Genomic DNA, 110,842 nt, shown 5'->3' on the forward strand with positions numbered 1-110,842 from the left:
CGCCGCCCCGCCCGCCTGCGAGCCCGCCTCGGCGCCTCGCGCGGGCGCCCCCGCCCGGGTAGGCTCGACGACGTCGCGACTGGCGTTCGGATGGGTCACCATCGGGGAGCGACTCACACACGGTTGGTGGCCGTACGCCTGGGCCACGACGCATCCCCTCGTCCACCGTGCTCAAGGAGTCCCATGCCCGTCGACCAGTCCTTCAACGCCCCCCTCTCCGAGGTCGACCCGGAGATCGCGGCCGTCCTCGAGCAGGAGCTCGGCCGCCAGCGCGGCACCCTCGAGATGATCGCCAGCGAGAACTTCGTGCCGCGCGCGGTGCTGCAGTCGCAGGGGTCGGTGCTCACCAACAAGTACGCGGAGGGCTACCCGGGTCGCCGCTACTACGGCGGATGCGAGTTCGTCGACGTCGCCGAGCAGCTCGCCATCGACCGTGCCAAGAGCCTCTTCGGCGCCGAGTTCGCGAACGTCCAGCCGCACTCGGGCGCCACCGCCAACGCGGCCGTCCTCGCCGCCATCGCGCAGCCCGGCGACACGATCCTCGGCCTCGAGCTCGCGCACGGCGGCCACCTCACGCACGGCATGAAGCTCAACTTCTCCGGCAAGCTCTACGACGCGGCCGCGTACGGCGTGGATCCCGACACCTTCCTCATCGACATGGACGTCGTGCGCGAGAAGGCGCTCGCGCACCGCCCGCAGGTCATCATCGCCGGCTGGTCGGCGTACCCCCGCCACCTCGACTTCGCCGCGTTCCGCGCCATCGCGGACGAGGTCGGCGCCAAGCTCTGGGTCGACATGGCGCACTTCGCGGGCCTCGTCGCCGCCGGCGTCCACCCCTCGCCCGTGCCCTACGCGGACGTCGTCTCCTCCACCGTGCACAAGACCCTCGCGGGCCCCCGGTCGGGCGTGATCCTCAGCCGCGACACCGCGCTCGCCAAGAAGCTCAACTCGGCCGTGTTCCCGGGCCAGCAGGGCGGCCCGCTCATGCACGTCATCGCGGCCAAGGCCACGGCGTTCAAGATCGCGGCCACCGAGGAGTTCGCGGACCGCCAGCGCCGCACCATCCAGGGCGCGCAGATCCTCGCCGAGCGCCTCGTCGCGGCCGACTCCACCGAGGCGGGCGTCTCCGTGCTCACGGGCGGCACCGACGTGCACCTCGTGCTGGCGGATCTCCGCGACTCGCCCATCGACGGCAAGCAGGCGGAGGACGCGCTGCACGAGGTCGGCATCACGGTCAACCGCAACTCGGTGCCGTTCGACCCGCGCCCGCCGATGGTCACCTCCGGCGTGCGCATCGGCACGTCCGCGCTCGCGACCCGCGGCTTCGGCGAGACCGAGTTCACCGAGGTGGCGGACATCATCGCCGAGACCCTGAAGCCCGGCAGCGACCTCGCCGCCCTCCGTGCGCGCGTGCTCACGCTCACGGACGGCTTCCCGCTCTACGAGGGCCTCACCCAGTGACCGCGGTCGTGCTCGATGGCGTCGCCACCGCGTCGGCCGTCAAGTCCGAGCTCGCCGTCCGGATCCGCGCCCTCCGCGAGCAGGGCCTCGTGCCCGGCCTCGGCACGCTCCTCGTGGGCGATGACCCGGGATCCCGCTCCTACGTCGCCGGCAAGCACCGCGACTGCGCCGAGGTGGGCATCGAGTCCATCCGCATGGACCTCCCGGCCGACGCGACCGAGGCCGACGTGCGCACCGCCATCGAGCGCCTCAACACGGATCCGGCGGTCACGGGCTACATCGTGCAGCTGCCGCTCCCGGCGGGCATCGACGAGAACGCGATGCTCGAGCTCATCGACCCGTCCAAGGACGCCGACGGCCTGCACCCGACGAACCTCGGGCGCCTCGTGCTCGGCGTGCAGGGCGAGCTGACGTCGCCTCTGCCGTGCACCCCCGCGGGCATCGTGGAGATGCTCGAGCGCTACGACGTGCCGATCGCCGGACAGCACGTGGTCGTCGTCGGCCGCGGCCTCACGGTCGGACGCCCGCTCGGCCTGCTGCTCACGCGCAAGGGCCTCGACGCCACCGTGACGCTCACGCACTCGCGCACGCGCGACGTCGAGCAGGAGGTCCGCCGGGCGGACATCGTGGTCGCGGCCGTGGGCGTCGCGCACCTGATCAAGCCGGACTGGGTGAAGCCGGGCGCCGCGGTGCTCGACGTGGGCATCACGCGGGTCGTGGATCCCGAGACCGGCAAGGCGCGCCTCACGGGCGACGTGGATCCGGCGGTCGCCGAGGTCGCCGGGCACCTGTCTCCGAACCCGCGCGGCGTCGGGCCGATGACGCGCGCGATGCTGCTCGTGAACGTGGTGCTGGCCGCCGAGCGCGATGCGCGCCTGGCCGCCGAGCTGCGCGGCTGACGGCGCTCGCCGCGGCACGTCAGCTACGCATCATCGAGCACCTCGTGGCCATCAGCACGGTCGCAGGAGACCCGACCCGTGTCGACATCTCGATCAGGAACGAGTAGCAGCATGACGACCATGACATACCGTCCGCGAACGGGCGCGACGCACTGGTGGGTGCTGGTCGCGGCAGTCGCCTCGTGCGTCCTCCTGCTGGGGACGGCGTGGTCGCTGGCTGCACAGGTGGTGGTGGTGGTGATCGCGGCGAAGCGGCTCTCACGGCGTCCTCCCCGGCGGGAGGCGGTGGTGCTCTGGAGCGCCATCGCCGTGATCGCTGCCACGCTCGTCGCGGTGACCGCGGTCGGCATCGCCGCGGCGAGCTTGTCGAGCACGTCCACCACCACGACCGTTCCGATCGACTAGCGCAGGCGGGCACTTCCGCCGAAGCCCCGACGGAGTGTCGGGCGATGCAGGAGGGGACGGCCGGTCAGGCCGTCCCTTCCTCGCGTCCCGGGTCCGTCGCGGACGCCGGATGCGCGACCAGGAGCACGGCCGGCGTCGGGATCGTCCCCGCGTGCAGCCGCGCGTTCTCGACGTAGTGCGCCGCGTTCGCCCGGAGCCCCGCGACCTCCTCGTCCGTGAGCTCGCGCCGCACCTTGCCGGGCACGCCCGCGACGAGCGAGCGCGGCGGGATGACCTGCCCCTCCAGCACGACCGTACCGCCCGCGAGCAGCGACTCGCGGCCGACGACGGCGCCGTTCATCACCGTCGCGGACATGCCGACGATGCAGTCGTCCTCGATCGTGCAGCCGTGCAGCACGGCGTTGTGGCCGACGCTCACGCCCGTGCCGAGCGTGAGCGGGAAGCCCGCATCCACGTGGCAGCTCACGTTGTCCTGCAGGTTCGAGCCCGCGCCGATCACGATGTCCGCGGCCTCCGCGCGCACCACGGCGTTGAACCACACGCTGGATCCGGCGGCGAGCGTCACCCGCCCGACGACGCGCGCGCCCGCGGCCACGAGCGCGTCGTCGGCGATGTCGGGCGCGGGCGATCCGGGGAGCGCGCGGACGGTGGCGTGGGGATCGACGGTCATGCCGACAGGGTAGGCCGCCGGGTCAGGCGCCGGGGCGCATCCGCGTGCCGCGCTCCATCGGCACGAACCCGGCAGCCACGTACGCGTCCCACGGCGCGCGGTAGTAGGGGAGCGGGGAGGCGTTGATGAACACGTCGTGGCCGCCCAGCTCGCCCACCCGGCGGCAGACGTCGAGCGCGAGGGTCTGCGCGAGCCCCAGGCGGCGGTGCGCGGGCACGATGCCGAGCGGCTCGAGCTCCGCCCATCCGCTCGCGGGGTCGAGCCAGGCCGTGCAGGTGCCGGCGAGCGTGCCGTCGGGTGCCTCGATCACGAGGTCGAGCTCGCGCCGGTAGACGGCGGCGGTCTGCATGGCCGCGTAGCCGTCCGCGTCGAAGCGGCTCTCGGCCTCCGGGTCGATGCCGTCGCCGGACCCGTCGGTGAAGGGCAGCTCGACCGGCTTCCAGGCGCGGCGGTGCGTCTCGACCTTGGCCTGCTCCTCGCCCTCCGCGACCGGGCGGATGCGGTACCCCGCGGGCGGTCGCGCTCCCGTGTCGTGGGCGGCGTGGCGGAGCCCGGCGAGCGGGACGGCCTCGTCGACGAAGCCGCGGCCGGCGAGGATCCCGCGCAGCCGGTCCTGCCCGCGATGGACGGCGACGCTCGTGCGCCCGTCTCCGGTCGCGTCGAGGATCCACGCGGCCAGCAGGTCGGTGGTGGCGTCGTCGCCGGGCGCGCACTCGACGCGCGCGTCGTCCTCGGAGAAGGCGGCCCAGCCGATGAGCGCGCCGGCACTGTCGCGCACGACGGCCATCCGCTCCGGCAGCTGGCCGGTGGACGCCTCCCACGCGAATCCGCCGGGGTGGGTGGACGCGGGGAACCACGCGGACAGCGCGGGGGCGATGTCGCGGACGGCCCCCTCCCGGTCGTCGACGATCTCGGTCAGGCTCGCGGGTGGTCGCATGCCGCCGAGCCTAGGGGGACGCCCGTCCTACTGCTCCGCCTTCGCCCCGTCCGAGGGCGTGACCGTGAAGACGGTCGGGCCGGTGTAGCCGTGCTCCGCGAAGGCGCCGTCGATGGCGACCTGGAGGCGCGAGAGCGAGTCGACGTCGATCAGCGCGATGGCCGATCCGCCGAAGCCGCCGCCCGTCATGCGCGCGCCGATCGCGCCCTCGTTCTGCGCGACCTCGACCGCGAGGTCGAGCTCGGGGACGCTGATCTCGAAGTCGTCGCGCATGGAGCGGTGGCTCGCGTCGAGCAGCTCGCCGATCGCGCGCGGGCCCTCCTCGCGGAGCGCGCGCACGGTGTCGAGCACGCGCTGGTTCTCGGTGACGATGTGGCGCACGCGGCGGAACGTCTCGTCGTCGAGCACCTCGCGGGCGCGCACGAGGTCGTCGACCGCGAGCTCGCGCAGGGACGAGACGCCCATGAGGCGCGCGCCCCGCTCGCACGACTCGCGGCGTGCGCGGTAGCCGCCGTCGGCGTGCGCGTGGGCGACGTGGGTGTCGATCACGGCGATGGTGAGGCCGGCCGCCTCGAGCCCGAGCGGGATGACCTCGGCCTCGAACGAGCGGCAGTCGAGGAACACGCCCGCGTCCTGCTGACCGAGGAGGCTCGCGGACTGGTCCATGATCCCTGTCGGGGCGCCCACGATCTCGTTCTCGGCGAGCTGCCCGACCGCGGCGAGCGTCGGCCGGTCGAGGCCCAGCCGCCAGATGTCGTCGAGCGCGAGGGCGATGGATCCCTCGAGGGCCGCCGACGACGACAGGCCCGCGCCCACGGGCACGTCGCTGTCGACGTACACGTCGAAGCCGGGCACGGCGGCGAGGTCGGCCCCGCGCTGACCGAGGGCCCACGCGACGCCCAGCGGGTAGGCCTCCCAGCCCGCGATGCGCTCGCCGGTGAGGTCGGCGAGGCGGGCCTCCACGACCTCCTCGGAGAAGGAGCTGGCCAGGCGGATCCGGTCGTCGTCCCGCGGCGCGAGCGCGATGACGGTGCGGCGGTCGATCGCGAACGGGAACACGAACCCGGCGTTGTAGTCGGTGTGCTCGCCGATGAGGTTCACGCGCCCGGGCGAGGACCACACGCCGTGCGGCTCGCGCTCGAAGCGGGCGCGGAATCCCTCGCGCACGTCGTCTCGGATGTCGGTCATGCGTCCTCCACTGCCTTCCGGATCATCTCGGCCGCCTTCTCCGGCGGCACGTCGCCGATCCAGGCGCCCATGGCCGCCTCGGATCCGGCCAGGAACTTGAGCTTGTCGGCGGCCCGGCGCGGCGACGTGATCTGCAGCATCAGCCGGATCTCGTCGCGGTGCGCAGCGACGGGCGCCTGGTGCCAGGCGGCGATGTACGGCGTCGGGGTGTCGTACAGCCGGTCCATCCCCCGCAGCAGCCGCAGGTACATCGTGGCGAGCTCGTCGCGCTCGGCCTCGGTCGTCTCCGCGAGGTCGGGCACGTGGCGGTGGGGGAGCAGGTGGATCTCCACGGGCCAGCGCGCCGCGAACGGCACGAACGCCGTGAAGTGCTCGCCGCGGAGCACGACGCGCTCGGACGCCTGCTCGGTCTCGAGGATCCGCTGGAACAGCCCCGGCCCGAACCGCTCGATCGACTCCACGAGGCGGCGCGTGCGCGGCGTGACGTAGGGGTACGAGTAGATCTGCCCGTGCGGATGGTGCAGCGTGACGCCGATGGCCTCGCCGCGGTTCTCGAACGGGAACACCTGGCGGATCCCGGGCATCGCGGAGAGGGCGCGCGTGCGCTCGGCCCACGCCTCCACCACGGTGCGGGCGCGCGACGGCGTGAGGCCGCTGAACGAGCCGGTGTGCGCGGGGCTGAAGCAGACGACCTCGCAGCGGCCGACCGAGGTGCGGGTGCGTTCCAGGCCGATGGACGTGAGGTCGTCGTCGTCGACGGGCGCGTCCACGCCGTCCGCGTCCGCGAGCGCGGGCCCGAAGGACGGCGACTTGTTCTCGAAGACCGCGACGTCGTACATGCTCGGGATCTCGGACGGGTTGGACGGGGTCGCGGGGGCGAGGGGATCGAGCTCCGCCGGCGGCAGGTGCGCGCGGTTCTGCCGCGCGGCCGCGATGGAGACCCACTCGCCCGTGAGCACGTCCTGCCGCATCGTCGCGGTGGGCGGCCGAGGTGCCGCCGGGCGGGCGTCGACGGCGCGCTCGGGCGGGAGGGCCGTGTCGGCGTCGTCGAAGTAGACGAGCTCGCGGCCGTCGGACAGCAGCGTGCGGCGCTGCGTGATCCCGGACGGCGACGTCGTGACGGTCTGGTCGGCATGCATGATGCCCCGATCCTACGGGCTCGCGGGGCCCGGATCTGCATTCCCGAAAGGCCGGGCTTGCGTTCGGGCAAGCGGTGGGCGAGGCTCGCCGCATGGCCGACGACACCGCCTCCGTCCCCGCGGCGACCCGCCGCTCCCGCATCCTGGAGCGCCTCGCCGACCGCGGCTTCGCGACCGTCGCCGAGCTCGCGGCCGACGCGGGCGTCTCCGCGGTCACGATCCGCGGCGACCTCGACGCGCTCGCCGACTCCGCCGCCCTCCAGCGCGTGCACGGCGGCGCGGTCCTCCGCTCCGGCCTCGCGGCGCGCGAGCAGAGCCTCGAGGTGACGCTCGGGTCCGCCGCCGACGCCAAGCGCGCCATCGGCCGCGCCGCCGCGCAGATGGTCGAGAGCGGCCAGAGCGTGCTCCTCGACGTCGGCAGCACGACCCTCCAGGTGGCCCGCGCGCTCGTGGCGCGCGACGACCTCGTCGACGTCACGGTCATCACGAACGGCCTCACCCTGGCGCTCGAGCTCGAGCGCGCGATGCCGCGCTTCACCGTCGTCGTCACGGGAGGCACGCTCCGGGCGCTGCAGCACAGCCTCGTGGATCCCCTCGCCACCGAGGTGCTCGACCGCCTGAACCCCGACATCGCGTTCATCGGCGGCACCGGCATCGACGTCGACCGCGGCGTCACCAACGTCAACCTGCCGGAGGCGGAGGTGAAGCGGCGGATGGTCGCCGCGAGCGCCCGCACGGTGGTCGTCGCGGACGGCTCCAAGCTCGGCCGCACGCACCTCGGATCCGTCGCGCCGCTCGACCTCGTCGACACCCTGCTCACGGACGACGGCGCGGACGCGCACGAGGTGACCCGCCTCCGCGACGCGGGCCTGCGGGTCGTCGAGGCGGCCGGGCCGTCCGACGCCGCGCGGCCGTAACGTGGATCCCATGAGACCCGTCACCGGAGAGCAGCACCACCTCGTCCACGCCGGCCCGTCCGGCGAGCTCCGCGCCACCGTCGTGCAGCTCGCGGCGGCGATCCGCGGCCTGACCCTCGACGGCGTCGACCTCGTCGAGCCCTACGGCGAGGACGTCGTCGCGCCCATGGGCGCCGGCATGGTGCTCGTGCCGTGGCCGAACCGGATCCGCGGCGCCCGCTACGTGCTCGACGGGAAGGCGCAGGCGCTCGACGTCACGGAGCCCTCGCTCGGCAACGCGTCGCACGGCCTCCTCCGCAACACCGGGTACACGGCCTCCGACCGCGCCGACGACCGCGTCACCCTCTCCGCCAGCGTCTTCCCGCAGCACGGCTACCCGTTCCTCCTCGGCACGTCCGTCACGTACCGGCTCACGGACGACGGCCTCGTCGTCACCCACCGGATCCGCAACGACTCGGCCGGCGCTGCTCCCGTCGCGGTGGGCGCGCACCCCTACCTCGCGATCGGCGGGGTCCCGTCTGCGGAGCTCACGCTCACCGTCCGCGCCGACACCTGGTCCGAGGTCGACGACGCGCTGATCCCGATCGCGGACCACCCCGTCGACGGCGCCGACGAGGACCTCCGTCAGGGCCGCGTCGTCGGCGACCTCGACCTCAACACGGGCTACGGCGACGTGCACGTGGAGGACGGCGTGAGCCGCCACGGCCTCATCGCGCCCGACGGTCGCGGCGTCGAGCTGTGGGCCGACGCGTCCTTCCGCTTCCTCCAGGTCTACACGCCGCGCGAGTTCCCGACCCACGGTTCGCAGGCCGTCGCCCTCGAGCCGATGACCGCGCCCGCGGACGCCTTCAACTCGGGTGTCGGCGTCCGCCGCCTGGAACCCGGCGAGGAGTGGAACCTCAGCTGGGGCATCCGCGCGACGGGCGCCTGGCCCGGCGCCTGACCGGCATCGCGCCGTGCCTGTGCGCTCGCCGGGCGCGACCGTCCGTTCCCGTGGCCTGATGGGCGCATCCCCTGATGCTCGGAGGCCCGCATGACCGGACGCCCGCCCGCTCCGCCGATCCCGCGTGCGCGGCGGATGGTCGTCGCGATGATCCTCGCGGCGGCGCCCATGCCCCTCGTCGCGCACCTCGTACCCGACCTCGCCGCGGCCTGCTGGGCGGCCGGGGCGGTCCTCACGATCGGCGCGCTGGTCGCTGCCCTCCGAAGCCGAAGCCGAAGCCGAAGCCGGAGCCGGAGCGGGAGCGGGAGCCGGAGCCGCTAGCCCGCATCCTCCTGCGCCCACTGCAGCGCGACCCGGCGCGTGTACTGCTCCAGCGCGATCCGGTTCTCCTCGGGTTCGCGCAGCCCGTCGATGTACGCGAGCAGCCGCCCGACCACGCCGGAGAGGTACTGCACGCCCCGGTCGTCGTGCTCCTCGAGCGCGGCCTTGAGCAGGTCGTAGCGCTCGGAGGTCTCCTCGGCGGTCAGCATCGCGATCACGAGTTCGTCGGCCTGCATGCTCATGCGCCCCAGCATCGCACCGGCGCGAGGCGGCGGTCGGGCCAGCGGAGCGCCCGTCCGGATGCCGTCGTCGCCTCCCGCGGGCATCTCCCGCGATCAGGACAGGGCGGTCTGCGTGCGCTTCCTGTCGGAGACCTTGACGGCGGGAACGCCCGCCCACACCTCCCAGTCGCCGGTGGACCGGGTCAGCACCGCGTTCGCCGCGACGATCGTGCCCGTGCCGACCCGCAGCGTCCCCCTGCCTCCGAGGATCTTCGCTCCTGCGCAGAGCACCGCGTGGTCGCCGATCTCGATGCCGTCGAAGCCCAGCTCCTCGTCGGTCATGCCGACGCCGCTGCGTCCGATCGTGACCTGCTGGTAGATGGCCACCGACGACCCGATCCGGGTGGCGGGGGTGATCACGACGCCGTTGCCGCGATGGTGCAGGACGAGGCCCGGACCGATGGTCGTGTGGGCGTGCACCTCGACGCCCATCAGGAGCAGGGCCTCCCTCACCAGCCGCACGCGCCGCAGCTCCACCATCTTCTCCACGACACCCATCTCCCGATCGTATGCCAGGACGCGCCCCCGAGCGGGGGCGGCCGTCCGAGGGCCGGCCACGGCCGTGAGGCCGGACGCACGCCGCCGCACATCGCCTGTGGACAATCAGAAGCGTGGGATCGACAGGACCGCTAGGTTCGCCGAGACCATCGGGGGGCGTCACGAACATCGCAGGGATCACGCGGCGCGGCAGCGCGTTCGTCATGAACCTCGCCGGTTCGCTCCTGGTCCCCATGCCCGTCCGGATGCGCGTCTACCGCGCCTGCGGGGCGCGCATCGCCCCCGGGGCGCGCGTGTTCTCCGGTGCCCTGTTCCAATCGGCCCAGCTCACCATGGGCGCTTCCTCCACCCTCAACTTCCGCTGCGTCATCGACAACTGGGTGCCCGTCGTCATCGGCGAGCGGGTCGGCGTCGGGGTGGGCGTGCAGATGATCACGAGCTCCCACGAGATGTCGAACCCGGCCGTCCGCGCCGGCACGATGCGCTACGCGCCCATCACCATCGGCGACGGCGCGTGGATCGGCAGCGGCGCGGTCATCCTGCAGGGCGTCACCATCGGCCGCGGCGCGGTCATCGCCGCGGGCGCCGTCGTCACGAAGGACGTCCCGGCGGACGAGATCCACGGCGGCCTCCCCGCGAAGCTCATCCGCGGGCTGTAGCGCGTGCCGGAGCCGCCGGAGGGGCGGTTCAGCAGGGAGGTGCACGCCGGCCACCTCACCCGACGGGCTCCTGCTCGTCTTCCCTGCGCGCGCGGGTCAGCGCCCGCTTGACGAACCTGCGGCTCGGGGCCTCGAAGACCGTGAAGATGAGGACGCTCGACGCGATCGTCAGCACGACCCACACCCACCCGAACCACGAGGGCGTCGGCACGACGCTCATCAGGTTCATCAGCGGTACGTGGATCAGGTAGAGCGAGAAGCTCGCTTCGCCGAGCAGCAGGAGCCAACCTGCACCCAGCCATGTGCGGCGTCCTCGCGGGGGCACGGCGAGGCCGGTGATGAGAGCCGCGAAGAACGGCGTCAGCAGGAGGTAGGCGGGCTGCACGGGCGCCGTGAGCGACAGCAGGAGGACGCCCAGGCAAGCGGCGCTGATCAGCGCGAGACGACGGTGGCCGGCTGCCAGCCATTCGCGCCCACCACGGAGGAAGACGAGCGCGGCGACCACCCCGATGAGGAAGTCGAAGAAGTGCGTGACCGGGAACTGGCTGACCAGGAATCCACGTTGCCCCACGGGAGCGAAAGCGCGCACCGCCGAGATGAAGATCACCTGGCCGGAGAACGCCACGGCGAGCATCCACATCATCGCCCGCGCGGTCATCTTCCGAATCGATGCGATGAGCATCGGGAAGAGCAGGTAGAAGAACATCTCGCAGGCGATGCTCCAGGCGGGGCCGTTCCACGGCTGATTGATCCGAGCTGCGGGGAACCACCCGGTCGTGACGGTCGCCTGGCTGAGGAAGCTGACGACGAGAGCCACGCCGTCGACATCGGGCAATGAATACCACTGCTGCAGATAGCCCTCATCGCGGTTCACGATCGCGAAGGCGACGCCGATCGCCCCGAGTCCGAGGGCGAGGACCACCACGGGGTAGATGCGCGCTACGCGGTTGACGTAGAAGGCGCGGCGGTCAGCGCCGCCGGACATCTCGGAGTAGTTGTACGCGAGGATGAAGCCCGACAGGACGAAGAACAACGCGACGGCGGTTCGTCCTCCGTCGACGAATGCCACGATTCCCGCGGGTATCACCACCAGCCCGGCATGCGAGAAGTGGGACAGGAGGACGGTCATGGCCGCGAAGAAGCGCAGACCGGTGAGTGCGGGGAGCTTGCGGTCGTCATGGATGGCGGCAGTCGGACTGGACATCGGTTCCCCCGCTACCGCACGTTGCTCGTGGACGCAGGGTAGTCCTCGCGTGAGCCTGCGGGTGAGCCCGACATCGGGAGAGGCGAATGGGTCACGCGGGCTCTGCGGCCATTCGCGAAAAGCGATCGGTGATCGAGCCCCCGACCGGCGCCACCCGCAGGGGCTCCGAGATCAGGCCGGGAAGGCTCTCCGGGAGCCCTGCTCATGCCGCGTCCGCGCCGTTTCCCCACAAAAGAAATCGTATGGGCCGACGGGAGGCGACACCACCATCCGGGGACCCCACATGAGGGGCTGGTGGACGGGCGCTGGATGCTGCCGCGTGCCGCGATGACGGCTGCCGGCGGCGACGCGTGCGACTCCACCGCTCGAGGACCGTGTGGGCCCCGTCGGGCTCGAACCGACGACCCAGGGATTAAAAGTCCCTTGCTCTACCAACTGAGCTAGAGGCCCGTGCGCCCGACTCTACGGGATGGGGGAGCGGCCGATCAGAGGCGGTCGACGTCTCGCGAGGACCCGCGACGCACGACGGCACCGGCCACGACCGTGACCACGACGAGGAAGATCCCGACGCCCACGAGCCACGCGAGCGCCTTGATGACGAACCCCACGACGACCAGGACGAGCCACAGCACCACCAGGCCGACGACGAATCTCATGCCCCCAGCCTACGGGGGCCTCCCGGGCGCCCGCCGGGCGATCGCGGCGGGCCCCGGCGTACGCTGACGAGGATGTCCGGCGACTACCACAAGCCCACCAGGTTCTCCGGGTCCAAGTTCGAGAGCATGCTCGGCGGCGAGGACCCCGCCACGATCAGCCGCGTGGCCCACGAGACCGCGTCGGCGCTGCTGGCGCGCGTGCGGGCGGATCCCGACCCCGCGGTCGTCGAGCGCCTCATCGCCTACACCGACGAGCACGGCATCGACGCGGTGGCGGAGCTGTGGTCGCGCGCGAGCCCGCGCAGCCTGCCCGGCGCGCTCTGGCGCCTGTACCTCATGCGCGCGCTCATCCGACAGGATCCGGACGGCATCAGCCTCCTCTACCAGCGCGGCACCGAGGTGGCGACGACCATCGATCCCGTCGTCGCGGGTGCGACGGCGCCGACGGGGCCGGCGGAGATCGTCGAGCTCGCGGACAGCATCCTCCGCGGCCTCTTCACGGGCGACTTCGCCGTGGCGCTGGATCGGGCGGGTGCGTTCAGCAGGCTGGCCGCGCTCGGTGCCACGAGCGTCGCCGACGACCTCGACGCCACGGCCTCCCCGGAGCGCGCCGGCGACCTCACGACGCGCGCCCTCCGGCTCTCGCAGATGGCGGCGGACCTCGCGCAGTGCGCCCGCCTGTGGCGGAGCGACCGGCTCGACTGACCCGGGGCCGGGCGCGCGGGCGTCCTCCCGCACCGCTGCATCCGCCGCGTTCGCTGTGAGCGACGGACCTCGGGCGACAGCTCCGGTCGACTCGGTTACAGTGGATGGGGTCGGGCCGCAGTAACCCCGGGCTCCAATATTCGCCGCTCCGAGCGGCCTCGCGCCGAGAGGCGTTCCTGCGGTCCGGCTCCTCTTATCTCCGCCAGATGCCCTCGAGGCCGGGTCCCCACCCGACCGGACGCCACCCACGTCCCCTCCGACCGGAGCCGAGCGCCACCCGCGCCCCGGCATCGTCATCCGGCCGTCCTGTGACCAAACCGTGACGCGCCCCGCCCCGAAGAGTCATCGTGAGGCGCTCACCCGCTTCGCACCCGTCACCCGCGAGGGTGCGACCCGCATCGGTCGTGTCCTGCTGCGCGGCAGGCCGCCCGGCCATCCCAGATGCCGCGTTCCCGCGGGATCCGGCCGGTGCGGGCCTCCCCGCATCCCCTGCACCATCCGCCCCACCACCCGGAAGACCCACATGACCTCCCCGCAGATCCACCTCCGCCCGACGGGCGTCGATGCGCCTGCATGCGGAACCCGGTCGGGTCTGGGATGCTGGGGCTCGTGCCTTCATCGATCGAGCGTCCTGACCTGCCCGGGCCGGCGGACCCCGAGTCGAAGGAGTCGCTCCTCGGCCGTGTCGCCCAGGGCGACAAGCGCGCCTTCTCGGAGCTCTACGACCAGCTCGCGCCCCGCGTCCTCGGACTCGTGCGGCGGCTCCTCGTCGACCACGCGCAGTCCGAGGAGGTCACCCAGGAGATCTTCCTGGAGATCTGGCAGTCCGCATCGCGGTTCGACCCGGCCAAGGGCGCCGCGACCACGTGGGTGCTCACCATGGCCCACCGCCGCGCGGTCGACCGCGTGCGCGCCTCCCAGTCCAGCCGTGATCGCGACGTGCGCATCGGCATCCGCGACCACGAGCACGGCTACGACCAGGTGTCGGAGACCGTCGAGATCAGCATCGAGCACGAGAGGGTGAAGAAGGCCATGACGAAGCTCACAGAGATCCAGCGCCAGGCCGTCTCCCTCGCCTACTACGGCGGCTACAGCCACAGCGAGGTCGCGTCGATGCTCGACGTGCCCATCGGCACCGTGAAGACGCGCCTGCGCGACGGCATGATCCGCCTGCGCGATGAGATGGGAGTCGCATGATGACCACCGACGACGACCTGCGCTCGCTCACCGCGGCGTACGCGCTCGGCGCGGTCGACGACGACGAGGCGGCCGAGTTCGAGGCCATCCTCGAGGGCGACCCCGTGCTCCGCGCCGAGGTCGAGGAGATCCGGGCCACCGCGGCCGGCCTCGCCTTCGCCACGGAGCCCGTGGCCCCGTCCCCGCGCCTCAAGTCCGACCTCATGGCCATGCTCGACGCCACGCCGCAGCTGCCGCCCCTCGAGGCGCCGGCCGAGGCTCCCGCCGACGACCGCCCTGCCGCGCCCGTCACCGAGCTGCGTCCTGCCGCGGGCACCCCGTCGGCGTCCGCCGGCCCGACCGCTCCGGGCGGTCGGCTCGGCTCCGCGTCGGCCCGCGCCTCCGAGCGCTGGTTCCGCAAGCCCGGCGCGCTCCTCGGGGTGGCGGCCGCGGCCGTGGTCCTCGTCGTCGGCGGCGTGGTCGTCGGCACGAACGCGGGCGTGCCCGGCTCCTCGGAGTCGCCCGTCGCCTCCGCGTACGAGCGGGTCACCACGGCGTCCGACGTCGTCATCGACAAGCGCGACGTGGTCGGCGGCGGCACCGCCACGGTCTACTTCTCCGCCTCCGAGGCGAAGACGGCCGTCGTGCTCAACGACGCCGCTCCGCTCCCCGAGGGCCGCGTCCTGCAGATGTGGTACGTCAGCCAGTCGGGTCCCGTGTCCGCCGGCGTCATGCCGTCCGACGGCGGCGCGGGCCACGCGGTGCTCGCTGGCACGTACACGCCGGGCGACACGGTGGCCATCACCGTCGAGCCCGAGGGCGGATCCGAGCAGCCCACGAGCGAGCCCATCGTGGCGGTCACCGTCACCTGATCGTCGGCTACCGCACGAGACGAAGGCCCCGCATCCTCCAGAGGATGCGGGGCCTTCGTCTCGTGCGGCGCGGCGGATCAGCCGAAGCGGCCGCTGACGTAGTCCTCGGTCGCCTGCACGCTCGGCTTCGAGAACATGGTGGTGGTGTCGTCGTACTCGATGAGCTTGCCCGGCTTGCCGGTGCCCGCGATGTTGAAGAACGCGGTGCGGTCGGAGACGCGGCTGGCCTGCTGCATGTTGTGCGTCACGATCACGATCGTGTACTGCGCCTTGAGCTCCTCGATGAGGTCCTCGATGGCGAGCGTGGAGATCGGGTCGAGCGCGGAGCACGGCTCGTCCATCAGCACCACGTCGGGCTGCACGGCGATGGCGCGCGCGATGCAGAGACGCTGCTGCTGGCCGCCCGAGAGGCCGGATCCGGGGAGCGCCAGGCGGTCCTTCACCTCGTTCCAGAGGTTGGCGCCCATGAGCGACTGCTCGACGAGCGCGTCGGCGTCCGACTTCGAGATCTTGCGGTTGTTGAGCTTCACGCCCGCGAGCACGTTGTCGCGGATGGACATGGTGGGGAACGGGTTCGGCCGCTGGAAGACCATGCCCACCTGGCGGCGCACGAGCACCGGGTCGACGCCCGGGCCGTAGAGGTCGTTGCCGTCGACGAGGACCTCGCCCTCCACGTACGCGCCGGGGATGACCTCGTGCATGCGGTTGAGCGTGCGGAGGAACGTGGACTTGCCGCAGCCGGACGGGCCGATGAAGGCGGTGACGGTGCGCGGCTCGATGCGCAGGTTGACGTCCTCGACCGCCTTGAACTTGCCGTAGTAGACGTTCAGGTCGTTGACTTCGATGCTCTTGGACAAGGGGTGTTCCTAACCGTTCGGGTTCGTGGCCGGGGGAGCGGGCGCTAGCGGCCGAGCTTGGGGGCGAAGATGCGGGCGATGAGGCGGGCGATGATGTTCAGCGCCATGACGATGAGGATCAGCACGAGCGCGCCGGTCCACGCGCGGTCGACGTAGGCCGCCGCATCCGCGCCCTGGTCGGCGTACTGCCGGAAGACGAACACCGGCAGCGTCATCATCTGGTCCTTGAAGGGGTTGTAGTTCATGCCCTGCGTGAAGCCGGCGACGATGAGCAGCGGCGCCGTCTCGCCGATGACGCGGGCGATCGCGAGCATGACGCCCGTGACGATGCCGGCGAGCGACGTGGGCAGCACGATCTTCACGACGGTCAGCCACTTCGGCACGCCCAGCGCGTAGGACGCCTCCCGCAGCTCGTTGGGGACGAGCTTCAGCATCTCCTCGGCGCTGCGGACGACCACGGGGATCATCAGCACCGAGAGCGCCAGGGCGCCGCCGAAGCCCATGCGGACGCCCGGGCCGAGGAAGAGCACGAGCAGCGCGTAGGCGAAGAGGCCCGCGACGATCGACGGGATGCCCGTCATGACGTCGACGAAGAACGTGATGGCCCGCGCCAGGCGGCCGCGGCCGTACTCGACGAGGTAGATGGCCGACATGAGGCCCACGGGGATGGAGATGACCGCGGCGATGGCCGTGATGATCAGCGTGCCCATGATGGCGTGCAGCCCGCCGCCGCCCTCGCCCACCACGTTGCGGAGGCTCGAGTTGAAGAACAGCGGGTCGAAGCGGCCGGAGCCGTTGGTGACCGCGGTGAACACCAGCGAGATCAGCGGGATGAGCGCGAGCACGAAGGCGACCGTGACGAGGATCGTGATGACCCGGTCCTTCGCCTTCCGCTCGCCCTCCACGGCGAGCGAGATGACGAAGAGGGCGACGCCGAACAGCAGCGTGCCGAACACGGCGGTGCCGACGTAGTTGAAGTCCTCGGCGGCGCCCGAGACGAGGAGCACCAGGAAGATGACGGCCATGACGAGCCAGGAGGCGAGGAAGATCAGGGGCGCCGTGGCGCGGTGCAGCTTGCCGGCCGTCAGGGAGTTGGGCAGCGTGGTCGCGACGGGCCGCGTGCGGGAGGGGGCTGTCGTCGCCATTAGTTCGCTCCGGAGAAGGCCTTGCGGCGGCTGATGATGTAGCGGGCCAGCATGTTCACGGCCAGCGTGATGATGAAGAGCATGAGGCCGGAGGCGATCAGCTCGTTGACCTTGAGGCCGTACGCCTCGGGGAAGCTCAGCGCGATGTTCGCGGCGACGGTGTTCGAGTTCGTCGACTGGAACCACGCGAAGTTCACGACCGCCGCGGGCGAGAGCACGATCGCGACCGCCATGGTCTCGCCGAGCGCGCGGCCGAGGCCGAGCATGGAGGCCGAGATGATGCCGGGGCGGCCGAAGGGGAGCACCGCCGTCTGGATCATCTCCCAGCGCGTGGCGCCGAGGGCGAGCGCCGCCTCCTCGTGCAGCTTCGGCGTCTGGAGGAACACCTCGCGGCAGAGCGCGGTGACGATGGGCAGGATCATCACGGCGAGGACGACCGCGACCGTGAAGATGGTGCGGCCGGTGCCCGAGACGGGGCCGGCGAAGAGCGGGAACCAGCCGAAGGTCTCCGTGAGGAACGCGTAGAACGGCTGGAGGAAGCGGGCGAGCACCGTGATGCCCCAGAGGCCGAAGACCACCGAGGGCACGGCGGCCAGCAGGTCGATGACGTAGCCGAGGCCCTGCGCCAGGCGGCGCGGCGCGTAGTGCGAGATGAACAGCGCGATGCCGACGGCCACGGGCACGGCCATGAGCATCGCGAGCGCGGCGGCGTAGACGGTGCCGAACATCAGCGGGCCGACGAAGCTCCAGAAGCCGGCACCGCCGGAGACCTCGGCCGGCGAGGCGGTGAGGGCGGGGATGCTCTGGACGACGAGGAAGAGCGCGACGGCGGCGAGGATCGCGAGGATCAGCGCGCCGGACCCGGATGCGAGGCCGGAGAACACGCGGTCGGCGAGGCGGGCCTTGGCCTTCACGCCCTGGGTGCTGCGGGGGGCGGCCGCGACGTCGCGCGGCCGATCGGACTCGGGGGCCTCGGGAGGCTGCGGGGCGGCGGTCGTCATGGGTCGGGTTCCCTTGCGGTCGTGATGGTGGGGCAGTGGGCGGCGCGCCGCCCGTGGGAGCGCCCCCTGGCCCGCGCGAGCGGGCCAGGGGGCGGACGGCGGGTGCTTACTTGATGGACGCGACCGCGGTCTTGACCTGCGCGGCGACCGTGTCGGACAGCGGCGCGGCGCCGGCCTTCTCGGCGGCGAGCTTCTGGCCCTCGGCGCCGGTCACGTACTCGAAGTACGAGCGGACGAGCTCGCCCACGGCGGCGTCCTTGTACTGCTGGCAGCCGATGAGGTAGCTGACCAGGACGATCGGGTACACGCCGGCCTGGGTGGAGGTGTGGTCGATCTTGATCGCGATGTCGTTCTCCGCGCGGCCGGTCTCCTCCGGGGAGGCCTCGACGATCGCGGACGCGGCCTCGGGCGAGTACGCGACGAAGTCGTCGCCGACCTTCACCTTGGCGGTGCCGAGGGAACCGGCGCGCGACGCGTCGGCGTAGCCGATGACATTGGTGCCGCCGTTGACGGCGTCGATGACGCCGGACGTGCCCTGGGCCGCCTCGCCGCCCGGGTAGGGCCACTTGCCGCTGGAGGCGGCGTCCCACACGGTGGGGGCGACGGCCTTGAGGTAGTCCCCGAAGTTCTGCGTGGTGCCCGAGTCGTCCGAGCGGTGCACGGCCGTGATGGGGGCGTCCGGCATCTTCGCGTCGGGGTTGAGGGCCGTGATGGCCTTGTCGTTCCACTTCGTGATGGTGCCCTTGAAGATGCCCGCGGCCGTGGCGGCGTCGAGGTTGAGCTCCGAGACGCCGTCGATCTTGAAGACCATGGCGATGGGGGAGATGTAGTTGGGGAGGTCGATGGCGGAGGTGCCGTCGGCGCACTGGCCGAAGGTGCCGGTGAGCTCGTCGGTCTTGAGCGCGCGGTCGGAGCCGGCGAAGTTGGCGTTCTGGCCGCCGGCCATGAAGGCCTCGCGTCCGGCGCCGGATCCGTCGGGCGAGTAGTTGACGGTGACGCCGGTGTTGGTGGTCTGGAAGGCCTTGGCCCAGGCCTCCTGGGCCGAGCCCTGCGCGGACGAGCCGATGCCGTTGAGCGTGCCCTGGAGCGTGGACGCCGAGGAGCCGCCCGCCGCGGGGGCCTCGTTGGCGGCGCAGGAGGAGAGGGCGAGGGCGGTGACGGCGGCGAGCGCTGCTGCGCTGCCGAGACGCGAGATCTTCACGTGGGGGAGCCTTCCGGGTGATTCGTGCTGTGACGGAGCCGGTGCGGGCTCCTCCGAGACGCTATGTCGGGCTCTTGACGGGCTCGGCCGATTCCGGTGAACGGGAGGTGAACAGACCGCGCGGATCGGCACGGGCTCAGGCGCGCGGGCGCACAGTGGTCGGTCGGGCAGATGCCCGAGGGATCCCGCGGCGCCTCAGGCGGTGGGTCCGTACGTCTCCACCGCGAGGATCCCGGCCTCCGGGTCGGACGCCGACAGGTGCACCACGGAGAACTCGGCCGGCGACAGCATGCCGGCTCGCGGCATGCGGCTGGCCGCCGGCGTCGAGGTGGCGAGCGCGATCTCGTGCAGGATCTCGGGCAGCACGGGGCTGTGGCTGCACAGCACGGCGCTCCGGGCCTTGCGCACGCGCTTCGCGACGGTCGCCCGCACGGATCCGCCGTCGGACTCGTACGCGTCCTGGCTGATGCCCGCGTCCTCCTTCACGCGGCGGCCGAGCGCCTCCGCGAGCGGCGCGACCGTCTGCAGGCAGCGCTCGGCCGTGCTGCTCGTGATGACGCGCGGGCCGAAGGCGGCGAGGGTCGGCACGATGGAGGCGGCCTCGGCGCGCCCGCGGACGCTCAGCGGCCGTCCGGCGTCGCGGCCGTCCCACTCGTACGGCTGCACGGCATGGCCGTGGCGCAGGGCGATGAGGGCGAAGGAGCGGTGCGATCCGGTCTCGACGAGGCCGGCGAAGAGGTCGAGCATGTCTATCTCGCCCGGGTAGTCGAGGCGCTTGCGGGCATTGGGGATCGAGACCCACTCGATGCTCTCCACCTCGTCCCCCGGCTCGAAGCGGCCGGCCTCGAGGACCGCCTCGGTCGCCTCGGCGGCCCAGTAGTGCACGGCCTTGCGGCGCCCGCCGGAGATGCCGTACTCGATGGCGCCCAGGGGCACGCCGAGCGCGACCCGGTAGCCGGTCTCCTCGTGCACCTCGCGGACGGCGGTCTGCGGGAGGGTCTCGCCGGGATCGACCTTGCCCTTCGGGAGGGAGGTGTCGCGGAGGCGCGTGCGGTGGATGATGAGCACCCGGATCCGGCCGTCGACCACGCGCCAGACGACGGCGCCGGCGGCGAGCACGGTGGGGCGGGGTGTCACGCCTGCCACGTTAGCCGGATCGGCGTCGCGGTCGGCGCCCCCGGAGGACCCGGGAGCGCCGACCGCAGGTGCCCGGTGCGGCGATGCGCTCAGCGGAGCACGCGACGCTTGCGCTTGGAGACGATGCCCATGACCGCGGTCTGCAGGTCCTCCAGGGTGTTGCCGTCGGCGTCCTGGTTGCGGCGCGTCCACTCGCCGGCGGAGTCGAGGATCCACGCGGACGTGGTGTCGGCCATGGCGCGGTCGAAGAGGTCCTCGATCTCCTGCAGGTGCGCGGGGGCCACCAGACGGACGAGGGCCTCGACGCGGCGGTCGAGGTTGCGGTGCATCATGTCGGCGCTGCCGATGTAGGTGGCCTGGTCGCCGTCGTTGACGAACGAGAACACGCGCGAGTGCTCGAGGTACCGGCCGAGGATGGACCGCACCTCGATGTTCTCGCTGAGGCCCGGCTGCCCCGGCGTGAGCGAGCAGATGCCGCGCACCCAGACCTGCACCGGGACGCCCGCGTTGCTGGCCCGGTAGAGCGCGTCGATGATGGCCTCGTCGACGATGGAGTTGACCTTGATGCGGATGCCGCTCGGCTTGCCGTCGAGCGCGTTCTGCGTCTCCACGGCGATGCGCTTCAGGAGCCCCTTGCGCAGGTGCAGCGGCGCGACGAGCAGGCGCTTGAACTTCTTCTCGATGCCGTAGCCGGAGAGCTCGTTGAACAGCCGGGTGAGGTCCTTGCCCACCACGTCGTCCGCCGTGAGGAGCCCGAGGTCCTCGTAGATGCGGCTCGTCTTGGGGTTGTAGTTGCCCGTGCCGATGTGGCTGTAGTGCCGGAGCACCCCGCCCTTCTCCTGGCGGATGACGAGCGCGAGCTTGCAGTGCGTCTTGAGTCCCGCGACGCCGTAGACGACGTGCACGCCGGCCTTCTCGAGCTTGCGCGCCCACGTGATGTTGGCCTGCTCGTCGAAGCGCGCCTTGATCTCCACGAGCGCGAGCACCTGCTTGCCCGCCTCGGCCGCGTCGATGAGCGCCTCGACGATGGGGCTGTCGCCGCTCGTGCGGTAGAGCGTCTGCTTGATGGCGAGCACGTGCGGATCCGCGGCGGCCTGCTCGAGGAACGCCTGCACGCTCGTGGTGAAGGACTCGTACGGGTGGTGCAGCAGGATGTCCTGCTGCGCGATGGAGCGGAAGATGTCGGCGCGGGAGTTGTCCTCGGCCGGCTTCAGGGCCACCGCGGTGGTGGGCACGTTGTTCGGGTAGTGCAGCGCCGGGCGGTCGAGCTTGGCGAGGTCGAACAGGCCGCCGAGGTCGAGCGGGGACGGGAGCGTGAACACCTCCTGCTCGGTGATGTCGAGCTCGCGCATGAGGAGGTCGAGCGTGACCGCGTCCATGTCGTCCGAGATCTCGAGGCGGATGGGCGGGCCGAACCGGCGGCGCAGCAGCTCCTTCTCGAGGGCCTGGATGAGGTTCTCGGTCTCGTCCTCCTCGATCTGCACGTCCTCGTTGCGGGTGACGCGGAAGACGTGGTGCTCGACGATCTCCATTCCCGGGAACAGCGTCTCGAGCTGGTTCGCGATGAGGTCCTCGAGCGCGATGAAGTCGATGGGGCCCGAGCGCGTGTCCGGCGTGAGCGGCATGAAGCGCGGCAGCATCTGCGGCACCTTGATGCGCGCGAACTCCTGGCGGTTCGTCTTCGGGTTGCGGATGCGCACCGAGAGGTTGAGCGAGAGGCCGGAGATGTAGGGGAACGGGTGCGCGGGATCCACCGCGAGGGGCATGAGCACCGGGAAGACCTGCTCGGAGAAGAGCTCGTGCAGGCGGTCCTGCTGGGCCTCGTCGAGCGAGTCCCAGCGGACGATGCGGATGCCCTGCTCCTCGAGCGCCGGGCGGACGCTGTCGTTGAAGGCCGCCGCGTGGCGGACCTGCAGGCGGTACGCGGTCTCGTTGATGGCCGAGAGCACCTCGGCGGGCGTGCGGCCGATGTTGGTGGGGACGGCGAGCCCGGTGGCGATGCGGCGCTTGAGGCCGGCCACGCGGACCATGAAGAACTCGTCGAGGTTGCTCGCGAAGATGGCGAGGAAGTTGGCGCGCTCGAGGACCGGCAGCTGCGGGTCCTCCGCGAGCTCGAGCACGCGGCGGTTGAAGGCCAGCCAGCTCAGCTCCCGGTCGAGGAAGCGCCCCTCGGGGAGGGTCCCGTCGTCCTCCAGGATCTCGTCCTCGTCGAAGTCGTCCAGGGATTCGGCGACCGCCTTCGCGTCGCCGATGTACGTCTCGCTGTCCATCCGCCCATCATGGCATCGCGGTGCGCGCTCCACCCTCCGGCAGGTGAACGCACGGTGAACCGCCCCCGGGAGGGTGCTGGGGAGGGTGGATCAGGCGCGGCGGTACTGGACGTCGACCGCGGCGTCGCGGAAGGCGGCCCGGCGGTACAGCGCGAGGGCGGGCGCGTTGTCCGCCTCGACGTAGAGGTCGACCTCGTCGTGGCCGCGCTCGGCCAGGAGGTCGAGGCCGGCGGCCAGGAGGGCGGATCCGAGGCCGCGTGAGGCGCGGTCGGGATCGACGCCCAGCACGTAGACCTCCGCCTGGCCGTCCTCCACCTTCAGCCAGTGGAAGCCGACGAGCCGGCCGTCGCCGTCGCGGGCGAGCAGCAGGGTCGAGGGGTCGCCCCAGGGCTCGGCCATGCGCTCGTCGAGGTCGCGCCGGGTCATCCGGCCCTGCTCCGGGTGGCTGGCGAAGGCGCGCGCGTTGAGCGCGACCCAGTCGTCCGCGTCGTCCGGGGTGGAGGAGGAGAGCGCGAGGCCCGCGGGCATCGGGCGCTCGCCGAGCCCCGCACGCGCCTCGGCGACCGACGCGCGCAGCTGCAGCAGCTCGCGTGCGCGGTCGAGGCCGGTCGCCGCCGCCATGGCGCGGGCACCCGGGTGGTCGCCGTGCGCCCAGACCGAGACGGGGGAGCCGCCGGCCTCGGCGAGCACGGCGTCCAGCAGCGCGCGGCCGACGCCCAGGCGACGGTGCTCCGGATCCACGACCAGCTCGGCCTCGACGCCCTCGTCCCCGCGCGCGACGACGGCGGCCCCGATCGGCCGGCCGTCCGGACCCGGCGCGACGAGCGCGCGCGGGCCGTCGTCCGCGCCGAGGGTCAGGCGGGTCTGCTCGTTGAAGGCGGCCGGGCCGTCGACGGATCGGGCGCGGTCGGCGAGCGCGAGCACGCGCCGGACGGTCTCGGGCGACGCGTCGACGGCGGCGACGCGCGGGACGTCAGCTGCCGACGGGGGCGGGAACGCGCTCACTGTCCTCCTCGTACACGTTGAAGCGGTAGCCGACGTTGCGCACCGTGCCGATGAGCGACTCGAGGTCGCCGAGCTTGGCCCGGAGGCGCCGCACGTGCACGTCGACCGTGCGCGTGCCGCCGAAGTAGTCGTATCCCCACACCTCGCTGAGCAGCTGCTCGCGCGTGAAGACGCGCGAGGGGTGGCTGGCGAAGAAGCGGAGCAGCTCGAACTCCTTGAACGTGAGGTCGAGCGGCTTGCCGTGCACCTTGGCGGAGTAGCTCGCCTCGTCGATGACCACGCCGGACGCCTGGATCCGGCTGCCCGTGTGCTCCTGGGCAGCCCGGCCGATGACGAGGCGCACGCGGGCGTCCACCTCGGCGGGGCCGGCCGAGTCGAGGATCACGTCGGTGGCGCCCCAGTCGGCGCTGACCGCCGTGAGGCCGCCCTCGGTGAGCACGAGGATGAGGGGCGTGCCGCCGCCCGTGGTGGTGAGGATCTTGCAGAGCGACTTCGCGCTGGCGAGGTCGCGGCGGGCGTCGACGAGCACCAGGTCGGCCGCGGGGGCGTTGACGAGGCTCGCGGCGTCCGCCTGGATGTGCCGCGTCCGGTGGCTGAGGAGCCCGAGCGCCGGGAGCACGTCGGTGTCCGCGGACGAGGTCAGGATCAACAGCTGGGCCACAGGGATCCTCCATGGATGAATTGACCCCATGATACGTGGGGCAGGATTGTGGGGTGACCTCCCCCCTGCGCAGCATCGTCCCCGTCTGGCTCGCCGCCGTGGTCGGCGCGGTCGTGGTGGCCGTGGCGGTCGGACCCGTCGACGCGCCACGGTGGTTCCCGCTCGTGCTCGCGACGTGCGTCGTGGCGACGTTCGTGATCCAGCTGGCGCTGCCCCGCAAGACCGGCTTCGTCGACCGCGCCACCGGCAGCGTCGTCGGCGCCGTGCTCGTGCTCGCGGCGGCCACGGTCGTCGTGCTCCTGCTGGCCGCCGCGGCCTGATCCACCGGTCCGGCGCGTCCGCCCGTGGGGTAGATTGAGGCCATGTCGTCGCTGCTTGCTCTGGAACTCTTCTTCACCGGACTGCTGGTCCTGGCGAGCCTCTCCATCGGCTGGGTGTCGCTCGTCGTGGTCTACAACCTCTTCCGCGGCCAGCGCTGACCGCGCGCCGCATGATCGAGATCCCCACCGGCCTCCCCGCCGAGCTCGTCCCGCTCTCCTGGCTCCTCGGGGTCTGGGAGGGCACCGGCGTCGTCGAGTACGCCGTCGGCGAGGAGATGGTGCGCCGCGAGTTCGGCCAGCGCATCAGCTTCAGCCACGACGGCCTGCCCCACCTCAACTACTCCTCCTACGCCTGGCTCGAGGGCGACGACGGGCCCGTGCCGTTCGTCACCGAGACCGGCTACTGGCGGCTGCGACGCCGCGTCACCGACGGCGACCCGGGCCCCGCCATGCTGCCGCCCGCGGGCGAGCGCCCCTTCACCACGGCCGACGAGGTCGAGACCCTCCGGAACGCGGAGGGCGGCTTCGACGTCGAGGTCGCGCTCGTGCATCCCGGCGGCGTCAGCGAGCTGTACGTCGGCCAGGTGAAGAGCGCGCGCATCGACCTCGCGACCGACGCGGTCATGCGCACCGAGGGAGCCAAGGAGTACACGGGCGCCACCCGGCTCTACGGCCTCGTGGAGCGCGACCTCCTCTGGGCGTGGGACATCGCGGCCCTCGGCCAGCCGCTGCGCACGCACGCCTCCGGGCGGGTGGCGCATGTCGACTGACCCGGATCCCGTCCTCCGCTCCCCGTTCCTCGACCTGCCCGGCGCCGTCGCCGCGGAGGGCCCGGACGCCGGCGTGCCCGCGCACATCGGATCGCTCGTCGCGGAGCAGCGCGCCCTCGCCGCCGGCACCGCGGTCGTCGACCTCTCGCACCGGGCGGTCCTCTCCATCACCGGCGAGGACAGGCTCACGTGGCTCGACTCCATCACCAGCCAGTCGCTCCGCGATCTGGCCCCCGGCGACTCCGCCGAGACCCTCTTCCTCGACCAGAACGGCCGGCTCGAGCACGCGGTCGGCGTGCTCGACGACGGCGTCAGCACGTGGCTCCTCCTGGGCGCGGGAGACGCGGCCGCCCTGCTCGCCTACCTGCAGCGGATGCGCTTCATGCTCCGCGTCGAGCCCGCCGACCGCACGGCCGAGCTCGCGGTGATCGGCACGCTCGGCGAGCCCGACCTGCCCGTCGCCGCGCCCGCCGGGGTGCCGCTCGTCTGGCGGGATCCGTGGGGCGCCGTCGTGCCCGGCGGCCACCAGTACGCGACCTCGGCCGCGCATCCGGCCGCCGGCTGGACCTGGAGCGAGCGGCTCGTCCCGCGCACCGAGCTCCCGGCCCTCGCCGCGCGCGCCGCCTCCGGGGAGCTGCCGGTCGCCGGCGCGCTCGCCGCCGAGGCGCTCCGCATCGCCGCGTGGCGCCCGCGCTTCGCGACCGAGGTCGACGACCGCACCATCCCGCACGAGCTCGACTGGCTGCGCAGCGCCGTGCACCTCAGCAAGGGCTGCTACCGCGGACAGGAGACGGTCGCCAAGGTGTACAACCTCGGCCGGCCGCCGCGCCGTCTCGTGCTCCTGCACCTCGACGGGTCGGACGCGGTCCTGCCCGGCACCGGATCCGAGGTGCGGCTCCCCGCCGAGGCCGACGGGACCCCCGGCGAGGTCGTCGGCGCCGTCACCTCGAGCGCCCTGCACCACGAGCTCGGTCCCGTCGCGCTCGCCGTGGTGCGCCGCAACGTGGATCCCGCCGCGCAGCTCGAGGTGGTCGCCGACGACGTGCGCGTCCAGGCCGCGCAGGACGTGATCGTGCCCACCGACGCCGGCCGCTCGGCCGACGTCCCCCGCCTGCCGCGGCTCGGTGCGGTCCGCCGCTGAGCGCGCGCGGGAGCGGTCGGCCCGTGCCGCCCGCACCCTGAGGCACCGGGCGGATCCGCGCGCCGCGCTCCTGCGCCTGTGGGGATCCGCGCCCGCCGCCCTGCAGATCGCCATCGCCGCCACGGGTGGCTGGGCCTTCGCGCACCACGTGCTCGGCCACGACACCCCGCTGCTCGCGACGACCGTCACCATCACGAGCCTCGGCTTCGTGCGTGACGCCCGGCCCGTGCGCGTGCTCGAGACGGCGATCGGCATGACCGTGGGCATCACGCTCAGCGAGGTGCTGCTGCTCGGGATCGGGCGGGGAGCGTGGCAGCTGTTCGTCATCATCCTGGCGACGCTGCTGGTCGCGCGGCTGCTGTCGTCGAACGCGGCGTTCGCGGTGGCGGCGGGCGTGCAGGCCGTCCTGGTGGCGCTCCTGCCCGCGCCGCCCGGCGGCGTGTTCGTGCGCAGCGTCGACGGGCTCGTGGGCGGCGCGGTGGCCCTGCTCGCGACGGCGCTCATCCCGCGGGATCCGCGCCGGCAGGCGATCCGCGAGGCCCGCCGCGTCTTCTCCGAGTGCTCGTACGCGCTCACGTCGCTCGTCACGGCGCTGCGGCTCGGCGACGCGACCGCGGCCGACCGCGCGCTCGACCGGCTGCGGCGCACCCAGCCGCTCATCGACGCGTGGAGCGCCGCGGCGGACTCGGCCATCTCGATCGCGCGCATCTCCCCGTTCCTCCGCCGTCACCTGCCGGAGCTGCGCGCCCAGCGGCGCGTGCTCGACGGCATGGACCTCGCGGTGCGGAACCTGCGCGTCATCTCGCGGCGCATCGACTTCCTCGTGGTCGACGGGGTGAGGCGGCCGGTGCTCGCGGAGCTGCTGGCCACCGTGTCCAACGGCGTCAACCTCCTCGGCCAGAGCTTGACCGACCCGTCGGCCGCGCCGCTCGCGCAGCAGAACCTCGTGCTCGTGGCCGTGCGGTTGGATCCGAGGGAGCTCATCCCCGGGGCGCCCGTCGGCGAGGTGATGCTCGTGATGCTGCTGCGTCCGCTCCTCGTCGACCTCCAGGTCGCGGCGGGCGTCGACGCGGAGACCGCCCGGGCGGCGCTGCCGGAGGTCTGACGGCGCGGAGGAGGCCTTGTGCGGTCTCCGCCCGACGATCGTCTGACCGCCCTAGTGTCAGGCCCACCACGGGCACCGGTCCCCGCGGCATCTGCGCATCGACGTGCTCGCACGCCGACCGCCCGTCGTGACGGTCCTGCGGAGAACGTCCCCCCCCCGCTCCGGCGGGTCTGACAGGAGCCCCATGCGCATCACGAGACCGACGATCCTCTGCACCCTCGCGGTGCTCGCCATCGCTGCGGCCACCGCATCCCCCGCCGGCGCGGCGGGTCGCGGCACCACGACCGCGCCGTACCGGGTGGAGGCCGCGACCCCCAAGGGGCAGGCCGCGGTCGAGGAGGTCACCGCGGTCCTCGTCGCGCCACAGGGAATCGACCCGAACTACACCCCGGAGGACGTCGCGACGCGGCTCAGCCAGGCGGACGCCTACTACGCGAACGAGACGCACGGCCGCGTGCACATCAACGCCGCCTCCATCAGCGACTGGCAGGTCCCCGACGACCCGAACGTGCGCTGCGACGACTTCGCATCGATCAACGCCTTCGCCCTCCAGTACTCGGGCTTCACGCCCGGTCCGGACAAGCACCTCATGGCGATGGTGCCGGAGAGCCTCTCGTGCGAGCGGTTCTCCAACGCGTCGGAGGGCGAGGGCGTGAACGACGGCGGATTCCTCTTCATCGACGCCGACCTGCCGACCACGATCTCGCACGAGCTGGGGCACAACATGTCGCTGTTCCACGCGTCCTCGGTGCAGTGCTCCGACGCGTGGGATTACGACGAGCACGCCATGCCCGCCTCCTGCGCCCGTGACGAGTACGGGAACGACGCCGACCTGATGGGCCACGCGTACACGTTCCTGCCCTTCACCGCAGGCACGCTCGACCGCCTGGGGCTCATCTCGCATCGCGTCGTGCCCACGTGCGGGGCCGCGCGCCGCGTCACGATAAGCACCATGTCGAGCGGCTTCGACGCCCAGCGGATCATCTCCTGGGCGGATCCTCGGGACCCGTCCGTCAGCTGGTTCGTGCAGTACCGGGACGTCGTGGACGGGCAGGAGTACGCGAACGTCTACGACTCCCCGGCCGCGCCGCACGACGTGCGGCCGTCCGGTGTGCAGCTCTCGAGGACGGATCCGCTGTACCCCGAGGCCACCTCCATCGCCGTGCGGCCGGGGGACACCTCGGAGATGGCCGAGCGCCTCGTGCCGGGTGACGAAGCGGACCTCCGTCACGGCATGTCGGTCCGCGTCGTGAGCATGGACGAGGACGCGCATCGGGCGACGGTCGACGTGACCGTCCCTTGCGGCGCCGGGGGCCGCACCGTCGAGCCGCTGCGGAGCACCACCCCGTCGATGCCGACCGGCGCGATCATGCAGCAGGCTGTGGGCATGCCCCCGATGTGGGGCGCGGACCCGACCGAGGCGTCGGACGCGATGGCGGGGATGGACGGGATGTCCGGCATGGCCTCGATGTCGGGCATGTCGCAGATGCCGGCCATGACGGCGATGCCCGGGGCCTCCACGAGATCGGACGCCGAGTTCCCCGGCCCGCGCTGGAACGTGGCGCGCATCCTCCGGCTGCCGTCCTGATCACCCGGGGCCGGGCGCCCCTGGGATCAGGAGGCGCCCGGCGCCACCGCGGACCACGGCACGGTCAGCTCGCCGAGCCGCCAGCGCGCGTGGCCGCCCTCGACGGGCACGCCGGCGTCGCGCATCCGCCGCACCGCGCCGAGCCACTGCTGGCGGGGCCCGTAGACGCTGAGCGGCGCGCTGAGGATCCAGCTCCGGTCGAGCAGGGCCAGCACCCCGTGCACCCGCTCGCCGGGGACGTTGCGGTGGATGAGGGCCTTCGGCAGGCGCTCCGCCACGATCGACGGCAGCTCCAGCCCCGTGAGCCGCAGCGAGATGGTGAGGCTGCGGGGGCCGTCCGCGCGCACGTCGACCCAGCTCGCGATGCGGCCGATCTCGTCGCACGTGCCCTCCACGACGGATCCGCCGGGAGCCAGCCGCGCGGCCATGCGGGCCCAGGCGGCCGGCACCTCCGTCTCGTCGTACTGCCGCAGCACGTTGAACGCGCGGATCACGGTGGCCCGCTCGCCGCCCGGCAGCGGCACCTCGAAGCCGCCGCGGGCGAAGGCCACCCGCTCGCGGGCGGACGCGTCGGGCCATGCCGCGAGCTGCTCGCGCGCCCGCGCGACCCGCCCCGGCTCGATCTCGATGCCCACCACGCGCACGTCCGGCCGCGTCGCGCGCAGCCGCCGGTGCATCTCGAGGGCCGTGATCCCGCTCGCGCCGTAGCCGAGGTCGACCACGAGCGGGTCGGTCGCGAGGCGCAGGGAGTCGAGGGTCGCGATCCACCTGTCGACGCGCCGGAGGCGGTTCGTGTTGGTCGTCCCGCGGGTCACGGAGCCTACGGGGGAGGCGGCGCCGGGCATGGGACCAGTCTCGCATCGCTCGATAGGCTGGTCGCATGGCTGAACCCCGCACCCTCGTGCTGCTGCGTCACGGCAACAGCGACTGGAACCAGAAGAACCTGTTCACCGGATGGGTGGACGTCGAGCTGAGCGAGCAGGGCGTCGCGGAGGGGCAGCGCGCCGGCGAGCTCCTCGCCGAGTCCGGCATCCTCCCCGACGTGCTGCACACCTCCGTCCTCATCCGCGCCATCGACACCGCGAACATCGCGCTCAAGCGCGCCGGCCGCTCGTGGATCCCCGTCCAGCGCACCTGGCGCCTCAACGAGCGCCACTACGGCGCCCTCCAGGGCAAGGACAAGGCGCAGACCCTCGCCGAGTACGGCCCCGAGCAGTTCGCCACCTGGCGCCGCTCGTTCGACGTGCCGCCGCCCCCCATCGCCGACGACGACGAGTACTCGCAGTCGGCCGACCCGCGCTACGCCGACCTCGGCGACGACCTGCCCCGCACCGAGTGCCTCAAGGACGTCATCGAGCGGATGCTGCCCTACTGGGAGTCCGACATCCAGCCCGACCTCGCCTCCGGCCGCACGGTCCTCGTCACGGCGCACGGCAACTCGCTGCGCGCGCTCGTGAAGCACCTCGACGGCATCTCGGACGCGGACATCGCCGAGCTCAACATCCCCACCGGCATCCCACTCGTGTACCGCCTCGACGAGGACTTCCGTCCGCTCGTCCCGGGCGGCGAGTACCTCGACCCCGAGGCGGCCGCAGCAGGTGCCGCGGCCGTCGCCGCGCAGGGCAGCAAGAAGTAGGCCCACCCGCACGGGCGACGAGAGCCCGACCGGATCATCCGGTCGGGCTCTCGTCATGTCACCGCGGCGCGGCGGGCCGGCACTCGGCCGGCGGGCGGGGATCAGCCGTCGGCCTGGACCCAGTCGCCGGTCGCGAGGTACTGCACGGTCTTGGCGATGGACACCGCGTGGTCGGCGAAGCGCTCGTGGTAGCGGCTGGCGAGGGTGGAGTCGACGGTGTCGACGGCCGCGCCCTTCCAGGTCTCGCCGAGCACCTTGTCGAAGACGCTGAGGTGCAGCTCGTCGATGCGGTCGTCGTCGTTGCGGATCTCCTCGGCGAGCTTCGGGTCCTCCGTGGTGAGGAGGTCCGTGAGCTTGCGGGCGATGGCCACGTCGAGCTGGCCGAGCTCGAGGAACGTGGGGCGGAGCGACTTGGGCACCACCTTGTCCGGGAAGCGGTAGCGCGACAGCTGCGCGATGTGCTCGGCGAGGTCGCCCATGCGCTCGAGCGACGCGCTGATGCGGAGGGCGCTCACCACGATGCGGAGGTCGCGCGCCACCGGCTGCTGGCGGGCGAGGATGTTGATGGCCAGCTCGTCGAGGCTCGTCGCGAGCTCGTCGATGCGGCGGTCCTGCTCGATCACGGTCTCAGCGAGGCTGACGTTCGACTCGTTGAACGCGCGGGTCGCGTTCTCGATGGAGATGGCGACGAGCGCGGAGATCTCGATGAGACGCTCCTGCACCTCGTGGAGCTCCTGCTGGAACACTTCGCGCATGGGGGACGTCCTCTCAGTCCGCCCCGCTGCAGGAGGGGCGGGGTGGTTCTCGGGCATGGCGGACCCCGGGCCGGGTCCACGTCCCTCCGACTCTGGTCATGCGAGGTTAACGCACGGTGCCGTCGAGCTGAATTCGTGGCCCCGCCGCCCCGATGCGGCAGGGGGACGGCCGGGACGCCCCGACGCCGTCTCCTAGTGTGGGCGCATGGACACCGGTGCGTTGGTGCTCGTCTGCCTCCTCATCGGTCTGGCGGTCGGCGCGGGATTCGTGTGGCTGCTGCACCACGCGGCGGACCGCGGCGACCGTGCCGTCGAGATCACGAACCCCGTCGTCCCGGACGGCGTCGACCAGGTGCTCGACGCGCTGGAGTCGGCCGGCATCGTGCTCGATCCCTCCAACAACGTGATGAAGGCGTCGCCCGGCGCCATCTCCTCCGGCCTCGTCTTCCACCAGGCGCTCGTGCACCCGGAGCTCGTCGCCATGGTCGACCGCGTGCGCCGGTCCGGCGAGCCGATGGCCGAGGAGGTGTCGCTCGCACGCGGCCCGTTCGGCGCCGCGGAGTTCCAGATGCACGTGCGGGTGGCCCGCCTCGGCACGCGCTACGTGCTCCTCCTCGCGCAGGACCGCACCGAGTCGCACCGGCTCGACCAGGTGCGCCGTGACTTCGTGGCGAACATCAGCCACGAGCTGAAGACGCCCATCGGCGCGGTCGGGCTGCTCGCGGAGGCGCTCGACTCGTGCGCGGACGACGCGGTGCAGGTGCGGCGCTTCGCGGCCCGGCTGACCACGGAGTCGGCGCGGCTCGCGCGGATCACGCAGGAGATCATCGAGCTCTCCAGGCTCGAGGCCGCCAACGCGCTGGAGAAGGCGGAGCCCGTCGACGTCGACCACGTGATCAGCGTCGCGCTCGACCAGGTGCGGCTCGGCGCGGAGCTCCGCGGCATCGAGCTGGCCCGCGGCAAGCGCTCGCGCACCACCGTCTACGGCGACGAGGCCCTCCTCGTGGTGGCGGTCGCGAACCTGTTGAGCAACGCCGTCAACTACTCGCCGGACGGCTCCCGCGTCGGGATCGGCGTGATGCACGAGGACGGCGCCGTCGAGGTCGTGGTCACCGACCAGGGCATCGGCATCCCCGAGGACGAGCAGGGCCGGATCTTCGAGCGCTTCTTCCGCGTCGACCAGGCCCGCGCCCGCGACACCGGGGGCACGGGGCTCGGGCTCAGCATCGTCAAGCACGTCGTGCAGAATCATGGCGGCGACGTGCGGGTCTGGTCCCGTCCCGGCCGCGGCTCGACCTTCACCATCCGCCTCCCCGAGGCATCGCAGACCCCGGCGCTCGCCGGTACGGACATCGGAGAACCAACGTGACACGCATCATGCTCGTCGAGGACGAGGCGTCGCTCAGCGAGCCGCTCGCCTTCCTGCTCCAGCGGGAGGGCTACGAGGTCGACGTCGTCGAGGACGGCCCCGCGGCCGTGGCGGCGTTCGACAAGGACGGCGCGGACCTCATCCTGCTCGACCTCATGCTCCCGGGCCTCCCGGGCACCGAGGTCTGCCGCGAGATCCGCACGCGCTCGGCGGTGCCGATCATCATGCTCACCGCGAAGGACTCCGAGGTGGACATCGTCGTGGGCCTCGAGCTCGGCGCCGACGACTACGTCACCAAGCCGTACTCCACGCGGGAGCTGCTCGCCCGGATCCGCGCCGTGCTCCGCCGCCGCGTCGAGGTCGACGACGAGCCGCTCAACGTGCTCGAGGTCGGGCTCGTCCGCATGGACGTCGAGCGCCACACGGTCGAGGTCGACGGCCGCGAGATCGCCATGCCGCTGAAGGAGTTCGAGCTCCTGGAGCTGCTGCTCCGCAACGCCGGCCGGGTGCTCACGCGCGGCCAGCTCATCGACCGGGTCTGGGGATCCGACTACTTCGGCGACACCAAGACGCTCGACGTGCACATCAAGCGGATCCGCTCCAAGATCGAGCGCGAGCCGTCCGACCCCGTGCTGCTCGTCACCGTGCGCGGTCTCGGCTACCGCTTCGAGGCGTAGCGCGCTCCGCACACGACGAAGGCCCCGTCCCTCAGGGACGGGGCCTTCGTCGTCCAGCCTGCCGCGCGTGCGACCGGCCGATCAGTTCGTGGAGTCGCCCTGGCCCTCGTCGCCCTTGGGGGAGACGGGGGTGGTGGTGACGGTCGTGTCGGGCGTGGACCCGGTCTCGCCGGGCACCAGGTTCGTGTACGTCTCCTGGTCGCCGTTGAGCACGGGCACGTCCATCTCGACGCCCTCGGCGTCGCCGTACTGGATGTAGATCTTCGTGAGCGAACCCGGCTCCGGCTCGACCGTGTCGAACGCGATGCGCTGCGAGTCCTCCGCGCCGAACTTCGTGAGGCCGGGGGCCGCCGTGACCGTGCGGGTCTCGCGGTCGGCGCTGCCCGGGGAGGTCTCGTGCTGGAACGACACCCGCTGGCTGCCGCCCGAGTCGTTCACCAGCGTGACGACGAGGCTCGCGCCGGTGGCGCCGCCGCCCTCGGTGAGGAGGATGGCGTTCCGCACCTCGATGTCGCCGACCGTGGCGTTGAAGCCGTCGCTCGGGTAGTAGGAGATCCGCGTGGCCTGGGGCGTGATGAAGGTGCAGGACGACGTGCCGACCGCGATCAGGGCCGCGAGGACGATGGACGATGCGGTACGCGCTCTCACGGGACCCTCCGGTTGTCGCACGGAGCCGGCGCCGGGGCGTCCGGGGGCGTCCGCGCGTGTATCAGCTGACCCGCCCAGCCTACGGGATCAGGTGCCGACCGGCCGCCCGCGGGGGCGCCCGACCCGGCTGGTACCCTGGGCGGCAGTCCACAGAACGGGGAACCCATGATCTTCGAGGTCGGCGAGACCGTCGTGTACCCGCATCACGGGGCGGCGACCATCATCGAGGTCAAGAAGAGGGTCATCCGCGGCGAGGAGAAGCTGTACCTCAAGCTCGACGTGAACCAGGGCGGCCTGCAGATCGAGGTGCCCGCCGAGAACGTCGACATGGTCGGCGTCCGCGACGTCATCGGGCGCGAGGGCGTGGAGAGCGTGTTCGCGGTGCTCCGGGCGGAGTTCACCGAGGAGCCCACCAACTGGTCGAGGCGCTACAAGGCGAACCTCGAGAAGCTCGCGTCGGGTGACGTGCTGAAGGTGGCCGAGGTCGTTCGCGACCTCTGGCGCCGCAACCAGGATCGCGGCCTGTCCGCGGGCGAGAAGAGCATGCTGCAGAAGGCACGCGGCATCCTCGTGGGCGAGCTCGCCCTCGCGGAGAAGACGGACGAGGAGCACGCGTCCACGCTGCTCGACGAGGTCCTCGCGTCCTGATCCGCCGGCCGGGCACGACCTCTCGGCGTGCTCCGTCCCGGCCGTCGCGCCCCGACCCGCCGGTAGCCTGACCGCATGAGCCACGACCCCGTCGCCCCCTCCGCCCCCGCGATCGTCGACGGGGCGCCGGACGGCCCGCGGCTCGGCGTGATCGTGGTGGCGGCGGGCAGCGGCACCCGCCTCGGCGCCGGGATCCCGAAGGCGCTCGTCGAGGTCGGCGGCGCCACGCTGCTGGCACGCTCCCTGTCCGCGGTCCTCGACCTCGCGGAGGAGGCGCGGGTCGTCGTCGTCGCACCGGCGACGCACCTCGACGAGACGGCCGCCATCGTCGACGCCGTCGCGGGCGCGGCCCGGTCGTCCGTCGACGTCGTGGTGGGCGGGGCGACCCGGCAGGGGTCCGTGCGGGCGGGTCTCGACGCGCTCGCCGCATCCGTCGACACGGTCCTCGTGCACGACGCGGCGCGCGCGCTCACGCCCACCGCGCTCTTCGCCGCGGTCGCCCGGGCCGTGCGCGACGACGGCGCGGGCGTCGTCCCCGGCCTCCCCGTCACCGACACGGTCAAGCGCGTCGGCGCCGCGGGGGAGTGCCTCGGCACGGTCGACCGCAGCGACCTCGTGGGCGTCCAGACCCCGCAGGGCTTCCCGCGCGCCGCCCTCGTCGCCGCGTACGCATCCGCCGCCGCCGAGCACACGGACGACGCGGCGCTCTTCCAGGCCGCGGGCGGCGGGGTCCGCGTGATCCCCGGCGACGCGCTCGCGTTCAAGGTCACCACGGCGTGGGACCTGCGTCGCGCGGAGGAGCTCGTCGCACGCGCGGCGGGGGGCGGATCCGCCGCCGCGCGCCTCCGCTCGGGCATCGGCACCGACGTGCACGCGGTCGACGCGTCGCAGCCGCTCTGGCTCGCGGGCCTGCACTGGCCGGGCGAGGCCGGCCTCGCGGGGCACAGCGACGGCGACGCCGTGAGCCACGCGATGTGCGACGCGCTCCTCTCCGCCGCCGGCCTCGGCGACATCGGCGGGATCTTCGGCACCGACGACCCGGAGCTCGACGGCGCGCACGGCGACGTCTTCCTGCGGCGCACCGCGGAGCTCGTGCGCGGGGCCGGCTTCCGGATCGTCAACGTGGCCGTGCAGGTCATGGCCGTGCGCCCCAAGCTGTCGCCGCGGCGGGCCGAGGCCGAGCGGATCCTCTCCGCCGCCCTCGGCGCGCCCGTCTCGCTCGCGGGCACCACGACGGACGGGCTCGGCTTCACGGGTCGCGGCGACGGAGTCGCCGCGGTCGCGACGGCCCTCGTCGAGCGCGTCTGACGGGGCGCGCCCGGGACGCCGCGGCCCGTCGCATCGGCCGTCACCCGGCGGGGGCGCGGAGGCGCGCTGACTAGGATCTGTGTGTGACCCTGCGCCTCCACGACTCCCGGACGCAGTCCCTGCGGGACTTCGTCCCCCTCGTCGACGGCAGGGTGGGCATCTACGTGTGCGGCCCGACGGTCCAGTCCGCCCCCCACATCGGACACCTCCGCTCCGCCCTCGCGTACGACCAGCTGCGCCGCTGGCTGACCTACCGCGGGCTCGACGTCACGCTCGTGCGCAACGTCACCGACATCGACGACAAGGTCATCGACAACGCCCGCCGTGGTCAGGAGGCGGGCGGCACGGAGGAGTGGTGGGCGCTCGCCTACCGCGTGGAGCTCGAGTTCTCCCGCGCCTACGGCGCCCTCGGGATCCTGCCGCCCAGCTACGAGCCGCGCGCCACCGCCAGCATCGGCGAGATGCAGGTGCTCATCGCGCGCCTCATCGAGCGCGGGCACGCCTACCCCGCTGGCGACGAGTCGGGCGACGTCTACTTCGACACCGCCTCCTGGCCCGAGTACGGCGAGCTCACCCGCCAGCGCGCCGCCGACATGGAGGCCGCGGCCGACGCGGATCCGCGCGCCAAGCGCGACGTGCGCGACTTCGCGCTCTGGAAGGGCGCCAAGCAGGGCGAGCCCGCGAGCGCGTCGTGGCCGTCCCCGTGGGGCGCCGGCCGTCCGGGCTGGCACATCGAGTGCTCCGCCATGTCCACGCGCTACCTCGGCGCCGAGTTCGACATCCACGGCGGCGGCCTCGACCTCCGCTTCCCGCACCACGAGAACGAGCTGGCGCAGTCGCGCGCGGCGGGGGACCCGTTCGCCCGGTACTGGCTGCACAACGGGCTCGTCGCGGTCGCCGGCCAGAAGATGAGCAAGTCGCTCGGCAACTCGCTGTTCGCGGCCGACCTGCTGACCTCGGCCCGTCCCGTCGTCGTCCGCTACTTCCTCGGATCCGCGCACTACCGCTCCACCCTCGAGTTCCACGACGGCGCGCTCGCCGAGGCCGAGGCCGCTCTTGACCGCATCGAGACGTTCCTCGACCGCAGCGCCCGGCGCCTCGCGGGCACGCGCTTCCAGGCCGCGGCCGCTGCCGAGGACGGCGCGCCCGCCGTCGTGCCCGCCGCGTTCGCCGAGGCGATGGACGACGACCTCAGCGTCCCGCAGGCGCTCGCCGTGCTGCACGACGCCGTCCGCGCGGGCAACGCCGCCCTCGACGCCGGCGACCTCCCGGAGGCCGCGTCCCAGCGCGCGGACGTCTCCGCAATGGTGGCGGTGCTCGGCATCGACCCCCTCGCCGACGAATGGCGCACCGCGTCCGACCAGCCCGCGCGCCGTGCGCTGCAGGCGCTGGTCGAGCACCGGATCGCCGAGCGACAGACCGCGCGGGAGGCCAGGGACTTCGCCCTCGCCGACCGCATCAGACAGGAGCTGGCCGAGGCCGGCATCACGATAGAGGACTCGCCCGGCGGGTCGCATTGGAGCATCGATGGCGAATAAGCCCAGCCGATCAGGCGCGGTACGCAAGACCAAGAAGGGCCCGCTCAAGGGATCCGGAGGGCAGGGCAGGCAGGCCCTCGAGGGCAAGAAGCCCACGCCCAAGGCAGAGGACCGGCCGTACCACCCCGCGGGCAAGCGCAAGCTCGCGAAGGACCGGTACGAGGCGGCGTCCGCGGGCGCCAACCGCGGCCGCGACGAGCGCGCCGAGCGCTCGCCCGCACCCCGCTCGGCCCCGCCGCGCGCCCGCGCGACCGACCGGCCCGCGGGTGCGGACGCCCCGCGCGCCCGCCGCGCGAAGCAGCAGGACGAGTCCGAGGTCGTCACCGGCCGCAACTCGGTCGTCGAGGCGCTCCGGGCGAAGATCCCCGCGACCGCCCTCTACATCGCCTCGCGCATCGAGTACGACGACCGCGTCAAGGAGGTGCTGTCGCTCGCCACCGGGCGCGGGATCCCCGTGCTCGAGGTCATGCGACCGGAGCTCGACCGCATCGCCGGCCACGACGCCGTGCACCAGGGCCTCGCGCTCAAGGTGCCGCCGTACGAGTACGCGGACGCGATCGAGCTGCTCGACAAGACGATCTCGCGCGGCCAGCTGCCGCTCATGGTCGCGCTCGACGGCATCACCGACCCGCGCAACCTCGGGGCGATCATCCGCTCGGTCGCCGCGTTCGGCGGCCACGGCGTGATCGTGCCGCAGCGACGCTCGGTCGGCCTCACCGCGAGCGCGTGGAAGACGTCCGCCGGCGCCGCCGCGCGCACGCCCGTCGCCATGGCGTCGAACCTCACGCAGACGCTCAAGGCGCTCAAGCAGCGCGGCGTCTTCGTGGTCGGCCTCGACGGCGGCGGCGACATGTCGCTGCACGAGTTCACGCTCGCCGACCGGCCGATCGTCGTCGTCGTCGGCTCCGAGGGGAAGGGCCTGTCGCGCCTCGTCACCGAGACCTGCGACACCGTCGTGTCCATCCCGATCGGCGCCTCCACCGAGTCGCTCAACGCGGGCATCGCGGCGAGCGTCACGCTGTACGAGATCGGCAAGCTGCGCACGGCGGCCCGCCGCAAGTAGACCATCGCACGCACGAGGAGCCGGGACCCCAGGGTCCCGGCTCCTCGTGCGTGCGGCCTCGGCCAGCGGCGATCAGACCTTCGCGCGCCAGTCCTCGGCGGCCTCTGCCTCGGTGATCGGCACGTCCGACTCGTCCTCGATCACGCCGATCGACTCGGTGGGCGGATCGATGACGGTCGCCTCGTCGCGGCGGTGGCGGAGGATGTCCTGCACGTAGGCCGTGACGGCCTCCGCCAGCGGGATGTCCCGGTTCATCTTCTGCGACATGTACCAGCGGTGCTCCAGCAGCTGGTGGAACACCTCGGCGGGCTCGAGCTTGCCGCGGAGGTCGCGGGGGATCGCGCGCACGACGGGCTCGAAGACGCGGGCGAGCCACTCGTGGGCCACCATCTCCTCGTCGTGGTCCTGCTTGTCGGCCGCCGCGGTGTAGGAGTCGAGGTCGTTGAGCAGGCGCCTGGCCTGGTTCTCCTGCGCGTCCACGCCCGTGAGGCGCAGCAGCCGCCGCTGGTGGTGCCCGGCGTCGACGACCTTGGGCTGGATCCGCACCTGCGAGCCCTCCGCGGTGGTGCGGATGGCGAGCTCCTCGATGTCGAAGCCCAGGTCGTTGAGCCGGTCGACGCGCTCGTTGATGCGCCACCGCTCCGAGGTGGGGAACTCCTCGCGTCCCGTGAGCTCCTTCCAGAGCATCCGGTACTGCGCCACGATGCGCGTGCTCGTCTCGAGCGGGTCGAGCCCCTCCTCGATGCGGCCCCCGGCCTCGAGGTCCATGAGCTCGCCGGCGATGTTGACCCGCGCGATCTCGAGGTCGTTCTCGCGCTGCCCGTTGGAGAGGCCGCCGTTGAAGAGCTTGCCGGTCTCGGCATCCACGAGGTAGGCCGCGAACGCGCCGGCGTCGCGCCGGAAGAGGGTGTTCGAGAGCGAGACGTCGCCCCAGAAGAAGCCGATCATGTGCAGGCGCACCAGGAGCACGGCGAGGGCGTCGACGAGACGCGTCGCCGTGTCGGGCCGGAGCTGCTGGGAGAAGAGCGCCCGGTAGGGCAGCGAGAACTTGAGGTGGCGCGTGACGAGCACCGACTTGAGCGGGTCGCCGTCCTCGTCCGTGCGGTTCGTGATGACCGCGACCGGCTCCACGCACGGGATCTCGAGGCGCTGGAGCGTCCGCAGCATGTCGTACTCCCCGCGCGCCATCTCGTCCGTCGTCTCCTTGATGGCGATCACGTAGCCGGACAGGTTCGCGAACCGCACGAGGTGCCGCGAGATGCCCTTCGGCAGGGTCGCGATGGCCGAGGAGGGCCACTCGTCGAGCGGCAGCTGCCACGGCAGGTCGAGGAGCGCGGGGTCGACCGTCGCCGCGGTGATGTTGAGGGATCCGGCCATGGTGCGACCCTACCCGACCCCGGAAACGCCGCTGCCGCGGCCCCGGTGCTCCCGGGGGAGCGAGGGGACCGCGGCAGCGGACGTGCGGTGACGGAGCGGATCAGCCCGCGGCGACCGGCGCGTTGAGGCGGAGGCCGCTCTCGGCGTCGAAGGCGTGGAGGTGGCCCGGCTGCGGCGTGATGAAGACGGTGTCGCCGGCGTTCGGGTGCAGGCGGCCGTCGACGCGCGCGACGAGGTCGGTGCGCTTGCCCTCGATGTCGGTGTGGCCGTAGAGGTAGCCGTCCGCGCCGAGCTCCTCGACGAGGTCGACCGTGACCGAGAGGCCCTGGCCCTGCGTCGTGGAGACGACGACGTCCTCGGGACGCACGCCGATGGTCACGGCGTTTCCGCTCGCGTTCGTGAGCACGTCGCGCTCGACGGGCACCACGGCGGAGCCGAACTGCACGCCGCCGTCGACGACGTTCGCGGTGAAGAGGTTCATCGCGGGCGAGCCGATGAAGCCGGCCACGAAGACGTTCTGCGGCTTCTCGTAGAGGTCGCGCGGGGTGCCGACCTGCTGCAGGACGCCGTCCTTGAGGACCGCGATGCGGTCGCCCATGGTGAGCGCCTCGGTCTGGTCGTGGGTGACGTAGACCGTGGTGACGCCGAGGCGGCGCTGGAGCGACGCGATCTGCGTGCGGGTCTGGACGCGGAGCTTGGCGTCGAGGTTTGACAGCGGCTCGTCCATGAGGAACACCTGCGGCTGGCGCACGATGGCGCGGCCCATGGCGACGCGCTGGCGCTGGCCGCCGGAGAGGGCCTTGGGCTTCCGGCTGAGGTAGGGCTCGAGGTCGAGGAGCTTGGCGGCCTCGAGGACGCGGGTGGCCCGCTCGTCCTTGCCGACGCCGGCGATCTTGAGCGCGAAGCCCATGTTCTCGGCGACGGTCATGTGGGGGTACAGCGCGTAGTTCTGGAACACCATCGCGATGTCGCGGTCCTTCGGCGGCACGTCCGTGACGTTGCGGTCGCCGATGAAGATGTTGCCGTCGTTGACCTCCTCGAGGCCCGCGAGCATGCGGAGGGTGGTCGACTTGCCGCAGCCGGACGGGCCGACGAGGACGAGGAACTCGCCGTCGGCGACCTCCAGGTCGATCTGGTCGACGGCCGGGCGGGTGGAGCCCGGGTACAGGCGCGTGGCCTTGTCGAAAGTTACTGATGCCATTTCGGTGTTCTCCTTCACGGGCAGGTACGTGCCCGACGATCCGTGGTGATGGATGTGATGCTCATGGCTCATCGCTGTGGGCGACGACGACCACCCGATGAGTATTGCACGAGGGCCATGGAGCGGGAAGCGCACCATGATGCGGATCGGCGGCTATTCCCCACCTGGGGACCTCCGCCGCCGAGCCTGTATCGTCGGATGGACGACCTCCTCGCGCGGCCGCGTCATCGCTTTCCCAGGCTGCCCGCCTAGAGTCCTGAGGTCGTGCGGGAGCCCGCCCGCACCCGACATCCATCCCCTGAGCGAGGATCCATGAGCAGCACGCCGCCCGCGCACGAACCGCACGGCGGCCATCGTCGACGCCGCGAGGCGGCGCGCGAGAAGGCCCGGCTCAACCGCATGAAGCAGCGACGTCGCGACGTCGCGACGCGCGGCCTCGTGCGCGGCGGCATCGCGGTGGCCCTCGTCGCCGTCGTGGTCGTGGTCGGCCTCATCGTCGTCCAGGGCGCCCGCCCCGCCGGACCCGGCCCCCAGAACATGGCGAGCGACGGCATCCTCATCGGCAAGGACCTGGCAGCCGTCCCCACCCGGGCGCTCGAGCCGCAGCAGGTCCCGGTCCCCACCCAGTCCGAGGCCGCCGGCGTCGCCCACATCCGCGTGTACGTCGACTACCTCTGCACGGCGTGCAAGGAGTTCCAGGACACGAACGGGGCGCAGATGGAGGGGTGGCTGCAGTCCGGCGCCGCCACCGTCGAGGTGCACCCCGTCGCCATACTCACGAGCAAGTCGCAGGGGTACTCGCAGCGCGCTGCCAACGCCGCCGCCTGCGTCGCCGACACCTCGCCCGACGACTTCTGGGCGTTCAACGCGTCCCTGTTCGCGGAGCAGCCGGCGGAGCAGAGCACGGGGCTCAGCGACGAGCGCATCACGGAGCTCGCGGGGCAGGCTGGCGCCTCGTCGCCCGACGTGGCGAAGTGCATCGCGGACCAGCGCTTCCAGTCCTGGGTCAACGCCGCCACCGATCGCGTCCTCAACGGCGACATCCCCGACTCCAACGTCGCGAAGGTCGTCGGCGCTCCCGTCATCGTCGTCGGCGAGCGGCAGTACACGGGTCAGCCGGACGACGCCAAGGCGTTCGCGGCGTTCGTGCTGCAGGCCGCTGGGCAGGACCCGACCTCCACGCCGACGCCCGCCCCCGAGGCGACCCCCGCCACCGCGCCGTAGGCGGCGCACCGGCTCCTATGATGGATCGACGGCCCGCGAGGGCGGTCGGCCGGCCTGGCGCAATTGGTAGCGCACCGCACTTGTAATGCGGCGGTTACGGGTTCGAGTCCCGTGGCCGGCTCGAGACGGTCGCCTCAGTCGAGGACCGTGATCATCCGCTCGCCGGGGACGACGATGCGCGGGCCCTTGCCGTCGGGTTCGGCGTCGCCGACGTACAGCCACCCGAGCAGGTCCTCCCCGTCGGACAGCCCGTGCATGCGGCGGACCGGGTCGCTGCGCGTGAGACCCCCGGTGCGCCAGAAGACGCCCCAGCCCTGCTCCTCGAGCAGCAGCGTGAGCGCGTGGGCCACGCCGGCGGCGACGGCCTCCTGCTCCCACTCCGGGACCTTGCGGCTGGGCGTGCGGCGGACGACCACGGCGACGAGCAGGCTCGCGCGATGGACCTTCTTGCCGTGCTTGCCGGATCCGGCGTCACCTGCCGCCTCGTCCATCGCCGCGCCGAGGCGGTCGCGCGCGGTCCCGCGGATCTCGATGACGCGCCAGGGGCGCAGGCCTCCGTGGTCGGCCAGCCGGCAGGCGGCCTCGACGAGCGGGACGAGGTCCTCGTGCGAGGGCGAGGCCGCACCCACGGAGGAGCGGGAGCGCCGCCCGCGCAGCGCGTCGAGCACGGGGGTGCCGGGCCCGGTCGGGTCGGCGTCGCCGCCCGCCCGGTGCCGCGGCATCGGGGTCACTCCGCCGTGCGGAACGACATGGAGACCGAGTTCATGCAGAACCGGTCGCCCGTGGGGGTCTGCGGGGCGTCGTCGAAGACGTGCCCGAGGTGCGATCCGCACCGTGCGCAGACGACCTCGACGCGCTTCATGCCGAGGCTGGTGTCGGTGTACAGCTTGACCGCGTCGCTCTCCTTCGGCGCGTAGAAGCTCGGCCACCCGCAGTGGGAGTCGAACTTCGTGTCGCTCGTGAAGAGCTCGGCACCGCAGGCCTTGCAGCCGTAGACGCCGGTGCGGTCCTCGTCCAGCAGCTCGCCCGTCCAGGGGCGCTCGGTGGCCTGCTGTCGCAGCACCGCGTACTCCTCGGGGGAGAGCTCCTGACGCCACTGCTCGTCGGTCTTCTCGATCTCGTAGGCCATGGTGCGGGTCCTTTCTCGCTGGTCGATCCTAGGGGCGGCGTCCCAGCGCGCCTCCTGGGTCAACCGACGCGGTGCCCCGAGGATTCCTCGGGCGAGGACGCTTCGCCGCCCGGCGTGGGCGGATCCGGCCGTCGCCCGCCCGACGGGACACCCCGCGCGCGTTCGCGAGGCGCCCAGGATCCCGCCCCTAGTATGTGGGGGATGTCGGGGAAGGAGCACGCCGTGGACCACCGCGAAGCCCGCTCCGCCACCGCCCCCTCTCCCCAGGACGCGGGCGTCGTCGAGCTCGACGAGCGCTCGCGCGCCGTCCTCGACTTCGAACGCGACTGGACCCGGCACGCCGGGGCCAAGGAGGAGGCCATCCGCCAGGCCTTCGGCCTGTCGGCCACCCGCTACTACCAGCTGCTGGGCGCCCTCATCGAGACGCGTCCGGCGCTCGCCTACGACCCGCTCCTCGTCGGCCGGCTCCTCCGACTGCGTGAGACGCGCGCCGCGGCCCGCGCCGCGCGAGCGCTCCCCGCCGGTCTCCCGCACCGCCCGAACGCGCGCTGACCCGCGCCCTACCGAGGAGACTCGAGACCGCCATGCCCTCCCACGCTCCCGACCGGTTCGACGACGTACCCGGCGACCTCAGCCGCGTCGGCGCGCACCGCGCCCCGCGCCCTCGCCATCACCGGTTCCGGGCGTTCGCCTGGGCGGCGCTCGCCACGGGCCTCCTCGTCGGGCTCGGGGTGGTCGGGCTGTTCGTGATCGACGACCGGGTGTCCTTCACGGACATCATCCCGAACGACAGCGCCTCCGAGGAGGCGGCGGCTCCCACCGAGACGCCGACCGTGGCGCCCACCACGGTCCCAGGGATGGTCGTGACCGTGCTCAACGGCACCCGCACGTCGGGCCTCTCGGCCAAGGCCGCCACAGCGCTCCAGACGGCCGGCTGGAAGATCGGCTCCCGGGTGAACGCGAGCTCGTCCGACATCACGACGACCACCGTCTACTACTACGACGCAGCGGACGAGGGCGCGGCCCGCGGGCTCGTGGCGCAGCTCGGGGTGGGCGACGTGCAGCAGTCCGAGCAGTTCCGCCCCGCGCAGGGCACGGCGGCCGCCCAGGCGGCGCGCCTCACGGCTGTCCTCGGCGCGGACTACGCGGCCCGCGGCTAGACGACGGCGGGCCCCGTCGGGCCCGTGGGGAAACCGGGCACCGGATGCGCCAGCCTGGCTATCGTGCTGCCTGGTCGCATGCCCCTCGCGTCCCGGCTCTGCACGCCGCCGTCCCGAGGGCGTGTCGCGGGGCCGATGCAGGGCTCCGCGATCGACCCGGGGGTGGCGGTACCGCGCCCCCGCCATCGCGCAGTCGCACTGGGAGAAGCACATGGCCAACGGAACCGTGAAGTGGTTCAACGGGGAGAAGGGGTTCGGATTCATCACCGTGGACCCGGTAGAGGGCGGCGCCGCCCAGCAGGACGTCTTCGTCCACTACTCGGCCATAGAGATGTCGGGATACAAGGTCCTCGAGGAGGGGCAGCGGGTCGTCTTCGAGATCGGCCAGGGGTCCAAGGGCCTGCAGGCCGAGAAGGTCACGCTGGGCTGACTCCGCGCTCCCACGACGCCGCCGTCCCCGGGACGGCGGCGTCGCGCATGTCCGCCACGTGTCCTCCCCCAGGCCGCCGCCTGTGAGCGGCTCGCTTGCACTCCCGTAGGGCGAGTGCCAGAATCGTCCCTGGCACTCCCTCACGGGGAGTGCTAGACGACTGCCTTTTTCCTGACGTCCGGGAGGGACGAGAGATACACATGGCTAAGATCATCGCTTTTGACGAAGAAGCCCGCCGCGGCCTCGAGCGCGGCCTCAACATCCTGGCCGACGCGGTCCGCGTGACCCTCGGCCCGCGTGGCCGCAACGTCGTCCTCGAGAAGAAGTGGGGCGCCCCCACCATCACGAACGACGGCGTCTCCATCGCCAAGGAGATCGAGCTCGACGACCCGTTCGAGAAGATCGGCGCTGAGCTCGTCAAGGAGGTCGCCAAGAAGACCGACGACGTCGCCGGTGACGGCACCACCACCGCGACCGTCCTCGCGCAGGCCCTGGTCCGCGAGGGCCTCCGCAACGTCGCCGCGGGTGCCGACCCCATCAGCCTCAAGCGCGGCATCGAGAAGGCCGTCGCCGCCGTCACGGAGGAGCTCAAGGCCGCCGCGAAGGAGATCGAGACCAAGGAGGAGATCGCCGCCACCGCGTCCATCTCCGCCGGCGACTCCACCATCGGCGCGATCATCGCCGAGGCGATCGACAAGGTCGGCAAGGAGGGCGTCGTCACCGTCGAGGAGTCGAACACCTTCGGCACCGAGCTCGAGCTCACCGAGGGCATGCGCTTCGACAAGGGCTACCTGTCGCAGTACTTCGTCACCGACCCCGAGCGCCAGGAGGCCGTGTTCGAGGACGCGTACATCCTGATCGTCAACTCGAAGATCTCGAACATCAAGGACCTGCTGCCGATCGTCGACAAGGTCATCCAGTCCGGCAAGCAGCTCCTCATCATCGCGGAGGACGTGGACGGCGAGGCCCTGGCCACGCTCGTCGTGAACAAGATCCGCGGCATCTTCAAGTCGGTCGCCGTCAAGGCCCCCGGCTTCGGCGACCGTCGCAAGGCGCAGCTGCAGGACATCGCGATCCTCACCGGCGGCCAGGTCATCGCCGAGGAGGTCGGCCTCAAGCTCGAGAACGTCACCCTCGACCTGCTCGGCACGGCCCGCAAGGTCGTCATCACCAAGGACGAGACCACGATCGTCGACGGCGGCGGCGACGCCACCGAGATCTCGGCGCGCGTGCAGCAGATCCGCAACGAGATCACCAACACCGACAGCGACTACGACCGCGAGAAGCTCCAGGAGCGCCTCGCGAAGCTCGCCGGCGGCGTGGCGGTCATCAAGGCCGGCGCGGCGACCGAGGTCGAGCTCAAGGAGCGCAAGCACCGCATCGAGGACGCCGTCCGCAACGCGAAGGCCGCCGTCGAGGAGGGCATCGTCGCCGGTGGTGGCGTCGCCCTCATCCAGGCCGGCAAGCTCGCGTTCGAGAAGCTCCAGCTCGAGGGCGACGAGGCGACCGGCGCGAACATCGTCCGCGTCGCGGTCGACGCTCCGCTCAAGCAGATCGCGATCAACGCGGGCCTCGAGCCCGGCGTCGTCGCCGAGCGCGTCCGCAACCTCCCCTCGGGTCACGGCCTCAACGCCGCCACGGGTGAGTACGTCGACATGCTCGCCGCGGGCATCAACGACCCGGTGAAGGTCACGCGCTCGGCCCTGCTGAACGCGGCGTCCATCGCCGGCCTGTTCCTCACGACCGAGGCCGTCGTCGCCGACAAGCCCGAGAAGAACCCGGCCCCGGCCGGCGACCCCTCGGGTGGCATGGACTTCTAGTCCGAACGGGCGGGAGCGGCGACGCTCCCGCCCCGCATCACCCTCAGCACGACGAAGCGGGCGGTCCCTCCGGGGCCGCCCGCTTCGTCGTGCGCTCATGCGCTCCCGGCAGGGCGCGAGGCCGGCCCGGGTGGTGCAGGAGCCCTAGTGCGCGAACATGCGCGCGTTCCCCTCCTCGACCTCGGCGTACTGGCGGGCCGCCGAGCTCAGTGCCTGGTTGATGCTCGCGAGAGCCTCCTCCACCCGCTGCTGCGTGCCCTTCCACTCCGCCACGACACCCTGGAACGCGGTGGCGGCGCTGCCGGACCACGAGCCCTGCAGATCCGCCAGCTGCCCATGCAGGCCGGACACCTCCGCCTGGATGCGGCCGATGCTTCCCTGGACCGCCGCGGTCGCGCTGAGCACGGCCTCGCTGTCCACCTGGTACCTCGTCATGTGCTCCTCCTCCTGGTCGACGGACGACCGGAGGCTAGGGGCGGGTCAGGAGGCGGGGCCGGGCGGCGTCGTGCCGGTGGACGAGGACGGGGCCTCGGAGCTGGGGAGGAGCGGGAGGATGACCCGGAACGTCGCGCCGCCCCCCTCGGTCTCCACGACGTCGACCCGGCCGCGGTGCGCCGCGACGATGGCCGAGACGATCGCGAGGCCCAGGCCGCTGCCACCGGTCTCCCGGGTGCGCGACGTGTCCGCGCGCCAGAACCGCTGGAAGATCTTCTCCCGGATCTGGGGCGGGACACCGTCGCCGTGGTCGCGCACCTCGATCCGCGCCTCGCGCGCGCGCTCGTCCACGACGGTCGCGAGCTCGATCGGGCTGCCGTCGGGCGTGAACCGGACGGCGTTGCCGATGAGGTTCGTGACGACCTGGCGGATCTTGTTCTCCTCGGCCGAGACCATGGCGACGCCCTCGGCGGCACGAGCGCCGCCGGCGTCGGGGGAGATGGCCGCGAGCGCTCCGGTCGCCGTCTCGCCGGGGCGCCGGGTGCGTCGCGCCCGCAGCCGCGACAGCGTGGCGCCGGCGAAGGCGATCGGCCCGGTGGCGTCGTTCCCGGTCGCGGTGCCGCGGAGGGCGTCCGGCGGCATCTCCTGCGTGGGCTCGAGGCCGTCCGCGTCGAGGATCAGCCCGATCGGGTTGACCAGCACGGGCGGGAGCGCCGTCACCGTGCGCGTCTGCGAGGAGGCCATGGCGTCGAGCGCGGCGTCGCGGGCGATGGGGTAGAGGTCGACGGGTGCGAGCTGCAGCGGCTTCGTCTCGTCGAGGCGCGCGAGCTCGAGGAGGTCCTCGACGAGCCCGCCCATGCGGATCGCCTCCTTCTCGATGCGCTCCATGGCCTGCGACACGTCCTCGGGCGTCTGCAGCGCGCCCATGCGGTACAGCTCCGCGTAGCCGCGGACGGACACCAGCGGGGTGCGCAGCTCGTGGCTCGCGTCGCCCACGAAGCGCCGCATCTGGTCGATGGTCTTCGCGCGGTCGGCGAACGCGCGGTCGATGCGGCTGAGCATGGTGTTGAGGGAGCGGTTGAGGCGCCCCACCTCGGTGTTCGGGGTGGCGCCGCCGAGGCGCTGGCCGAAGTCGCCCTCGGCGATGGCGGCGGCGGTGCGCTCCACCTGGCGGAGAGGACCGAACGTGCTCGTCACGAGCATGCGGGTGACCGCCGCGCCCAGCACGACGACGGCGAGCCCGAAGCTGGCGAAGATGACGATGTAGGTGGCGACGAGGTCGTCGACCTCGCTGAGCGGCTTGGCCACGACGAGCGTCGAGTAGGCGGTGGTGTTCGGGCCGGCGTTCTGCGACACCCGCACGATCCCGTGCCAGGTCCCCTTCCCGGCGTTGTCGGAGAACTGGACGATCTGCTCGTTGCGCTCGGACGCCCGCGCGAGGTCCAGGTCGAAGACGCGGGGGTGGGAGGCGGAGCCGCCGGACCAGTTGTCGGCGATGACGTCGCCCTGGGCGTCGAGCAGGAGGACGAAGTAGGTGGAGTCGGCCGTCTCCACGTCGTCCTGGGTGAAGGTCTCGGGCGTGGCCTGGTCGGTGCCGAGGATCTTCGGGAGCTGCGTCGCGGCGATGCGGAGCTGCGCGTCGAGCTGGATCACCATCTGCTGCCGGAGCAGGTACATGGTGCCGGCGCCGGAGACGAGGAGGCCGAGCAGGAGCAGGAGCACCGTGACGCCCGTGATCTTGGTGCGCAGGGAGACGTTGTTCCACTTCTCCGAGATGTAGTCGTGCACTGGCCGCACCTCGTGTTCCGTCATGGTGACCGTGTCCCATGAGGATAGGCGACGCCGGATGTGGGATCGGCCGGGCGCCCAGCGGGCGTCCGGCCGATCAGGAGGTGCGCGACCCGGCGGGGGTCGGGTGGATCAGGACTTGGCGGCCTTCAGCATGTAGCCGAAGCCGCGCTTGGTCTGGATGACCGGCTCCGAGGAGTGCTGGTCGAGCTTGCGCCGCAGGTAGGAGATGTAGGACTCCACGATGCCGGCGTCGCCGTTGAAGTCGTACTCCCACACGTGGTCGAGGATCTGCGCCTTCGAGAGCACGCGGTTGGGGTTGAGCATGAGGTAGCGGAGGAGCTTGAACTCGGTGGGGCTCAGCTCGATGGGCTCCTCGCCCACGAGGACCTCGTGCGTGTCCTGGTCCATCGTGAGCTCGCCCGCGCGGATGATCGCGTCCTCGTCGGCGTGCATGGTGCGACGGAGGATGGCCTTGATGCGGGCCACGATCTCGTCGAGGCTGAACGGCTTGGTGACGTAGTCGTCGCCGCCGACCGTGAGGCCCGTGATCTTGTCCTCGGTGTCGTCCTTCGCCGTGAGGAAGAGGATCGGCGCGGTGTAGCCGGCTGCACGGAGGCGCTTGGTGACGCCGAAGCCGTTCATGTCCGGCAGCATGACGTCGAGGATGATCAGGTCGGGCTCCTCCTCGAGGACGGCCGAGATGGCCTGGGCGCCGTTGCCGACGGCGCGGACCGCGAACCCGGCGAACCGGAGGCTCGTGGTCAGCAGGTCGCGGATGTTGGGCTCGTCATCGACGATAAGGATCTTCGGGCCATCGCTCATGGGATGAAGTATCTGCGCGCTCGCTGGGAGCTGCCTGGATGCGAGGAACAGGCTGTGGCACCTGCCCGTCGCAGCGGTCAGGCGGCGATGCCCGCGGCGTCGAGGATCGTGTAGCCGTACCCCTGCTCGGCGAGGAAGCGCTGGCGGTTCTGCGCGAAGTCCTGGTCGACCGTGTCCCGGGAGACGAGCGTGTAGAAGCTGGCGGACAGTCCGGACGCCTCGGGGCGGAGCAGGCGGCCGAGGCGCTGCGCCTCCTCCTGCCGCGAACCGAACGAGCCGGACACCTGGATCGCGACCGTCGCATCCGGCAGGTCGACCGAGAAGTTCGCGACCTTGCTCACCACGAGGACCTTCTCCGTGCCGTCGCGGAACGCCTGGTAGAGCCGCTCCCGCTCGGCGACGGGGGTGGCGCCCGTGAGCTTCGGGGCGCCGAGCGCCTCGGAGAGCTCGTCGATCTGGTCGAGGTACTGCCCGATCACGAGGATGCTCTCGCCGCGGTGGCGCTCGACCAGCGCGCGCGTGACCTCGAGCTTCGCCGGCGCGGTGGCGGCGAGCCGGTAGCGCTCGTCGTCCGCGGCCGCGGCGTAGACGAGCCGCGCGTCGTCGGGCAGGTCGATGCGCACCTCGAAGCACTCCGCGGGGGAGATGAAGCCCTGGGCCTCGATCTCCTTCCAGGGCGCGTCGAACCGCTTCGGGCCGATGAGGCTGAACACGTCGCCCTCGCGGCCGTCCTCCCGCACGAGCGTGGCCGTGAGGCCGAGGCGGCGGCGGGCCTGCAGGTCGGCGGTGAGCTTGAAGACGGGCGCGGGGAGCAGGTGCACCTCGTCGTACACGACGAGTCCCCAGTCGAGCGCGTCGAGGAGGGCCAGGTGGGCGTACTCGCCCTTCCGCTTGGCGGTGAGGATCTGGTACGTCGCGATGGTGACCGGCTTGACCTCGCGCGACTGGCCCGAGTACTCGCCGATCTCGTCCTCGGTGAGCGTGGTGCGCTTGAGGAGCTCCGTGCGCCACTGCCGGGCGGACACCGTGTTCGTGACGAGGATGAGGGTCGTCGTCTTGGCCCGCGCCATCGCGGCCGCGCCGACCAGCGTCTTGCCGGCGCCGCAGGGGAGGACGACCACGCCGGATCCGCCGTCGAGGAAGTGGTCGACCGCGTCCGTCTGGTACGCGCGCAGGGTCCAGCCGTCCTCGACGAGGGCCATGTCGTGCGGGGTGCCGGGCGTGTAGCCCGCCTGGTCCTCCGCGGGCCACCCGATCTTCACGAGCTCCTGCTTGAGCTGACCGCGGGCCCAGTCCTGCACGCGGTAGGTCGTGGCGTCGATCCGCTCGGTGAGCAGCGGCGCGATGCGGCGGGCGCTCGCGATCTCGGACAGCACCGCGCTCTCGGTGCTGGACACCTGCAGGCCGCCGTCCGCGTCGCGTCCGATGACGAGGCGGCCGTAGCGCCCCACCGTGTCGGTGACGTCGACCGTGACGGACTGCGGGATGGGGAAGCGCGAGTAGCGCTCGAGGGTGGCGAGCATGTCCGCGGCGGTGTGGCCGGCGGCGCGGGCGTTCCACAGGCCGAGCCGGGTGATCCGGTACGTGTGGATGTGCTCCGGCGCGCGCTCGAGCTCGGCGAAGACGGCGAGGTCGTGGCGCGCGTCCTCGGCGTCCGCGTGGGCGACCTCGAGGAGGACGGTGCGGTCGCTCTGGACGATCAGGGGGCCGTCGGACACGCCCGCCAGCTTAGGCGCGCTCACGACGGGATCGGCCCGGGGGAGAGGGAGACGATGCTCGACAGCGGCAGGGTCCGCTCGACGTCGGCGACGCGGTCGCGGGCGCGCAGGCGGCCGCCGGCGATGCTCGCGGGCTCGAGGACGTGGTCGACCTCGCGGCCGTCGGGCAGGCGGACCCGCACCGAGAGGGCGGCCTTGGCGCGGATCGCGACCTCGAGCTGGCGTGCCGTCCAGGCGGTGCCGTCATCGGGTCCGTCGGCGGCGCGGACGCGGGCCACGAGGGCGTCGGCGGCGTCGGGCGAGGGATCCGTCGCGATCGGCCGCGCCGGCGTCGCGCGCGCGTCGGGCGCGATCGGCCGGCCGTCGGGGCCCTCGCGGACCGGGCCGAGGCGGGCGGCGACGAGGGTCCGCTCGACGGCGTCGGGCGTCGCCGGGGAGGCGAGCGTCACGTCGTCGACGCGGACGAGGCGCAGGGAGGCGAGGTCGCGGTCGACGAGGAGGGTGGCGAGGAGCGCGGCGTCGTCGGAGACCACGGCCGTGCGGGCTTCCGCGGCGTCGGGGAGGTCCGCGGGCCGGATGCGCAGCCGGCCGAAGCGGGCGACGGCCTCGTCGAGGAGGTAGTCGAGCGGCTGCGGGATGCCGGTGAGCGAGATGCCGGCCAGGAACGCGCGGATCCCATCGCCCGAGTCGCCGGCGGCGAGGGCGCGGGCGACGGATCCGGCTGAGATGCGGTAGCTGGCGGCGAGTCCGCGGCCCTCCACGTCGGCGACGGCGAGGAGGCGCGACTCGACGCTCGGATCCAGCGGGCCGGGGGAGACGACCGTGAGGTCGTGCTGCAGGTACACGCGGTCCACCTCCGCGGGCAGGTGCGCGGCGAGCTCGGCGGCCGCGGCGGCGGCGCCAGTCGTGAGGAGGGCGCGGCCCGCCGAACTCGGGACGTCGCCGGTCGTGATCCCGAGGAGGCCCGCGTCGCGCGTGAACGCGGTGATGCGGTCGGCGATCCACGCCGATCCGCCCGGGAAGCGCCAGAGCACGCCGTCGATGAGGCCCGGGCCCCACGCGGCGTCGGCGCGCTCGGCGAGGATCTCGCGCGTCGTCGGGGCCAGCGCGTCGAGCCACGAGGACGCGAGCGCTCGCCAGCGCGCGGCGGTGGGGAGCGCGGACCACTCCGCCGCGGCGTCCGTCACGGACCAGGCGCGACCTGCCCGGGCGGCGAGGCCGGCACGGGCGGCGATGGCGAGGAGCACGGGGACGCCGTCGAGGTCGACCGCGAGCGCAGCGGACAGGCGCCGCGCATCCGGCAGCGACATGCCGCCGCGGCTGAGCTCGCGGGCGGGCTCCCGCGACAGCTCGTCCACGAGCGCGGCGACGGCGACGATCGAGGCGAAGGCGCTCTCGCCGGCGCGGCGGTCGACCTCGTCCGGGTCGACGCGGGGGACGGCGGCGAGCGGCGCGGGCGGGGCGAGACGCGCGAGCTCGTCCGTGCCGGGGCGGCCCGCGTCCGGCCAGGACGCGAGCTCCGCCTGCACCTCGGGATGCGTCGTGATCCCGTCCTCGTCGACGTCGGCGAGGAGCGTCCCGGCTCCGCGACGGGCGGCATCCGCGATGTCCTCGGGATCGATGGGGTCCTCGCCCGACCGGCGCGCGATCGCGTCGCGGACGACGGACAGGGGCACCCGTCGCGACGCCGCGCCCTCGGCGCAGGCCACGGCGAGGACGGCGAGGGACGTGCGGTCGAGCTGCTCGAGGGCCCGGGCGACGGCGTCCGGGGCGAGGAGCGCGTCGGCGAGGTCGAAGAGGTCGGCGACGCGCGATGCATCGACGCCGCGGTCGCGGACGAGGTCGGCCAGCGCATCGTCGTCCAGCGCGCGCAGGCGGGACGCGAGCACGAGGGCGTCGGTCATGGTCGTCCCGCTAGCGGGACGTGCCGTCCATGCGACGGCGGCGACGGACGCTGATGATGAGGATGGCGATGAAGAGGAGCGCCGCGATCGGGATCCCGACGGCCGGGAGCAGAAGGATCACCTGCCAGAGGGGCGTGCTGTACTGCGACGCGTCGACGGCGATGAGCGGGGCCAGCAGGATCGCGAGGATGCTCAGCACGGCCACCAGCAGGATCCCGGCGAGCATGTACGCGAGGATGCGCTCGGCCCGTCCCTCGCTCGGTGCGGTCTCGGATGCCATCCGCTCAGACTACGCCGTGGGCGACTCCCGGGCGCGTCGCCGTGCGGAGCCCGATCGGCCGCCGCCGGGTCGCGTCGCCGCCGGGTCGCGTCGCCGCCGGGGTCCGCCGCCCGGACCGCGCGGAGCCCGGGCGAATAGACTGGACCGCCCACCAGCACATCGAGCCCCGACCGGGGCGCGGAGCCCCTGGCAGGGGCGAGGGAAGAGGATCGCATGCCCACCGGCAAGGTGAAGTTCTACGACGAGGACAAGGGGTTCGGGTTCATCAGCTCGGACGACGGCCAGGAGGTATTCCTGCACGCGTCGGCCCTGCCCTCGGGCGTCGCCGGCGTGAAGGCCGGCACCCGGCTCGAGTTCGGCATCGCCGACGGCAAGCGGGGCGCGCAGGCGCTGTCCGCGCGGATCCTCGACGCCCCGCCCTCGCTCGTCCGCATGTCCCGCAAGCCCGCCGACGACATGGCCGTCATCGTCGAGGACCTCGTGAAGGTGCTCGACGGGATCGGCAGCGACCTCAAGCGCGGCCGGTACCCGGACGACGCCCACAGCCGCAAGATCGCCGCGCTGCTGCGCCGGGTCGCGGAGGAGCTCGATGCCTGAGCGCGTGGAGGACGAGAGCGTCGAGGAGACGACGACCGGGTCGGGCGTCGTGTCCGACGCGACGGCACCGGAGGCGACCGAGGACGTGGGCGGGGACGCCGTCGCGCACGCCGGTGATGACCGCGGGGCCGCGGTCGCTGACGAGCCGGCCGCGCCGCCCGTCGCCGACGCCGAGCTGCTCGCCGCCGTGGACCTCGCGCGCGCCGCGCTGCTCGAGATCACGCCGGCCGACACCGTCGGCGAGCCTGCCGGATCCACGGTCGAGGGCGATCGCGTGCTCTCCCTCCTCTTCGCGAACACGATGCCGGGCTACCCCGGCTGGTACTGGACCGTGACGCTGGCCCGCGTCGAGGACGCGGCGCCGACTGTGCTCGAGGCGGAGCTCATGCCCGGCGAGGGCGCGCTGCTGTCGCCGGAGTGGCTGCCGTGGTCCGACCGCCTGGCCGGGATCGAGGCCGACGAGGAGGCGGAGCGCCTCGCCGCCGAGTCCGGATCCGACGAAGACGACGATGAGGACGACGACGAGTCGGACGACGCCTCCGACGACGACACCGAGGACGCGGACGACGTGCTCGACGGCGTCGACTTCGAGAGCGCCCCGGCAGCCGACGATGACGACGACGATGACGACACGAGCTTCGACGGCGCCGATCGCTGACCCGCGTCGCGCATGACGACGGCGGCGGCCCCCGAGGGGACCGCCGCCGTCGTCGTCTCCGGCAGGTGCGGGATCAGCCAGCGCCCTGCTCCACCACGAACTCGATGCAGCGCACGAGCGCCCGCACGTCGTCCGGCTCGATGGCCGTGAAGGTCGCGACGCGCAGCTGGTTGCGTCCGAGCTTCCGGTAGGGCTCCGTGTCGACGACGCCGTTCGCGCGCAGGGTCTTCGCGATGGCCGCCGCGTCGATGGCGTCGTCGAAGTCCATCGTGACCACGACCTGCGAGCGGTGCGCGGGATCCGTGACGAACGGCCGCGCGTAGTCGACCCGCTCGGCCCAGTCGTAGAGGACGGCCGACGACTCGCGCGTGCGGGCGTCGGCCCAGGCGAGGCCGCCGGCGCGGTCGATCCAGTCGAGCTGGTCCTCGAGCATCAGCAGCGTCGCGAGCGCCGGCGTGTTCAGCGTCTGGTCCAGGCGCGAGTTGTCGACGGCGTTCTTGAGGCTGAGGAACTCGGGGATCCACCGGCCGGACGCCGCGATGCGCTCGACGCGCTCGAGGGCGGCGGGGGAGAACAGCGCGAGCCAGACGCCGCCGTCGCTCGCGAGGTTCTTCTGCGGGGCGAAGTAGTAGACGTCGGCCTGGGCCGCGTCGAAGTCGATGCCGCCGGCCGCGCTCGTGGCGTCGACGACCGTGAGGGCGCCCTCGTCGCCGTGCACGCGGGTGACGGGCGCCATGACGCCGGTGGAGGTCTCGTTGTGCGGCCAGGCGTAGACGTCCACGCCCTCGACGGGGTTCGCCGACGCACGGCTCCCGGGCTCCGCCGTGATGACGTCGGGCGCCTCGAGGAAGGGCGCCGCGGCGGCCTTCGCGAACTTGCCGCCGAACTCGCCGAAGACGAGGTTCTGGCTGCGGCGCTCGATGAGGGAGAACGCCGCGGCGTCCCAGAACGCGGTGGATCCGCCGTTGCCCAGCACGACCTCGTAGCCGTCGGGCAGGCGGAAGAGGCGGGAGAGGCCGGCGCGCACGCGGCCGACCATGTCCTTCACCGGCGCCTGCCGGTGGGAGGTGCCGAGGATCTGCGCGCCCGCGAGCGCGAGGTGGTCGAGCTGCGCCTGGCGGACCTTGGACGGGCCGCAGCCGAATCGTCCGTCGAGGGGCAGGAGTTCGGTGGGGATCGTCGTGGTCGGCATGCGGCAATGCTAGGGGACCCCCTCCGCGCGCCTCGGAGTGCGTCCGGAGGCGTGCGAGCCCCCGCGCCGGTCATCCCGCACCCGGGGAAGTAGGCTGGTCGCTGGCGCAAGGGAGGCCCCGATGACTGATCTCGTGGACACGACGGAGATGTACCTCCGCACCATCCTCGACCTCGAAGAGGAGGCCATCGTGCCCCTGCGGGCGCGCATCTCCGAGCGCCTCGGGCACTCCGGCCCCACCGTCTCGCAGACCGTCGCCCGCATGGAGCGCGACGGGCTCGTCGTCGTGAGCGGCGACCGCCACCTCGAGCTCACGCCGGAGGGCCGCAGCAAGGCCGTCCACGTGATGCGCAAGCACCGCCTCGCCGAGCGCCTCCTCAGCGACGTCATCGGGCTGGAGTGGGAATTCGTCCACGACGAGGCCTGCCGCTGGGAGCACGTGATGAGCGAGCAGGTGGAGCGGAAGATCCTCGACCTCCTCGGGCACCCGACCGAGTCCCCCTACGGCAACCCCATCCCGGGCCTCGACGAGCTCGGCGACTCCCCCGCCGTCGCGTTCATGGCCGGCGTGGTGAGCATCGTGGAGGCGACCCTCGGGGTCACCGCGGACGCCCCGGCGCGGGGCGTGGTGCGTCGCCTCGGCGAGCCCGTGCAGTTCGACCCCGAGCTGCTGTCGCAGCTCAAGCAGGCCGGCGTGCTGCCCGGCGCCACGGGGTCGTTCTCCCGCGACGGCGCCTACGTGCTCGTCCGCGTCGACGGCGCCGAGTCGGGGCTGGAGCTGCCGCTCGAGGTCGCCGGGCACATCTTCATCGAGCGCTGACCGGCGCCCCGCGCGGGGCGATCGCGGTCGGCGGATCCACAGCACCACCCCCGAAGTGGTCACGCGTTCGCGCCACACCGTGCTCACCGGGGGTTCTGTTCCGCATCCCTCGCGAGGATGACGTCTCCCGTTATGGATTCGTTAGAAAGATGGTCCCTCAGGATGACAAACGGGGGCCGGTCCCTTACTCTCGAACAGGCCCGACCGACCACCACAGAGGTCCCGGGCCCGGTGCAGGGCGTCTCGACACCCGTCCCCTGCACGTGTACCCCTCGACGACCTTGGAGGGACGGGGCGCCAGCATGCCCGGCGTCGAGACGCAGGAGGTTGACAACTTGGCCCATGGTGACATCAGCGGTTCCGTCGGGAACCCGTCCGACCCGACCCGACCGCCCGCACCCGGGATGGATCGCCTCCCCACCCGCCGCGAGCTCCGTGCCGCCGAGGCCGCCCAGGCGGTCCGTCCCCGTCGCGACTCGGCCGCGCGCACGCTGCAGGCCCCCGCGCCGCGCGTGAGCACCGCGCCTGCCGCGCGCTCGCGCCGCACGAAGACCGCCAACGTCTTCGTCATGACCGTGGTCACCGGCGTCATCGGGGCCCTCGCGCTGCCGGCGTACGCCACCGGCGCCTCGATCGAGCACACCGCGAACGTGAAGGGCACCTCCCTCCAGGACTACACGGCCGCCAACGCGCAGGTCGTGACCGCCGACAACGCGTCGTCTGCCCCGGTCGAGGCGGGCTTCACCGCCACCTCCGTCGCCGAGCTCAACGCCCAGAAGGCCGACGCCGCCCGCTCCGCGCTCGCCCAGCAGCGCCGCACGCAGCTCGCGTCCTCGGTCACGAACTACACCGGGGCGTCCGCCTCGCAGCTCGCGCAGAACCCGATCTACCCGGGCACCTCGGCCACGGGCGTGGCCGCTGTGGCGCGCCAGTACCTCGGCACCCCCTACGTCCTGGGTGGCAACTCCCCCGCCGGCTTCGACTGCTCCGGGCTCGTCCAGTACGTCTTCGCCCAGTTCGGCCTCGACCTGCCGCACTCGGTCCGCGCGCAGGGCGCCGCCGGCGTCACGGTCCCCGAGTCGGAGGCGCGTGCCGGCGACATCGTGGTCTGGAACGACGGCAGCCACGACGGCATCTACACCGGCAACGGCATCATGATCGACGCGCCCAAGCCCGGCGACCACGTCAAGGAGCGCCCGGTCTGGAGCTCCAACGTGCACTACGTCCGCCTCCTCGGCTGACCCGCGCACCGACCTCCGGAGGCCGGCGGCACGCATCCACCCGATGCGCCGCCGGCCTCCGTCGTTCCCCGGGACAAACGGGGGTCGCTGGGCTACCCTGTGCGGTGAGACGTCCCTCGACCCGCCCGGGAGCCCCGATGACCACCGCACGCGACATCCGCACCATGGATGCGCACGTGCGCCACGGCCATCGGCACCATCCCCGGGTGGGCATCCACCTGGTCCACCCGAGCGGTCACCCGCTCTCCTGAAGGCATCGCCGAGCACTCGGCGGTGCCTTCGCGTGTTCCCGGGGGCGGGGACGCCTCATTCGGATTCCTGGAAGCCGTCCAGGCCGGTCTGAGAGGGATGTCGTGCGCACACTGGTACTCAACGCGGGCTTCGAGCCGCTCGCCGTCGTGTCGTTCAAGCGGGCCCTGGTGCTCGTGCTGAGCGGCAAGGCCACCACGCTCGCCCAGGACGAGGAGAACCCAATCCTCGGGAGCGGCGGCGCCTGGGGCCGCCCGTCGGTCATCCTCCTGACGCGGTACGTGCGGATCCCGCACGCGCGCCGTGTGCCCGTCTCGCGCCGCGGGGTCCTGCGGCGCGACGGCGGCCGCTGCGCGTACTGCGCCCGGAACGCGACCACCATCGACCACGTCCTGCCCCGTTCGCGCGGGGGGAAGGACACCTGGGAGAACCTCGTCGCCTGCTGCCTGTCGTGCAACAACCGCAAGAGCGACCGGACGCCCGAGGAGATGGGGTGGTCGCTGCGGACGTCGCCGCGGGCTCCGCAGGGGAGCGGCTGGGTCGTCAGCGGCATGGAGCGCCCGGCTCCCGGCTGGGACGAGTTCCTGGCGCCCGCGGCCTGACGCGGGACGGCGGTCGACGCGCCCGACGGGATCCGGCGGACGCGCGTCCGTAGGCTGAGGGGATGACCGACGACGTCCGTGCCTCCGCGACCCCCGACGATCCGTTCCTGTGGCTGGAGGAGATCCACGGAGACCGCGCGCTCGCGTGGGTCCGGGCGGAGAACGACCGGACGCTCGGCCGGTCGCCCGAGGAGTCGCGCGCCGGGCTCACCGCCGAGCTGCTCGAGGTGCTGGAGTCCGACGAGCGCATCCCGTACGTGACCCGCCACGGCGAGCACCTCTACAACCTCTGGCGCGACGCCGAGCACGTGCAGGGCCTCTGGCGCCGCACCACGCTCGACGAGTACGCGGCGCCGTCGCCCGAGTGGGAGGTCCTGCTCGACCTCGACGCCCTGGGCGAAGCCGAGGGGATCCCGTGGCAGTTCTCCCGGGCGCAGCTCCTGTCGCCCGACCGCGACCGCGCGCTCGTGTCGCTGTCGCCCGACGGCGGGGACGCCGTGGCGGTCCGCGAGCTCGACCTCGCCACCGGCCGCTTCGTCGAGGGCGGCTTCGCGGTGCCGGTCGCGAAGACGATGGTGTCGTGGATCGACCGGGACACCGTCTTCGTCGGCACCGACTTCGGCCCGGGCAGCCTCACCGAGAGCTCCTACGCGCGGACGGCCCGGCGCTGGAGCCGCGGCCAGGCGCTCGCCGACGCCCCCGAGGTCCACGCGGTCGCGGCGAGCGACATGCTCGTCCACGTGACGCACGACCCCACGCCGGGCTTCGAGCGGGACGTCATCCGCGAGGTGCCCGACTTCTTCACCTCACGCACGCTGCTGCTCACCGACGCGGGGACCGTGCCGATCGACGTGCCCGAGGACGTGGACGTCGACCTGCACCGCGAGTGGCTCGTGCTCCGGCCGCGCACCGACACGGAGATCGGCGGCGTCGTCCACCCCGCGGGCTCGCTGCTGGCGGCGCACCTCGACGACTTCCTCGCCGGATCCCGCGAGCCGGCCGTGCTGTTCGCGCCGACCTCGTCGCGGAGCCTCGAGGACTGGGCCTGGACCGCGGGGCACCTCGTGCTGACCCTGCTGGAGGACGTGGCGAGCCGGATCCGCGTGCTGACTCCGCCGACGGCCGACGGCTCCGGCGGCTGGAGGGAGGAGGACGTGCCCGTGGGCACGCCGCTCGCCTCCGTCTCCGTCGTGGCCACCGACCGCGAGACCGACGAGTACTGGCTCGCGGTGACGGGCTTCCTCACCCCGCCCACGCTCCTGCTCGGCGTGGTGGGCGAGGGCGCGCCGCGTGCCGTCAAGGACCAGCCGGCCTCCTTCGACGCGTCCGGGCTCGAGGTCGCGCAGCACTTCGCGGTGTCCGACGACGGGACGCGCGTGCCGTACTTCCAGGTGGGGCCGCGGGACCTGCCGCTCGACGGATCCGCGCCCACGCTCCTCTCCGGCTACGGCGGCTTCGAGAACAGCCGGCTGCCGTCGTACAGCGGCGTCGTGGGGCGCGGCTGGCTCGCGCGCGGCGGCGTCTACGTGCTCGCCAACATCCGGGGCGGCGGCGAATACGGCCCGGCGTGGCACCGGGCCGCGCTCCGGCAGGACCGCCACCGCGCCTACGAGGACTTCGCGGCGGTCGCGCGCGACCTGGTGACCCGCGGCGTCACCGTGCCCGCGCGCCTCGGCTGCGAGGGCAGGAGCAACGGCGGGCTGCTCGTCGGCAACATGCTCACCACCTACCCGGAGCTGTTCGGCGCCGTGGTCTGCGGGGTGCCGCTGCTCGACATGCGGCGGTACACGCGGCTCTCCGCGGGGGCGTCGTGGATCGCCGAGTACGGCGACCCGGACGTGGCGGGGGACTGGGAGTTCATCCGCACGTTCTCGCCGTATCACAACGTCCGGGAGGGGGTCGCGTACCCGCCTGCGCTCGTCTACGCGGCGACGAGCGACGATCGCGTCGGCCCCGTGCAGGCGCGGAAGATGGTCGCGCTGCTGCACGAGACCGGGGTCGAGGACGCCTGGTACTTCGAGAACACCGCGGGCGGCCACGGCGGGTCCGCGGACAACCCGGCGACCGCGCGGCTCCAGTCGCTGATCCACGCCTTCCTGTGGGAGCGGCTCGGCGCACGCCGCTGACGGACGCGGCGGACCGGCGATGCGGCGCCGCATCGACGGTCCGCCTCAGCCGGTGCGGTCGAGGGCCCGCGAGCGCTGGTGCATCCCGGCGATGAGGTCGGAGAGCATCGCCGTCGGCGCGAGCCCCACCTCGCGCTCCAGCCGCGCGCGGTAGGCGCCGTACGCGTGCAGCGCGTCGGACTGGTTGCCCGCGGTGAGGTGCACGGCGATGAGGCAGCGCTGCGCGGTCTCGCGGAGCGGATCCACCTCGATCGCCCGGCGGGCCGCGGACGCCGCCTCGTGGAGCCGGCCGCGCACGCGGAGCGCGTCGGACTGCGCCTCGAGCGCGTTCACGCGGAGGTGCCGCCACTCGTCGGCGGCGGGCTCCAGCCAGGCGTCGAACCAGTCGGGCAGGAGGGGTGAGCCGAACAGGGCCACGGCGTCCGGGGCCAGGTCGGCGTCCGCCGGCTCGACGATCCGCGGCTCGAGCAGGCGAGCGGCGGTGGCGCGGGCGACGCGCAGGTCGACCCGGACGTCCGCGCGGAGGAGCAGGCCGCCGGGCGTCGTCTCGACGATCTCCCGCCCGGCGTCACCGAGGCGCGCGACGGCGGAGCGGAGGCTCGAGGCCGCGCGGCCGTCGCGCGCCTCGGGCCACAGCTCGGCCGCGAGCGCGCCGCGGTCGGCGGGCCGGCTGCGGAGCGCCAGGGCGGCGATGAGGCGCTGCGTGCCGTCGGACAGGGCGGTGGCGGGCGGGCCCACCGTCGTCGTCGTCGTCGTCGTCGTCGCGAGCGGGGCGGGTGGGTGCGAGGCGTCGGCGAGCGGGGCCAGGCCGGCGGCGCGGAACCCGCCGAGCAGGTCGACGCGGATCACCGGGCGGCCCCGGCGCACGCGGGGGAGGAGGTGGACGGGCTGTCGGGCCCGGTGCCGGTCACGGCATCACGACGCGCGACGAACGTGCTCCCGTCGTGCGCGTGCTGATGCATGGGGCACCTCCGTCGCCGCCAACGTATCCGTTCGGCGACGAAAGCCCATCATCCGGGTGCTTTTGGGGCTAGGTGCGCCGCGCCGCCCGGCGACGGATCGACGGGCGGCGCGGCACGGGGTGCGAGGGCGGCTAGGCCTTCGCGGTCTTGCGTCGTGCGTGGATCCCGAGGCCCAGGGCTCCGAGGACCAGGGCGGCGAGGCCCCAGCCGATCGTGGGCGTGGGGTCGTATCCGGTGACCGGGAGGTTCCCGCCCGGCGTGGTGCCGCCTGGACCGAAGGGCGTCCCCGGGGTGCGCGTGGCGGTCGGGGTGCCGGCCGTCGGCGTCGGGGTGCCCGTCGTGGCGCTGGGCGTGGGAGCGGTCGCGGTCGGGGTCGGCGCGGTCGCGGTGGGCGTCGGCGCCGTGGGGGTGGGGGTCGGTGCCGTCGCGGTGGGCGTCGGCGTGGGAGCGTCGGTCGGCGACGTCGTGGGGGCCACGGTCGGCGACGTGGTCGGCGCGACGGTGGGCGTCGCCGTCGGGGTGACGACGGCGGTCACGAAGTTGCGGATGCGCGCGGAGCAGGTGACGGTCGCGCCGCCGCCGTTGCCGGATCCGATGCACTGGTCGACCTGCACCGCGAGCGCGGTGGAGGTCGTGGAGGTCGGCACGGTGCAGGTCACGCGACCGGCCCCGCCGCCGCCGTTGCCGGACTGGTTGCACTGAGTGATGTCGGCGTTCGTCGTGCTGCCGACCGGGGAGCAGTTGACGGCGTTCGCGCCGCCGCCCTGTCCGGCGGCGATGCACTGGTTGACCGTCGCCGGCGTCGTGGTGCTCGTGCCGGTGATGTTGTTCGTGACGTCCACGGTGCATGCGACCTCGCCGCCGCCGCCGTTCCCGGATCCGTTGCACTGGTCGACCGAGGTGACGATGGTCTGCGCGCTCTGCACGTCCGTGGTGCAGGTGCCGGCGGTGTTCGCGGCGCCGACGCAGACGACGGTCGTGACGGTCGACGAGCCGACGCCGGTGGCCACGTCGAGGTTGTTGACGACGGTGACCGAGCAGGTGACCTGCTCGCCGCCCACGTTGGAGATCCCGTCGCACTGCTGGATCGCGGTGGCGGTGGCGGCCGACGCGGAGTCGAGGGAGCTGCCGACGCCGACCCCGATGCCGACCACGGCCACGAGGGCGATGAGCGCGGCACCACCGGCGGCGACGAGACGCGCGCGGAGCGGGCGTCGAGGGCGGGTGATGCGGGTCGCGGGTGCGGCGGACCCGGGTGATGCGAGGTGATTCGGCACGGTGCTCCTTGTTCGGGAGCGAGCCTGCTCGCAGGGGCGCGACACGGCCGCGACGGCCGCGTGACCGGCGCGTGACACCCGGCGCGCCACGGCGCCGGATGCGCACGGCCGCGGTGCGCGGGCCATTCATTACGTGACTCCGGCGGGCATGCGAAGAGGGCCGATCCGCATGCGGATCGGCCCTCTCGGGTGCATTCCGCGCCAGGCGCGGGAAGCGGTGCGACTACTTGTTGGAGCGGTACTCCTCGAGCAGGTCGGCCGAGATGCGGCCGCGCTCGGAGACCTTGTGGCCGTGCGCGCGCAGCCATTCGCGGGCGGCGCCGAGGTCCTCCTTGGGCGCGCTCGAGGACGAGCGACGCGGGCTGGAGGAGCGGCCGGAGGAGGCGCGGCCGACGCGGCGTGCGCGGTCGACGTACGTGTCCAGCGCCTCACGGAGCTTCGCGGCGTTCGCGTCGCTCAGATCGATCTCGTAGTTCACGCCGTCGAGTGCGAAGGGGACGGTCTCGCCCTTTCCCTCATCGATGACGACGCCGTCGATGTCGTCGACGAGCGTGGTGACAACCTTGCGAGCCACGTCCATTCCTTTCCTTGCGGATGATGCATCCTGCGATGCCTGCGTTCCACACGATACCGTTCCCGGCGTGATTTCCGAAACGAGACGCGCGATCCGGTCGTCGATTACGCGATATGCGCGTGCCCTGAGCGCGGCATTCGCATTTCGGACCCGTCCGGGGATGCGCTCCGGCCCTTTCCGGGAGGGCGAACGGGCCGGCGCGGGCGTCCCCGCCGCCTATTTTCGGAAAGCGGGGAATTTGATGCGTCCCGCAACGGATCCGCGGCGCCGGGGTGCGCAGGCGGGTGCGCAGGCGGGCGCCCGGACGCGCGAGGGCCCGCGGAGACGTGCTCCGCGGGCCCTCGATGCCGATCCTGCTGCGACGCCGGATCAGTAGTACTCGCCGTGGCGGTAGTCCCACGACGGGAACGACCGGGCGAGCGCCGACATGATGACGTCGACCGCGAGGCCGCGGCGGATGAGCGTGGGGCTCGGGGTGACGGAGCGCTCGCCGCGCTGCTCGGGGATGAGCGCGCCGGACGCGTCGACCATCGAGACCATGACGCCCTGCTCGTGCCGGCTGGTCTCGTCGAGGCCCGGCTGGATGGAGGCGACGTACTCGTCGGCGGCGACGATGACGTCGGCCTGCTGCTCGATGCGCTCGCCGATGCCCTCGACGCGACCGCGATTGCCCTTGCCGGACGGGTTGGCCGAGCTGGCGAACGCGAGGCGCCCGCTCGCCCAGAGGTGCTCGGCGAGCTGCTCGGCGGGGCGGCCGAAGCGGATCACGAAGCAGCTCGTGCCGCGGCGGTCCATGGCGAGCTGCGCCGCGGTCTCGTCGGGGAGGAGGTGCTTCGCGTCCTCGCGCCAGGGGAGGATGCAGCCGAGCAGCACGTCCGCGTCCCAGTGCTCCTGGTAGAAGGCGAGGATCTCGTCGTTCAGCACGGCGAGCTGCTGCAGCTGCTCGATGCTCGTGCAGAGGACCACGCCCGGCTTGTCGCGGTTGCGCTGCTTGGCATCGAACTTGCGCTCGAGGCCCGCTCCGTCGGTGGTCATGAGGATGTAGCCGACCTTGGTGGCGGCGACGACGAGCCCGCCGGGGGCTTCGATCGCGGCGGCGGCGCGCTCGTCGAGGCTGCCGTCCCAGGGGATCGTGCGGGTGGTGTCGGTCATGGGCGCGTGCCTCTCGTACGTGTCGGGAAGGGGAGCATGGGCGCACCTGCGTCGGGCCGGGATGCGCCGTGCCGCGCGTGCGGCGATCAGGCGGTGTGGACGACGGTAGGCGCGGCGGCTGGGCGGGACGGGTGAGCGTCCACAGGGGACGACCCTATCCCTCCGCCGCCAGCACCGTGCGGCAGGCGAGGTGCAGCGCGAGGCGCGTCTCGGCGTCCGCGAGGTCGACCTGGAGGATGCGCTGCACGCGCTGGATCCGCTCGGCCACCGTGTTGCGGTGCACGGCCAGGATCGAGGCGGTCTCGGCGACCGACGACTCGGCGTCGAGGTAGGTCGCGAGGGTGGCGAGGAGGTCGCCCGCGGTCTGCCGGCGCAGCGGCGCGAGCAGCTCGAGCGCCGCCGGCTGGAAGGTGTCGGTCTGCGTCCAGGCGAGGAGCAGCTGCGCGAGGCCCAGGCGGTCGACGTGGAGGAAGCGGCCGGACTGCGGCCGGGAGGCGGCGAGACGCGCGGCGTCGGCGGCCTCCGTGAGCGAGCGCGCGATCCCGGCCGGCCCGTGGTGCACGCGTCCGACGCCGACCGCGCTCGACAGGTCGTCGTCCCACCGCTGCTGCGCCCGCCGCACCGCACGCGCGGCCGCCTGGGCCGCGGGGACGTCGGGCTCGAGGTCGAACGTGATCCACGCGGCCCAGCCGTCGCCCTGCTCGACCACGCCCACGTCGAGGCCCTCCGCCGCGAGCGCCTCGATGAGCTCGTAGCGGCGGCCGACGGTGTCCACGTCCTGGCGCGCCACGACGCGCACCCCCATGTGCCAGCCCTCGACGCGCCAGCCGAGCTCGAGGGCGCGGCGGAGCAGCCCGGCGCCGGGGGCGTCCCCCGCCTCCAGGAGCTCGCCGAGCAGCGCGATGCGCCACCGGGCCTCGCGCTCGTCGACCACGCGCCGCAGCGACAGCCGGTGGCCGACCGCGAGCGCGGCGATGGGGAGGGCGGCGGCCACGGCGTCGACCTCGGCGGGCACAGACCCGGGGACCTCGACCACCAGCCAGCTCGGCGCGACCAGACCGGAGTCGACCCGCGCGCTCACCAGCGTGCCGGTCTCGCCGACGGGGCGCGCGTCGACGTGCCCGGGGAGCCCCTCGGCGATCGCGGCGCGCGCCTCGGAGGACGGGAGCGCGCCATCGGGCGCGAGGACGCGGCCGGAGGAGTCGACGAGGAGCGCCGGCCGGCCGAGGAGCGCGGTCGCCGCGACGAGGGTGTCGGCCGGATCCCGGTCGGCGTCCGCGAGCGCCGTGACGGCGTCGAGCGCGGCCCGTCCCGCGGCAGCGCGGGCATCGCCGAGACGGTCGTGGAGGGCGAGCGAGGTGGCCCACGCGTCGTCGCACGCGAGGACGACGACGCCGAGCCGGGCTGCGAGGAGGGACGTGGCCGGATCCACCGCGACGGCCGCATCGAGCACGACCACGGTCACCCCCCGGTCGGCGAGGCGGCGCAGGCGGGCGTCGAACCGCCAGGTGGTGCGCTCGGTCCGGTCGAGGACCACGAGCACGTCCGTCCCCGGGGGCAGCGGCTCGTCCGACGGGGCGTCCATCAGCACGCCCTGGACCCGCGTCACGGCCGGGTCCGCGGATCCGGCCAGGCGGCGCACGTCGGCGAGCGACGCGTGGTCGAGCAGCGCGGAGAGGACGACCGGGCGGATCACGCGGGCACCTCGACGGCGCCGAAGCCGAACGCCGCGGGGGAGACCGCGGCCCGGCGCTCGGCCGTGGCCGTCCACCAGGCGGGGGCCTCCAGCGCGACGACGGCGACCTTCGCGCCCGGCCGCACGGCGTCGACGAGGAGCGCTCCGGCGCCCGCCACGGAGAGGCCCGGCACCGCGATGACGGTGATGATGTCGGGTGCCGCGGCCACGGGCAGGCCGTCCGCGAGCGCGACGACGAACTCGTTCTCGGCCTCGAGCCGGATGACCGCGCCGCTCCGCTCGTCCACGACGCTGACGGTGGTCACGTCGAAGCGGCCGCGGCGCGGCGAGGTGACGACGTCGACCACGCGACCGTGCCCGAGGAGCACGCCGCCGAGCGCCTTCGCGAGGTCGGCCGGAGCGTCCGTGCCGTCGGCCGCGCGCAGGGCCCGCCCGAGCCGGCGCGCACGCTCGGCGGTGCCCGGGATCGCCGTCGCGCGGAGGTCGGCGGCGCGCTGCGGCGACAGGGCGAGCGCGGCCCAGCCGGAGGAGTGCGCGATGGCGAGCCGCAGCAGGCCCTCCACCTCCGAGGGGCTGACGCCGTCGAGCAGCATGGTGCGTCCGCCCGGCTCGGCGACGACGCACGGCGAGATGGCGCGGCCGGAGACGACGAGGCTCGACTGGTCGATGCGGGGGAACGCGCGTCCCATGAGGTCGGCGTCGAGCAGCGGCAGGCCGGTCATCGACGCCGCCGCGAAGGGCGCGAGCCCGTTGACGCCCGCCATCTCGAGCGGCATGAGCGCCGCGGGAGGCGTGCCCGTCCACCGCGTGAGCGCCTGCACCGCCTCGGGCAGCTCCGTGCCGGAGGGGAGCTTCTCGCGGAGCACCGACGTGGATCCGATGTAGCCCACCGGCACCACGAGGTCGTCCGGGTCGAGGTCGTCGAGCCCGATGCCGCGCACCGGGGCCGTGGCGAGCTGCCGGGCGGTGGCGGCCGCGAGGATCCGCGGGTCGCCGCCGCCGCCCGAGCCCAGCAGCATCAGCCCGGCGACGAGGTCGGGGAGGTCGTCGACTCCCAGGTCCCGGCTCACCGGCGTCACGGTAGCACCCGGCCGTCCGCCCTCCCCGGGCCTCGGCCGGGCCCGTCCGTCCTCGCCCGGCGCCCGGCTACCGCGGGAAGGCGTCGACGGGGGAGCGGACGGGATCGATGTCGTAGCCGAAGTAGCGCGGCCCCGTGAGCTCGATGCCGCGCGGGCTGTGCCAGCGCTCGTCGGCCGGCGCGCTGACCACGCGCACGCGCTGCCCGAAGCGCAGCGTCTCCGTGGTGATCGGCTCGCCCGTCTCGCTGTCGAGCACCATGATCAGGTCGGGCGTCGAGGCCACGGGGACCCCGTCGATCGACGCCAGCAGCATCTCGTTCTGGAAGCCGAGCACGATCTCGCGGCCCTCGTCGGCGCCCGTGCCCTGGATCCTGGCCTCGCCCTTCGCGAAGCCTGCGACCGTGCGCCGGGCCACGTCCACGACCTTGCCGCCGAGGAGCACCGCGCCGCCGAGCCGCCCGGCCACCGCCTCCACCGGGTCGACGAGCGCGTCGCGCGCCTCCTCCACCAGCGTGCCGAGCTCGTGGCACAGCGAGAGCGTGCGCGGCACGAAGGACGTCTTGATCTGCGCGCCCGTCATCGCGTAGTTCGACATGATCATCGAGCTGCCCATCTGCACGGCCACCGGTCGGGTGAGCCGCTCGGCCCAGGCGTTGTCGATGGTGTCGACGACGCCCGTGTTGCCCTTCTCGTCGGCGAAGGACATGGGCGTCGCGCGGATGCCGTCGATCGTGGGGATCACCATCTGGATCTCGGGGAACGCGCGTCCCATCCCGTCGCCGTCCACGAGCGGCAGGCCCATGCGCGCGGCGGCGACCATGGGGATGGTGGAGTTCGCGCCGCCCACCTCGATGCACGCGACGTGCGTGGGCGTCACGCCGAGGTAGCGGGCGAGCGACAGGATCGCGCCCTGCAGCTGCTCGACCGTGGGGAGCTTCTCGACCATCACGGTGGGCGCGCCCATCATCGCGACGGGGATCACGACCGCGTCGTCCGGCAGGTCGAACGGGTCGGCGAGCGGGATGGGGCCGAGCTCCTTGATCGCCTCGGCCGCGAGCAGGCGCCCGATGTAGGGGTCGCCGCCGCCGCCCGTGCCGAGGATGGCGGCGCCGCGCGCGATGGCGGGCAGGTGCTCCAGCCGGATCTCGGTGAGGCGGGTGCGGGGCACGGTCGTGTCAGACATGCGCGGCCTTCCTGATCTCGAGGTCGCCGACGGCCTTGGCGCGGATGCGGATCGCGTTGCCGGGCAGGTAGGGGATGACGAGCTCGTCGAAGTCCACGATCTCGACGCTCGCCGGGGACGCGCCCGCGGCGACCGCGCGCTCCACGGCCTCCTGCCGGGCGTCGTCGAGGGCCTGCTGGCGGGATCCGTCGTTGACGCTGTAGACGCGGTCGAGCTCGCCGGAGACCTGCGCGATGGCGGCGCCGACGGCGTTGGCGACCGCGTGGTCGTTCGGCCGGACGATCCGCCCGAGTCCCTCGAGCTCGTCGGGCAGGAGGATCGAGCCGCCGCCCACGGCCACCACCGGCAGCGGCGCGGACGAGGTGCGCATGCGCTCCACGACGTCGGCGACGCGCACCGCGATGGTGTCGAGCGTCCGGCGCACGAGCTGGGGGGAGAGGTGCGCGACGAGCGCGGGGTCGCCCACCTCGGCCATGCCGGCGGCGACCGCGACGTCCGTGGTTGTGAGGGTGTCCCCGCCGAACACGAGGGCGCGCCGGCCGAGCGCGTAGCCGACCGAGTCGGGGCCGACCAGGTCGCCGTCGCCGCGCACCAGGGATCCGCCGCCGATGCCGATGGAGAGCACGTCCGGCATGCGGAAGTTGGTGCGGATGCCGGCCACGCTGATCTCGGTCGTCGCCTCCCGCGGGAAACCGCTCGCCAGCACGCCGACGTCGCTCGTGGTGCCGCCGATGTCGACGACCGCGCACGTGTCGAGGCCGGAGAGGAGGGCCGCGCCGCGCATCGAGTTGGTGGGGCCGGACGCGAAGGTCGCCACCGGGTACCGGCGCGCGAAGTCGGCGCCCATGAGCGTGCCGTCGTTCTGCGAGAGGTAGAGGGGAGCGGTGATCCCGTGGCCGCGCACGGCCTTCTCGAGCCCGCCCACGATCCCGTCCGCCAGCTCCCGGAGCGACGCGTTGATGATGGTCGCGTTCTCGCGCTCCAGCAGCCCGATGCGGCCGATCTCGTGGGACAGCGAGATGGCGACATCGGGTCCCAGCTCGGCCGCGAGGACGGCCGCGGCCTCCACCTCGAACTCGCTGTTCACGGGCGCGAACACCGACGAGATCGCGACGGAGCGGAGGCCCCGCCGGGCGATGTCGGCCGCGTGCCGCTTCAGCTCGTCGTGGTCGAGCGGCGCGATGACCCGGCCGTCGAACTCGTGGCCGCCGTGGGCGAGGTACCCGGTGCCGCGCACGGCGTCGACCAGCGCCTCGGGCCAGTCGACGAAGGGCGGCAGCGACGCGGTCGCCGGCAGCGCGAGCCGCACGGCCGCGGTGGGCGCGAGTCGCCGGGCCTCGACGAGGGCGTTGATGAAGTGGGTGGTGCCGATCATGACCGCGTCGATCGCGGCCGGGTCGAAGGGGTGCTGCCGGTCGAGCTCCGCGAGCGCGCCGACGATGCCGGAGGTGACGTCCTCGGTGGTGGAGGACTTGATGCCGACGACCACGCGGTCGCCGTCCATGAGCACGGCGTCCGTGTTGGTGCCGCCGACGTCGATGCCGATCCTCATCGCCTCGCCCCCGTCCCGGCCGTGGCCGCGACCGGCGTCGCGGCTCCCGGCGCCGGATGCGCGGCGCCCTCGGTGGCGACCTCGCCGACGCCGCGGATCAAGCCCGCCTTACCGAGCACCGCGTAGAGCACGAAGGCCGTGATGACCGCGTTCAGGCTGCCGAGCCCGAAGGTCGCGTAGTAGCCGACGAGCGCGGAGACCAGCCAGATCCCGAGGCTCACCGGCACCCAGCGCGGCGCGCTTGCCGGGAGCGCGCCGGTCGCGCGGGAGGCGTCGAGCGCCGGCCGCCAGTTCCTCACCACGAAGTACTCGGCGATCATGATCCCCACGATGGGCGGGAACGCCACGCCCAGCAGGGTGAGGAACGCGGTGAACTGACCGAGGATCCCGGCCGCCGCGAGCACCGACCCGACCAGGCCGACCACGACCGTCACGAGCGCCCGGTTCACGCGCCGCCCGAACACGGTGTCGATGAAGTTCACGATGCCGAGGCCCGACGAGTACAGGTTCCAGTCGTTGATCTTGATGGTGCCGAGCAGGATCACGAGCACGCCCACCCAGCCCACCGACGACAGGATGATCGCGGAGACGTCGGCCGTGCGCACCGCGTGCGCGAGCAGCACACCGGACAGCCCCGTGAGGTACTCGCCGACCGTGATGCTCACGACCGTCTGCTTCACCACGTCGATCGCCGAGCGGTTGTAGCGGGTCTGATCGGGCGAGATGAGCGCGCCGACGATGAAGCCGCCGGCCACGATCGAGGCGCCCGCCAGGATCGACATGGGTGGGCCCGGCGCCGCCTGCGTCACGAGCTCCGAGATGTCGTGCTCCTTCAGCTCGAGGACGACGGCCCAGCCGACGAGCAGCAGGAAGAGCGGCACCGCGATGTTCGCGACCCACTGCATGCCGTGGAAGCCGAGCATCACGACGGCGGTGATGATCAGGCCGAACGCGAGCGACCAGGCCCACACCGGCAGCCACGGCATGATCGAGTGCAGCCCGGAGGCGGAGACGCCCGACTGGATGCCGAACCAGCCGATGAGGCTGACGCCGATGGCCAGGCCGATGACGGCGGAGCCCGCGTGCCCGAATCCCGTCCACCGCGACAGGATCGAGGTGTTCAGCCCCTCGCGCTGCCCGATGAGCCCGGTGAAGACGCAGACGACCTCGAGGATCACGGCGCCGATGGTGATCGCCCAGAAGGCATCCCAGAACGACATGCTGAAGCCGAGCGTGGCGGCGACGACGAAGGCGCTCAGCGCGGACAGCTGGCCGACGCGCTGGGTCGCGATGGGGAACCAGTGGTAGCGCGCCTCCTGCGGGACCCGCGCGAGCGCGTAGTCGTCGGGTGCGGTGGATGCCATGGGGACTCCTCGGGTGTCACGACGGGTTGCCACAGCGTAGGGATCCGCCCGCGGAGGGCGCCATGTGCAGAGTGCCCCGTCGGGAGCGGGGAGCGGGGCGGAGTGCTGGGGGAGAGTCCGGGCGGGTCGGCTCCGAGCCTGCGAGCATCGGGAGTCTCATGGACGACGCGCGACCTCGGAACCCCGACTCCTGGGAGCCGCCGGGCCTGGGGGCGGCCCTCGTGGGACACCTCGTCCTCGGGGTCGTGAAGGCGCCGGTGGTGCTCGTGCTCCTCGGGCTCGCGACCCTCCTGCCCGCCGTCCCGTCGCCGGGAGCCGGTGGACTGGTGGCGCTCGTCGCCGTGGCCATCGGCGTCGGCGCGCTGATCGAGGTCCTGGTCGAGGACCCCTTCGCCCGGCGGCGGAGGCTCTCGTCGCCGGGCGGCTGGGACTTCGCGCTCGTGCCCCCGCTCGTCGCGCTGGTGGGGGTGGTGGCCCTCGGCTGGCTCATGAGCCGCTCGCTCGCCGTGGGCGTGGCGGTGGGAGCCGCCTGGGGGCTGGCCTCCGCGGTCGGGATCGCCATCGGCCGCCCGTGGGAGCCCGGCATGACGCAGGACGAGCACGACGCCAAGTGGATCGAGCTGAAGGACATGACCCGCGAGACCTTCGCCCCCGACGTGGAGGAGATCCGCCGTCGTGCCGGGGAGCGGAGCATGCAGCGCTACCGCGACGCGATCGAGAGGAAGCGGCGGGAGCAGGACAGCGAGGGCGGGTGAGCCCGGACGATCCGTCCTACGTCGTCGTGGGGATGTAGCGACGCAGATGCTGGCGCAGCGCGGGATCGACCACGTGGACGAAGGTCCCGCGGATGCCGCGCGTCATGAGCACCGCGTAGATGTTGCTGATGAGCAGCCGCAGGTCATCGTCGGAGAAGGTGATGCCGAGCGTCGGGTTGTTCTCCTGGCCCTTCTTGTCGAAGTAGGACTCGCGGTGCATGAACAGGCTGCCGCCCTCGGAGTCGTATCGGAGATCCGGCCCGATGATGACGCCGGCGTAGTTCAGGTCGTATCCCTGCACCGTGTGGATCGAGCCCACCTCCTCCAGCGCGTTCGTCGACGCGATCCAGTCGCGTTGAGTGCTGTTCCACTTCGCCCGGTAGTCGCCGATCCGGATGTCGAACGCCTGAGGGTCCTTCTTCGAGACCCACTCCCATGCGTACCCCGGCACCATGCGCGCGAGCCCGTGCTCCCGGTCACGGTCGCGGATGGCCGCATGCATGGCGCCGACATCGTCGAACATCCGCAACTCGTAGTCGCCGAGGGCGTCCGCGGTCAGCGGCTCCTCCGGACGCGAGCTCGGCGTCGCGCCGAGGACGCGGCGGATGTACCCGATGTAATCCGTCCCCGCTCGCACGCGCATCTGCGACATGAGCGGCTGCCAGCGGCGACCGCGTCGTGCCTCGGCGATGACGCCGTCGATGATGTCCGCGCCGAGATCGGCGGGCCGAACGCTCTGCGCGGGGTCGATCATGAGGATCTGATGCGTGCTCTTCCCGCGGATCCAGTCCAGCTGCGTCTTGTGCTTGTCGTCCTCCCCGAAGAGGGCGACGGTGATGTCCTCGAACTTGCGATTCAGCGGCCCCGAGGCCTGGTTCGCCCGGCGGTTCAGGCGATGCGCCTCATCGACGATGAGGAGGTCGAAGCGGCCTGCGCTCTCGCCGACCTGGAAGGGCGTCAGGACCTCGACGCCTCGTAGCCCGGGCGTGCGCGTGAACACCTTCTTCACGCTCTCTCGCAGCGACTGCTGGGGAATGACGAAACCCGTGCGCATCCCCTGGAGCGCCTCGCGGTTCTCGCCGAGGAAGAAGTCGGTGAACACGGAGTCGCTGTCGAGGACGTCGTCGACCGGGAGCCGCCCGATGTCGGCGATCAGCTTCAGCAGGTAGATCGCCACGACGGTCTTCCCGGTGCCGGGCTCGCCCTGGATCACCATCGTGCTCTCGATCCCCGTCTGCCGGTCCGCTACCAGACCTTCGAGCACCTGCTCCAGCGCGACCTCCTGGTCAGGCGAGAGCGCCTTGAACGGGGAAAGCTTGAAGAGGTCGCCGTTCTCGATCTCGGCGATGGAGCGCTGGAACAGCCCCTCGCGTCGAAGCGTCTCGAAGACCCTCTCGAACTCCGCGGTGTAGGTGACTCGGTCGTAGTAGTCCGCGTTCGTGATCCCGATGTTGCGGTTCAGGACGGTGTAGACGCCGTCGCCGGAGAAGAGGTTGATGAGACGCGACTCGAAGTCCAGGCACACGGACTTGTTGAAGGTCTCACCGACGATCACGCGCGCGGTCGCCAGATGTCCGCGTGCGTCGGACTTGAGGTGCTGTGCGAGACGCGCGGCTGCCCGGAGCGATTCCCCGACGTAGAGGTCGTCGGGTGCGCGGCGGCTCGGCCGCTTTCCGGCGGGCGGACCGTCGAGGACGTAGACCACCGGCCAGTTGGAGTTGCGCGGATGCTCTGCTCCCCATCGGGCGACGGCGTCACCGGAGAGTGCGACGCGACGGACCTCAAAGTGCGTCATACCGGGCGCTGCGTCCGCGAGCCTTCTCCACCGGGTACTTGGCTCGCGTGACGGCCAGCTTCTCGCGCACGATCTCCTCCGGGTCGAGGTCCATCCGCTCGGCCAGGAGCAGGCAGTACGTCAAGACGTCGGCCAACTCGCCCCTCACCTGCGCAGGGTCGCCCTCGGCATCCCACTGGTAGCACTCGAGCAGCTCGCCCGCCTCGATCACGATGCTCTTCGCGAGGTTCTCCGGCGTGTGGAACTGCGCCCAGTCCCGTTCCGCGACGAACGCGGCGAGCTCGTCGCGCACGTCTCGGCTGACCATGCGGTCACGGTAGCAGGCGGTCCCCGATCCCGAAGTGGGGGCACCGCGCTTCCATGAGCGCGCATGGACATCCGTATCGTCAGGATCACCGAGACGAGGGAGTCCCCATGGAATTCGCCGAACGACTGGCCGCCCTGGCCCTGAAGGTCCGCAACCAGCGCGAGGCCATCCAGACGGAGGAGGCGACGAAGAACGCGTTCATCATGCCGTTCATCTCCACGATCCTCGGATACGACGTCTTCAACCCGCTCGAGGTGGTCCCCGAGTTCACGGCGGACCTCGGCCTCAAGAAGGGCGAGAAGATCGACTACGCGATCATGCGCGACGGCGAGGTGCAGATCCTCATCGAGTGCAAGAAGTCGACGGAGCCGCTGAAGATCGAGCACGCGTCGCAGCTCTTCCGCTACTTCGCCGTCACCAACGCGCGGATCGCGGTGCTCACGAACGGCGAGACGTACCACTTCTACACGGACCTCGACGCGCCGAACCGCATGGACGAGAAGCCGTTCCTCGTGCTCGATCTCGCGGACATCGACGAGACCCTGCTGCCCGAGCTGATGAAGCTCACGAAGGATGTCTTCGACCTCGACTCGATCATCAGCGCCGCGGGCGAGCTCAAGTACGTCGGGGCGCTGAAGCGGGCGATCGCGGCCGAGTTCCGCGAGCCGACCACGGAGTGGGTGAAGCTCCTCACCCGTCGCGTGTACGACGGATCGTTCACGGAGAAGGTGCGGGAGCAGTTCACGACGCTCGTCGGCAAGGCGTCGAAGCAGTACCTGAACGAGCAGGTGAACGACCGCCTGAAGACGGCCCTGGGCGCTCCCGCGTTCCCGTCGGCGCCGACCGCGGTGTCGGCCGACGCGATCACCAGCGAGGAGGCCGTGGAGGCCGACCTCGATCGCGACACCGAGATCGAGACGACCCTCGAGGAGCTCGAGGGCTACCAGATCGTCAAGGCCATCGCCTGCAGCGAGGTGAAGCCGCAGCGCGTGGTGCACCGTGACGCGAAGTCGTACCTCGCGATCCTCCTCGACGACAACAACCGCAAGCCCATCGCGCGCCTCCACTTCAACGGCAAGAAGCAGAAGTACCTGGGGCTCTTCGACGCGCACAAGGTCGAGACGCGGCACCCGATCGGATCGCTCGACGAGATCTACGCGCACGCGGACGCGATCCGGGAGGCGATCCGCGGGCACGCGGGGGAGCCGGTCGGCGCGTAGTTCCGGGTCACTCCGCCAGCGCCTCCGCGATCCGCGGGAACTCCACCGCCACCACGCGCCACAGCACCTCCACGTCCGTGCCGTCGTAGTCGTGGGCGACGAAGCTCCGTACCGCGCGGATCCCGCTCCAGTCGACGTCGGGACGGGCTTCCCGGAAGGAGGTGGGGAGGCGGTCGGCGGCGCTCGAGAGGTCCACGACGAGCGAGCGCGCGATGCGGCGCTGCTCGTCGTCCGCGGGGTCGACGAAGCGCGCGTGGCCGCGCGCCGCCACCCGTCGAGCGGAGACCGCGAACCGCGCGATGTCCGCCAGCAGCGCCGGGATGCGTTCGCCGTCGATCATCAGAGGGCCACGGCCTCGGTTCGGATGCGGTCCATGACCGGCCCCGTCCCACGATCGGAGACCACGTCGACGTGCAGGCCCAGCAGTTCCGTGACCTCGGCCATGAAGCCCGCCAGGTCGAAGAGGGACGCGTCCGGCGCGGGATGCACGAGGAGATCCACGTCGGATCCCGCCGTGGCGTCCCCGCGCGCCACGGATCCGAAGACGCGGACGTCGCTGAGGCGTCGGCGGGCCGCGACCTCGAGGATCCGCTCCCGCGACGCCCGCACGCGCTCGAGCGACGGGACCCGCAGCACCGACCCCAGCCGCTCGAGCGTCTCGGGGGACGGCTGCCGGCGACCGCTCTCGTACGCGGCGATGTTCGGCTGCGGGACCCCCGTGCGAGCGGCGAGCTCGCGTTGCGACAGCGCCATCTCGCGGCGCAGCCGACGCAGCTCCTCACCGATGGACGCCTCGCTCATGACCGCGATGATATCGGGCCGATATCGCGAGGCGAAGGGTGCCCCTGGAGGGACTCGAACCCCCAACCCTTTCCTTAGGACGGAACTGCTCTTCCATTGAGCTACAGAGGCTGACGGGCCCATGGTAGCGGAGGGCCGCGGGCTCGGCTGAGGTGGGCGGGCGCCGGGGACGGACACGGGCGGCTGTCCGCCGAGCCCCCCCGGATCGCCCCCCGCGCGGCCCCGCCTGCCCGTTTCCCCACCCGGCGCGTCGTACTGTTGCCGGGTGTGGCGTGCCAATGAACGATCCGACGACGACGACGACCTGCTCTCCGGGTTCGCCGCCGAGCATCTTGAGGACCCCCACGTGAACGCTTCCCACAACAGCACCAGCCCCCACGACCTCCGCGTCGGCGACGTGCAGCTGGGCAGCGGCAACGTGGCCGAGCCCCGCTGGCGCGAGTGGCGCGAGCAGCTGGCCGGCATCGGCGGGCCCTCGCCCCTCCTCCACTTCGTCGACGTGCCCGGCGCGCGCATCGAGCTGAGCACCACGCATCCCGGCGGCCTCGCGCAGTTCATCACGGGCAAGACGACCCTGCTGTCGTCCCTCATCCGCGACGAGCTCGCGCTCCGCAGCGCCCGCAAGGCCGCGAACAGGATCACCCAGAAGGGCATCGAGCTGGTCTCGGCCCGGGGCATCGAGTCGATCCACCTCGCCATCGGCCTCGCCGAGTGGCGCTTCGCCGACGAGCAGTTCCGCGCGCCGGTGCTCCTGCGCCCGCTCGCCATCCGCCGCCACGGCAGCGACTACGAGGTGCGCCTCAAGGGGCAGCCGTTCCTCAACCCGGCGCTCGCTCGGGCGCTCGAGGAGCAGTTCCAGATCACGCTCGACGCCGAGTCGTTCGTCGCGCTCGCCGTGCAGAACGGCGCGTTCAAGCCGCAGCCGGTCATCGACCGCCTGCGCGGCCTCACCTCGCACCTGCCCGCCTTCGCGGTGCAGCCGCGCCTCGTCGTCTCCTCGTTCGCCGAGGTCGGCCGCGCGCTCGCCGAGGACGCTGAGCACCTCGACCACCTCGTGATCGACGCCATCGCCGGCAACCCCACCGCCAAGTGGGGCGTCGGCGAGGCCTACGCGCCGGTGGATCCGATCCCGCAGGACCAGCGCCCGCCCGTCACCGACACCCTGCTGCTCGACGCGGATCCGGAGCAGGAGTACGTCATCGCGCAGATCAACGCGGGCAACTCGCTCGTGGTGACGACGCTTCCCGGCACGGGCGGCACGCAGACGATCGTCAACTCCATCGGCTGCCTCGTCGCGCAGAACAAGCGCGTGCTCGTGGTGAGCCCCCGCGCCTCCTCGCTGAAGGGCATCGGCCAGCGCCTGGCCGACGTGGGGCTGCCGGGCCTCGCCGTCGCACCGAAGTCGCTGAAGCGCGACGTGGTGCAGTCCATCGTCCGCAACGAGAAGGCCGCGCCCGCGCAGACCGCCGAGGTCGACGACGCGCTCGTGCGTCTGCGCCACGTGCTGCTCGACTACCGCTTCGCGCTCGGCCGCCCCGACGCCGAGCTCGGCGTCTCCGTGCTCGACGCGCTCGGCGAGCTCTCTCGCCTCGCGCTGCTCCCCAGCCCGCCGGCCACCACCGCGCGCCTCACCCGCGCCGCCGTGACGGCCATCGCGCACGACCGCGCGAGCGCCGCCGCCTCCCTCGTGAAGGCCGCGAGCCTCGGCGAGTTCCGCTACGGCCCGGGCGACTCGCCCTGGTACGGCGCCACCTTCCCCACGAGCGCCGCCGCGAGCCACGCGCACGACCTCGCGAAGTCGCTGTCCGCCGACGGCCTCCCGCGCCTCCTCGAGCGGGCCGACGAGCTCATCGGCCAGACGCGCATGCGCGCCTACCGCTCCATCGACGAGCTCGGCGTGTACCTCCGCCTCCTGCTCGACGTGCGCGAGACCCTCGACAAGTTCCAGCCCGTCGTCTTCGACCGGTCGCTCAGCGAGATCATCGCGGCCACCGGGTCCCGCCGCGACGCCCCCGAGATGACGAGCATCACCCGCCGTCGCCTCCGCAAGCTGGCGCGCGAGTACGTGCGCCCGGGCGTCCACATCTCCGACATGCACGAGAGTCTCCAGGCGATCCAGAAGCAGCGGATCCTGTGGCAGCGCTACGTCGCGGTCGGCTCGACCCCGGAGGTCCCGCGCGGCATCTCCGACGTGCACGTCCGCTTCCAGGAGGTCGCCGCCGACCTCCGCGTGCTCGACGAGCCGCTGAGCATGCTCACCCGGCCCACCCCGCTCGCCGAGCTGCCCGTCGACGAGCTGCGCGAGAAGGTCGCCCAGCTCGCCGAGGACAGCGAGGTGCTGCAGAACCTGCAGGAGCGCACCTCCCTGCTGGCCGAGCTCCGCCGCCTCGACCTCGACCCGCTGCTCCGCGACCTCTCCGACCGGCACGTGCCGCAGGAGGCCGTCGCCGCCGAGCTCGAGCTCGCCTGGTGGCAGTCCGTGCTCGAGCAGATGCTCGCGGGCGACAAGGCGCTCCTCAACGCGAACACGAGCGTGCTCGACCGGCTCGAGTCCGACTTCCGCCTCGTCGACGAGGCGCACGCGACCGCGAGCGCGGGCCTCCTGGCCTGGCAGCTCGCGGAGACGTGGAAGATCGGCGTGGTCGACTGGCCCGAGGAGGCGCACCACCTGCGCCAGCTGCTCGGCGGATCCGCCCCCGTCGACGCCGCGGCCCTCCACCACTCAGCGCCCCACCTCTCGCGCACGATCGCGCCGGTCTGGCTCGCGTCGCCCTACGAGGTGCCGGCGATCACCGACGAGATGCCCTTCGACGCCGTGTTCCTCGTGGACGCCGGCGCTATGACGCTCGCGGAGGCCCTCGGCGGCATCCGGCGCGGCAAGCAGACCGTGGTCTTCGGGGATCCCGTCACGCAGACGCCGTCGCCGTTCACGATCGCGGTCGTGCCGCAGCCGGAGCGCTCGACGCCGCAGCTCGCGGACGACGACTCGACGCTCGAGGAGCGCCACGCCGACTCCGCCCTCGCGCGCCTCGGCGAGCTCCTGCCCTCCCTCGCGCTCACCCGCAGCTACCGCGCGGGCGGCGAGGACCTGGCCGAGCTCGTCAACCGCCGGTTCTACGGCGGCCGCATCCAGTCGCTCCCGTGGGCCGGCACGTTCCTCGGCCACGGCAGCCTGTCGCTCGACTTCGTCGCCGACGGCCACGGCATGCCCGACGAGGACACCGGCGCCGTCGAGAGCGTCGACGCCGAGGTGATCCGCGTGGTGGAGCTCGTGCTCGACCATGCGAGCCACCGTCCGCGCGAGTCCCTCATGGTCATCACCGCGAGCGCCCGGCACGCCGTGCGCGTGCAGCAGGCCGTGCTCCATGCGGCGGCCAAGCGCAGCGACGTCACCGAGTTCTTCATCGGCGACCGCGCGGAGCCGTTCATGGTCGCGACCCTCGAGCAGTGCGTCGCGCAGAGCCGCGACCGCGTCATCTTCTCCGTCGGCTACGGCCGCACCCCGCACGGCCGCGTGCTGTCGAACTTCGGCTCGCTCGCGGCTCCCGGCGGGGAGCGCCTGCTCGCGGTCGCCATGACGCGCGCCCGCCGCTCGATGGTCGTGGTCTCCTGCTTCCAGCCGTCGGACATCGACCAGGACCGGATGAAGCACGGCATCGTCGCGCTCGCCCAGATCCTGTCCGAGGCGGAGGCGCGCTTCCGCGAGGACCCGATCCCGGACGACGGCGACGCCATGCTCGTCGACCTCGCCCGCCGCCTCGAGGGCCTCGGCCTCGCGCCCGCCCTCGGCCACCGCGACAAGCTCGGCCTCGTGGCGTCCTACGGCGGCCGGGCCATCGCGATCGAGACCGACCCGGTCGTCAACCAGACGAGCCTCCGCGAGTCGCTGCGCCTGCGGCCCGAGATGCTCAAGCGGCTCGGCTGGCACTACCTCCGCGTGCACTCCTTCGAGCTGTTCGCGGATCCGGATGCCGTCGCCCGCCGCATCGCCACCGCCCTCGGCGCCATCTCCGACGCGCACCCGGTCACCGCGCCCGTGCAGGTGCAGGCCGGCGCGCACCGGGCGGATTGATGCCGGAGCGCGATCCGTCGGACGCCGACGGCCACCCGCACGCCGCGGGGGAGCCCCGGCCGGCGCGCCGGCCGCGGCGCGCGTCGACTCCGCCCGTGCCGGGATCCGACCCCACGCCCCAGGCCGACGCGCGCGTCCCCGCGGTGCGCGCCGCCGAGGACGCGCCGCAGGGCTGGGGCGACGCGCCCGCGTCGGCCGACACCAACGACGACCGCCTCCGGCTCGACCGCCCGCCCCACTGGGGCTGAGCGGACGGACCGGAGGCGGTCGGTCGTGCGGGAGCGCGGATCCCGCTAGGCGGGCTTCCCGGTCTCGGCCGCGTGCTGGCCGGTCGGCGACGGCACCGTGTGCGAGCCCTCGGGCGAGGGCCGCCCGGCGAGCAGGTCGCGGATCTCGATGAGCAGCTCGGTCTCGGTCGGCGGCACGTCCTTCGGCGTGGCCTCCTCCTCGGCCTTCTGCTTGGCGAACGCCACCTTCTTGAGGTGGTTCACGGGCAGCACGAGCGCGAAGTAGACGACGGCCGCGACGATGAGGAAGTTGAGGACCGCGGCGATCACGGCGCCGAAGTAGATGGTGGCCTCGCCGCCCGACGCCTTCGGGATCCCGACAGGCAGAGCCTCCGCGAGGTCCTTCGCGTCGAAGAGCGCCCCTATGACCGGGTTGAAGACCGACGTGACGATGGCCGTCACGATCGCGGTGAACGCGGCGCCGATGACGACCGCGACCGCGAGGTCGATGACGTTGCCGCGGAGGATGAACTCCTTGAAGCCCTTCACGGGTGCTCCTGTCGTGCGGGCCGCCCGATCAGGTGGACGGCGAGGACGGACCGGAGCCCGAGGACGCGGGACCGGAGGGGGTGCTGGGGGCCACGGTACCGGAGCCCTGGCCCGTGGTGCCCGACCCCGAGGAGTCGGACGACGAGGACGACGAGGACGACGAGGACGACGAGGACGACGAGTCAGACGAGGATGACGACGAGTCGGACGACGAGGACGACGACGCGTCGCCCGACTTCGCCGACGACGACCCCGACGACGACCGCGACCGCTTCGCCGCGTCCTCGGTGCGCGAGTCGTTGCGGTAGAAGCCGCTGCCGGTGAAGCTCACGCCCACCGCCGCGAAGAGCTTGCGGAGCTTGCCGCCGCACACGGGGCACTCGGTGAGGGAGTCGTCGGTGAACGCCTGCACGATGTCGAAGGCGTTGCCGCACAGCGTGCAGCGGTAGGAGTACGTGGGCATGGGTCCCTAGAAGGAGTGGATGAGGGTCGGGGTCACGATGCCGTCGACCGGCATGTCGTGCTTCTCCCGCGGGAGCTCGTCGACGAACTCGGCGTCGAACACCACAGCGTAGACCGGGGGACAGGCCTCCATGGATCCGAGGGTCTTGTCGAAGTAGCCGCGGCCCCAGCCCATGCGCATGCCGCCCTGGTCCACCGCGGCGGCGGGCACGATGATCAGGTCGACGTCGTTGATCGCGATCGGACCGAGCAGCTCGCCCACCGGCTCCGGCAGGCCGAACAGGCCCTCGGTCTCGGTGCCGTCGCTGACGACCCAGTCGAGCAGGCCGTCGTCTCGGGACACCGGCAGGAGCACCCGGAGGCCGTCCGCGTGCAGCCGCTGGAGGAAAGGCCGGGTGGTCGGCTCGTCGACGGTGGAGAGGTAGCAGGCGACGCGACGCGCGTCATGGTTCGCCACCAGCTCGGTCAGCCGGCTGGTCAGCCCGTGGGCCGCCTCGTCGCGCTCGGTCGAGGTCATCTGGCGACGACGCTCCCGCAGCTGGGCCCGCAGGGCCCTCTTCTCGTTGGGGACATCGCTCGGCATGGGTCGAGTCTAGGTAGCTTTTGTGGATACGCTCGATCGCATGGTCACCCACATCACGAAGGCTGTCATCCCCGCGGCGGGGCTCGGGACGCGGTTCCTGCCCGCCACGAAAGCGATGCCGAAGGAGATGCTGCCGGTCGTGGACCGCCCGGCCATCCAGTACGTGGTGGAGGAGGCGGTTGGCGCGGGCCTCCACGACGTCCTCATGATCACGGGCCGCAACAAGACCGCCCTCGAGAACCACTTCGACCGCAACGCCGAGCTCGAGGCCACCCTCCAGCTCAAGGGCGACGACGCCAAGCTCCGCAAGGTCAACGAGTCCACCGACCTCGCCGACATGCACTACGTCCGCCAGGGCGACCCGAAGGGCCTCGGCCACGCGGTGCTCCGCGCCGAGATGCACGTGGGCCGCGAGCCCTTCGCCGTGCTCCTCGGCGACGACATCATCGACAAGCGCGACGTGCTCCTCTCCCGCATGATCGAGGTCCAGCTCGAGCGCGGCTGCTCCGTCGTCGCGCTCCTCGAGGTGGATCCCTCGCAGACGCACCTCTACGGCGTGGCCACGGTCGAGGCGACGGACGACGACGACGTCGTGCGCATCACCGGGATGGTCGAGAAGCCGGCCGCCGGCACCGCGCCGTCCAACCTCGCGATCATCGGCCGCTACGTGCTGCGCCCCGAGGTCTTCGACGTGCTGCACAAGACGGAGCCCGGCAAGGGCGGCGAGATCCAGCTCACCGACGCGCTCGAGAAGATGGCGGCCGCTCCCGAGTGGACCGGCGGCGTCTACGGCGTCGTCTTCCGCGGCCGCCGCTACGACACGGGCGACCGGCTCGACTACCTGAAGGCCATCGTGCAGCTCGGCGTCGACCACGAGGACCTCGGCGAGGGCCTGCGCGAATGGCTGCCCGAGTTCGTCAAGACGCTCGAGCGCTGATCCGCGCGCACGGCGGTCGGCCCGCCTCCGGGGATCCGCTCCGCGCGGCATACCCGGCGCGCGGCGCCACCCGACCCGGTCGGGCCTAGGCTCATGGACGTGCCGCAGACCGTACCCACCATGCGGGACGGGCGCATCTCCGTCCGCCCCATCCGGCTCCGCGACTCGCGGGCCCTCGAGCGCTCGCTGCTCGACAACCGCTCGTGGCTCCGCAAGTGGGAGGCGACCAGCCCCTACGCGCCCATGGCGTTCGACACCCGCGCGAGCATCCGGTCGCTCCAGGCCAACGCGCGGGCGGGCCTCGGCGTGCCGCTCGTCATCGAGTACGACGACGAGTTCGCCGGCCAGCTCAACGTCTCGTCCATCGCCTACGGCTCGCTCTCGAGCGCGACCATCGGCTACTGGGTCGGCCAGGACTTCGCCGGCCGGAACGTGACGCCTACGGCCGTCGCGCTCGCCACCGACCACTGCTTCACCACGCTCGGGCTCCACCGGATGGAGATCTGCATCCGCCCGGAGAACGCCCCCAGCCTCCGCGTCGTGCAGAAGCTCGGCTTCCGGTACGAGGGCCTGCGACGCCGCTACATCCACATCAACGGCGACTGGCGCGACCACTTCTGCTTCGGCCTCGTGGTGGAGGAGCTGTCCACCAGCGTGCTCGACCGCTGGAAGCAGGGCGGCGTGGACCCGGAGTGGTCGCGCGTGCCCGACGCCGATGTCGAGGCGGCCGCAGCCCCGCTCGCCGTGCAGCGCCGCATCTGACCCGGGATCCGGCGCCGGTCCGGCTGCCGGCCGGGTCCGGCCCGCGCCTGCGGATGCGCCGGTCCAGCGGTGGACACGCGGCGCGCTTCCCGCGCCGTGCGCCCCCGACCTCCTAGCCTCGGGACATGCAATCCGGCGGCATCATCATCGCGCTCTCCGCGGTGCTCTGGCTCGCCTACCTCCTGCCCACGTGGCTGCACCGGCGCCAGTACATGGCGACCGAGCGCAACGCCGTGCGGCTGCAGCAGACCCTGCGGATCCTGGCCGAGACGGCCGAGGTCCCCGACGCGGTGCGGGCCGAGACCAGCGCCCGCAGCGTCGTCGAGCAGCAGCGCGCGCTCCGCCGCGCCGCCGAAGAAGCCGAAGCCGCCGCGCGCGCGCGAGACGCCGCCGCCCAGCGCGCCCTACCGAAAGTGGCCCCCGTGTCCGCAACGTCGCCCTCCGCCGCCACGCGCCTCCGCCGCACCCGGCTCGTCGCCACCGCGATCCTCGCGCTCGCCCTCGTGGGCGTCGTCGCCGGCATCGCCCAGGTCGCCGGCGGTGCCGCGTGGACGCTGCTCGTGATCTCGTCCCTCGCCACCATGGGATCGCTCGCGATCCTGCAGCGCATGTCCCAGGTCGCCGCCGCCCGCCGCCTCCAGGCGCCCGAGGCCCGGCCGCGACCCCAGACCGGCTTCACCGACTTCCACGAGTCCGCCGAGCAGCCCGCCGCGCCCGTCGCCGAGCGGGAGGAGGGCGAGTCGTGGACCCCCGTCCCCGTCCCGAAGCCGCTCTACCTCTCGCGCTCGCAGGCGCCCGGCCCGCGACCCGGCGCCGGCAACGCGCCGCGCACGCCGCTGTCGCCCGTCGAGGAGATGCGCCGCGCCGCCGCCGCGTCGGAGGAGACGCTCCGCCGCGCGCACCTCGAGCCCGAGGTCGCGCGCCTGTCCGCCGAGGAGGAGGCCGCGCCCGCCGCATCCGCCGCTCCGCTCGCGCCCGCCGCGCGCACCGCTCCGGACAGCCGCTTCTCGCGCATGGGCATCGTGGATGACGCCGAGCCCGGCATGGGCGACCTCGACGAGGTGCTGCGGCGCCGCAGGGCCGTCGGCTGACCCCTCGTCTCCGGGCCGCGCGGTTCGGAGGGCTCCCCGTGACGTGGTAGTCTCGTGGAGTTGTCAGGGCCTATGGCGCAGTTGGTAGCGCGCCTCGTTCGCATCGAGGAGGTCAGGAGTTCGAATCTCCTTAGGTCCACAAGAACCCCGCTCCGGCGGGGTTTTTGCTTTCTCCCGACCCGTCCGCGGGCTGCCACGGGAGGTGCGCCCGACCGGTGACCGCGGGGGATCCCGGCCGAGCCGACGGGCAGCGCGCACGCGGTGATGACGGGGATGACGGGGATGACGACGCTGCACGCCCCGCCGATCCGCAGTGCGACGTTCACCCTCACGTCCTGTGAGGGATGTTCCCGAGCGCCCTCCGAGCCTCTTAGCCTTCCCCCATGAAGACACGAAGAGGCCTCACCACTGCACTGCTCGGACTCCTCCTCCCGGTCGCGCTCGCGGCGGCAGGAGCATCGGCTGCCTCGGCCTCCGCAGCCGACCCGGGCGCCGTCGCGCGCACCTCCGCCGCCTCGACCGCCGCGACGGCCGCCTCCGGGTGGCTGCACACCGACGGCGGGAGGATCGTCGACGCATCCGGATCCACGTACACCATCCGCGGCGCCGCCTGGTTCGGGCTCGAGTCGTCGGGCTGCGTCCTCCACGGGCTCGACAAGATCACGCTCGACAGCGGCATGAAGCACCTCCACGACATGGGCTTCACCACGGTGCGCCTCCCGTACGCCAACGAGTGCCTCCACGCCTCCAGCACGGCCGACTGGCTGAACGCGAACCCAGACCTGCGGGGCCTGTCCCCGCTGCAGCTCATGGACCGCGTCATCGCCTCCGCCAAGGCCAACGGCCTCAACGTGTTCCTCGACCAGCACCGTCCCACCACGAGCGGGCAGTCCGAGGTCTGGTACACGTCGGACCTCCCGGAGTCGCAGTGGATCTCCGACTGGAAGATGCTCGCGGACCGCTACAAGGACGACCCGACGGTCATCGGCGTCGACCTGCACAACGAGCCGCACGGCCAGGCATCCTGGGGCACGGGCGACACGGCCACCGACTGGCGGCTCGCCGCCGAGCGCGGCGGGAACGCGGTGCTGTCGGTCAACCCGAAGCTGCTCGTCATCGTCGAGGGCACCGACAAGCAGCCCGACGGCTCGGGCACCTGGTGGGGCGGCGCCCTCGGCGCCGCGGGCGACAAGCCGGTCCGGCTGAGCGTGCCGAACCGCGTCGTCTACTCCCCGCACGACTACCCGTCGAGCATTTCCGGCCAGTCGTGGTTCAGCTCGCCCGAGTACCCGAAGAACCTCACGAGCGTGTGGGACACCCACTGGGGCTACCTCGCGAAGACCGGCGTCGCCCCCGTGCTGCTCGGCGAGTTCGGCACCCGGCTGGAGACCACGAGCGACAAGCAGTGGCTGTCCACCCTGGTGTCCTACCTGCAGACCACCGGCATCAGCTCGTCGTTCTGGTCGTTCAACCCCGACAGCAATGACACGGGCGGGCTCGTGAAGAGCGACTGGGTGACCCCGGAGCAGGCGAAGCTCGACGCGATGGCGCCGATCCTGCACCCGGCGGCATCGTCGGGTTCGGGTTCGGGTTCCGGATCCGGCGCCAGTTCCGGCTCGGGATCCGGTTCCGGTGCCCAGCCCGCTCCGCAGCCGCAGCCGCAGCCGCAGCCGGCACCCGCCACGTCGGGCGCCGTGGCGGCGACGTGGCAGCCGGGCGGTTCCTGGTCGTCCGGCTACGTGGCCGATCTCGACATCACCGCGAAGTCCGCCGTCTCCGGGTGGACCGTGTCGTGGGCGAGCTCCGGCACGACCTCCGTCGGGAACAGCTGGGGGATGCGCTGCGGTGTCGCCTCCGGCACGGTGACCTGCACGGGCGCGGACTGGGCAGGTGCGCTGTCCGCCGGCCAGACCGTGCACGTCGGCCTGCAGGCGGCCGGTGGTCCCGCTCCGAGCGCGCCGCAGCTCACCGTCACGAGCCGCTGACCTCCACCTCACCACGGCGCCGGTCGTCGGGCTCCCACCCGGCGGCCGGCGCCGCCGCTCGTTAAGATCGGTCAGTGCCCCGCCCCGCGATCCCGTCCGTGACCATCGCGACCCCGGAGGTGCGGGCGCTCCGCGCCGACCTCGAGGCGGCGCCCTTCACCCTGGCCTCGGCGCTCGGCGTCTGGGGCGACGCGGCCGGGCAGGCCCTGCACCGCGGCAACCGGATCCCCGCCCGCCGCGCCGTCGCCGCTGCGCGCACCGCGGACGGCCTCCCCGCCCCCGCCGCGCTCGCAGCCCTCTTCGTCCTCGGCGACGCCGTGGACGCCGCCGACCTGCGACGCGCACTCCCGGCGCTCGGCCTCGACGGTGCCGCGCGCCTCGGGCTGGTCGAGGTCGACGGCGACCGCGTGCGCCCGGCCGTCGACCTCCGGCCCTACGGCTTCATCGACGCTCACGGCGTCGGCGAGTGGTGGATCGCGTCCGACCTCGGGGAGCTCGCCACGGGCGGCGCCCTCGACGAGGACCACGTGCTCGGCGTCGGCGGCGCGTCGGCGACCCTCAGCGGCCTGATGATCTCCACCCCGGTCGCGAACGCGCTCGACCTCGGCACCGGCTGCGGCATCCAGGCGCTGCACGCCTCCCGCCACGCCGACCGCGTGGTCGCCACGGACATCTCCGCGCGCGCGCTCGCCTTCGCCGCTCTGAACGCGGCGCTCAATGGCGTCACGACCATCGAGCTCCGCCTCGGCAGCCTGTTCGAGCCGGTCGCGGGGGAGCGCTTCGACCACATCGTGTCGAACCCGCCGTTCGTGATCACCCCGCGCGCCGACGGCGTTCCCGCGTACGAGTACCGCGACGCCGGGCTCGTGGGCGACGCGCTCGTGGAGGGGGTGATCGCCGACCTCGCCGACCACCTGACGCCCGGCGGCGTCGCGCAGCTCCTCGGCAACTGGGAGCACCGGGCGGGGGAGCCGGGCCTCGAGCGGGTGGCGGGCTGGCTCGACCGCGCCGCGGCGCGCACGGGAGCCGGCCTCGACGCGTGGGTGGTGGAGCGCGAGGTGCAGGACGCCGCGCTCTACGCCGAGACGTGGATCCGCGACGGCGGCACCCGCGCCGGCACACCGGAGTCCGAGTCGCTCATGGGCGCGTGGCTCGACGACTTCGCCGCCCGCGGGGTGGACGCCGTCAGCTTCGGCTACCTGACCCTGCGTCGTCCCGCCGCGGGCGCGCCGACGCTCCGCCGCCTCGAGCGCCTGCCCGGCGGACTCGGGCACAACCCCACCGGTCTGGGTGAGCACCTCGCCGCGTCGCTCGCCGCGCACGACGGCCTCGCGCTCCTCGACGACGACGCGCTGGCGGCGACCGCGCTCGTGGTCGCGGGCGACGTCACCGAGGAGCGGCACCACTGGCCCGGCGCCGAGGACCCCACCGTGATGATCCTCCGCCAGGGCGCCGGCTTCGGCCGCGAGCTGCCGCTCGACACCGGGTTGGCGGCGCTCGTGGGGGCATGCGACGGCGAGCTCACCGTCGGAGCCATCGCGGACGCCGTGGCGCAGCTCACGTCCGTGGATGCCGCCGCCCTGCGCGCGGAGCTGCTGCCGCGGATCCGCGCGCTCGTGGCCGACGGGTTCCTGCTGCTGCCGGACGCGGCGGCGGACGCGGATGCGGGACAGGCCGCCGGCCGCCCAGGCGACGACGCCTAGGATCTCCGGGTGACCCGCCGAACCGCCCGCCCCGCCGCCCGTCCCGAGATCCTCCGCGCCGCCGTGCTCGACGCCGCGCTCGTCGTCGTCTTCGTCCTCATCGGGCGCGCCAGCCACGGCGAGGACCTCGCGCCGTCCGGCGTGCTCGGCACCGCGTGGCCGTTCCTGGCGGCGAGCGTCGTGGGCTGGATCGTGGCGCGCGCCTGGCGCGCGCCGTCCCGCATCGTGCCCACGGGCCTCGTGGTGTGGGGCGTCACGGTCGTCGTCGGCATGGTGCTGCGCGCGCTCACCGGGGAGGGCGTGGTGGTACCGTTCGTGATCACGACCGCGATCATCCTGGGGATCCTGCTCCTCGGCTGGCGCGGCATCGCCGCCGTCGCCGTCCGCCGCCGGGCGCGCGCCTGATCCGAGTCGTCGCGGCTCCGGCGCCGGTCGCGACTAGGCCGCCGCCTCCATCACGGCGATGAGCGCCTTCGCGTAGGCCTCCTCCGCCTCGAGGTCGCGGTGCTCGACCTCCTCGCCGGCGATGACGACGAGCACCACGTGAGCGCCGTCCTCGGCCCCGCCGATCTCGCGTCGCAGCGAACGGAAGGCGCCGCCGAGGAGCGCCCGTAGCTGGTCCTCGCGCGGGAGCCACAGGCTGTCCTCGAGGGCGACCGAGTCGAGCGCCCACTCGGTCGTGCCGTTGAAGCCGAGCACCGTCCCGGTCGCGTGCTCGTGCGCCTCGATGGTGAGCTCGCTGATGGTGAAGACGTCCGACTCGAAGCCCTGCCCGCGGATCCGGAACCGGTCGCCGGGCTCGGGGCTCCACTCGAGGCCGAGCTCCAGGAGGGTCGTCGCGTGCGCGGTGGAGATCATCCGTGCAGTATGCCCGGCCCTCCCGGGCGTCGCCTCCGCGGGTGGGGGAATGCCGGTGCATTAGATTCGGGGCACCGACCGCGGCCGCCGACCGCCGCCGTCCGGGACCGGGAGGACCATGCGCGCGACAGTCAAGGACGTGGCCGCGCGCGCCGGCGTCTCCCCGAAGACCGTCTCCAACGTGATCACCGGCCGTGTCGCCGTGAGCCCCGCCACCCGCGAGCGCGTCGAGCAGGCGGTGGCCGCGCTCGACTACGTGCCCAACCTGTCGGCCCGCGGACTCCGCAACGGGCGCACGGGCGTCATCGCGGTGGCGCTGCCGGACCTCGGCACGGCGTACTCCGCGGAGCTCGCGCACCACCTGGTGGAGGTGGCGCACGAGGCCGGGTACAGCATCCAGATGGAGGAGACCGGGTCGCGGCCGGACCGGGAGCGCGACCTCATGTCCCGCGCGCGCGAGCACCTGGTCGATGGCCTGATCCTCAACCCGGTGCTGCTTTCGCAGAGCGCCATCGTGCGCGCGGAGTCGCTGCCGCCCGTCGTGGTCATCGGCGAGGTGGAGCAGGAGATCGCCGACCGGGTGGGGGTCGACAGCGTCCAGGCCTCCTACGACATGGCGCGGTTCCTCCTCGGCACCGGTGCCCGGCGCATCGCCGCCGTGGGCACGGCCACGCGCGAGGAGTCGGCGGCGGGCGACCTCCGCCGCATCGGCTACCTCCGGGCGATGGAGGAGGCGGGCGAAGCGCCGATCGAGATCGACCGGACCGGGTGGAACAGCGCGTCCGGCGCCGAGGCCGTCGACACGTGGCTCTCCAGCGGGAACCCGCTGCCCGACGCGCTGTTCTGCTTCACCGACGGCCTGGCCTTCGGCGCTCTGCGGGCGCTCGCCGACCACGGGATCCGCGTGCCCGAGCAGATCCAGGTCGCCGGCTTCGACGACGTCGACCAGTCGCGCTTCTCGATCCCGACCCTCACGACCGTGCACTTCGACATCCGCGCCTACGCGGAGGCGGCGGTCGCCCAGCTCGTGCGGCGCATCGAGGAGCGCGAGGGACCGCCCGTGCACGTCGTGATCCCGCACCGCGTCGTCGTGCGCGGCAGCACGCGCTCGACGCTCGTGGGCTGATCGCTCCGCCCCGGTCCGCGCCGACCCCCGAGATCGACCCCGGAAACGTTGCGCTCGCCATTACAACGATGTAATGATCGTCGCATCACGAAGGAGTGGTCAATGGATCCTGTTGAGGGAAAGGCCGGGGCGCGACCCACGGCGTGGTCGAGGCGTCAGCTGATCATGGGCGGCGCGGCCGCCCTGGGCGGCGCGTTCCTGGTCGGGGGTCTCTCGGGCTGCGCGCCCCAGGTGGCGGCGGCCGGCGGCATCGTCGACCTGAAGTACTGGCACCTGCTTTCCGGCGGCGACGGCATCCGCATGACGGAGATGGTGCGGCAGGCGGAGGCGACCGGCGGCGACTTCGACGTCACCGCCACGGTCCTCGCCTGGGGTCAGCCGTACTACACGAAGCTCGCCATGGCCTCGGTCGGCGGCCGCGCGCCCGACGTCGCCGTGATGCACGCGGCCCGCGTCCCCGGCTTCGCGCCCGGCGGCCTCCTCGACCCCTGGGACCTCGACGTGCTCGCCGAGCTGGGCGTCACCCAGGCCGACTTCGAGCCGCGCGTCTGGGACAAGGGCGTGGTGGACGGGAAGCTGTACTCCATCGCCCTCGACAGCCACCCGTTCGTGATGATGTACAACACCGACATCGCGGGCCAGGCCGGCCTCCTCGGCGACGACGGCCAGCTCGCCCCCCTCGACTCGCCCGAGGCCTTCGCCGACGCGATGCGCGCGATGCAGGGGATCACGGGCGTGCACGGCCTCAGCTACGGCTACCTCGGCGACGGCACCCAGATGTGGCGCCTCTTCTACACGCTCTACAAGCAGATGGGCGGCGAGATGGAGCTGCCCACGGGCGGCCAGGTCGTCTACGACCGCGACAAGGCCCTCACCGCGATCGAGTTCATCCGCACGCTCCTCGACGGCACCATCGCGACCGCGAGCGGCGACGCCGGCACCGCCATCGCCGAGTTCGCCGGCGGCAAGAGCGGCGCGATCTTCACGGGCGTGTGGGAGCTGCCCACTTTCCAGACCGCGAAGCTGCCCTTCGACGCGATGCCGATCCCGACCCTCTACGGGACGCCCGCGTCCTTCGCCGACTCGCACGCGTTCGTGCTCCCGCATCAGAGCGCACCCGATCCGGACAAGCGCCGCAAGAGCTACGAGTTCGTGACCGACCTCCTGAAGAACTCGCTCCAGTGGGCGGGCGCCGGGCACATCCCCGCGTACAAGCCCATCATCGACAGCCCGGAGTACGCGGAGCTGCTGCCGCAGGCGCACTACGCGTACGCGGCCGAGCAGATCGAGTACGACCCGGTGGCGTACTTCACCGGATCCGGCTCGGACTTCCAGACCTTCTTCGCCGAGAACATGCAGAACGTGTTCCTCGGCCGGCAGGATCCCGCGGCCGGCCTCGACGCGTTCATCGGGCAGATCGACGCGCTGCTCGCCAAGCCCAACCCCCTTTAGCGGGCCGCGGCCGCTCCCCGCGGCCCGGCGCCCCATCCTGCGAAACGACGAAGGAGTCCACTCGTGACGACAGCTGCACCACCCGCCCCGGTCTCGCCCGCGACCGGACCCGCCTCCCCGCCTCCCGTCGCGGGCCGCCCGAGCCCGAGGCCGCGCGCGAAGGAGCAGATGCAGGGGATGCTCTTCATCGCCCCCTTCGTCGTCACCTTCCTGCTCTTCCTCGTGTGGCCGGTGCTCTACGGCTTCTACCAGAGCCTCACCGGCCAGAGCCTGACGGGCGCGAACGGCGGCTTCATCGGCTTCGCCAACTACGCCGAGGCGTTCGGCGACTCCCAGATGTGGCGCTCGCTCGGCAATACCGCCGTGTTCACGGTCGCGAGCACCGTGCCCCTCCTCCTCGTCGGGCTGGTCCTCGCGCTGCTCGTGAACCTCGGGCTGCCCGGCCAGTGGCTGTGGCGCCTGTCGTTCTTCCTGCCGTTCCTGCTCGCGTCCACCGTTGTGTCGCTCTTCTGGCTGTGGATGTACAACCCGCAGCTCGGGGTGGTGAACGCGATCGCCGGATCCCTGGGCCTCCCGCAGCCGGCCTGGCTGCAGGACCCGTCCCTCGCCATGGCGAGCGTCGTGATCACCACCGTGTGGTGGACCGTCGGGTTCAACTTCCTCATCTACCTGGCGGCGCTGCAGAACATCCCCGACCAGCAGTACGAGGCCGCGGCCCTCGACGGCGCCGGGAAGTGGCGGCAGCTGTTCTCCATCACGATCCCGCAGCTCGCCCCGACGACGGCGCTCCTCGCGATCCTGCAGGTGCTCGCGTCGCTCAAGGTCTTCGACCAGATCTACCAGATGACCGCGGGCGGCCCCGGCGGCGCGACCCGGCCCATCGTGCAGTACGTCTTCGAGACCGGGTTCACCGGCTTCCGCTTCGGCTACTCGGCCGCCATCTCCTACATCTTCTTCGCCCTGATCGTGGTCATCTCGATCGTGCAGCTCACCGCCACCCGGAGGAAGCCATGACCACCGCCACCCGCCCCGCCTTCTCCGCCGGCACGCTGGCCCGCAAGCCGGCCACGACCTCGGCCGCCCGCGCGGGGCGCACGGGGACCCCGCGGTTCGCGCCCTCGCGCATCGCGGCGCTGCTGATCCTCCTCGTGCTCGCGGCCGCGTGGCTGCTGCCGTTCCTGTGGGCGGTGCTCACGTCCTTCAAGTCCGAGACGGACGCGGCGGCGTTCCCCGTGACGCTCTTCCCCGCCGGCGGCTTCACGCTCGACGCCTACGCCTCGGTGCTCAAGGGCGGCACCATCCCCCTGTGGACGTGGAACAGCCTGCTCACGAGCAGCGTGATCACGGTGGTGGCGGTCGTGTTCTCCGCGCTCGCCGGCTACGCGCTCAGCCGCATCGACTTCCGCGGACGCAAGGTGCTGATGGGCGCGATCGTGGCGTCGATCATCGTGCCCCCGCAGATCCTGATCGTCCCGCTCTTCTACCAGATGCTGTCGTTCGACCTCATCGACACCCTCTGGGCGGTGATCCTGCCCCAGCTCGTGCACCCGGCCATGGTCTTCATCCTGAAGGCGTTCTTCGACCAGATCCCGATCGAGCTGGAGGACGCGGCGCGCGTCGACGGCGCCGGCCGGGTGCGCGTGTTCCTGCAGATCGTGATGCCGCTGTCGCGCCCCATCCTCTCGGCGGTGGCGATCTTCATCTTCATCGGCGCGTGGAACAACTTCCTCTGGCCGTTCATCGCGACCAACGACTCGAGCCTCATGACGCTCCCGGTCGGGCTGCAGACGGTGAAGAGCGCCTACGGCATCCAGTACGCGCAGAACATGGCGTCTGCCGTGCTCGCGGCGCTGCCGCTGATCGTGGTGTTCCTCTTCTTCCAGCGCCAGATCATCAAGGGCATCTCGACGACCGGGTTCGGCGGGCAGTGACCCGCACGACGACGGCCCGCCCCGCGCGATGCGGGACGGGCCGTCGTCGTCGTGGCGGAGCGACGGTCAGCTGACGGGGCCCTCCGTGAGGGTGACCTCGGTCGTCTTCTGCGCGCCGGCCGCGGTGGTCCAGCCGAGCTTGATGCGGTCGCCCGGCTTGTGGCCGGAGACCGCGGTGCTGAGCTCGGACGCGGAGGCGACGGGCTTCCCGTCGACCGAGGTGACGACATCGCCCTGCGCGAGCCCGGCCTTCGCGGCACCGGATCCGTCGACGACGCCGGAGAGCGGCGCGCCCGCGACGGTGCCCGGCTGGTTCGCGAGCAGCACGCCGAGGAACGCCGGGTAGCCGATCTTCACGGTGCCGGACTCGACGCCGCTCTCGATCTGCTTCGCGATGGACATCGCGCGGTCGATGGGGATGGCGAAGCCCGTGATGTCGGCGGATCCGCTCGAGGCGGCCGTGTCGATCCCGACGACCTCGCCGTCGGCGTCCTTCAGCGGTCCGCCGGAGTCGCCGGAGACGATGGGCGCGTCCGTCTGGATCATGTCGGTGAGCGTCTCGCCGGCCGCCGTGCCCTCGGACTGCGTCGTCACCGACTGGCCGAGAGCGGTGACCGCGCCGGACGCCGCCGTGAGCGTTCCCGTGCCGCCCGCGTTGCCGACGCCCGTGACGGCCTCGCCGACCTGGACGCCGTCGGAGTCGATCTTCGCCGGGGTGAGGCCGGATGCGCCCTCGAGCTTCAGCACGGCCACGTCGTTCGTGGCGTCGGTGCCGACGACCTTCCCCACGTACGCCTTGCCGGTGGACTCGACGGTGACGCGGATGCTCGTGGCGCCGCTGACGACGTGGTTGTTGGTGAGGATGGTGCCGTCGGACGACAGGATGATGCCGGTGCCCGCGCCCGCCGCGTTCTCGTAGGTGAGGGCGGAGTCGACGGTGACGACGCCGGAGATCTGGTCGGCCGACGCCTCGGGGGAGGTCTCCGAGGCGCCGGTGCCGGATCCGGATCCGCGCTGATTGCCGGAGCCGCCGTCGGATCCCTGCCCGGTGCCGCCCGTGCCGCGTCCGTGGCCGTGGCCCTGCCCGGGGACGAAGGAGCCGGGGTCCTGGACGCGGGAGTCGCCGGCCGCCGTGGAGTGGCGCCCGAGGTCGGCCATGAAGCCGACCGCGGTGCCGCTGCCGAAGGCGAGGAGGAGGGCGAGGGCGGAGGCACCGGCGATGAGCCCGGTGCGGAGGCCGCGGCCCATCCGCTTCGGCGGGACGGGGTGGCCCGCGGCGTCCACCTGCAGGGGGCGGCCGAACGCGTCGGTCGCGGGCGCGGGCCAGGGCGATCCGGCTGGGGCGCCGTGCCCGACGGACGGCGACGCGGTGGCGTACGCGGCGGTCGGGGCGGCGGGGCCGGCCGCGGCGGGTCCGGTCGGGGCGGCCCAGGCAGCGGTGCCGGTGCCGGTGCCGGTGCCGGTGGTGGAGGTGGGAGTCGCGTCGGTGGGAGGCGTGGTGGCGGAGGTGGGAGTCGCGTCGGTGGAGGGCGCGGGGGTGGTCGTGCCGGCGTCGCCGGCCGGGGCCTCGTCCGGACGTCCGGTCGGCTCCTGCGGTGTCTCGTTCATGACGGTCCTTCGTGTCTCGGGTGGCCCGGTGGGGGCGATGAGGAGATCACACCGCCCGTCCCTATGAGCAGCCCATGACGAGCACGAGCGTCGGCCATGGATCGCGGCACCCCCGGCGCCCGGCCCGGCGCCCGCCCCGCGCGTAGGCTCGACGCATGGAGCAGAGAAGCCTCGGCAGGACCCATCGGAACGTCTCGGTCATCGGACTCGGGACCTGGCAGCTCGGCGGGGACTGGGGTGACGTCGCCGAGGACGACGCGCTCGCCGTGCTCGATGCCGCGGCCGACGCGGGCATCACCTTCTTCGACACCGCCGACGTCTACGGCGACGGCCGCAGCGAGACGATCATCGGATCCTGGCTCCGTGCGCACCCGGGCTCCGGCGTCACGGTCGCCACGAAGATGGGCCGCCGCGACGCGCAGGACCCCGGGAACTTCACCCTCGACCGCTTCCGCGAGTGGACCGACCGCTCGCGCCGCAACCTCGGGGTCGACACGCTCGACCTCGTGCAGCTGCACTGCCCGCCCACGCCCGTCTTCTCGAGCGACCGCGTCTACGACGCCCTCGACGAGCTCGTCGCCGACGGCGCCATCGCGTCCTACGGCGTGAGCGTCGAGACGACCGACGAGGCCCTCCTCGCGATCGCGCGGCCGGGCGTCGCGAGCGTGCAGATCATCCTCAACGCGTTCCGCCTCAAGCCGCTCGACCGGGTGCTGCCCGCTGCGGCGGAGGCCGGGGTCGGCGTCATCGCGCGCGTCCCGCTCGCCTCGGGCCTCCTCAGCGGCCGCTACTCGGCGGACACGACCTTCGCCGAGACCGACCACCGGAACTTCAACCGGAAGGGCGAGGCGTTCGACGTCGGCGAGACCTTCTCCGGCGTCGACTACGAGCAGGGCGTCACCGCGGCGCGCGAGTTCGCCGCGGCCGCGCACGAGGCCGCGCCCGACCTCACGCCCGCGCAGGTCGCGCTCGCCTGGATCGTGCAGCGCGAGGGCGTCTCCACGGTGATCCCCGGCGCGCGCAACGCGGAGCAGGCACGCGCCAACGCGCAGGCCGGCGACGCCCCCGCGCTCGGCGAGGTCTTCGAGCGGCAGGTGGCCGACATCTACGACCGGTGCTTCCGCGAGGCCATGCACCCGCGCTGGTAGCCGCCCGCACGTGCGACGGCCCCGACCCGCTCTGCGCGGGTCGGGGCCGTCGATCGTGGGAGACCGCTACTGCAGCTTGTCGCAGGCGGACGACATCTGCGTCTTCAGGTCGGCGCTGAGGGGCTGGCCGACCCCGGGGGCGATCTGGTCGGCGAGGGCCGTGATCTGCTGGCCGGCCGCCGCGGCGCCGTTCTCGGGCGAGGCGGAGATCTCGGTGCCGAGGTCGCGGAACGCCTGGACGTCCGACTCCTCGAGCGTCGACTTGTCCTTGAGGCCGCAGGCGATCTCGCGGGTCTTCGCGGCGATGGCCTCTTTGGATCCGGTCGCGGCGGCGTCGCCGGAGCCGGCGCTCGCGCTCGCGTCGGGCGTGGGGGCGGCGGCCTCGGCGGGGGCGCTCGCGGAGGCGGAGGGCGCGGGGGTGACGGCGTCGTCGGCGGCGGGCGAGCTGCAGCCGGCGAGCGTCAGGCCGAGGACGAGCCCGAGCCCGGCGATCCCGGCCCGCAGGCGTCGCGTGGTCAGAGGGGTCTGCTGAGAGGTCATGCCCTCACACTATCCAGCCGGGCGGCTCCGTTTTCCGCGGGGGCGGGAACTCTGGGGCGCGGAGCGGACCCGCGCTGGCAGCCCGCGTGTCAGGTGACGATGGCGACGGGCTCCGTGTCCGGGATCGGCCCGGCGTCGCGTCCGCGGAGGTCCGGACTGTGGCGGTGGAACACGGCGGCGATCGCGGTGCCCGCGGCGAGCAGCGCGGCCGCCACGACGAAGGCGCCCTGTGCGCCCTGTGCGTCGATGACGAAGCCGGCGGCCGCGGACCCGAGGGCCGCGCCGATGAGCTGGCCGGTGCCGACCCAGCCGTACGCCTCGGCGGTGTCGCTGAACCGCACCGACGAGGACACGACCGCGAAGAGCACCGCGAGGGCGGGCGCGATGCCCACGCCCGCCAGGAAGAGGAACACGGAGAGCCAGGCGAACTGCATCCAGACGGCGGCGAGGGCCGTGCCGACCAGGATGATCGTGAGGCGTCGGGCCATGGCCCACGGGCTGATGGGGACGTGCCCGAGGGAGAGGCCGCCGATGAGCGAGCCGACCGCGAAGATCGCGAGCACGAAGCCGGCCTCCGGGCCGCCGTGCCCGTAGACCGCGACGACGCCCGCCTCGATGGCGGAGCACGCGGCGATGAGGAGGAAGCCGACCACGGTGCTGAGGAGCACGGGCGGGCGCCCGAGCACGACGCCGAAGCGGCGCTTGCTGCGCGGGATGCGCACCCGGCCGAGCTCGGGGGAGGAGATGAACCACGCGCCGCCGCCGACCAGGAACGCCGCCGCGACGAGGATCCCGGCGCTCGTGTCGACCTGGATCGCGAGGAAGGTCGCGATGACGGGCCCGAGGACCCAGATGATCTCCTGCGCCGAGGCGTCGAGCGAGAACAGGGGCGTGAGCTGCTTGGAGTTGACCATCTTCGGGTAGATGGTGCGGACGGCCGGCTGCACGGGCGGGTTGGCGAGGCCGGCGACGAGGCCGAGCACCATGAAGACCGGGACCGACGTGCCCGCGTCGCCGAGCGCCACGGCGACGACGGCGACGGTGCAGACGATGGACGTGAGGACGAGGACGGGCCGCATGCCCCAGACGCCCATCCACCGGCTGGTGAGGGGCCCGGCCACGGCCTGGCCGATGCTCGTCGCGGCCAGCACGAGGCCGGCTGCGCCGTACGAGTCGTGGATCCGCTCGACGTGCATGAGGAACGCGAGCGAGAGCATGCCGCCGGGGAAGCGCGCCACGAGCTGGGCGGCGATGATCCGGCCCACGCCGCGGGTCTTGAGGAGGCTTCCGTACGTGCTCACGAGGGTCAGATCCTACCGTCCGTGAGGCATCCGCCCGCAGCCCCGGGCGCCACCGGACAGGGATGTCGGGGGACCTCCGTAGCCTGTGGAACCTGTGGACAAGTCCGCGGAGTTGTCCACACCTGTGGACGACACGCCCACTACATATGGGGTTGGGCTCGGCCGGGGGCCCGCATATATAGTGATGGGACCGCGGGACACCCCGCCGCCTTTGCTCCCCGGAGCCGGGCGGATGAGGGCCCGCCGAGCATTTCCCCTGGTGAGGACCAGGGCTGGTGAGGCACATGGCGCGGCGGGCACGACCCGCACCGCGTCGCCGCCGACAGCAGGACGGTCCGCAGCCGATCAGGGCGGACGACGAAGACGACGAGGAGCAGAGTGTCCATCACCGTAGTGAAGCGCGACGGCACGCGGGAGCCGTACGACGCGAACCGCATCAACCTGGCCATCGAGGACGCCACGCAGGGCCTCGATGAGAACATCGGCTGGGTCACGCAGATCGCGTCCGAGCTGGAGATCACCCTCTTCGACGGGATCACCACGCAGCAGCTGGATGAGGCGGTCATCCAGGTCGCGCTCCAGAACGTGAAGGACGACCCGGCGTTCGACACCGTCGCGGCGCGCCTCCTCCTCAAGACCATCTACAAGCGCGTCCTCGGCGACTACTCGTCGCCCGAGGAGCTCAAGCGCCTCCACGCGGAGCACTTCGCCCGCAACATCCAGCGCGGCGTCGACGAGATGCTCCTCGACTCCCGCCTCGTGCAGCTGTTCGACCTGGAGCGCCTCGCCCAGGCCCTGGAGCCCGCGCACGACGAGCTGCTCAAGTACATCGGCGTCGTCACGCTGAACAACCGCTACGGCATCAAGGGCCGCAACGGCGACGCCCTCGAGGTGCCCCAGTACTTCTGGATGCGCATCGCGATGGGCCTCACGCTCAACGAGCAGGACCCGACCGCGACCGCCATCGCCTTCTACGAGAAGATGTCGAAGCTCGAGTACCTCGCGGCCGGCTCCACCCTCGTCAACGCGGGCACCATCTACCCGCAGCTCGCGAACTGCTTCGTCATGGAGATGCAGGACGACATCGAGCACATCGCGAAGACCACGCGCGACGTCATGTGGCTCACCAAGGGCACGGGCGGCATCGGCCTCTCCGTCTCCAAGCTGCGCGCGCAGGGCTCGCCCATCCGCTCGAACAACACCACCTCCACGGGCCCCATCCCGTTCATGCACACCATCGACTCGGTGCTCCGCGCCGTCAGCCGCGGCGGCAAGAAGTTCGGCGCCCTCTGCTTCTACATGGAGAACTGGCACCTCGACTTCCCCGAGTTCCTCGACCTGCGCCAGAACTCGGGCGACCCGTACCGCCGCACCCGCACCGCCAACACGGCCGTGTGGATCAGCGACGAGTTCATGAAGCGCGTCCAGAACGACGACGACTGGTACCTCTTCGACCCGCTGGAGGTCTCCGACCTCAACGAGCTGTACGGCAAGGCGTTCTCGGAGCGCTACGCGTTCTACGTCGGCGAGGCCGAGGCCGGGCGCATCCGGATGTTCAAGCGCATCAAGGCGCGCGAGCAGTTCAAGTCGATCCTCATCTCGCTCCAGACCACCAGCCACCCGTGGCTGACCTGGAAGGACACGATCAACAACCGCGCCCTGAACAACAACACGGGCACGATCCACCTCTCGAACCTCTGCACCGAGATCACGCTGCCGCAGGACGAGGACAACGTCTCCGTCTGCAACCTGGCGTCCATCAACCTGTCGCAGCACTTCGCCGACGGCAAGATCGACTTCGCGAAGATCGAGCAGAGCGCGCGCCTCGCGGTGCGCCAGCTCGACAACCTCATCGACATCACGCGCTCCAGCGTGAAGGAGGCGGACTTCTCCAACCAGCAGAACCGCGCGGTGGGCCTCGGCGTCATGGGCTTCACCGACGTCGTGGAGAAGCTCGGCTTCTCGTACGAGTCGGAGGAGTCGTACGACCTCATCGACGAGATCATGGAGCACGTCTCCTACGCGGCCATCGACGAGTCGGCCGATCTCGCCAAGGAGCGCGGCGCGTACCCGAACTTCGAGGGCTCGCGTTGGTCGGAGGGCCTCGTGCCGCTCGACTCCATCGCGCTCATGGAGGCCGACCGCGGCGTGCCCGTCAAGGTCAACCGCACCACGCGCCTCGACTGGGACGCGCTCCGCGCCAAGGTCAAGGGCGGCATGCGCAACGCGACGCTCATGGCGATCGCGCCCACCGCGTCCATCGGCCTCGTCGCCGGCACCACGCCCGGCCTCGACCCGCAGTTCTCGCAGATCTTCAGCCGCTCCACCTCCTCGGGCAAGTTCCTCGAGGTCAACCGGAACCTGGTGAAGGACCTGCAGGAGCTCGGCCTCTGGGAGACCGTGCGCGAGAGCATCCTGCGCAGCCAGGGCGACATCCAGAACATCGCCGCCATCCCGGACTCGGTCAAGGCCACGTACCGCACGAGCTTCCAGCTCTCGCCGTACGCGTTCCTCGAGGTCGCGGCGCGCGCGCAGAAGTGGATCGACCAGGCCATCAGCCGCAACATGTACCTGGAGACGCGCGACCTCGGCGACATGATGGACATCTACTTCGCCGGCTGGGAGCGCGGGGTCAAGACCACGTACTACCTGCACATGAAGCCGCGTCACACGGCCGAGCAGTCGACCGTGAAGGTCGACAAGTCGCAGGACGCCGACGGCACCAAGCGCAAGGGCTTCGGCGGATTCGGCGGCGGCGCTCCCGCGGCCGTGCCCGCGTCTGCCGCTCCCGCATCCACCGCGACCGCGGACGCCCCGGCGCCGCAGTCCGCTCCGGCGCCCCGCAAGGGCTTCGGCTTCGGCGGAGTGGGAGGTGCACGCTGATGAACGACGACACGTTCGGCGACTACGTCGTCCCCATGGACCCCATGGACGAGCTCCAGTGCGACTCCTGCCAGTAGGCAGGACCGCCGCAGCGGGTCGCGCAGCCCGCGCGGCGCGACCCGCCCCCATACGAACGACGAGCTAGAAGCAACAGGGAAGAAGAAGCAGATGTCGAAGATCCTCGGCACGGGAATCCAGGAGGGCCTCCTCCTCAAGCCCGTCAACTACCAGTGGGCCATGGACCTGTACGACCAGGCCGTCGCCAACACGTGGTTCCCCAACGAGATCCAGCTCGGCGAGGACATCGCGGACTTCAAGAAGATGACGGACGAGGAGCGCCACGCGATCACGTTCCTCATGAGCTACTTCAACCCGAACGAGCTCCTCGTGAACAAGGCGCTCGCGTTCGGCGTCTACCCCTACATCAACGCGCCGGAGTGCCACCTCTACCTGGCGAAGCAGATGTGGGAGGAGGCGAACCACTGCATGTCGTTCGAGTACGTCCTGGAGACGTTCCCGATCGACCGCGAGGCCGCGTACAACTCCCACGTCGACATCCCGTCGATGGCGCGCAAGGAGGAGTTCGAGGTCAAGTTCATCAAGCGCATGACCGAGCAGACCCTCGACATCACCACCACCGAGGGCAAGAAGGACTTCGTCCGGAACCTCGTCGCGTACAACGTGATCCTCGAGGGCATCTGGTTCTACTCGGGCTTCATGGTGTCGCTGTCGTTCCGCCAGCGGAACCTGCTGCGCAACTTCGGTTCGCTCATGGACTGGATCGTGCGCGACGAGTCGCTGCACCTGAAGTTCGGCATCAACCTCATCCTCACGGTGCTCGAGGAGAACCCCGACCTGCAGACGGAGGAGTTCGCCGCCGAGATCAAGCAGATGATCCTCGACGCCGTCGAGATGGAGGAGCAGTACAACCGCGACCTCCTGCCGAACGGCATCCTCGGCCTCAACGCGAACTACATCAACCAGTACGTGAAGTACCTGGCCGACCGCCGCCTGGAGGAGCTCGGCTTCGAGGCCGAGTACAAGGTCTCCAACCCGGCGAAGTGGATGGCCACGGCGAACGACACGCTGCAGCTCGTCAACTTCTTCGAGTCGACCAACACGTCGTACGAGTCGAACGCGTCCGCCACGGTCGGCGCCAAGTAGGACCGCGCCACCCGCCGCGGGAGACCGCGGCGCCGCACCATCGCACCACCGCACCACCCGACGCCGCCCGCGCCGCGCATCCGTCGATGCCGGGGCGGGCGGCGTCGTGCCGCCGCCCGCATCACCATCGCCGCCATCGAGAGGGCCCATGGACCAGCAGCACGACTCCGCCCCGCGTCACGTCGCCCGCGACGGGCGGGCCTACCGCACCGAGGTCGTGGGGTGGGACGACCCGCGCGGCGCCCGGATGCGCCGCGCCATGGAGGACGAGATGGACGTCCGCTACGAGGGTCGGCACGCCGACGACCCGGACTGGCCGGCGAAGGCCGCCGTCGCGTTCGCGATCGACCCCGCCGACGTCGAGGCGGTCGTGCTGCTCGTGCCGGAGGGCGACGATCGCGAGGCGGCCGCGCACGGCGTCATCCGTCGGCTGCGCGGCGAGCTGGAGCTGAAGAAGGTCGTCGTGGATCCGGCGCACCGCGGCACGGGGCTCGCCCGCGTGCTCATGGCCGAGCTCGAGCGGGTCGGACGGGAGCGCGGCGCGCACCGGATGATCCTGCAGACCGGCGACCGGCAGCCCGACGCCGTGCGGCTCTACGCGACGGCCGGCTGGCTGCCGATCGACGTGTACCCGCCGTACATCCCGGTCACGAACTCGATCTGCTTCGAGAAGCCGCTGCGCTGAGGGCGTCGTCGACGAGGAGGGCGAGCAGGTCGGCGAAGGCGAGGCCGTCGGCGGCGAAGCTGCGCGGGACCTGCGACGCGGCGGTGCAGCCCGGCGTCGTGTTCACCTCGTTGAGGACGGGGCCGTCCGCGGTGAGGAAGAAGTCGACGCGGACGACGCCGCGGCAGTCGAGCGCCTCCGCCATGCGGGTGGCCGCGTCGTGCAGGGCGGCCAGCTCCTCGGGCGCGAGCGGGGCGGGGATGGCGAAGCGGGCCTCGCCGCCGTACTTCGTCTCGGCGTCGAACACGCCGTCGGCGAGGATCTCCACCGCGGGGCCGATGCGCACCGCGCCGTCCGCGGCGCGGATGACGGGCAGGTCGATCTCGCGGCCCGACATCAGGTCCTCGACCAGCACGCGGTCGTCGACGGCGAAGGCGTCCGCGAGCGCGGCGGGCAGGTCTCCGGCGGACTCCGCGAGGCCGACGCCGTGGCTGGATCCGCCCACGGCCGGCTTCACGATGACCGGGTGGTCCCATGCGTACGCGGCCGCCGAGCCGCGCGTGAGCTGCACGCCGGGCGCGACCGCGATGCCGATCGAGGTCGCCAGGAGCTTGGTCTGCAGCTTGTCCATGCCGATGGCGCCCGCGCGCACGCCGGACCCGACGTAGGGGACACCCGCGAGCTCGAGGAGCGCGGCGATCGTGCCGTCCTCCCCGTCCTGCCCGTGCAGCATCGGGATGGCGACGTCGCAGCCGGCGAGGACGTCGATCGCACCGGCCAGCGTGAGCGCCCGGCCGGACGCGTCGAGCCAGCCGTGGTCGCGCAGCAGGGTGAGCGGGACGGCGTCGAAGCGCGCCGGGTCGAGCGCGGCGGCGACGCCCGCGGCGGAGGCCAGCGACACGTCGTGCTCGGTGCTCCTCCCGCCGCCGATGACGGCGACGCGCGTGCGTGCGGCGTCCCGGGCGGTGCGGGGGGCGTGGGGGGTTGCGGTCATGCGCGGATCTCCGTCCGGTCGCGGGGCGGGGCGGGGGTGCCGGATGCGTCGGCCGGGGTCGGGGCCGGGTCGACGGACGCGGACCCCACGTCGCCGTGCGTCGCGAGGGCGCTCCCGACGGCGGTGAGGACCTCGTGCGGGATGGTGCCGGCCCAGCGGGCCCAGTCGCCCGCGGTGGGCGCGCCATCGGATCCGTCGCCGAGCACGACGGCCTCGTCGCCGACCGAGTCCGCGGAGCCGGGGCCGAGGTCGACGACGGTCTGGTTCATGGACAGCACGCCGGCGACCGGCACCCGGCGGCCGGCGACCTGCACGGAGGCGAGCGGGGAGGCGGCCCGGGGGAGGCCGTCCGCGTAGCCGACGGGGAGCAGGCCGAGCATCGTGTCGCGCTCGGCGGTCCAGGTGCCGCCGTACCCGACGGACGTGCCCGCATCGACGCGGCGCACGTCCATCAGCGGGGCGCGGAGGGTCAGCGCCCAGCGGAGGCCGGCGGATCCGCTCGCGTCGATCCCGGCGAGGCCGGCGCCGATCCGCACCAGCGTGCCGCGCGAGGCGGGATCGAGGAGGGCGGCGGCGGATCCGGCAGCGTGGCGCTCCTCGGGATCCAGCCCCGCAGCGCGGAGGACCTCCCAGGCGCGCTCGAAGGCCCGGCGCTGGGCCTCGTTCGCGGGAGCCGCCGGGCGGTCCGCCGAGGCCATGTGCGTCATGGCGCCGACGACGCGGATCCGGCTGCGTCGCTCGGCCTCGGCGGCGCGAGCGGCGAGGAGCTCCCAGTCCGCCTCGGGGAAGCCCTCGCGCGTGAGCCCGGTGTCGATCTGCAGGTGCACGCGGGGCGCGCCGTCCGCGTCGATCGCGCGTCCGAGCTCCGCGAAGGTGCCCACCGCCACGTCCACGCGGTGCTCGGCCGCGACCGCGAAGTCGACGACGTCCGTGTTCAGCCAGCTGAGCGCGGGCACGCGGATGCCGGCCAGGCGGAGGCGCACGGCGTGCTGCACGGCGGTCACGCCGATCCAGGTCGCGCCGCCCTCGATGCCCGCTCGCGCCGCGGTGAGCGCTCCGAGCCCGTAGCCGTCGGCCTTGACGACGGCCATGACGGGCGTCCCCGTCCACGCGGCGAACACCGCCGTGTTGTGCCGGATCGCGTCCGGGTGGACCTGGGCGCGCACCTCGCCTCGGGGGTCGTTCACGCGCCGTCACCGCCCTGCCCGGACGGGAGACCGTCCTCGAGCACGGGACTGCGCATCCCGCAACCCTAGGGGGTCGAGGCGTCGATCCCGCCTGCGAGCATGGGGGACATGTGGATCACCCTCACGCCGACCGAGCTGGATCACGCCCTCCGCACCCGCGACGACGTCCGGGTCCTCGACGTGCGCTGGTCGCTCGGCGGCCCTCCCGGCCGGCCGCTGCACGAGGCCGGGCACATCCCGGGAGCCGTGTACGTCGACCTCGACGAGGAGCTGTCGCGGCACGGTGCGCCGGAGGAGGGGCGGCATCCGCTGCCGGATCGGGAGGCGCTGCAGGAGGCGGCCCGGCGCTGGGGGATCCGGACGGGCGACGTCGTCGTGGCGTACGACGGCGGGGGCGGCCTCGCGGCGGCCCGGGCCTGGTGGGTGCTGCGTGACGCCGGGATCGCCGACGTGCGGATCCTCGACGGCGCGCTGCCCGCCTGGACCGCGGCCGGGCTGCCGCTCGAGACCGGCCCGGTGGTGCCGGCGCCCGGCGACGTGACGCTCACCTCCGGGCTCCTCGCCGTGGTCGACGAGGCCGGCGCCGCCCGCGTCGCGCACGACGGCGTCCTGCTCGACGCGCGCGCGGGGGAGCGGTACCGCGGGGAGGTCGAACCGTGGGATCCGCGCGCCGGCCACATCCCCGGCGCCCGCAGCGCGCCCTCCTCGGACGCGCTCGACGCCGACGGCGCGTTCCGCTCGGCCGCGGAGCTGCGCGCGCGGTACGCCGGGCTCGGCGTGCCGGAGGCGGGGGAGGTCGCGGTGTACTGCGGGTCCGGCGTCAGCGCGGCGCTCGAGGTCGCGGCGCTCCGCATCGCCGGGATCGACGCGGCCCTGTACCCCGGATCCTGGTCGGCGTGGGCGAACCGGCCCGAGCTGCCGGCCGCGACCGGTGCGGAACCGGGCGGGCACTGACGCCGTCGCGGGCGGCACGTCGGGCGGGGACCGACGCCGTCGCGTGCGGCGCGCCGGGCGGGGCGAGGTCGCCGGGCGCGACGGCCGGCGTCAGACGAGACGGCCGGCGTCCAGCGTGAGCACCCGATGCGCGCGGAGGGCCGCCGCGTCGCTGTGCGTGATGAGCAGGACCGCGAGGCCGGTGCGCGTGCACGCGTCGTCGAGGGCGTCGAGCACCTGGCGCTCCGCCGGGGGATCCAGGGACGCCGTGACCTCGTCGCACACCAGCAGGGTCGGTGCCGCGGCCATCGCCCGGGCGATCGCGACGCGCTGGCGTTGACCGCCGCTCAGCTCGTGCGGCCGGCGGTCGAGCAGGCGCGGATCCAGCCCGAGGCGCTCCAGCAGCTCGGCCGGAGCGGCGGGGACGGCGCCCTGGCGGACCGCGGCACGGCCGGCACGCGCGATGGCCGTGCGCACCGTCTCCTCCGGGTGCAGCGCCGTGCGGGAGTCCTGGAGGACCAGCCCCACGAGCATCCTCTCGGCACGACGGCGGTCGTCGCCCGACCAGGGGACCCGGCGGCCGTCCACGCGCAGCTCGCCCGCCTCCGGCGCGAGCAGGCCGGCGAGCGCGCGGCCGACGCTCGTCTTCCCGGACCCGGACCGGCCGCGCAGGGCCAGGATCCCGCCGGGCGGGATGCGGAAGGAGCCTCCGTCGACGACCGCAGCGCCACCGAGGCGGATGCGGAGGTCGACCACATCGACGCCGGCGGGGGCCGCGCCGCCGGCGGGGGCCGCGCCGCCGGCGGGGGTCGCGCCGTCCGGGGCGTGACCGGGCGCATCGGGTGGGAGGCGCGCGGCCGGCTCCGTCGCCCGGGATCGCGGGGTCGCCCTTCCACCGGCGCGTGCGGGCCCCGCGTCCGCCGGGACGGCCGGCTCGCCGAGCACCCCGTCGCGCAGGGTGAGGATGCGGGCGCGGGAGCGCGCGAGGACGTCGGGGGCGTGGCTCGCGAGGACGACGGCCGGGAGCCAGGGGAGGTCGGCGAGGCGGCGCGCGACCAGGTCGGCGGTCTCGGCGTCCAGGTCGCTCGTGGGCTCGTCGAGGAGGACCACCGCGGGACGGCCGACGAGCAGCGCGGCCAGGATCACGCGCTGGGCCTGACCGCCCGAGAGCTCGCATCCGCGTCGGCGCAGCAGCGCGGGGTCGAGGTGGGCGTCGTGGGCGGCCGCGAGCACGAGCCGGTCGAGCTCCGCGCGCCCGGAGCGGCCCGTGGACCGCCGGGCTCGCGAGCGCAGGTGGTGCATCGCCGTCCGCGCGGGATCGAGGGCGCTCGCGGGATCCTGCGGCAGGTGGCCGACGACGCGTCCGCGCAGGAGGCGTCGGCCGGCCGGGGCGAGGGGATCCGCGCCATGGACGCGGACGGTGCCGGCCGCGACCCGCATGCCGGGAGAGACGTGGCCGACGAGCGCGTGCAGGATGGTCGACTTGCCGCTGCCAGACGGCCCGGACAGCCCGACGACCTCGCCGGGCGCGACGCGCAGGTCGATCGCGCGGAGGAGCGGCGGTCCGGCGGTGCCGGGTGCGGACGTCCCGTGGATAGTGAGGCCCCGGACGTCGATGGCGTGGATCATCGGTCGACCCCGCGACGCCGGCCGGACGCGTCCACGGCCAGCGTGACGCCCAGCGAGACGGCCACGAGGAGCCCGGCGGGGACGAGGGTCGCGAGCGGGTTCGCGCGGAGGCCGACCACGTCCTCACGGACCATGCGCCCCCAATCCGCGGCGGGCGCGCTGGCGCCGACGCCGAGGAAGCCGGCGGTCGCGGCGATCTGGAGCGCGGCGATGAAGCGGAGGCCCGCGTCCGCCAGGGCGACCCGGCGGATCCCGGGGAGGATGTCGTGTCGCAGCCGGCTGCCGATCCCGTCGCCGCGCGAGCGGGCGACCATCACGTGGTCGGCCGCCGCGACGGCGCGCGTCCGCTGCCGGATGACGCGCACCGAGAAGGGCGCGCTCACGAGGGCGATGGCGGCGACGATCGCGGCCGGCTGCCCGGGAGCGCCCGCCGCGATGACGAGCAGGACCAGCAGCGCCGGCAGGGCGGTCACCGCGTCGAGGATGCGCACCGCCGCGTCGGCCCGGCGGGAGGGGCGGAGTCCCGACCAGATCCCGATCGCGAGTCCGGCGGCGCTCGCCGCGAGGGTCGCGCCCAGGGCCTCGAGCACGAGCCCCTGCCCGCCGGCCGCCACGCGCGCGAGCAGATCGCGCCCCAGCAGCTCCGTGCCGAGCGGATGCGCGGCGTCGGGCCCCGCGAACGGCCGGCCGACGACCTGGTCCGGCGAGCCGAGCGGCAGCAGCGGCCCGAGGAGGGCGGCGCCGACGACGGCCGCGGCGAGCACCAGGGCGGCGACGCGGGCGCGCTCCCGGGCCCGGGCGCGCGATCCGCCGGGCGCGTCGGTCATCCGCCCACCCGCTCGGCGCCCCGGCGGCGTCGGAGGAGGGCCGCGCCGACGTCGCCCGCGAGCACGATCGCGAGGGCCGTGGCGCCGAGCGTCAGCGCGACGGCCTCCACCGTGGGCACGTCCCGCGCGGACACCGCGCGCGTGAGCTCCAGGCCGATGCCCGGGAGGCCGAACAGCGTCTCGACGACGATCCCGCCGCCGAGCAGGCCGGCGGCCACCAGCGTCAGCGACTGCAGCGCGGGAGCCGCGGCGTTCGGCAGCACGTGCACGAGCGCGAGGCGGACGCCGCGGGCCCCGTTCAGCCGTGCGTGCTCGATGAACGGCGCGCGCATCACGTCGACGACGGCGGCCCGCATCATGCGGGCGGCCGGCCCGGCTCCGCCGAGCGCGAGCGTCGCGACGGGCAGCACGAGCACCTCCGGATGCTGCCACGCGCTGTCGCCGAGCGGCAGGAGGGCCACCGCCGGGAGCACCGGGATGAGGGAGGTGAGGAGCGCGAGCAGCGCGGTGGCGGTGAGGAAGTCCGGGGTCGACATCGTGAGCACCGTCAGGGCGGTGAGCGTCCGGTCGGCCGCGCTGCCCTCCCGCATGCCGGACGCGAGGCCGACCCCGGTCGCGGTCGCCGCGATGACCGCCACCGCGATCGCGGTGACCGTCAGCGTGTCGGTCAGGCGCTCGGCGACCAGCGGCGTGATCTCGCGGCCGGAGACCAGCGACCGGCCGAGGTCGCCGTGCAGGGCGGCGAGGACCCAGGAGAGGTACCTCTCCGCCACGGGCCGGTCGAGGCCGAGATCCGTCCGCAGGGCGTCGCGTTCCGACGGGGTCGCGCCGCTGCCCGCGAGCGCGCCCGAGGCGTCGCCCGGGAGCGCGGACGCGCTCCCGAAGACGACGACCGAGAGCGCCACGAGGGTCACGATCGCGGCGCCGAACCGCCCGGCGATCCACCGGCCGAGCGGCGC

The 110,842-nt window shown here is 72.9% G+C and carries 106 protein-coding genes, 4 tRNA genes, 1 pseudogene and 1 riboswitch (1 of these 112 cut by a window edge); of the genes and pseudogenes, 54 read left to right on the forward strand and 57 right to left on the reverse strand.

The genetic code is table 11. From position 1 onward, the window contains the following. The first annotated feature begins 65 nt into the window (after positions 1-65). Positions 66-151: riboswitch (ZMP/ZTP riboswitch) on the forward strand. Between the two features lie 32 nt (positions 152-183). The 3 genes from glyA (at position 184) to AWH51_RS16015 (ending at position 2,765) form a co-directional block, all read left to right on the forward strand. Next, positions 184-1,461, forward strand: a complete 1,278-nt coding sequence (gene glyA, locus AWH51_RS06780; protein WP_063071345.1) for a serine hydroxymethyltransferase — start codon at positions 184-186, stop codon at positions 1,459-1,461. Further along, complete coding sequence (locus tag AWH51_RS06785; RefSeq protein ID WP_063071346.1) at positions 1,458-2,360, forward strand: bifunctional methylenetetrahydrofolate dehydrogenase/methenyltetrahydrofolate cyclohydrolase; 903 nt, start codon at positions 1,458-1,460, stop codon at positions 2,358-2,360. The genes glyA and AWH51_RS06785 overlap by 4 nt, the downstream gene beginning before the upstream one ends. 111 nt (positions 2,361-2,471) lie before the next feature. Next, complete coding sequence (locus tag AWH51_RS16015; RefSeq protein WP_131798112.1) at positions 2,472-2,765, forward strand: hypothetical protein; 294 nt, start codon at positions 2,472-2,474, stop codon at positions 2,763-2,765. Between the two features lie 64 nt (positions 2,766-2,829). On the opposite strand, the gene AWH51_RS06795 is transcribed toward AWH51_RS16015, so the two are convergent. From AWH51_RS06795 to galT, 4 genes are read right to left on the reverse strand one after another with little or no spacing between them, the layout of a single operon-like run. Then, positions 2,830-3,435, reverse strand: coding sequence for a gamma carbonic anhydrase family protein (locus tag AWH51_RS06795; protein WP_063071348.1), 606 nt, complete (start codon positions 3,433-3,435; stop codon positions 2,830-2,832). Between the two features lie 22 nt (positions 3,436-3,457). Beyond that, positions 3,458-4,372: a GNAT family N-acetyltransferase gene (locus AWH51_RS06800; RefSeq protein ID WP_063071349.1), complete on the reverse strand. Its 915-nt coding sequence runs from the start codon at positions 4,370-4,372 to the stop codon at positions 3,458-3,460. A gap of 27 nt (positions 4,373-4,399) precedes the next feature. Then, positions 4,400-5,560: a galactokinase gene (gene galK / locus AWH51_RS06805; RefSeq protein ID WP_063071350.1), complete on the reverse strand. Its 1,161-nt coding sequence runs from the start codon at positions 5,558-5,560 to the stop codon at positions 4,400-4,402. After that, positions 5,557-6,699: a galactose-1-phosphate uridylyltransferase gene (gene galT / locus AWH51_RS06810; RefSeq protein ID WP_063071351.1), complete on the reverse strand. Its 1,143-nt coding sequence runs from the start codon at positions 6,697-6,699 to the stop codon at positions 5,557-5,559. The genes galK and galT overlap by 4 nt, the downstream gene beginning before the upstream one ends. 92 nt (positions 6,700-6,791) lie before the next feature. Here galT and AWH51_RS06815 point away from each other — a divergent pair, with 92 nt between their 5' ends. Beyond that, a complete protein-coding gene (locus AWH51_RS06815; protein ID WP_063071352.1) occupies positions 6,792-7,616 on the forward strand; it encodes a DeoR/GlpR family DNA-binding transcription regulator in 825 nt (274 codons plus the stop codon). A gap of 10 nt (positions 7,617-7,626) precedes the next feature. Beyond that, on the forward strand, positions 7,627-8,559 hold the full coding sequence (locus AWH51_RS06820; RefSeq protein ID WP_063071353.1) for an aldose 1-epimerase family protein: 933 nt from the start codon (positions 7,627-7,629) through the stop codon (positions 8,557-8,559). Between the two features lie 317 nt (positions 8,560-8,876). Here AWH51_RS06820 and AWH51_RS06830 read toward each other — a convergent pair whose 3' ends face one another. Together AWH51_RS06830 and AWH51_RS06835 are read right to left on the reverse strand one after the other, a co-directional pair. Then, positions 8,877-9,122 carry a hypothetical protein gene (locus AWH51_RS06830; RefSeq protein ID WP_237583276.1) on the reverse strand — a complete coding sequence of 82 codons (246 nt, stop codon included), beginning with the start codon at positions 9,120-9,122 and terminating at the stop codon, positions 8,877-8,879. 93 nt (positions 9,123-9,215) lie between these two features. After that, positions 9,216-9,659: a hypothetical protein gene (locus AWH51_RS06835; RefSeq protein WP_063071355.1), complete on the reverse strand. Its 444-nt coding sequence runs from the start codon at positions 9,657-9,659 to the stop codon at positions 9,216-9,218. Positions 9,660-9,862: 203 nt separating this feature from the next. On the opposite strand from AWH51_RS06835, the gene AWH51_RS16565 reads away from it, so the two are divergent. Further along, positions 9,863-10,318 carry an acyltransferase gene (locus AWH51_RS16565; RefSeq protein WP_063071356.1) on the forward strand — a complete coding sequence of 152 codons (456 nt, stop codon included), beginning with the start codon at positions 9,863-9,865 and terminating at the stop codon, positions 10,316-10,318. 55 nt (positions 10,319-10,373) lie between these two features. Here the strand turns inward: AWH51_RS16565 and AWH51_RS06845 are convergent, their stop codons facing one another. The 3 genes from AWH51_RS06845 to AWH51_RS16240 all read right to left on the reverse strand — a co-directional run bounded on the left by AWH51_RS06845 (position 10,374) and on the right by AWH51_RS16240 (position 12,178). After that, entirely contained in the window at positions 10,374-11,522 is a 1,149-nt protein-coding gene (locus tag AWH51_RS06845; RefSeq protein ID WP_063071357.1) for an acyltransferase family protein, read from the reverse strand. Between the two features lie 377 nt (positions 11,523-11,899). After that, a tRNA-Lys gene (locus AWH51_RS06850) sits at positions 11,900-11,972 on the reverse strand. A 35-nt stretch (positions 11,973-12,007) separates the two neighbouring features. Next, entirely contained in the window at positions 12,008-12,178 is a 171-nt protein-coding gene (locus AWH51_RS16240) for a hypothetical protein (RefSeq protein ID WP_175345482.1), read from the reverse strand. A gap of 72 nt (positions 12,179-12,250) precedes the next feature. On the opposite strand from AWH51_RS16240, the gene AWH51_RS06855 reads away from it, so the two are divergent. The 3 genes from AWH51_RS06855 to AWH51_RS06865 all read left to right on the forward strand — a co-directional run bounded on the left by AWH51_RS06855 (position 12,251) and on the right by AWH51_RS06865 (position 14,931). Next, complete coding sequence (locus AWH51_RS06855; RefSeq protein WP_063071358.1) at positions 12,251-12,883, forward strand: hypothetical protein; 633 nt, start codon at positions 12,251-12,253, stop codon at positions 12,881-12,883. 597 nt (positions 12,884-13,480) lie between these two features. Further along, on the forward strand, positions 13,481-14,080 hold the full coding sequence (locus AWH51_RS06860; RefSeq protein WP_063071359.1) for a sigma-70 family RNA polymerase sigma factor: 600 nt from the start codon (positions 13,481-13,483) through the stop codon (positions 14,078-14,080). Next, a complete protein-coding gene (locus AWH51_RS06865) occupies positions 14,077-14,931 on the forward strand; it encodes an anti-sigma factor (RefSeq protein WP_254654502.1) in 855 nt (284 codons plus the stop codon). The genes AWH51_RS06860 and AWH51_RS06865 overlap by 4 nt, the downstream gene beginning before the upstream one ends. Positions 14,932-15,008: 77 nt before the next feature. Here AWH51_RS06865 and pstB read toward each other — a convergent pair whose 3' ends face one another. The 8 genes from pstB to AWH51_RS06905 all read right to left on the reverse strand — a co-directional run bounded on the left by pstB (position 15,009) and on the right by AWH51_RS06905 (position 24,208). Continuing rightward, positions 15,009-15,788: a phosphate ABC transporter ATP-binding protein PstB gene (gene pstB / locus AWH51_RS06870; protein ID WP_043673462.1), complete on the reverse strand. Its 780-nt coding sequence runs from the start codon at positions 15,786-15,788 to the stop codon at positions 15,009-15,011. Between the two features lie 44 nt (positions 15,789-15,832). Next, positions 15,833-16,933: a phosphate ABC transporter permease PstA gene (gene pstA / locus AWH51_RS06875; RefSeq protein ID WP_063071361.1), complete on the reverse strand. Its 1,101-nt coding sequence runs from the start codon at positions 16,931-16,933 to the stop codon at positions 15,833-15,835. Further along, positions 16,933-17,934: a phosphate ABC transporter permease subunit PstC gene (pstC, locus tag AWH51_RS06880; RefSeq protein WP_175345483.1), complete on the reverse strand. Its 1,002-nt coding sequence runs from the start codon at positions 17,932-17,934 to the stop codon at positions 16,933-16,935. The genes pstA and pstC overlap by 1 nt, the downstream gene beginning before the upstream one ends. A gap of 106 nt (positions 17,935-18,040) precedes the next feature. Next, complete coding sequence (locus tag AWH51_RS06885; RefSeq protein ID WP_063071362.1) at positions 18,041-19,135, reverse strand: phosphate ABC transporter substrate-binding protein PstS; 1,095 nt, start codon at positions 19,133-19,135, stop codon at positions 18,041-18,043. Between the two features lie 195 nt (positions 19,136-19,330). Beyond that, positions 19,331-20,272: an NUDIX hydrolase gene (locus AWH51_RS06890; protein ID WP_063071448.1), complete on the reverse strand. Its 942-nt coding sequence runs from the start codon at positions 20,270-20,272 to the stop codon at positions 19,331-19,333. 89 nt (positions 20,273-20,361) lie between these two features. Beyond that, the gene (locus AWH51_RS06895) at positions 20,362-22,542 is read right to left on the reverse strand and encodes an RNA degradosome polyphosphate kinase (protein WP_063071363.1); all 2,181 of its coding nucleotides are present in this window, start codon (positions 22,540-22,542) and stop codon (positions 20,362-20,364) included. Between the two features lie 90 nt (positions 22,543-22,632). Beyond that, positions 22,633-23,547, reverse strand: coding sequence for a mycothiol synthase (gene mshD, locus AWH51_RS06900; protein ID WP_063071364.1), 915 nt, complete (start codon positions 23,545-23,547; stop codon positions 22,633-22,635). Then, the gene (locus AWH51_RS06905; protein ID WP_063071365.1) at positions 23,516-24,208 is read right to left on the reverse strand and encodes a response regulator transcription factor; all 693 of its coding nucleotides are present in this window, start codon (positions 24,206-24,208) and stop codon (positions 23,516-23,518) included. The genes mshD and AWH51_RS06905 overlap by 32 nt, the downstream gene beginning before the upstream one ends. Before the next feature lie 53 nt (positions 24,209-24,261). Between AWH51_RS06905 and AWH51_RS06910 the strand changes: the two genes are divergently transcribed. The 5 genes from AWH51_RS06910 (at position 24,262) to AWH51_RS06930 (ending at position 29,132) form a co-directional block, all read left to right on the forward strand. Then, a complete protein-coding gene (locus AWH51_RS06910; protein ID WP_063071366.1) occupies positions 24,262-24,528 on the forward strand; it encodes a hypothetical protein in 267 nt (88 codons plus the stop codon). Between the two features lie 170 nt (positions 24,529-24,698). Next, entirely contained in the window at positions 24,699-25,298 is a 600-nt protein-coding gene (locus AWH51_RS06915) for an FABP family protein (protein WP_063071367.1), read from the forward strand. Next, entirely contained in the window at positions 25,288-26,439 is a 1,152-nt protein-coding gene (locus tag AWH51_RS06920) for a YgfZ/GcvT domain-containing protein (protein ID WP_063071368.1), read from the forward strand. The genes AWH51_RS06915 and AWH51_RS06920 overlap by 11 nt, the downstream gene beginning before the upstream one ends. Beyond that, entirely contained in the window at positions 26,423-27,544 is a 1,122-nt protein-coding gene (locus AWH51_RS06925) for an FUSC family protein (protein WP_063071369.1), read from the forward strand. The genes AWH51_RS06920 and AWH51_RS06925 overlap by 17 nt, the downstream gene beginning before the upstream one ends. A gap of 184 nt (positions 27,545-27,728) precedes the next feature. Then, positions 27,729-29,132, forward strand: coding sequence for a hypothetical protein (locus tag AWH51_RS06930; protein WP_063071370.1), 1,404 nt, complete (start codon positions 27,729-27,731; stop codon positions 29,130-29,132). A gap of 26 nt (positions 29,133-29,158) precedes the next feature. Here the strand turns inward: AWH51_RS06930 and AWH51_RS06935 are convergent, their stop codons facing one another. Next, positions 29,159-29,977, reverse strand: coding sequence for a class I SAM-dependent methyltransferase (locus AWH51_RS06935; RefSeq protein WP_063071371.1), 819 nt, complete (start codon positions 29,975-29,977; stop codon positions 29,159-29,161). A 35-nt stretch (positions 29,978-30,012) separates the two neighbouring features. Here AWH51_RS06935 and AWH51_RS06940 point away from each other — a divergent pair, with 35 nt between their 5' ends. After that, a complete protein-coding gene (locus AWH51_RS06940; protein WP_063071372.1) occupies positions 30,013-30,768 on the forward strand; it encodes a phosphoglyceromutase in 756 nt (251 codons plus the stop codon). Between the two features lie 101 nt (positions 30,769-30,869). On the opposite strand, the gene phoU is transcribed toward AWH51_RS06940, so the two are convergent. Continuing rightward, positions 30,870-31,523 (reverse strand): phosphate signaling complex protein PhoU, encoded by a 654-nt coding sequence (gene phoU / locus AWH51_RS06945; protein ID WP_063071373.1) that lies wholly within the window; start codon positions 31,521-31,523, stop codon positions 30,870-30,872. Positions 31,524-31,728: 205 nt separating this feature from the next. Here phoU and AWH51_RS06950 point away from each other — a divergent pair, with 205 nt between their 5' ends. Together AWH51_RS06950 and AWH51_RS06955 are read left to right on the forward strand one after the other, a co-directional pair. Beyond that, the gene (locus AWH51_RS06950; RefSeq protein WP_063071374.1) at positions 31,729-32,892 is read left to right on the forward strand and encodes a sensor histidine kinase; all 1,164 of its coding nucleotides are present in this window, start codon (positions 31,729-31,731) and stop codon (positions 32,890-32,892) included. Further along, complete coding sequence (locus AWH51_RS06955) at positions 32,889-33,569, forward strand: response regulator transcription factor (protein WP_063071375.1); 681 nt, start codon at positions 32,889-32,891, stop codon at positions 33,567-33,569. Before AWH51_RS06950 ends, AWH51_RS06955 begins: the two co-directional genes overlap by 4 nt. An 81-nt stretch (positions 33,570-33,650) precedes the next feature. On the opposite strand, the gene AWH51_RS06960 is transcribed toward AWH51_RS06955, so the two are convergent. Further along, positions 33,651-34,217, reverse strand: a complete 567-nt coding sequence (locus tag AWH51_RS06960) for a hypothetical protein (RefSeq protein ID WP_063071376.1) — start codon at positions 34,215-34,217, stop codon at positions 33,651-33,653. A gap of 165 nt (positions 34,218-34,382) precedes the next feature. On the opposite strand from AWH51_RS06960, the gene AWH51_RS06965 reads away from it, so the two are divergent. From AWH51_RS06965 to rlmB, 4 genes are all read left to right on the forward strand, one after another. Beyond that, positions 34,383-34,865: a CarD family transcriptional regulator gene (locus tag AWH51_RS06965; protein WP_045529466.1), complete on the forward strand. Its 483-nt coding sequence runs from the start codon at positions 34,383-34,385 to the stop codon at positions 34,863-34,865. Positions 34,866-34,940: 75 nt separating this feature from the next. Continuing rightward, complete coding sequence (gene ispD / locus AWH51_RS06970) at positions 34,941-36,173, forward strand: 2-C-methyl-D-erythritol 4-phosphate cytidylyltransferase (RefSeq protein ID WP_063071377.1); 1,233 nt, start codon at positions 34,941-34,943, stop codon at positions 36,171-36,173. 83 nt (positions 36,174-36,256) lie between these two features. Then, positions 36,257-37,711, forward strand: coding sequence for a cysteine--tRNA ligase (gene cysS, locus AWH51_RS06975; RefSeq protein WP_063071378.1), 1,455 nt, complete (start codon positions 36,257-36,259; stop codon positions 37,709-37,711). Next, positions 37,701-38,774 carry a 23S rRNA (guanosine(2251)-2'-O)-methyltransferase RlmB gene (gene rlmB / locus AWH51_RS06980; RefSeq protein ID WP_063071379.1) on the forward strand — a complete coding sequence of 358 codons (1,074 nt, stop codon included), beginning with the start codon at positions 37,701-37,703 and terminating at the stop codon, positions 38,772-38,774. Before cysS ends, rlmB begins: the two co-directional genes overlap by 11 nt. 72 nt (positions 38,775-38,846) lie before the next feature. Here rlmB and AWH51_RS06985 read toward each other — a convergent pair whose 3' ends face one another. Together AWH51_RS06985 and AWH51_RS06990 are read right to left on the reverse strand one after the other, a co-directional pair. Then, positions 38,847-40,151 (reverse strand): DUF4032 domain-containing protein, encoded by a 1,305-nt coding sequence (locus AWH51_RS06985; RefSeq protein WP_063071380.1) that lies wholly within the window; start codon positions 40,149-40,151, stop codon positions 38,847-38,849. Positions 40,152-40,251: 100 nt separating this feature from the next. Next, the gene (locus AWH51_RS06990) at positions 40,252-41,352 is read right to left on the reverse strand and encodes an ABC transporter ATP-binding protein (protein ID WP_063071381.1); all 1,101 of its coding nucleotides are present in this window, start codon (positions 41,350-41,352) and stop codon (positions 40,252-40,254) included. A gap of 312 nt (positions 41,353-41,664) precedes the next feature. Between AWH51_RS06990 and AWH51_RS06995 the strand changes: the two genes are divergently transcribed. Both AWH51_RS06995 and AWH51_RS07000 read left to right on the forward strand, forming a co-directional pair. After that, positions 41,665-42,576: a DsbA family protein gene (locus AWH51_RS06995; RefSeq protein WP_063071382.1), complete on the forward strand. Its 912-nt coding sequence runs from the start codon at positions 41,665-41,667 to the stop codon at positions 42,574-42,576. A gap of 48 nt (positions 42,577-42,624) precedes the next feature. Next, positions 42,625-42,697: transfer RNA gene (locus AWH51_RS07000), tRNA-Thr, on the forward strand. 13 nt (positions 42,698-42,710) lie between these two features. On the opposite strand, the gene AWH51_RS07005 is transcribed toward AWH51_RS07000, so the two are convergent. Together AWH51_RS07005 and msrB are read right to left on the reverse strand one after the other, a co-directional pair. Further along, positions 42,711-43,298 carry a nitroreductase family protein gene (locus tag AWH51_RS07005; RefSeq protein WP_063071449.1) on the reverse strand — a complete coding sequence of 196 codons (588 nt, stop codon included), beginning with the start codon at positions 43,296-43,298 and terminating at the stop codon, positions 42,711-42,713. A gap of 5 nt (positions 43,299-43,303) precedes the next feature. Then, a complete protein-coding gene (msrB, locus tag AWH51_RS07010) occupies positions 43,304-43,705 on the reverse strand; it encodes a peptide-methionine (R)-S-oxide reductase MsrB (protein ID WP_063071383.1) in 402 nt (133 codons plus the stop codon). A 222-nt stretch (positions 43,706-43,927) separates the two neighbouring features. On the opposite strand from msrB, the gene AWH51_RS07015 reads away from it, so the two are divergent. The 4 genes from AWH51_RS07015 (at position 43,928) to groL (ending at position 47,115) form a co-directional block, all read left to right on the forward strand. Continuing rightward, the gene (locus AWH51_RS07015) at positions 43,928-44,257 is read left to right on the forward strand and encodes a DUF3263 domain-containing protein (protein WP_063071450.1); all 330 of its coding nucleotides are present in this window, start codon (positions 43,928-43,930) and stop codon (positions 44,255-44,257) included. Positions 44,258-44,289: 32 nt separating this feature from the next. Beyond that, entirely contained in the window at positions 44,290-44,865 is a 576-nt protein-coding gene (locus AWH51_RS07020; protein WP_063071384.1) for a LytR C-terminal domain-containing protein, read from the forward strand. A gap of 211 nt (positions 44,866-45,076) precedes the next feature. Then, a complete protein-coding gene (locus AWH51_RS07025; RefSeq protein ID WP_063071385.1) occupies positions 45,077-45,295 on the forward strand; it encodes a cold-shock protein in 219 nt (72 codons plus the stop codon). A gap of 200 nt (positions 45,296-45,495) precedes the next feature. Then, entirely contained in the window at positions 45,496-47,115 is a 1,620-nt protein-coding gene (gene groL / locus AWH51_RS07030; RefSeq protein WP_063071386.1) for a chaperonin GroEL, read from the forward strand. A 144-nt stretch (positions 47,116-47,259) separates the two neighbouring features. Here groL and AWH51_RS07035 read toward each other — a convergent pair whose 3' ends face one another. From AWH51_RS07035 to AWH51_RS07060, 6 genes are all read right to left on the reverse strand, one after another. Then, positions 47,260-47,550: a WXG100 family type VII secretion target gene (locus AWH51_RS07035; RefSeq protein WP_063071387.1), complete on the reverse strand. Its 291-nt coding sequence runs from the start codon at positions 47,548-47,550 to the stop codon at positions 47,260-47,262. 45 nt (positions 47,551-47,595) lie between these two features. Continuing rightward, entirely contained in the window at positions 47,596-49,362 is a 1,767-nt protein-coding gene (locus AWH51_RS07040; RefSeq protein WP_254654503.1) for a sensor histidine kinase, read from the reverse strand. Positions 49,363-49,470: 108 nt separating this feature from the next. Further along, positions 49,471-50,163, reverse strand: coding sequence for a response regulator transcription factor (locus AWH51_RS07045; protein WP_012039163.1), 693 nt, complete (start codon positions 50,161-50,163; stop codon positions 49,471-49,473). A 77-nt stretch (positions 50,164-50,240) separates the two neighbouring features. Then, entirely contained in the window at positions 50,241-51,881 is a 1,641-nt protein-coding gene (locus tag AWH51_RS07050) for a DNA repair helicase XPB (RefSeq protein WP_063071389.1), read from the reverse strand. Between the two features lie 20 nt (positions 51,882-51,901). Beyond that, positions 51,902-53,785: a helicase-associated domain-containing protein gene (locus AWH51_RS07055; protein WP_063071390.1), complete on the reverse strand. Its 1,884-nt coding sequence runs from the start codon at positions 53,783-53,785 to the stop codon at positions 51,902-51,904. Positions 53,786-53,795: 10 nt separating this feature from the next. Further along, on the reverse strand, positions 53,796-54,065 hold the full coding sequence (locus tag AWH51_RS07060; protein ID WP_063071391.1) for a hypothetical protein: 270 nt from the start codon (positions 54,063-54,065) through the stop codon (positions 53,796-53,798). Positions 54,066-54,278: 213 nt separating this feature from the next. On the opposite strand from AWH51_RS07060, the gene AWH51_RS07065 reads away from it, so the two are divergent. Together AWH51_RS07065 and AWH51_RS07070 are read left to right on the forward strand one after the other, a co-directional pair. Continuing rightward, complete coding sequence (locus tag AWH51_RS07065) at positions 54,279-54,662, forward strand: cold-shock protein (RefSeq protein ID WP_063071392.1); 384 nt, start codon at positions 54,279-54,281, stop codon at positions 54,660-54,662. Next, complete coding sequence (locus tag AWH51_RS07070; RefSeq protein ID WP_063071393.1) at positions 54,655-55,320, forward strand: DUF3027 domain-containing protein; 666 nt, start codon at positions 54,655-54,657, stop codon at positions 55,318-55,320. Before AWH51_RS07065 ends, AWH51_RS07070 begins: the two co-directional genes overlap by 8 nt. Before the next feature lie 73 nt (positions 55,321-55,393). Here the strand turns inward: AWH51_RS07070 and serC are convergent, their stop codons facing one another. Beyond that, positions 55,394-56,512, reverse strand: a complete 1,119-nt coding sequence (gene serC, locus AWH51_RS07075; RefSeq protein ID WP_063071394.1) for a phosphoserine transaminase — start codon at positions 56,510-56,512, stop codon at positions 55,394-55,396. Positions 56,513-56,633: 121 nt separating this feature from the next. Between serC and AWH51_RS07080 the strand changes: the two genes are divergently transcribed. From AWH51_RS07080 to AWH51_RS07095, 4 genes are all read left to right on the forward strand, one after another. Beyond that, a complete protein-coding gene (locus tag AWH51_RS07080) occupies positions 56,634-57,332 on the forward strand; it encodes a metal-dependent transcriptional regulator (RefSeq protein ID WP_063071395.1) in 699 nt (232 codons plus the stop codon). A gap of 404 nt (positions 57,333-57,736) precedes the next feature. Next, complete coding sequence (locus AWH51_RS16570; RefSeq protein WP_270979820.1) at positions 57,737-58,573, forward strand: C40 family peptidase; 837 nt, start codon at positions 57,737-57,739, stop codon at positions 58,571-58,573. Between the two features lie 353 nt (positions 58,574-58,926). Then, entirely contained in the window at positions 58,927-59,424 is a 498-nt protein-coding gene (locus AWH51_RS07090) for an HNH endonuclease (protein WP_063071397.1), read from the forward strand. Positions 59,425-59,486: 62 nt separating this feature from the next. Beyond that, complete coding sequence (locus AWH51_RS07095) at positions 59,487-61,550, forward strand: prolyl oligopeptidase family serine peptidase (RefSeq protein WP_063071398.1); 2,064 nt, start codon at positions 59,487-59,489, stop codon at positions 61,548-61,550. Between the two features lie 45 nt (positions 61,551-61,595). Here AWH51_RS07095 and AWH51_RS07100 read toward each other — a convergent pair whose 3' ends face one another. The 9 genes from AWH51_RS07100 to AWH51_RS07140 all read right to left on the reverse strand — a co-directional run bounded on the left by AWH51_RS07100 (position 61,596) and on the right by AWH51_RS07140 (position 72,389). Further along, on the reverse strand, positions 61,596-62,417 hold the full coding sequence (locus tag AWH51_RS07100) for an AfsR/SARP family transcriptional regulator (protein ID WP_254654504.1): 822 nt from the start codon (positions 62,415-62,417) through the stop codon (positions 61,596-61,598). 226 nt (positions 62,418-62,643) lie between these two features. Beyond that, entirely contained in the window at positions 62,644-63,789 is a 1,146-nt protein-coding gene (locus tag AWH51_RS16245) for a hypothetical protein (RefSeq protein WP_063071399.1), read from the reverse strand. Between the two features lie 223 nt (positions 63,790-64,012). Next, positions 64,013-64,363 carry a histone-like nucleoid-structuring protein Lsr2 gene (locus AWH51_RS07110; protein ID WP_063071452.1) on the reverse strand — a complete coding sequence of 117 codons (351 nt, stop codon included), beginning with the start codon at positions 64,361-64,363 and terminating at the stop codon, positions 64,013-64,015. Positions 64,364-64,732: 369 nt separating this feature from the next. After that, on the reverse strand, positions 64,733-65,515 hold the full coding sequence (locus tag AWH51_RS07115; protein WP_063071400.1) for an L-threonylcarbamoyladenylate synthase: 783 nt from the start codon (positions 65,513-65,515) through the stop codon (positions 64,733-64,735). 154 nt (positions 65,516-65,669) lie between these two features. Then, positions 65,670-67,211: a helix-turn-helix domain-containing protein gene (locus AWH51_RS07120; RefSeq protein WP_063071401.1), complete on the reverse strand. Its 1,542-nt coding sequence runs from the start codon at positions 67,209-67,211 to the stop codon at positions 65,670-65,672. After that, the gene (locus AWH51_RS07125; protein ID WP_254654505.1) at positions 67,208-68,281 is read right to left on the reverse strand and encodes a DUF917 domain-containing protein; all 1,074 of its coding nucleotides are present in this window, start codon (positions 68,279-68,281) and stop codon (positions 67,208-67,210) included. Before AWH51_RS07125 ends, AWH51_RS07120 begins: the two co-directional genes overlap by 4 nt. Before the next feature lie 76 nt (positions 68,282-68,357). After that, positions 68,358-69,473, reverse strand: coding sequence for a DUF917 domain-containing protein (locus AWH51_RS07130; protein WP_063071403.1), 1,116 nt, complete (start codon positions 69,471-69,473; stop codon positions 68,358-68,360). After that, entirely contained in the window at positions 69,466-71,025 is a 1,560-nt protein-coding gene (locus AWH51_RS07135) for a hydantoinase/oxoprolinase N-terminal domain-containing protein (protein WP_063071404.1), read from the reverse strand. Before AWH51_RS07135 ends, AWH51_RS07130 begins: the two co-directional genes overlap by 8 nt. Next, on the reverse strand, positions 71,022-72,389 hold the full coding sequence (locus tag AWH51_RS07140; RefSeq protein WP_063071405.1) for a purine-cytosine permease family protein: 1,368 nt from the start codon (positions 72,387-72,389) through the stop codon (positions 71,022-71,024). Before AWH51_RS07140 ends, AWH51_RS07135 begins: the two co-directional genes overlap by 4 nt. 158 nt (positions 72,390-72,547) lie before the next feature. Between AWH51_RS07140 and AWH51_RS07145 the strand changes: the two genes are divergently transcribed. Next, a complete protein-coding gene (locus AWH51_RS07145) occupies positions 72,548-73,144 on the forward strand; it encodes a hypothetical protein (protein ID WP_063071406.1) in 597 nt (198 codons plus the stop codon). A 16-nt stretch (positions 73,145-73,160) separates the two neighbouring features. Here AWH51_RS07145 and AWH51_RS07150 read toward each other — a convergent pair whose 3' ends face one another. Then, complete coding sequence (locus AWH51_RS07150) at positions 73,161-74,699, reverse strand: DNA/RNA helicase domain-containing protein (protein WP_368072669.1); 1,539 nt, start codon at positions 74,697-74,699, stop codon at positions 73,161-73,163. 226 nt (positions 74,700-74,925) lie between these two features. After that, complete coding sequence (locus AWH51_RS07155) at positions 74,926-75,246, reverse strand: nucleotide pyrophosphohydrolase (RefSeq protein WP_063071408.1); 321 nt, start codon at positions 75,244-75,246, stop codon at positions 74,926-74,928. A 107-nt stretch (positions 75,247-75,353) separates the two neighbouring features. Between AWH51_RS07155 and AWH51_RS07160 the strand changes: the two genes are divergently transcribed. Continuing rightward, positions 75,354-76,466 carry a type I restriction endonuclease gene (locus AWH51_RS07160; protein WP_063071409.1) on the forward strand — a complete coding sequence of 371 codons (1,113 nt, stop codon included), beginning with the start codon at positions 75,354-75,356 and terminating at the stop codon, positions 76,464-76,466. 7 nt (positions 76,467-76,473) lie between these two features. Here AWH51_RS07160 and AWH51_RS07165 read toward each other — a convergent pair whose 3' ends face one another. From AWH51_RS07165 to AWH51_RS07175, 3 genes are all read right to left on the reverse strand, one after another. Next, on the reverse strand, positions 76,474-76,806 hold the full coding sequence (locus AWH51_RS07165) for a DUF86 domain-containing protein (RefSeq protein ID WP_063071410.1): 333 nt from the start codon (positions 76,804-76,806) through the stop codon (positions 76,474-76,476). After that, the gene (locus AWH51_RS07170) at positions 76,806-77,267 is read right to left on the reverse strand and encodes an XRE family transcriptional regulator (RefSeq protein WP_063071411.1); all 462 of its coding nucleotides are present in this window, start codon (positions 77,265-77,267) and stop codon (positions 76,806-76,808) included. The genes AWH51_RS07165 and AWH51_RS07170 overlap by 1 nt, the downstream gene beginning before the upstream one ends. A gap of 39 nt (positions 77,268-77,306) precedes the next feature. After that, positions 77,307-77,378: transfer RNA gene (locus AWH51_RS07175), tRNA-Arg, on the reverse strand. Positions 77,379-77,532: 154 nt separating this feature from the next. On the opposite strand from AWH51_RS07175, the gene AWH51_RS07180 reads away from it, so the two are divergent. Then, positions 77,533-81,339: a DUF4011 domain-containing protein gene (locus tag AWH51_RS07180; protein WP_063071412.1), complete on the forward strand. Its 3,807-nt coding sequence runs from the start codon at positions 77,533-77,535 to the stop codon at positions 81,337-81,339. A 95-nt stretch (positions 81,340-81,434) separates the two neighbouring features. After that, positions 81,435-81,587, forward strand: coding sequence for a hypothetical protein (locus AWH51_RS16250; protein ID WP_175345484.1), 153 nt, complete (start codon positions 81,435-81,437; stop codon positions 81,585-81,587). A gap of 45 nt (positions 81,588-81,632) precedes the next feature. On the opposite strand, the gene mscL is transcribed toward AWH51_RS16250, so the two are convergent. Further along, complete coding sequence (gene mscL / locus AWH51_RS07190; protein ID WP_063071414.1) at positions 81,633-82,115, reverse strand: large conductance mechanosensitive channel protein MscL; 483 nt, start codon at positions 82,113-82,115, stop codon at positions 81,633-81,635. Between the two features lie 113 nt (positions 82,116-82,228). On the opposite strand from mscL, the gene AWH51_RS16610 reads away from it, so the two are divergent. Next, entirely contained in the window at positions 82,229-82,423 is a 195-nt protein-coding gene (locus AWH51_RS16610) for a hypothetical protein (RefSeq protein WP_368072670.1), read from the forward strand. A gap of 14 nt (positions 82,424-82,437) precedes the next feature. Here AWH51_RS16610 and AWH51_RS16615 read toward each other — a convergent pair. Both AWH51_RS16615 and AWH51_RS07200 read right to left on the reverse strand, forming a co-directional pair. Beyond that, positions 82,438-82,578, reverse strand: a pseudogene (locus tag AWH51_RS16615) (FmdB family zinc ribbon protein); the annotation flags it as partial. 6 nt (positions 82,579-82,584) lie between these two features. Next, positions 82,585-83,160 (reverse strand): 5-formyltetrahydrofolate cyclo-ligase, encoded by a 576-nt coding sequence (locus tag AWH51_RS07200; RefSeq protein WP_063071416.1) that lies wholly within the window; start codon positions 83,158-83,160, stop codon positions 82,585-82,587. A gap of 40 nt (positions 83,161-83,200) precedes the next feature. On the opposite strand from AWH51_RS07200, the gene galU reads away from it, so the two are divergent. The 7 genes from galU (at position 83,201) to AWH51_RS07235 (ending at position 90,043) form a co-directional block, all read left to right on the forward strand. After that, positions 83,201-84,097, forward strand: a complete 897-nt coding sequence (gene galU / locus AWH51_RS07205) for a UTP--glucose-1-phosphate uridylyltransferase GalU (RefSeq protein WP_063071417.1) — start codon at positions 83,201-83,203, stop codon at positions 84,095-84,097. Between the two features lie 93 nt (positions 84,098-84,190). Then, on the forward strand, positions 84,191-84,859 hold the full coding sequence (locus AWH51_RS07210) for a GNAT family N-acetyltransferase (protein ID WP_063071418.1): 669 nt from the start codon (positions 84,191-84,193) through the stop codon (positions 84,857-84,859). Between the two features lie 125 nt (positions 84,860-84,984). Then, on the forward strand, positions 84,985-85,950 hold the full coding sequence (locus tag AWH51_RS07215) for a hypothetical protein (RefSeq protein ID WP_063071419.1): 966 nt from the start codon (positions 84,985-84,987) through the stop codon (positions 85,948-85,950). Between the two features lie 66 nt (positions 85,951-86,016). Next, positions 86,017-86,089, forward strand: a tRNA-Ala gene (locus AWH51_RS07220). Positions 86,090-86,333: 244 nt separating this feature from the next. Then, positions 86,334-87,935, forward strand: coding sequence for a cellulase family glycosylhydrolase (locus tag AWH51_RS07225; protein WP_063071420.1), 1,602 nt, complete (start codon positions 86,334-86,336; stop codon positions 87,933-87,935). Between the two features lie 74 nt (positions 87,936-88,009). Beyond that, positions 88,010-89,638, forward strand: coding sequence for a DUF7059 domain-containing protein (locus AWH51_RS07230; RefSeq protein ID WP_063071421.1), 1,629 nt, complete (start codon positions 88,010-88,012; stop codon positions 89,636-89,638). 9 nt (positions 89,639-89,647) lie between these two features. After that, positions 89,648-90,043 carry a DUF3054 domain-containing protein gene (locus AWH51_RS07235; RefSeq protein WP_081234953.1) on the forward strand — a complete coding sequence of 132 codons (396 nt, stop codon included), beginning with the start codon at positions 89,648-89,650 and terminating at the stop codon, positions 90,041-90,043. Positions 90,044-90,076: 33 nt separating this feature from the next. On the opposite strand, the gene AWH51_RS07240 is transcribed toward AWH51_RS07235, so the two are convergent. Beyond that, the gene (locus tag AWH51_RS07240; protein WP_063071422.1) at positions 90,077-90,496 is read right to left on the reverse strand and encodes a hypothetical protein; all 420 of its coding nucleotides are present in this window, start codon (positions 90,494-90,496) and stop codon (positions 90,077-90,079) included. A 118-nt stretch (positions 90,497-90,614) separates the two neighbouring features. On the opposite strand from AWH51_RS07240, the gene AWH51_RS07245 reads away from it, so the two are divergent. From AWH51_RS07245 to AWH51_RS07260, 4 genes are all read left to right on the forward strand, one after another. Then, positions 90,615-91,622 carry a LacI family DNA-binding transcriptional regulator gene (locus AWH51_RS07245; RefSeq protein ID WP_063071423.1) on the forward strand — a complete coding sequence of 336 codons (1,008 nt, stop codon included), beginning with the start codon at positions 90,615-90,617 and terminating at the stop codon, positions 91,620-91,622. A gap of 102 nt (positions 91,623-91,724) precedes the next feature. Continuing rightward, positions 91,725-93,074, forward strand: a complete 1,350-nt coding sequence (locus AWH51_RS07250) for an extracellular solute-binding protein (protein WP_063071424.1) — start codon at positions 91,725-91,727, stop codon at positions 93,072-93,074. Positions 93,075-93,137: 63 nt separating this feature from the next. Beyond that, positions 93,138-94,088: a carbohydrate ABC transporter permease gene (locus AWH51_RS07255; protein WP_063071425.1), complete on the forward strand. Its 951-nt coding sequence runs from the start codon at positions 93,138-93,140 to the stop codon at positions 94,086-94,088. Continuing rightward, complete coding sequence (locus AWH51_RS07260; RefSeq protein WP_063071426.1) at positions 94,085-95,005, forward strand: carbohydrate ABC transporter permease; 921 nt, start codon at positions 94,085-94,087, stop codon at positions 95,003-95,005. The genes AWH51_RS07255 and AWH51_RS07260 overlap by 4 nt, the downstream gene beginning before the upstream one ends. 66 nt (positions 95,006-95,071) lie before the next feature. Here the strand turns inward: AWH51_RS07260 and AWH51_RS07265 are convergent, their stop codons facing one another. Continuing rightward, positions 95,072-96,613: a S1C family serine protease gene (locus AWH51_RS07265; protein ID WP_254654506.1), complete on the reverse strand. Its 1,542-nt coding sequence runs from the start codon at positions 96,611-96,613 to the stop codon at positions 95,072-95,074. 155 nt (positions 96,614-96,768) lie between these two features. Between AWH51_RS07265 and AWH51_RS07270 the strand changes: the two genes are divergently transcribed. Next, positions 96,769-97,761 carry an aldo/keto reductase gene (locus AWH51_RS07270; RefSeq protein ID WP_063071427.1) on the forward strand — a complete coding sequence of 331 codons (993 nt, stop codon included), beginning with the start codon at positions 96,769-96,771 and terminating at the stop codon, positions 97,759-97,761. Positions 97,762-97,827: 66 nt separating this feature from the next. Here AWH51_RS07270 and AWH51_RS07275 read toward each other — a convergent pair whose 3' ends face one another. Then, positions 97,828-98,301: a hypothetical protein gene (locus AWH51_RS07275; protein ID WP_063071428.1), complete on the reverse strand. Its 474-nt coding sequence runs from the start codon at positions 98,299-98,301 to the stop codon at positions 97,828-97,830. Positions 98,302-98,390: 89 nt separating this feature from the next. Beyond that, positions 98,391-99,602, reverse strand: a complete 1,212-nt coding sequence (locus tag AWH51_RS07280) for an MFS transporter (RefSeq protein ID WP_063071429.1) — start codon at positions 99,600-99,602, stop codon at positions 98,391-98,393. Positions 99,603-99,980: 378 nt separating this feature from the next. Between AWH51_RS07280 and AWH51_RS07285 the strand changes: the two genes are divergently transcribed. The 3 genes from AWH51_RS07285 (at position 99,981) to AWH51_RS07295 (ending at position 104,334) form a co-directional block, all read left to right on the forward strand. Next, positions 99,981-102,485, forward strand: coding sequence for a ribonucleoside-diphosphate reductase subunit alpha (locus AWH51_RS07285; protein ID WP_081234955.1), 2,505 nt, complete (start codon positions 99,981-99,983; stop codon positions 102,483-102,485). Between the two features lie 168 nt (positions 102,486-102,653). Continuing rightward, entirely contained in the window at positions 102,654-103,649 is a 996-nt protein-coding gene (locus AWH51_RS07290; protein ID WP_012039117.1) for a ribonucleotide-diphosphate reductase subunit beta, read from the forward strand. Between the two features lie 148 nt (positions 103,650-103,797). Continuing rightward, complete coding sequence (locus AWH51_RS07295; RefSeq protein WP_063071431.1) at positions 103,798-104,334, forward strand: GNAT family N-acetyltransferase; 537 nt, start codon at positions 103,798-103,800, stop codon at positions 104,332-104,334. Here AWH51_RS07295 and AWH51_RS07300 read toward each other — a convergent pair. Then, positions 104,297-105,307, reverse strand: coding sequence for a D-alanine--D-alanine ligase (locus AWH51_RS07300; protein WP_063071432.1), 1,011 nt, complete (start codon positions 105,305-105,307; stop codon positions 104,297-104,299). The two genes, AWH51_RS07295 and AWH51_RS07300, sit on opposite strands and share 38 nt — an antisense overlap. Continuing rightward, a complete protein-coding gene (alr, locus tag AWH51_RS07305; protein ID WP_081234957.1) occupies positions 105,304-106,494 on the reverse strand; it encodes an alanine racemase in 1,191 nt (396 codons plus the stop codon). The genes AWH51_RS07300 and alr overlap by 4 nt, the downstream gene beginning before the upstream one ends. Positions 106,495-106,602: 108 nt before the next feature. Between alr and AWH51_RS07310 the strand changes: the two genes are divergently transcribed. Continuing rightward, positions 106,603-107,448 carry a sulfurtransferase gene (locus AWH51_RS07310; protein WP_063071433.1) on the forward strand — a complete coding sequence of 282 codons (846 nt, stop codon included), beginning with the start codon at positions 106,603-106,605 and terminating at the stop codon, positions 107,446-107,448. A gap of 90 nt (positions 107,449-107,538) precedes the next feature. Here AWH51_RS07310 and AWH51_RS07315 read toward each other — a convergent pair whose 3' ends face one another. The 3 genes in view from AWH51_RS07315 to AWH51_RS07325 are tightly spaced (each overlapping or abutting the next) and all read right to left on the reverse strand, a layout consistent with a single transcriptional unit that may run on beyond the window. Beyond that, complete coding sequence (locus AWH51_RS07315) at positions 107,539-109,056, reverse strand: ABC transporter ATP-binding protein (RefSeq protein ID WP_063071434.1); 1,518 nt, start codon at positions 109,054-109,056, stop codon at positions 107,539-107,541. Beyond that, positions 109,053-109,883 carry an ABC transporter permease subunit gene (locus tag AWH51_RS07320; RefSeq protein ID WP_063071435.1) on the reverse strand — a complete coding sequence of 277 codons (831 nt, stop codon included), beginning with the start codon at positions 109,881-109,883 and terminating at the stop codon, positions 109,053-109,055. Before AWH51_RS07320 ends, AWH51_RS07315 begins: the two co-directional genes overlap by 4 nt. After that, positions 109,880-110,842 carry the 3' portion of an ABC transporter permease gene (locus AWH51_RS07325; protein ID WP_063071436.1) on the reverse strand. 12 nt of this gene lie beyond the right edge of the window, so 963 of the gene's 975 nt are visible here — the last part of the coding sequence; its start codon lies off the right edge, out of view; it ends in the stop codon at positions 109,880-109,882. Before AWH51_RS07325 ends, AWH51_RS07320 begins: the two co-directional genes overlap by 4 nt.

It is taken from the genome of Clavibacter tessellarius (assembly GCF_001618005.1).
In the GTDB taxonomy this organism is placed as follows: Bacteria; Actinomycetota; Actinomycetes; order Actinomycetales; family Microbacteriaceae; genus Clavibacter; species Clavibacter tessellarius_A.

What these genes read in the sequence shown, in the direction of transcription:
- glyA (WP_063071345.1), top strand. Translation starts at nt 184, where the DNA reads ATGCCCGTCGACCAGTCCTTCAACGCCCCCCTCTCCGAGGTCGACCCG.
- AWH51_RS16015 (WP_131798112.1), top strand. Translation starts at nt 2,472, where the DNA reads ATGACGACCATGACATACCGTCCGCGAACGGGCGCGACGCACTGGTGG.
- AWH51_RS06795 (WP_063071348.1), bottom strand. Translation starts at nt 3,435, where the DNA reads ATGACCGTCGATCCCCACGCCACCGTCCGCGCGCTCCCCGGATCGCCC.
- AWH51_RS06800 (WP_063071349.1), bottom strand. Translation starts at nt 4,372, where the DNA reads ATGCGACCACCCGCGAGCCTGACCGAGATCGTCGACGACCGGGAGGGG.
- galK (WP_063071350.1), bottom strand. Translation starts at nt 5,560, where the DNA reads ATGACCGACATCCGAGACGACGTGCGCGAGGGATTCCGCGCCCGCTTC.
- galT (WP_063071351.1), bottom strand. Translation starts at nt 6,699, where the DNA reads ATGCATGCCGACCAGACCGTCACGACGTCGCCGTCCGGGATCACGCAG.
- AWH51_RS06815 (WP_063071352.1), top strand. Translation starts at nt 6,792, where the DNA reads ATGGCCGACGACACCGCCTCCGTCCCCGCGGCGACCCGCCGCTCCCGC.
- AWH51_RS06820 (WP_063071353.1), top strand. Translation starts at nt 7,627, where the DNA reads ATGAGACCCGTCACCGGAGAGCAGCACCACCTCGTCCACGCCGGCCCG.
- AWH51_RS06830 (WP_237583276.1), bottom strand. Translation starts at nt 9,122, where the DNA reads ATGAGCATGCAGGCCGACGAACTCGTGATCGCGATGCTGACCGCCGAG.
- AWH51_RS06835 (WP_063071355.1), bottom strand. Translation starts at nt 9,659, where the DNA reads ATGGGTGTCGTGGAGAAGATGGTGGAGCTGCGGCGCGTGCGGCTGGTG.
- AWH51_RS16565 (WP_063071356.1), top strand. Translation starts at nt 9,863, where the DNA reads ATGAACCTCGCCGGTTCGCTCCTGGTCCCCATGCCCGTCCGGATGCGC.
- AWH51_RS06845 (WP_063071357.1), bottom strand. Translation starts at nt 11,522, where the DNA reads ATGTCCAGTCCGACTGCCGCCATCCATGACGACCGCAAGCTCCCCGCA.
- AWH51_RS16240 (WP_175345482.1), bottom strand. Translation starts at nt 12,178, where the DNA reads ATGAGATTCGTCGTCGGCCTGGTGGTGCTGTGGCTCGTCCTGGTCGTC.
- AWH51_RS06855 (WP_063071358.1), top strand. Translation starts at nt 12,251, where the DNA reads ATGTCCGGCGACTACCACAAGCCCACCAGGTTCTCCGGGTCCAAGTTC.
- AWH51_RS06860 (WP_063071359.1), top strand. Translation starts at nt 13,481, where the DNA reads ATGCTGGGGCTCGTGCCTTCATCGATCGAGCGTCCTGACCTGCCCGGG.
- AWH51_RS06865 (WP_254654502.1), top strand. Translation starts at nt 14,077, where the DNA reads ATGATGACCACCGACGACGACCTGCGCTCGCTCACCGCGGCGTACGCG.
- pstA (WP_063071361.1), bottom strand. Translation starts at nt 16,933, where the DNA reads ATGGCGACGACAGCCCCCTCCCGCACGCGGCCCGTCGCGACCACGCTG.
- pstC (WP_175345483.1), bottom strand. Translation starts at nt 17,934, where the DNA reads ATGACGACCGCCGCCCCGCAGCCTCCCGAGGCCCCCGAGTCCGATCGG.
- AWH51_RS06895 (WP_063071363.1), bottom strand. Translation starts at nt 22,542, where the DNA reads ATGGACAGCGAGACGTACATCGGCGACGCGAAGGCGGTCGCCGAATCC.
- AWH51_RS06915 (WP_063071367.1), top strand. Translation starts at nt 24,699, where the DNA reads ATGATCGAGATCCCCACCGGCCTCCCCGCCGAGCTCGTCCCGCTCTCC.
- AWH51_RS06920 (WP_063071368.1), top strand. Translation starts at nt 25,288, where the DNA reads ATGTCGACTGACCCGGATCCCGTCCTCCGCTCCCCGTTCCTCGACCTG.
- AWH51_RS06930 (WP_063071370.1), top strand. Translation starts at nt 27,729, where the DNA reads ATGCGCATCACGAGACCGACGATCCTCTGCACCCTCGCGGTGCTCGCC.
- AWH51_RS06935 (WP_063071371.1), bottom strand. Translation starts at nt 29,977, where the DNA reads ATGCCCGGCGCCGCCTCCCCCGTAGGCTCCGTGACCCGCGGGACGACC.
- AWH51_RS06940 (WP_063071372.1), top strand. Translation starts at nt 30,013, where the DNA reads ATGGCTGAACCCCGCACCCTCGTGCTGCTGCGTCACGGCAACAGCGAC.
- phoU (WP_063071373.1), bottom strand. Translation starts at nt 31,523, where the DNA reads ATGCGCGAAGTGTTCCAGCAGGAGCTCCACGAGGTGCAGGAGCGTCTC.
- AWH51_RS06950 (WP_063071374.1), top strand. Translation starts at nt 31,729, where the DNA reads ATGGACACCGGTGCGTTGGTGCTCGTCTGCCTCCTCATCGGTCTGGCG.
- AWH51_RS06965 (WP_045529466.1), top strand. Translation starts at nt 34,383, where the DNA reads ATGATCTTCGAGGTCGGCGAGACCGTCGTGTACCCGCATCACGGGGCG.
- ispD (WP_063071377.1), top strand. Translation starts at nt 34,941, where the DNA reads ATGAGCCACGACCCCGTCGCCCCCTCCGCCCCCGCGATCGTCGACGGG.
- rlmB (WP_063071379.1), top strand. Translation starts at nt 37,701, where the DNA reads ATGGCGAATAAGCCCAGCCGATCAGGCGCGGTACGCAAGACCAAGAAG.
- AWH51_RS06985 (WP_063071380.1), bottom strand. Translation starts at nt 40,151, where the DNA reads ATGGCCGGATCCCTCAACATCACCGCGGCGACGGTCGACCCCGCGCTC.
- AWH51_RS06990 (WP_063071381.1), bottom strand. Translation starts at nt 41,352, where the DNA reads ATGGCATCAGTAACTTTCGACAAGGCCACGCGCCTGTACCCGGGCTCC.
- AWH51_RS06995 (WP_063071382.1), top strand. Translation starts at nt 41,665, where the DNA reads ATGAGCAGCACGCCGCCCGCGCACGAACCGCACGGCGGCCATCGTCGA.
- AWH51_RS07005 (WP_063071449.1), bottom strand. Translation starts at nt 43,298, where the DNA reads ATGCCGCGGCACCGGGCGGGCGGCGACGCCGACCCGACCGGGCCCGGC.
- msrB (WP_063071383.1), bottom strand. Translation starts at nt 43,705, where the DNA reads ATGGCCTACGAGATCGAGAAGACCGACGAGCAGTGGCGTCAGGAGCTC.
- AWH51_RS07020 (WP_063071384.1), top strand. Translation starts at nt 44,290, where the DNA reads ATGCCCTCCCACGCTCCCGACCGGTTCGACGACGTACCCGGCGACCTC.
- AWH51_RS07025 (WP_063071385.1), top strand. Translation starts at nt 45,077, where the DNA reads ATGGCCAACGGAACCGTGAAGTGGTTCAACGGGGAGAAGGGGTTCGGA.
- groL (WP_063071386.1), top strand. Translation starts at nt 45,496, where the DNA reads ATGGCTAAGATCATCGCTTTTGACGAAGAAGCCCGCCGCGGCCTCGAG.
- AWH51_RS07035 (WP_063071387.1), bottom strand. Translation starts at nt 47,550, where the DNA reads ATGACGAGGTACCAGGTGGACAGCGAGGCCGTGCTCAGCGCGACCGCG.
- AWH51_RS07040 (WP_254654503.1), bottom strand. Translation starts at nt 49,362, where the DNA reads ATGACGGAACACGAGGTGCGGCCAGTGCACGACTACATCTCGGAGAAG.
- AWH51_RS07045 (WP_012039163.1), bottom strand. Translation starts at nt 50,163, where the DNA reads ATGAGCGATGGCCCGAAGATCCTTATCGTCGATGACGAGCCCAACATC.
- AWH51_RS07055 (WP_063071390.1), bottom strand. Translation starts at nt 53,785, where the DNA reads ATGACCGACGCCCTCGTGCTCGCGTCCCGCCTGCGCGCGCTGGACGAC.
- AWH51_RS07060 (WP_063071391.1), bottom strand. Translation starts at nt 54,065, where the DNA reads ATGGCATCCGAGACCGCACCGAGCGAGGGACGGGCCGAGCGCATCCTC.
- AWH51_RS07065 (WP_063071392.1), top strand. Translation starts at nt 54,279, where the DNA reads ATGCCCACCGGCAAGGTGAAGTTCTACGACGAGGACAAGGGGTTCGGG.
- AWH51_RS07070 (WP_063071393.1), top strand. Translation starts at nt 54,655, where the DNA reads ATGCCTGAGCGCGTGGAGGACGAGAGCGTCGAGGAGACGACGACCGGG.
- serC (WP_063071394.1), bottom strand. Translation starts at nt 56,512, where the DNA reads ATGCCGACCACGACGATCCCCACCGAACTCCTGCCCCTCGACGGACGA.
- AWH51_RS07080 (WP_063071395.1), top strand. Translation starts at nt 56,634, where the DNA reads ATGACTGATCTCGTGGACACGACGGAGATGTACCTCCGCACCATCCTC.
- AWH51_RS16570 (WP_270979820.1), top strand. Translation starts at nt 57,737, where the DNA reads ATGGATCGCCTCCCCACCCGCCGCGAGCTCCGTGCCGCCGAGGCCGCC.
- AWH51_RS07095 (WP_063071398.1), top strand. Translation starts at nt 59,487, where the DNA reads ATGACCGACGACGTCCGTGCCTCCGCGACCCCCGACGATCCGTTCCTG.
- AWH51_RS07115 (WP_063071400.1), bottom strand. Translation starts at nt 65,515, where the DNA reads ATGACCGACACCACCCGCACGATCCCCTGGGACGGCAGCCTCGACGAG.
- AWH51_RS07130 (WP_063071403.1), bottom strand. Translation starts at nt 69,473, where the DNA reads ATGTCTGACACGACCGTGCCCCGCACCCGCCTCACCGAGATCCGGCTG.
- AWH51_RS07135 (WP_063071404.1), bottom strand. Translation starts at nt 71,025, where the DNA reads ATGAGGATCGGCATCGACGTCGGCGGCACCAACACGGACGCCGTGCTC.
- AWH51_RS07140 (WP_063071405.1), bottom strand. Translation starts at nt 72,389, where the DNA reads ATGGCATCCACCGCACCCGACGACTACGCGCTCGCGCGGGTCCCGCAG.
- AWH51_RS07145 (WP_063071406.1), top strand. Translation starts at nt 72,548, where the DNA reads ATGGACGACGCGCGACCTCGGAACCCCGACTCCTGGGAGCCGCCGGGC.
- AWH51_RS07155 (WP_063071408.1), bottom strand. Translation starts at nt 75,246, where the DNA reads ATGGTCAGCCGAGACGTGCGCGACGAGCTCGCCGCGTTCGTCGCGGAA.
- AWH51_RS07160 (WP_063071409.1), top strand. Translation starts at nt 75,354, where the DNA reads ATGGAATTCGCCGAACGACTGGCCGCCCTGGCCCTGAAGGTCCGCAAC.
- AWH51_RS07165 (WP_063071410.1), bottom strand. Translation starts at nt 76,806, where the DNA reads ATGATCGACGGCGAACGCATCCCGGCGCTGCTGGCGGACATCGCGCGG.
- AWH51_RS07170 (WP_063071411.1), bottom strand. Translation starts at nt 77,267, where the DNA reads ATGAGCGAGGCGTCCATCGGTGAGGAGCTGCGTCGGCTGCGCCGCGAG.
- AWH51_RS07200 (WP_063071416.1), bottom strand. Translation starts at nt 83,160, where the DNA reads ATGCCGAGCGATGTCCCCAACGAGAAGAGGGCCCTGCGGGCCCAGCTG.
- galU (WP_063071417.1), top strand. Translation starts at nt 83,201, where the DNA reads ATGGTCACCCACATCACGAAGGCTGTCATCCCCGCGGCGGGGCTCGGG.
- AWH51_RS07210 (WP_063071418.1), top strand. Translation starts at nt 84,191, where the DNA reads ATGGACGTGCCGCAGACCGTACCCACCATGCGGGACGGGCGCATCTCC.
- AWH51_RS07215 (WP_063071419.1), top strand. Translation starts at nt 84,985, where the DNA reads ATGCAATCCGGCGGCATCATCATCGCGCTCTCCGCGGTGCTCTGGCTC.
- AWH51_RS07225 (WP_063071420.1), top strand. Translation starts at nt 86,334, where the DNA reads ATGAAGACACGAAGAGGCCTCACCACTGCACTGCTCGGACTCCTCCTC.
- AWH51_RS07240 (WP_063071422.1), bottom strand. Translation starts at nt 90,496, where the DNA reads ATGATCTCCACCGCGCACGCGACGACCCTCCTGGAGCTCGGCCTCGAG.
- AWH51_RS07245 (WP_063071423.1), top strand. Translation starts at nt 90,615, where the DNA reads ATGCGCGCGACAGTCAAGGACGTGGCCGCGCGCGCCGGCGTCTCCCCG.
- AWH51_RS07250 (WP_063071424.1), top strand. Translation starts at nt 91,725, where the DNA reads ATGGATCCTGTTGAGGGAAAGGCCGGGGCGCGACCCACGGCGTGGTCG.
- AWH51_RS07260 (WP_063071426.1), top strand. Translation starts at nt 94,085, where the DNA reads ATGACCACCGCCACCCGCCCCGCCTTCTCCGCCGGCACGCTGGCCCGC.
- AWH51_RS07265 (WP_254654506.1), bottom strand. Translation starts at nt 96,613, where the DNA reads ATGAACGAGACACCGCAGGAGCCGACCGGACGTCCGGACGAGGCCCCG.
- AWH51_RS07270 (WP_063071427.1), top strand. Translation starts at nt 96,769, where the DNA reads ATGGAGCAGAGAAGCCTCGGCAGGACCCATCGGAACGTCTCGGTCATC.
- AWH51_RS07275 (WP_063071428.1), bottom strand. Translation starts at nt 98,301, where the DNA reads ATGACCTCTCAGCAGACCCCTCTGACCACGCGACGCCTGCGGGCCGGG.
- AWH51_RS07290 (WP_012039117.1), top strand. Translation starts at nt 102,654, where the DNA reads ATGTCGAAGATCCTCGGCACGGGAATCCAGGAGGGCCTCCTCCTCAAG.
- AWH51_RS07295 (WP_063071431.1), top strand. Translation starts at nt 103,798, where the DNA reads ATGGACCAGCAGCACGACTCCGCCCCGCGTCACGTCGCCCGCGACGGG.
- AWH51_RS07300 (WP_063071432.1), bottom strand. Translation starts at nt 105,307, where the DNA reads ATGACCGCAACCCCCCACGCCCCCCGCACCGCCCGGGACGCCGCACGC.
- AWH51_RS07310 (WP_063071433.1), top strand. Translation starts at nt 106,603, where the DNA reads ATGTGGATCACCCTCACGCCGACCGAGCTGGATCACGCCCTCCGCACC.
- AWH51_RS07315 (WP_063071434.1), bottom strand. Translation starts at nt 109,056, where the DNA reads ATGATCCACGCCATCGACGTCCGGGGCCTCACTATCCACGGGACGTCC.
- AWH51_RS07320 (WP_063071435.1), bottom strand. Translation starts at nt 109,883, where the DNA reads ATGACCGACGCGCCCGGCGGATCGCGCGCCCGGGCCCGGGAGCGCGCC.